This window comes from Pseudomonas sp. TE3552 (assembly GCF_056278945.1).
In genome coordinates this window covers 3,210,878-3,326,220 of sequence record NZ_JBWBQJ010000001.1, presented here as the reverse complement: position 1 = coordinate 3,326,220, position 115,343 = coordinate 3,210,878, and the positions used below count along the sequence as shown (strand labels likewise).

Genomic DNA, 115,343 nt, shown 5'->3' with positions numbered 1-115,343 from the left:
ATCGCGTCGACCTCAATCGAGGTCAGGCAGAAAAATTCTGCCGTTGGTGGCTCGCTGCCGGCGTCGCGAGCCAAGGTGTTGACGCCGTTGCGACGTCAACCTGTGTTGAGTTCTAACCAATGCGTCACATCGAGGGAATGATCGTTTTGTCATAAGAACGTAACCATAAAGATGGTATGGCCATAAGTAACATGATATTTGCCCCATGTTTATTGGCTAAACCCCGGTATGATTGGCCCTGCGCTGGATAGTGGGGCTGGACCTTTAACGAGAATGACACCTGTTGCACTTGGGGACTATTCGACGAAGGGTCGACTTATGACATTTTGTTGCATCAACTTTTTTATCTGCCCTGGCATCTAAGCTCTTTTAACCCGAGCCGCCGGGGTGGGACGGCACACCTTCGTGCCACGCGGGCGCTCTGTTAGAAAAGCGCCTGATTGAAAACCGGATCGGCAACGCGTTGCCGGTTCACTTAGCCAAAGGCTCTGGAATTACCATGTCCGATCGTTTCGAACTCTTCCTCACTTGCCCCAAAGGCCTTGAAGGCCTGCTCATCGAGGAAGCCGTCGGGCTTGGCCTTGAAGAAGCACGCGAACACACCTCGGCGGTGCGTGGCATGGCCACCATGGAAACCGCCTATCGCCTGTGCCTGTGGTCGCGTCTGGCGAACCGGGTGCTGCTGGTGCTCAAGCGTTTCCCGATGAAGGACGCCGAAGACCTCTACCACGGCGTGCTGGATATCGAGTGGCAAGACCACATGCTCAGCGACGGCACCCTGGCCGTCGAATTCAGCGGTCACGGTTCGGGCATCGACAACACGCACTTCGGCGCCTTGAAGGTCAAGGATGCCATCGTCGATAAACTGCGCACCCCGCAAGGCGATCGCCCGTCCATCGACAAGCTCAATCCGGACCTGCGCATTCACCTGCGTCTGGACCGTGGCGAAGCGATTCTGTCCCTCGACCTTTCCGGTCACAGCTTGCACCAGCGTGGTTATCGCTTGCAGCAGGGCGCGGCGCCGCTGAAGGAAAACCTCGCGGCGGCGATTCTGATCCGTTCCGGCTGGCCACGGATTGCCGCCGATGGCGGCGCGCTGGCTGACCCGATGTGCGGTGTCGGTACGTTCCTGGTGGAAGCCGCGATGATCGCCGCCGATATGGCGCCGAACCTGCGTCGCGAGCAGTGGGGCTTCACCGCCTGGCTCGGTCACGTGCCGGCGCTGTGGAAAAAACTCCACGAAGAAGCCACTGCCCGTGCCGCTGCCGGTCTGGCCAAGCCGCCGCTGTGGATTCGCGGTTACGAAGCTGACCCACGGCTGATTCAACCGGGCCGCAATAACGTCGAACGTGCGGGTCTGAGCGAGTGGATCAAGATCTACCAGGGCGAAGTTGCAACCTTCGAGCCGCGCCCGGACCAGAACCAGAAAGGCCTGGTGATCTGCAACCCTCCCTACGGCGAGCGTCTGGGCGATGAGGCGAGCCTGCTCTACCTCTACCAGAACCTTGGCGAGCGTCTGCGTCAGGCGTGCCTGAACTGGGAAGCGGCGGTGTTCACCGGCGCCCCGGACCTGGGCAAGCGCATGGGCATCCGCAGTCACAAGCAGTACTCGTTCTGGAACGGCGCCTTGCCGTGCAAATTGCTGCTGATCAAGGTCACTCCAGACCAGTTCGTCACCGGTGAGCGTCGCACCCCGGAACAGCGCCAGATCGAGCGCGAACAGGCCGAGTCCGATGCGCCGTCGAACATCGAAGCGCCGGGCAAGTACGAGAAGTACAACAAAAACGGCAACCCGATCAAACCGGTACCGGTGGTGGTCGAACAGCCGCGCCTGAGCGAAGGCGGGCAGATGTTTGCCAACCGCCTGCAGAAGAACGTCAAGGCGCTGGGCAAGTGGGTCAAGCGTGAAGGCATCGACTGCTACCGCGTCTACGATGCCGACATGCCGGAATATTCCATGGCCATCGACCTGTATCACGATTGGGTCCACGTTCAGGAATACGCCGCACCGAAATCCATCGACCCGGAAAAAGCCTCGGCGCGGATGTTCGATGCTTTGGCGGCGATCCCGCAAGCGTTGAACATCGACAAGAGCCGCGTGGTGGTCAAGCGCCGCGAGCGTCAGAGCGGCACCAAGCAATACGAACGTCAGAGCGCTCAGGGCAAGTTCAACGAGGTTAATGAAGGCGGCGTAAGGCTGCTGGTGAACCTCACCGATTACCTCGACACCGGGCTGTTTCTCGACCACCGGCCGATGCGCATGCGGATCCAGAAAGAGGCGGCCGGCAAGCGTTTCCTCAACCTGTATTGCTACACTGCCACCGCCAGCGTGCATGCGGCCAAGGGCGGCGCGCGCAGCACCACCAGCGTCGACCTGTCGAAAACTTACCTGGATTGGGCGCGTCGCAACCTGTCGCTGAACGGTTTCTCCGACAAGAACCGTCTGGAGCAGGGTGATGTGATGGCTTGGCTCGATGCCTGCCGTGACGAGTACGACCTGATCTTCATCGACCCGCCGACCTTCTCCAACTCCAAGCGCATGGAAGGGATTTTCGATGTGCAGCGTGATCAGGTGCAGTTGATCGACCTGGCCATGGCGCGTCTGGCGCCGGGCGGGGTGTTGTACTTCTCCAACAACTTCCGCAAGTTCACGCTTGAGGAAAACCTCACTGCGCGGTATGCCGTTGAAGAAATCACTGCCCAGACCATCGATCCGGATTTTGCCCGTAACGGCAAGATCCATCGTGCCTGGAAGATCACCGCTCGCTGACACTTGAGCCAGATTGGATCCACAGAGCCTTGATTTTAAAGGCTCTTGGGCTCTTTCAGTGCTGGTCAAATTAGTGGCTAATAGCTATAACTCAACCGTGGCCAAAGGGCTTTTCCGGCACCTGGCGTTTTGAGTTGCCTTTATGTCGTTACACGCCGTGCGCCCCAAGATCCTGGGTTTTATCAGCGAAGATGTTTCGGCCTGGCTGGTCGCGCTGCTGGTATTGCTGCTCGGCGGGATCCTCACGGGATTGCTGGCCTGGGCGACCCTCAATCAGTTTCACCAGCAATTGCGGCAACGTTTCCAACTGCTCGCCAGTGAACGTTACAGCCGTATCGAAGAACGTTTCGAAGATCAGGAGCAGCGCCTCGACGGCCTGCGCCGGTTCTTTGTCAATTCCGAATCGGTGGCGCGCGAGGAATTCGACGGTTACGCCAAACCTCTTTTGCTTCGCACCCAGGCCTATTCCTGGGCTCCCCGGGTTTCCCGCGCTGAACGCCCGCTACTTGAACGCGCGGTGCGCGAAGAGGGATTGAGCGATTTCACCTTTCGCGAACTCAACGCCGATGGCCAGTTGCAGCCGGCCGCGGAACGGGACGAGTACGTGCCGGTGATTTATACCCAAACCCAAAGCCGACTGCCCACGCCGCTGGGTTACGACCTGCTGGCTCAGCCCCTGCGTCGATCGACGCTGGAGCGGGCCGATCGCAATGGCCGCATGGCCGTTTCGCAGCCGTTGCACCTGGTAGGTATCGAGCCCGCCTATTCGCGGGGGGTGTTGCTGGTGGCGCCGGTCAATCGTCAAGGCGCCTCGGGCGCCGTACTCGCCGGGTATGTCATGGCGGTGATCAGCATGCGTCAGCTGCTGGCCGATGGATTGCCGGAAGAGAATCACGACTCCCTCTCGGTGCGTATTCTCGACTTGTCCACCGCAGAGCAGCACGAAGTGTTGTACGAGTCGACCAACACAGCGGGGGCCAGTGATTTGTCGTCCACGCGTTTGCTGCGTCTGGCCGACCACGATTATCAAGTGGATATGCGCCCAAGTGCCGCGTTCTTGCAAGCCAACCATTCCTCGGTGACCAGCCCGGTGGTGCTCGGCGGTTTGCTCAGTCTGCTGCTGAGTGTGTTGCTCTATGTGTTGGTTAGCCAGCGCCAGCGGGCGTTGAAAATAGTGGAACAACGGACCCTGGAACTGCACGACCGTGAGCAAGAGTTGCGCGGCACGCATGGCCAGTTGCGCGGCGTGCTGGATGCCGCGACTCAGGTGGCAATCATTGCCACCAACCTGCGCGGGATCATCAGCACCTTCAATGCCGGTGCAGAACACATGCTCGGTTACGCCAGCGCGCAGGCCGTGGGCCACATGACCCTGGAAAACCTGCACCTGCCCCGGGAACTCGAGGCGCGTTCGGCGGAGTTGAGCGCACGCTATGGCAAGCCGATCCCGACCTGTCAGGCAATGTTGGTCGAAGGCGGGGAAGAGGGCGGTCATGAAGCCCGGGAGTGGACGCTGGTGCGCCGCGACGGCAGCCATTTGACGGTGAACATGCTGGCGACGCCGGTCCTCGACGAACAAGGTTTGTGGGTCGGGCACTTGGCGATCTGTATCGACATCACTGAGCGCAAGCGCGTCCACGAGGCCCTGGCGGCGCGGGACTTGTTGTTGAAGAAACTCAGCGCCCATGTGCCCGGCGGGATTTACCAGTTCAAGATGGAGTTCGATGGGCGCTTCAGCGTGATCTACGCCAGCGACGGGATGCGCGAGATCTACGAACTCGAATTGGAGGTACTGCTGAGCAATGCCGAAGCGGTGTTCTCGCGGATTCATCCTCAGGACTCGCGCCGAGTCCGTGCTTCGATCCTGGCGTCGGCGGACAATCTCAGCCCCTGGCGCGAAGAGTATCGCGTGCAATTGCCCGAGCGTGGTCTGCGCTGGGTCCGCGGCGAAGCGACGCCGGAGGAGCTGCCCGGTGGCGGTGTGTTGTGGCATGGCTACATTTCGGACATTTCCGATCTCAAGCGTGTTGAAGAGGAATTGCGTGCGCTGTCGGTGACCGACTCATTGACCGGGATCCATAACCGCCGCTACTTCCAGGAGCGCCTGACCACCGAAATGGCTCGGGTCGAGCGTGGCGGTGGCGAGTTGTCGGTGATCATGCTCGACATCGATCACTTCAAACGCATCAATGACCAGCATGGTCATGCCGTGGGCGATCGGGTCTTGCAGGCCGTATGCGAACGCATTGGCGGTCGCCTGCGGCGTACTGATGTGTTCTGTCGCCTGGGGGGCGAGGAGTTCATGGTGCTCTGTCCGGATATCGACGGCGCACAGGCCCACGTGTTGGCCGTGGAATTGTGGCAAGGGTTGCGCAGTTCGCCGATCGACGAGGTCGGGATCGTCACCGCGAGTTTCGGGATTGCCAGTTGGCGGCCCGGGGAAGGCGCGGATGCGTTGCTGTTGCGGGCTGACTCAGGGGTGTATGCGGCGAAGCAGGCGGGAAGGGATCGGGTTGAAGGGCAGATGAGCTAAGGCTGCTTGCGGGCTCCTGTGTGCGAGCCTATGTGGCGAGGGAGCTTGCTCCCGTTTGAGTGCGTAGCACTCACAAGATCTTTGGTATCAGAGATTTTGCGTCTGCTGCGCAGACGAACGGGAGCAAGCTCCCTCGCCACAGGTCGCTCCCGCATTGGATCTGAGGTGTTCAATGGATCCGGTTACAACACCGAAGCCGTGGTCGGCAGTTTCGGTTGGCGGTACAGGTCCAGCAACACCTGATCCAGTACCGAGGAGGCGCCAAACGGTGCCTTGTCGTTGAGGATCGCCACCACCGCCCAGGTATTGCCATTGACGTCGCGGCTGAAGCCGGAGATGGCGCGCACGGTGTTCAGGGTGCCGGTCTTGACGTGGGCTTCACCGCGCATCGCGGTGGTCTTCAGGCGTTTGCGCATGGTGCCGTCGGTGCCGGCAATCGGCATGGAGCTGATGAACTCGGCGGCATACGGGCTGCGCCAGGCGGCTTGCAGCATCGCGGCCATTTCCCGCGCACTCACCCGCTCGGCACGGGACAGGCCGGAGCCGTTCTCCATCACCAGGTGCGGCGCGGTGATGCCTTTCTGCGCCAGCCACTGGCGCACCACGCGCTGGGCAGCCTTGGCGTCATCGCCATCGGCCTCGGTGCGGAACTTCTGGCCCAGGCTCAGGAACAACTGCTGAGCCATAGTGTTGTTACTGTACTTGTTGATGTCGCGGATGATTTCCGCCAGGTCTGGCGAGTAGGCGCGGGCCAGTACCTTGGCGCTGCTCGGCGTCGGTGCCAGGCGATCCTGGCCCTGGATGCTGCCGCCCAGTTCCTTCCAGATCGCCCGCACGGCACCGGCGGTGTAGGTCGCGTGGTCGAGCAGCGACAGGTAGGTCTGGGAGCTGCAACCGTCGCCCAACTGGCCGCCGACGGTCACGGTGACGCTGCCATCAGCCTGGGTCACCGGGTTGTAGCGCACGCCCCCGGTGCATTGCTTGGAGTTGAGCGCCTTGACCTGGTTGTCGATGCGGATGCTGGCAATCGGCGGTTCGACCGACACCAGGACCTTGCCCGAGTCGTTGCGGGCCACAAAACGCAGGGCCTTGAGGTTGACCAGCAGCGCGTCGGGCTTGACCAGGAACGGTTTGTTCTCGTCATTGCCGTCGTCGTTGAATTCGGGCAGCTGCGGTTGCATGAAGAAGCCGCGGTCCAGAACCAGATCGCCGGTGACCTGGGTCACGCCATTGGCACGCAAGTCGCGCATCAGCAGCCAGAGTTTTTCCATATTCAGCTTCGGATCGCCGCCACCCTTGAGGTAGAGGTTACCGTTGAGGATGCCACCGCTGAGGGTGCCGTCGGTGTAGAACTCGGTTTTCCACTGATGGTTCGGGCCAAGCATTTCCAGCGCGGCATACGTGGTGACCAGTTTCATGGTCGAGGCCGGATTGACCGAAACGTCAGCGTTATAAACGGTTGGGGTGCCTGGGCCGTTAAGCGGGATCATCACCAGCGACAGGGCGCCGTCCGGCAATTTGCTGGCCTTGAGGGCCTTTTCGACGTTGGGCGACAGGGCGGTGTTGATCGGCGCGGCGGAAACGGGGAGGGCCAGCGGCAAAAGAAGACTGGCCAGCAGCAATGGGCGCAAAGATTTGATCATCTGTAATAAAACCCTACAGCCGAGGGGAAAAAGACGAGGGCATGGAGATAATTTCCCTCAGTGGTCATGAAAGTGTCGGCATTATGCCCCAAGGTGTAACGGCTTGTGCCGTACCTCGGCCCTCTAATCCGTTATTTTTTACCGACGGTAGGCGTAGCGCCGTTCTGAGACGGGCAATCGGCGCCTTAAACTGCTAAAGTGCCGCCCGTTATTACTTATGAGGATTGTTCCAATGGCGACTAACCGTTCCCAGCGTCTGCGCAAAAAACTGTGCGTCGATGAATTTCAAGAGCTGGGTTTCGAACTGAACCTGGATTTCAAAGAAGATTTGGCTGATGAAGCCATTGATGCTTTCCTCGACGCGTTCCTGAAAGAAGCCATGGAAGCCAACGGTCTGGGCTATGTAGGCGGCGACGACTTCGGTCTGGTTTGCCTGCAGAAGCGTGGCTCGGTTACCGAAGCGCAGCGTGCCGCTGTTGAAGCCTGGCTCAAGGGCCGCAGCGAACTGACAGAAGCGACTGTCAGCCCGCTGATCGACGTCTGGTACCCGGAAAAGCCGATCAATCCGGTAGCCTGATGTTCTAAAAAACGGCGACCCCAAGGGTCGCCGTTTTTTTTGCGGATCTTTTAGCTTCTGCGCCAATTCAAGATCAATAACGTCAACACCCCCGCCACAATCCCCCAGAACGCCGAGCCGATGGAAAACAGCGTCAACCCCGATGCCGTGACCATAAAGGTAATCAGTGCTGCTTCCCGTTCCTGCACTTGCGCCATGGCAATGCTCAACCCATTGATGATCGAGCCGAACAGCGCCAGCGCGGCAATCGACAGCACCAATTCCTTGGGCAATGCGGCAAACAACGCTGCCAGCGTCGCGCCAAATACCCCGGCAATCCCGTAGAAAATCCCGCACCAGACGGCGGCCGTGTAGCGCTTGTTGCGATCCTCATGGGCGTGCGGCCCGGTGCAGATCGCTGCGCTGATAGCGGCCAGGTTGATTCCGTGAGAACCGAATGGCGCCAACAGCAACGAGGCAATGCCGGTGGTGGTGATTAAAGGTGAAGCCGGTACGTTGTAGCCGTCGGCGCGCAAAACGGCGATGCCCGGCATGTTTTGCGACGTCATTGCCACCACGAACAGCGGGATGCCAATGCTGATGGTCGCGGCCAGGGAGAAATGCGGCGTGGTCCAGACCGGTGTCGCGACTTCCAGGTGAAAACCACTGAAATCCAGCAGACCCATGAACCCTGACAACGCGGTGCCGATCAACAGCGCCGCGAGCACGGCGTAGCGCGGCGACAGGCGTTTGGCCAACAGATAGGTGAAGAACATCCCCAGAACCAGCGCGGTGCGATGTTGGGCGGCGACGAAAATTTCGCTGCCGATCTTGAACAGAATCCCCGCCAGCAACGCCGCCGCCAACGAGGCCGGAATTTTTTTCACCAGCCGTTCGAAACTGCCAGTCAGGCCGCACACGGTCACCAACACTGCGCAAGTAATGTAGGCGCCGATAGCCTCGCCGTAGCTGACACCGCCCAGGCTGGTGATCAGCAACGCCGCGCCGGGGGTCGACCAGGCGATGGTGATCGGAGTGCGATAGCGCAGGGACAGGCCGATCGAGCACACTGCCATGCCAATCGAGATCGCCCAGATCCACGACGAAATCTGCCCGCTGCTCAGCCCCGCCGCCTGCCCGGCCTGAAACATCAGCACCAGCGAACTGGTGTAACCGGTCATCATGGCGATGAACCCGGCGACGATGGCCGAGGGTGATGTGTCGGTCAGGGGACGAAGCTGCGTGTGCGTGGCGTCGGTCATGACAGCGGTGTTCCTTGTTTATAGAAGCAATGAATCCGGAAGAGCTTTTGTGGCGAGGGGGCTTGCCCCCGTTGGGCTGCGAAGCGGCCCCCAAACAATCCAATGCGCTCAGACAGATAAATTGCGTTTGCAGCATTTACGACGGCTTCGCCGCCGAACGGGGGCAAGCCCCCTCGCCACAACAGCACATTCATCCCAGACCCATGAGTACAGGTTTGCTGGTTCAAGCCTAAACTGAAAAGTAACCGGTCGTTGCAATACAGCGAAGGCGACAAACAGCCGTACAGTCGTGTTGCCACCATCCATTGTGTACAATCGCGGTGTTTTTTACGCGATACTTGCCAGCGACCCACTGTGCCGTATTACAGTCACGGTCAATTCGCCGCAGTTCTCCCGACTCGAGTGCCCATGAACGAACAGTTGCAACCCCTCAAGAAACAACCGCGAGCAGGCAAAGCCGGCCGTAGCGGTACCCAGGACGATATTGTCTATGCGCATATCTTCGAGGCCATCCTCGAGCAGCGTCTGGCGCCCGGCACCAAGTTGAGCGAAGAAGCGCTGGGGGAAATTTTCGGGGTCAGCCGCACCATCATTCGCCGCGCGCTGTCGCGTCTGGCCCATGAAGGCGTGGTGTTACTGCGACCGAATCGTGGCGCCGTCGTCGCCAGCCCGAGCGTCGAAGAGGCCCGTCAGGTATTCATGGCCCGGCGACTGGTGGAGCGGGCGATCACTGAGTTGGCGGTGCAGCATGCCACTGCCGAGCAGATCGCCGACCTGCGACAAATGGTCAACGACGAACGCGACAGTTTTTCCCGTGGCGATCGCGGTGCCGGCATCCGTCTGTCGGGTGAGTTCCACTTGAAGCTGGCCGAAGCGGCGAAGAACGCGCCGCTGATCAGCTTCCAGCGCAGCCTGGTGTCCCAGACTTCATTGATCATCGCCCAGTACGAGAGCGGCAACCGTTCCCACTGTTCTTACGATGAACACACCCAATTGATCGATGCGATCGAAGCACGGGATGCGACGCTGGCGGTGGACTTGATGATGCATCACATGGACCATATCGACAGCAAACTCAACCTCGACGAAGAAAGTGCGTCGGATGATTTGCATGCGGTGTTCTCGCATCTGTTGCAGACCAAGAAGCCGGGGCGCTCGACTGCCAAGCTATAAGTCAGACCGAGTCGCGGCCATCGCGGGCTTGCCCGCGATGGCTTACTGACAGGCAATAAAAATCCCCCGGGCTGACGGCTACGGGGGATTTTTTATGCCCGGAAGATCTCAGCGCTGATGCACCAGATTCCCCGCAGCATAAGTCTGCAGAACAGTCCGGTCATCCCCCAGTGTCATCAATACAAACAACGTCTCGGCAATGTTATTGGCCTGCTTCAGGCGATAGCCGAGCAGCGGCGTGGCGTTGTAGTCCAGCACCAGGAAGTCCGCGTCGGTGCCCGGTTGCAGGGTGCCGATCTTGTCTTCCAGGCGCAGTGCGCGGGCGCCGCCGAGTGTGGCCAGGTACAGCGACTTGAACGGGCTCAGCCGTGCACCTTGCAGTTGCATGACCTTGTAGGCTTCGTTCAGGGTTTGCAGCAGCGAGAAACTGGTGCCGCCACCGACATCCGTGCCCAGGCCGACATTCAGTTTGTGCTTCTCGGCCATTGGCAGATTGAACAAACCGCTGCCGAGGAAGAAGTTCGAGGTCGGGCAGAAGGCGATCGCCGAGCCAGTTTCAGCCAGGCGCGCACATTCGTCGTCGCACAGGTGCACGCCATGGGCGAACACCGAACGCTCGCCGAGCAATTGGTAGTGATCGTAGACATCCAGGTAGCCCTTGCGCTCCGGGAAGAGCGCCTTGACCCACTCGACTTCCTTGAGGTTTTCGCTGATGTGGGTCTGCATGTACAGATCCGGGTATTCGCTGAGCAACTGACCGGCGAGGGTCAATTGTTCCGGGGGTGCTGGTCGGAGCAAAGCGCGGAGTGACGGCATAATGCAAACGGCCCTTGCCATGCCAGCGCTCGATCAATGCCTTGCTCTCGACGTAGCTCGATTCGGCGGTATCGGTCAGGTAGTCCGGCGCGTTGCGGTCCATCATCACCTTGCCGGCGATCATGCGCAGGTCCAGCTGTTCGGCGGCTTCGAAAAACGAGTTCACCGATTGCGGATGCACGCTGCCGAACACCAGTGCGGTGGTGGTGCCGTTGCGCAGCAGTTCCTTGATGAAAATATCCGCGACTTCGTCCGCATGGTTCTTGTCGGCGAACTGGCTTTCGCACGGGAAGGTGTAGGTGTTCAGCCAATCCAGCAGTTGTTCGCCATAGGCGCCGACCATGCCGGTTTGCGGCAAGTGAATGTGGGTGTCGATGAAGCCTGGGGTGATCAGTGCGTCCTGATAATGGGTGATCTCGATGTCGGCCGGCAGGGTCGGCAGCAAGTCGCTGGCGTGACCGAGGGGCGCTGATCTGGCCGTTATCGACCACCAGCAAACCGTCTTCGAAATACTCATACGAGGCTTCAATGCCCACTTCGGCGGGGTCGGCAATGCTGTGCAGAATGGCGGCGCGGTAGGCTTTGCGAGTCAGAGGCATAAAATTTCTCAATTCGTGGCTTGGCTGCGGCGTGAAGCAGGCAGCAGTTTGGCGATCGATGATCCGGCGCTGGCGGTGTGCTGGCCGAAATTCGCGTTATAGGTGGCGATGATTTCGCCGGCGATGGAGATGGCGATTTCCACAGGCAACTTGCCTTTGACTTCTCCCAGGCCCATCGGGCAGCGCATGCGCTGCAGCACGGCGCTGTCGAAACCGCGATCACGCAGGCGGTGTTCGAACTTCACCCGTTTGGTCTTCGAACCGATCAGGCCGAAGTAGGCGAAGTCGTTGCGCTTGAGGATCGCGGCGGTGAGTTCAAGGTCGAGCTGGTGGTTGTGGGTCATGACGATGCAGTAGCTGCCGGCGGGCAGGTCATCGACTTCATCCAGCGGTTCTTCGCTGACAATTTTGCGCACGCCATGGGGGATCTGTTCGGGGAATTCGGCTTCCCGCGAGTCGATCCAGCGCACCCGGCAGGGCAGGCTGGCGAGCAGCGGCACCAGCGCCCGGCCGACGTGGCCGGCGCCAAACACAGCGATCTGCGCCTGAACCTGGCCCATCGGTTCGAACAGCAATACGGTCACGCCACCGCAGCACTGGCCCAGGCTGGCGCCAAGGCTGAAACGCTCCAGATGAGTGTCCTGCCGACCGCTGGCAAGCATCTCGCGGCCGATCTGCATGGCCTTGTATTCCAGATGCCCGCCACCGATGGTGTCGAAGGCTTGCGTGGCGCTGATGACCATCTTCGAGCCGGCATTACGCGGCGTCGAGCCGAGCTCTTCGATGATGGTCACCAACACACAGGGTTCACCCCGGGCTTGCAGGTCGGCGAGGGCGTCGATCCAGTTGTACATGTTTCACCTCAACATCTCTGTTGTCTGTTCGGGCCTCATCGCGGGCAAGTCGAATCGTCGCACCGCACGCTCCCACAAGGATTGCATCGTACCTGTGGGAGCTGGCTTGCCTGCGATGGCCGCGCCTCGGTCTTACAGCGACGCCAACTCGGCTTCAGCCTCAACAGGCTTCAAAGCCTTCAACTGACGCATCTGCTCACAGCCCCACAACACCCGCTCCGGCGTCGCCGGTGCGTCGATTTTCGGTTGATGCCTGTAATCGCCCAGGCTGGCCACGGCGTCCTTGATCGCACACCACGCGGCGATGCCGAGCATGAACGGCGGCTCACCCACAGCCTTGGAATGGAACACCGTGTCTTCCGGGTTCTTGCGGTTTTCCACCAGCTTCACCCGCAGGTCCAGCGGCATGTCCGCCACCGCCGGGATCTTGTAGCTGGCCGGGCCGTTGGTCATCAGTTTGCCTTTGTTGTTCCACACCAGTTCTTCCATGGTCAGCCAGCCCATGCCCTGGATGAAACCGCCCTCGACCTGACCGATGTCGATCGCCGGGTTCAGCGAGTCGCCGACGTCGTGAAGAATGTCGGTGCGCAGCATCTTGTATTCGCCGGTCAGGGTGTCGACGATCACCTCGGCGCAGGCTGCACCGAAGGCGTAGTAGTAGAACGGCCGACCACGGGCCTGGCTGCGGTCGTAGTAGATTTTCGGAGTCTTGTAGAAGCCGGTGCTCGACAGCGATACCTGGGCGAAATACGCCTGCTGGATCAGCGCTTCAAACGTCAGGATGTGATCGCGAACCCGCACATGACCGTTGTGGAATTCCACATCTTCTTCGCTGACCTTGTATTGCCGTGCGGCAAATTCCACCAGGCGTTTCTTGATGATTTCTGCGGCGTTCTGCGCGGCTTTACCGTTGAGGTCGGCGCCGCTGGAGGCCGCGGTCGGCGAGGTGTTCGGCACCTTGTCGGTGTTGGTCGCGGTGATCTGCACCCGGTCCATTTCCACCTGGAATACTTCTGCCACGACTTGCGCGACTTTAGTGTTCAGGCCCTGGCCCATCTCGGTGCCGCCATGGTTCAGGTGGATGCTGCCGTCGGTGTAGACGTGGATCAGTGCGCCGGCCTGGTTGAGGAAGCTGGCGGTGAAGGAAATACCAAATTTTACTGGGGTCAGCGCCAGGCCTTTTTTCAGGATCGGACTGTTGGCGTTGTAGCGACGGATCGCTTCGCGGCGCTCGGCGTACTGGCTGCTGGCTTCCAGTTCGGCGGTCATTTCCTCGAGCATGTTGTGCTCGACGGTCTGGTAGTAATGGGTGACGTTGCGCTCGGTCTTGCCGTAGTAGTTGGCCTTGCGCACCGCCAGCGGATCGAGGCCCAGATGCCGGGCAATCGCGTCCATCACTTCTTCGATGGCGACCATGCCTTGCGGGCCGCCGAAACCACGGTAAGCGGTGTTCGACGCGGTGTTGGTCTTGCAGCGGTGACCGTTGATGGTCGCGTCACCCAGGTAATAAGAGTTGTCGGCATGGAACATGGCGCGGTCGACAATCGATGCCGACAGGTCCGGGGAACAACCGCAGTTGCCGGCCAGTTCCAGGGCGATGCCGTGCAGGCGACCGGTGCTGTCGAAGCCCACGTCGTACTCGATGTAGAACGGGTGACGCTTGCCGGTCATCAGCATGTCTTCGACGCGCGGCAGGCGCATTTTGGTCGGCTGACCGGTCAGGTGCGCGATCACTGCGCACAGGCACGCCGGGCTTGCTGCTTGAGTTTCCTTGCCGCCGAAACCACCGCCCATGCGGCGCATATCAACGACGATTTTGTTCATCGACACGTCCAGCACTTCCGCCACCAGTTTCTGCACTTCGGTGGGGTTCTGGGTCGAGCAGTAAACGATCATCCCGCCGTCTTCGGTCGGCATCACCGACGAGATCTGGGTTTCGAGGTAGAAGTGCTCCTGGCCGCCGATGTGCAGCGTGCCTTGAATACGGTGTTCAGCGGTTGCCAGGGCAGTGGCCGAATCGCCGCGCTGATGAGTATGGCTGTCGAGCACGAAGTGGCGTTTGCGCAGGGCTTCGACCACATCCAATACAGGTTCGAGGTCTTCGTATTCGATGATCGCGGCCATGGCCGCTTTGCGCGCGGTTTCCAGGTCTTTCGCCGCCACGGCCAGTACCGGTTGACCGACAAATTGCACATCATCGATGGCCAGCAGCGGATCGCCTGGCAGCAAGGGGCCGATGTCTTTCAGGCCCGGCACATCTTCGTGGGTGATAGCGATGCGCACGCCTTCGAAGGCATAACAAGGCTGGGTGTCGATGCTGATGATTTTCGCGTGGGCGCGGTCCGACAGGCGTGCGTAAACGTGCAACTGATTGGGAAATTCCAGCCGATCGTCGATGTACTGCGCTTCACCGGACACATGTTTGGCGGCGCTGTCGTGCTTGACGCTGCGACCGACACCGGTGGTCAGGTCCTTGGCGAACAATTCAGCCAATTCGGCTTGGGTCTTCTCTACAGCGTGATGATTAGACATAAGCGGTCACCCGAGTCTCGATGTGCGGTGTTTGCAGTTCGATGAAGTATTTGCGCAGCAGGTTCTGCGCACTGAGCAGGCGGTATTCCTTACTGGCCCGGAAGTCCGAGAGTGGCGTGAAGTCTTCGGCCAATGCAGCGCAGGCGCGTTCGAGGGTGGCATTGTTGAACGGCGCACCCAGCAGGGCGGCTTCGCAGTTTTTCGCGCGTTTTGGAATGGCCGCCATACCGCCGAAGGCGACGCGGGCGTCGGCGATTACGCCGGTGTCGATGCGCAGGTTGAACGCAGCACAGACCGCGGAAATATCATCGTCCAGACGCTTCGAAACTTTGTAGGCGCGAAACAGTTGTTCAACGCTGGCCCGCGGCACGATGATCTTCTCGATGAACTCGCTTTCCTGGCGTGCGGTGACGCGGTAATCGATGAAGTAATCTTCCAGCGCCATCGTGCGGTGGGTTTCGCCTTTGCACAGCACGATCTGCGCGCCGAGGGCGATCAACAGCGGTGGCGAGTCACCGATCGGCGAGGCGTTGCCGATGTTGCCGCCCAGGGTGCCCTGGTTGCGGATCTGCAAGGAAGCGAAGCGTTGCAGCAACTCGCCGAAGTCCGGGTACTCGGCGTTCAAGGCGTCGTAGCAGTCGGAGAGGGCGGTGGCGGCGCCGATTTCCAGGCGATCGTCGAAGCGTTCGATGCGTTTCATTTCAGCGACGTTGCCGACGTAGATCATCACCGGCAAGGTGCGGTGGAACTGTGTGACTTCCAGCGCCAGGTCAGTGCCGCCGGCCAGCAGGCGGGCCTGTGGATAAGCGTCGTAGAGGTCGGCCAGATCGGCCACGGTCAACGGCACCAGGCAGCGCTTGTCGCCACTGTTGAGTTCACCGATGTCGGTGGGGGCGATGGCTTTCAGGCGAGCGATGGTTTGCGCTTCGCGAGCATCGAACTGATCCGGTTGCTTGTCGCAGCAGGATTGTTCGGCAGCGGCCAGGATCGGGCGATAGCCGGTGCAGCGGCAGAGGTTGCCGGCCAGGGCTTCATGGGCTTTGTGGGAGTCCGGCTCATCGCTGTTCTTTTGCAGGGCGAACAGCGACATCACGAAACCCGGCGTGCAGAAGCCGCATTGCGAACCGTGGCACTCGACCATGGCTTTTTGCACGCTGTGCAGCTCGCCTTTGTGCTTGAGATCTTCGACGCTGATCAGTTGCTTGCCGTGCAGGGAGGAGACGAACGTCAGGCACGAGTTGAGGCTGCGATAACGAATGTGTTCGCGGCCATCGTCGTCCGTCTGCAACTCGCCGACCACCACGGTGCAGGCGCCACAGTCGCCGCTGGCGCAACCTTCTTTGGTGCCGGGTTTGCCCACATGGTCGCGCAGATAATTGAGCACGGTCAGGTTCGGGTCCAGGGCGTGCTCGCTACGGAGTTCCTGGTTGAGTAAAAACTGGATCACGGAAGGCCTCGCAAACTCATTATTGTTGTTAACCGACATGAGCCGAATTTATCAGGTCTGACTTTTCGGTCAATGATTTTCTGACTTAAAGGTCAGGAAATAGCATTTTGTCGATCAACGACTCGTTCCTTCATTATTGACCCTCACGGGATAGCCTGCCTTTTGCTTGAATCGTGCCAAAAACCGCTGGGTGGGCACTCCGCCATGACCGATCAATTGCGCTACACTGCGCCGCTTGTGCAGATCGAAGAGTTTGAAGGACAACCATGACGTTCAAGGCGCCGGACAGCCTCGCCGAGCAAATCGCTCACCACCTCGCCGAACGTATCATTCGCGGCGAAATGAAGCCGGGGGAGCGCATCCAGGAACAGAAGGTCACGCTGGCGCTCAATGTCAGCCGCGGTTCAGTCCGTGAGGCCCTGCTGATCCTCGAACGCCGCCACTTGATCGCGATTTTGCCGCGACGTGGCGCCCACGTGACCGAACTGACGGCGCACAAGGTTCAGAGCCTGTGCACGCTGATGAGCGAGTTGTACATTCTGCTCGGCAATGCCGTGGCCAGCGGCTGGCAAGTCCAGGCCGACATGGCGCCGTTCGTGGAGATCCAGCAGCGCCTGACCGCCAGCTACGAACGTCAGGACATCCGCACGTTCGTCGATGACAGCTTCAGTGTGATGCGCGCCGCGTACCCGTTCGCCAACAACCCGTACTTGCAGGAAACCGTCGAAAACCTGCAACCGGCCATGAGCCGCGCGTATTTCCTCGCGCTGGATCAACGCAAGGCTTCGATGAGCGAGTTCCTGGAACTGTTCGAACGCTTGCTCGCCGCCGTGCTGGCCCGTGACCTCCCGCAGATCCGCGTGGTGCTGACGGCGTACGCCCAGCGCAGTTGCGATCTGGTGGTTTCTGCCCTGACGGTCGCTTAAGCGTGCGGCTCAAGTGCATCAAACTGGCGGGGTTCAAATCCTTCGTCGACCCGACCACGGTGAACTTCCCCAGTAACATGGCGGCAGTGGTCGGGCCCAATGGCTGCGGCAAGTCGAACATCATCGACGCCGTGCGTTGGGTGATGGGCGAGAGTTCGGCCAAGAACCTGCGCGGCGAGTCGATGACCGACGTCATCTTCAACGGCTCGACCAGCCGTAAACCGGTGAGCCAGGCGAGCATCGAGCTGGTGTTCGATAACTCCGACGGCACCCTGCTCGGCGAATGGGCGGCCTATGCGGAAATTTCCATTCGCCGCAAAGTGACCCGCGACAGCCAGACCACCTACTACCTCAACGGCAGCAAATGCCGTCGTCGTGACATCACCGACATTTTCCTCGGCACCGGTCTTGGCCCGCGCAGCTACTCGATCATCGAACAGGGCATGATCTCCAAGCTGATCGAGTCCAAGCCCGAAGACCTGCGCAATTTCATCGAAGAAGCCGCCGGTATTTCCAAGTACAAGGAGCGCCGGCGCGAAACCGAAAACCGCATCCGCCGCACCCACGAAAACCTTGCCCGCCTGACCGACCTGCGTGAAGAACTCGAGCGTCAACTTGAACGCTTGCACCGCCAGGCCGAGGCCGCCAAGAAGTATCAGGAATACAAGGGCGAGGAGCGTCAGCTCAAGGCCCAACTGTCGGCCCTGCGCTGGCAGGCGTTGAACGAGCAGGTCGGCCAGCGCGAGTCGATCATTGGCACCCAGGAAATCACTTTCGAAGCCCTGGTGGCCGAGCAACGCAATGCCGACGCGGCGATCGAACGCCTGCGCGACGGTCATCATGATCTGTCCGAGCGCTTCAATCTGGTGCAGGGGCGCTTCTATTCGGTCGGCGGCGATATCGCCCGGGTCGAGCAGAGCATCCAGCACGGTCAGCAGCGTTTGCGTCAATTGCAGGACGACCTGAAAGAAGCCGAGCGCGCGCGGGCGGAAACCGAGTCGCACTTGGGCCACGACCGCACCTTACTGCTGACCTTGGGTGAAGAGCTGGACATGCTTACGCCGGAACAGGAGGTCACCAGCGCCGCCGCCGAAGAAGCTGCTGCCCGCGCTCGAAGAATCCGAAACCACCATGCACGGCTGGCAGGAGCAGTGGGACACCTTCAACCTCACCGCCGCCGAGCCGCGTCGTCAGGCTGAAGTTCAGCAGTCGCGGATCCAGCAGCTGGAAACCAGCATGGAACGCCTGGCCGATCGTCAGAAGCGTCTTGGTGAAGAGCGCGCCTTGCTGTCGGCGGACCCGGAAGACGCGGCAATCATGGAGCTCAGCGAGCAGTTGGCCGCGTCCGAGGCCACTCTCGAAGATTTGCAGGCCAGTGAACAAGCGCAAGTCGATCGCCTTGAACAACTGCGCCAGGAGCTGCAGCAAGCGCTCTCGGCACAGCAGCAAGCCCAAGGTGATTTGCAGCGGCTCAACGGTCGTCTGGCTTCGCTGGAAGCCTTGCAGCAAGCCGCGCTCGATCCGGATACCGGCACCGCTGAGTGGCTGCGCGAGCAGCATCTGGCGGATCGTCCGCGTCTGGCCGAAGGGCTGAAGGTCGAGGCCGGTTGGGAGCTGGCGGTGGAAACCGTGCTGGGCGCCGACCTGCAAGCGGTGCTGGTGGACGACTTCGGTGATTTCGATCTGGCCGGTTTTGCCCAAGGCGATTTGCGTCTGCTCAGCCCGGCCAGCGATGGCGTGCGTATTCCCGGAAGTTTGCTCGACAAGGTCGAGGCGCAGATTGATCTGTCGCCGTGGCTGGGGCAGGTCAAGCCGGTCGACAGCCTTGAGCAGGCGTTGGCCATGCGCGGGCAATTGGCCGCCGGCCAAAGCCTGATCAGTCGCGACGGTTACTGGGTCGGCCGACACTTTTTGCGTGTGCGTCGCGCCAGCGAAGCGCAAAGTGGCGTGCTTGCCCGTGGCCAGGAAATCCAGCAGTTGGGCCTTGAGCGGGAAGAGCGCGAAGCCACGGTCGAAACCCTCGAAACCCAACTTCAGAATCTCAGGGCGCAACAGCGTCAGCAGGAAAACGGTCGCGAGCATTTACGCCGTCTGCTGCAAGATGAAGCCCGTCAGCAGGGTGAATTGAAAGCCCAATTGTCCGCCGGTAAAGCCAAGGCCGAACAGTTGACCTTGCGCCGCACTCGCCTCGACGAAGAGCTCACCGAACTGAGCGAGCAGCGTGCCCTGGAGCACGAAAATATCGGCGAAGCGCGCTTGCAGTTGCAGGAAGCCCTCGACAGCATGGCGCTGGATACCGAGCAGCGCGAGTTGCTGCTGGCCCAGCGCGACAGCCTGCGCGAGCGCCTCGACCGGGTGCGCCAGGAAGCCCGGCAACACAAGGATCATGCGCATCAACTGGCGGTGCGCCTGGGTTCGCTCAAGGCGCAACACGACTCCACCCGTCAGGCCCTTGAGCGGCTGGAAATGCAGTCCGAGCGCCTGACCGAGAAGCGCGAGCAACTGAGCCTCAACCTGGAAGAGGGCGAGGCACCGCTGGAAGAGCTGCGGTTGAAACTCGAAGAGCTGCTCGACAAACGCATGACCGTCGACGAAGAGCTCAAGACTGCGCAAATCGCCATGGAGGACGCCGACCGTGAACTGCGCGATGCCGAGAAGCGTCGCACCCAGGCTGAGCAACAATCCCAGTTGATTCGCAGCCAGCTCGAACAGCAGCGCATGGAATGGCAAGCGTTGACGGTGCGGCGCAAGACCTTGCAGGATCAATTGCTGGAGGATGGCTACGACCTCAATGGCGTACTCGCCACGCTGGTAGCCGGGGTCAGCGAGGAAGACGCCGAAGAAGAGATCGAGCGCATTGCCGCGCGGATTCAGCGCCTCGGTGCGATCAACCTCGCGGCCATCGACGAATACCAGCAACAATCCGAGCGTAAACGTTATCTGGATGCTCAGAACGACGATTTGGTAGAAGCGCTGGACACCCTCGAGAATGTGATTCGCAAGATCGACAAGGAAACCCGAAACCGCTTCAAAGATACCTTTGATCAGATCAATGGCGGTTTACAGGCCCTTTTCCCAAAAGTTTTCGGTGGAGGACGCGCGTATTTGGAACTGACGGGCGAAGATCTACTCGATACAGGGGTAACGATCATGGCGCAGCCGCCAGGAAAGAAGAACAGCACCATCCATTTGCTCTCCGGTGGCGAAAAAGCCCTGACCGCATTGGCGCTGGTATTTGCCATCTTCAAGTTGAATCCTGCGCCGTTCTGCATGCTCGATGAGGTTGACGCGCCATTGGATGACGCTAACGTTGGACGCTACGCACGGCTGGTCAAAGAGATGTCGCAGACGGTGCAGTTCATCTACATCACGCACAACAAGATCGCCATGGAAATGGCTGATCAGTTGATGGGGGTGACGATGCACGAACCGGGTTGCTCGCGGCTGGTGGCAGTGGATGTGGAGGAGGCGATGGCCATGGTGGACGCCTGAGTCGTTGCTTGTAGGGCAAGCATTGTTGAGTTGTAGGAGTTTTTGCCTGCCTCGACTTGCTGGCCAATCGACATAATTCGCGCAAGCCAATGTGACAGACGGTGTAAAGTTGCCTCTTGGTCGTGCTAGTTTAATGTCAATTTTTCGTATACGTGGGTAAAACGCCTGTCAGAACATAGAGTTGGCGCCACGTTTTAAAGCGGTTTGCACAGTGTAAACCCCTTATTTTTCAGCATTTTTTATAGAGGCACGGGATTACATGGAAATCGGTCTGCGCGAGTGGCTGATCGTCATCGGCATTATTGTCATTGCCGGTATTCTTTTCGATGGCTGGCGTCGCATGCGCGGCGGCAAGGGAAAACTGAAATTCCGTCTTGACCGAAGTCTGTCCAACCTGCCGGACGAGGACACCAGCGCCGAGCTGTTGGGCCCGCCCCGCGTGCTGGATAACCATAAAGAGCCGCAACTGGACGAGCACGATCTGCCGTCGGTGAGCATGCCTGCCCGAGAGCCCCGCGAGTCGGGTTCCAAGCGCGGCAAGCGTGGCCATGGCGAACCATCGCAAGGCGATTTGAACCTCAATCTGGACCTGGACGGCGGCCCGAGCTTCAACAGCCGTGACGACGATTTCCCGAATGACAGCCAGCCCGCAAGCTCGGCCGATAAAAATCAGCCACAAGCCGAAGAAGTGCTGGTGATCAGTGTGATCTGCCGCGACCCGGCCGGCTTCAAGGGACCGGCGCTGCTGCAGAACATTCTGGAAAGCGGTCTGCGCTTCGGCGAAATGGACATTTTCCATCGCCACGAAAGCATGGCCGGTAACGGCGAAGTGCTGTTCTCCATGGCCAATGCGGTCAAGCCAGGCGTCTTCGACCTGGATGACATCGATCATTTCAGCACCCCGGCGGTGAGCTTCTTCCTCGGCCTGCCAGGCCCACGTCATCCCAAGCAAGCCTTCGATGTGATGGTGGCCGCGGCGCGCAAGCTGTCCCAGGAGCTGAACGGCGAACTGAAGGACGACCAGCGCAGCGTGCTGACCGCCCAAACGATTGAGCACTACCGTCAGCGCATCGTCGAGTTCGAGCGTCGCGCATTGACCCAGAAGCGCTAATATTGCATGACCGGGGCGGGCTCTTGTGGCGACAGGGGCTTGTTGTGGCGAGGGAGCTTGCTCCCGTTCGGCGGCGAAGCCGTCGTAAATCCTGTAACCAGGTATGAGCCGGCACACCGGTCGTCTGGTTATGGGGCCGCTTCGCAGCCCAGCGGGAGCAAGCTCCCTCGCCACAGGCAAGACCCATTGCCACATATTTAGAAGATTGAGCAGCCTCGGCTGCTCTTTTGCTTTATGAGAGAACACCCATGACCGCCGCCAAAACCCGCATTCTAGAGCTGCGTGCCGAGCTCGATCAGCACAACTATCGCTACCACGTGCTGGACGAGCCGAGCATTCCGGACGCCGAATACGATCGCTTGTTCCACGAGCTCAAGGCCCTCGAAGCGGCCCATCCCGAACTGATCACCAGCGACTCGCCGACCCAGCGTGTCGGCAGCGCGGCGCTGTCGGCGTTCACTCAGGTGCGTCACGAAGTGCCGATGCTCAGCCTGGGTAACGCCTTTGAAGAAACCGACATGCGCGAATTCGATCGCCGGGTGACGGAAGGGCTGGACCTGCCGGTCGGCGACCTGTTTGGCAGCGGCGCGGCGGTGGAATACAGCTGCGAACCGAAACTCGACGGCCTGGCGGTCAGTCTGTTGTATCTGGACGGTGTGCTGGTGCGCGGCGCCACGCGTGGCGATGGCACCACCGGTGAAGACATCAGCGTCAACGTGCGCACTGTGCGCAATATTCCACTCAAGCTGCATGGCACCGGCTGGCCGGCGACCCTGGAAGTGCGGGGCGAAGTGTTCATGTCCAAGGCCGGTTTCGAACTGCTCAACGCCACGCAACTGGAAGTCGGCGGCAAGACGTTCGCCAACCCGCGTAACGCAGCGGCGGGCAGCTTGCGGCAGCTGGATTCGAAGATCACCGCCAACCGTCCACTGGAATTCTGCTGTTACGGCATCGGCCAGATTTCGGCCGATATCGCCGACACGCACATCGGCAATCTGCAGCAACTCAAAGCTTGGGGCATGCCGATCAGCCATGAGCTGAAACTGGCCAATGGCATCGCTGAATGCCTGGATTACTACCGCGACATCGGTGAACGCCGTAATGCGCTGCCGTATGAAATCGACGGCGTGGTGTTCAAGGTCAACAGCATTGCGTCCCAGCGTGAACTGGGCTTCCGCGCCCGCGAACCGCGTTGGGCAATTGCCCATAAATTTCCGGCCATGGAAGAACTCACCGAGCTGCTCGATGTGGAGTTCCAGGTGGGGCGCACCGGTGCCGTGACGCCGGTGGCGCGCTTGAAACCGGTCAAGGTGGCCGGCGTCACCGTGGCCAATGCGACTTTGCACAACATGGATGAGGTTGCGCGGCTGGGCCTGATGATTGGCGATACGGTGATCATCCGCCGCGCCGGTGATGTGATCCCGCAAGTGGTGCAAGTGGTCGCCGAGCGCCGTCCGGAGCATGCCCGGCCGGTGCAGATTCCCGAGCAGTGCCCGGTGTGCGGCTCGCATGTCGAGCGCACGCAACTGGTCAAGCGCAGCAAGGGTCGCGAGACCATCAGCGAAGGCGCGGTGTATCGCTGTGTCGGGCGTCTGGCCTGCGGTGCGCAGCTCAAGCAAGCGATCATTCACTTCGTGTCGCGCCGCGCCATGGACATCGAAGGGCTGGGTGAGAAGAGCGTCGAGCAACTGGTGGATGAAGGTCTGGTGAGTTCGCCAGCCGATCTCTATGCCCTGACGTTCGAACAAATCGTCGACCTGGAAGGCTTCGCCGAGCTGTCGAGCAAGAACCTGCTCGGCGCGATCGAAGACAGCAAGCGGCCGAGTCTGGCGCGGTTCATCTACGCCTTGGGCATTCCCGATGTCGGCGAAGAAACGGCGAAGGTCCTCGCGCGTTCTCTCGGCTCGCTGGAGCGGGTTCAGCAGGCGTTGCCGCAAGTGCTCACGTATTTGCCGGATGTCGGGCTGGAAGTGGCTCACGAGATTCACAGCTTCTTTGAAGATGCGCATAACCAGCAGGTGATCGCGGATTTGCTCAAGCACGGTATGCAGATTCAGGATCAGGGCGAGTTGGGTGCCGAGTTTGCCGCCAGTACCACGCTGGGTGGCTTCCTCGACAAGTTGCACATTCCGTCGGTCGGGCCAGGCGGGGCGCAAAAGCTCGCCGACAAATTCGGCTCGCTCGAGGCGGTGATCAGTGCCGATTGGCTGGACATGCGTCAGGCACTGCCGGAGAAGCAGGCGACTTCGGTTCGAGAATTCTTTGCGGCGGCACAACATCGTCAACTCGCTGAAGCGGCCGAAAAACAGCTGCGCGATTTTGGCATGCATTGGCAAAGTGAAAAGAAAGTCGTCGAAGGGTTGCCGCTGGCCGGACAGACCTGGGTGCTGACCGGTTCACTGGAACTGATGAGTCGCGATGTCGCCAAGGACAAACTTGAAAGCCTCGGTGCCAAGGTGGCCGGTTCCGTGTCGGCCAAGACCCATTGCGTGGTCGCCGGGCCGGGCGCGGGCTCGAAGTTGGCCAAGGCCAATGAGCTGGGGTTGAAGGTGCTGGATGAAGAGGCGTTTGTGGCTCGTCTGAAGGAATACAACATCTCGATCTAGCGCGAGACCTGTGGCGAGGGGGCTTGCCCCCGTTGGGCTGCGTAGCGGCCCTAAAACAAGCAACCGCGATCTGTCAGACATACCGTGCAAGCAGGTTTTGCGACGGCTTCGCCGCCGAACGGGGGCAAGCTCCCTCGCCACAAGATCTTCGGGCGGGAATGATCTAGTCTTGGCAGGCCCCAGGGAGAGATCGCCATGTACCGCTTCTTCGAACAGCTCAGTTCACGCATCGCCGCGCCTTTCATGGGTGAGCGTTCGCGCAACAGCAAGGTCTGGCATTGTCGCTGCGGGCAGTCGCTGTTCTTTCGCAACAGCCAGTGCCTGGCCTGCTCGGCGGCGTTGGGTTATCAGCCACAACAGAGTCGCTTGTCTTCGTTGCAACCCGGCCCGCAAGCAGATACCTGGTTGCTCGACGCCGATCCCGAGGCCGGTGTGTTCCGTCGTTGCGCCAATCTCGATTCTGCGGCGGCGTGCAATTGGTTGCTGCCGAGCAATGATCATGATGCGTTGTGCATCGCCTGTAGCTTGAATCGCACCATTCCCGACCTGACGATCGCTGAGAACCACGAGCGCTGGCGCAAAGTGGAAATTGCCAAGCGCCGTCTGGTGGCGCAGTTGCTCAGCCTGGGCTTGCAGGTCATTGCGAAAACCATGGATGAAGACGCTGGTCTGGCCTTCGACTTCATCGGTATCGACCTCGAAGGCAAGCCGCCGACCACCGGGCACGCCAACGGCCTGATCACCCTCGACATCAAAGAAGCCGACGATGCCCATCGCGAGCAGATCCGCGTGCAAATGCACGAACCCTATCGCACGTTGCTTGGGCATTTTCGCCATGAAACAGGGCATTACTACTGGGATCGGCTAATCGCCAACAGTGATTGGCTGGAACCCTTTCGTGGCCTGTTCGGTGACGAGCGTGCCAGCTACGCTGAAGCCCTTGAGCGGCATTATCAGCAAGGCGCGCCGCTTGACTGGCCGCAACATTCCGTCAGCGCCTACGCCACCATGCACCCCTGGGAAGACTGGGCGGAAACCTGGGCTCACTACCTGCACATGATGGATGCAGTAGACACCGCGCTGGGTTTTGGCATGAGCGCCCAGGAACTGGATTTCGATTACCAGCCGTTTCCGCCGAGCACGCTATTCGACCCGCAGCACCCTGGCGGTCCGGCGTTCCTGTCGTTCGTCAACGCCTGGATCGAGCTGGCCGGCATGCTCAACGAACTGTCACGCAGCATGGGCCAGCCGGATTTCTATCCGTTCGTCCTGCCGCCAGCGGTGATCGCCAAGCTGCACTTCGTTCATCTGGTGATCCAGCAGGAGGGCGGCCGGGCGGATGAGGTGTTGCACGATCTGTAGCTTCCGAACGCAGGCTTCGCCAGCTGTTACAGGTCGCGATCTTTTAAGGTTAGCGCATGTCCTTGAAGAGGCTCATATTTTTTAATCTGCCCGAACGGTTGTAACTTCGTCTCAGATAGGTACAATGGCGCGGCTCGCCGTCAGGTGAGCGTCGTTATGGTGACCCCATCGGTCCCCCCGCAACGATCAGCCGTGAACCCGGTCAGGCCTGGAAGGGAGCAGCCGCAGCGGTGACATTGTGTGCCGGGGTGTGGCTGGTGGGGTTGCCTCCATAACGCAACACGAACCCTCTTTCGTGTTTTCTATCTAAAAAATACTAACTTTCCCCTGCCATGGAGCTCATCCAGGGCGGTGTTTCGTCGTTTCCGATTTGAAGAGCGCGGAATATAAAAAAGGAGGCCGATCTGCCGTATTCGACAGGTCCGCCTCCTTTTTCATTGACTGGCACTAAGGCTTGGACAAGGCCTGGTCAACCGCTGCGATCAGCTTTCCCAGATCCTTCGGGGTGGCTTTGTGTATGACGCTGAACAGGTACGCCCGCTGTTCATCTTCGTCGCCCAGATCTGCAAAAAAGGCTTTCAGCTTCACGCCCAGCACGTCGGCAAGCAGGAACAATGCTTCCACGCTGGGGGTATAGGTGCCAGTTTCGAAGCGGCTGATGGTTTTGGGGTCAAAACCGGTTTTTTCGCCGAGTTCAGCCTGAGTAAGCCCTGCGACCTTGCGGTAGCGTCGGATGGCCGCACCCAAACTTGAAATTTGCATCGCTCAATTCCCATTTAGAATCAAGAACTTAACGATAGATTTTTGCATTAGGCAACTGCATGATCCATCACCTTGCTTTGCAAAATGTGATGCATTTCGTAGAATCGCCGCTTCGAAGGGGTTTTTGGTGTTCTGCTTTCTGAAGTTTAGGCGATATGAAAAAGCCAGCATTGCGCTCCCTTACCGGGCATGCGGAGAGACCGTTGGCGGTCGAGCCTCACGAAATGTTACCCCGAGTCGGTGTTGCTGCCTTGCCCGAAGCCTTTGAGCCTAGTTGATCTTCGGCTGTCCGGGGGCGATCAAATGCTGTTCATGGAGCGATAACGTGTCTCTGCGCCGTACTTCTCAAATCATCTCTTCCGGGCATCCTGCGCTGGTCGAGCGGTACCACCGCTAGCGACAGAGCCTGACTCATGGATGAGAAATACCGCAGGGCCGTGGATGCCGCCGCGATTTTTTCCGAGACCGATCTCAACGGCCGGATTACCTACGTCAACGATCAATTCTGCGCCGTGTCCGGCTACAGCCGCGAGGAACTGCTCGGGCAGAATCATCGCCTGCTGAACTCCGGCCTGCACTCCGCCGAGTTCTTCGCCGCCATGTGGCGCACGATCGCCTTGGGTAATATCTGGAAGGGCGAGATCTGTAATCGCGCCAAGGATGGCAGCCTGTATTGGGTCGACAGCACCATGGTGCCGGTGCTCGATGACGCCACCGGGCACGTTAACCGATACCTGTCGATTCGTTTCGACATCAGCGAAAAGCGTCAACTGCTGCAATCCCTGCAGTGGCGGGTCGGGCACGATGTGCTGACCGGGCTGCCCAATCGCGCGTTCCTCTCGGATTTGCTGGATCAAGCGCTGGAATTCTCCCGGCATGAAAACATTCCGTTAGCAGTGTGCATGCTTGACCTCGACGGGTTCAAAGCGGTCAACGACGGCTATGGCCACGCCAGTGGCGATATGTTGCTGGTGGAAGTGGCCAAGCGCCTGCGCGACATTGTGCGCGGCGAAGACGTGGTGGCGCGACTGGCCGGCGACGAGTTTGTGCTGGTGTTGCGTTACGTGCGTGATCTGCCGGAATTGCGCGCGGCGCTGAACCGCGTGCTGGGCGCGATCTCGGAGCCTTATGCACTGCACGGCAAGGACATCAATGTGTTTGCCAGTATCGGCGTCACTCTGTTTCCCCATGACAACGAAGATGCCGAAACCTTGCTGCGTCACGCCGATCAGGCGATGTACGTGGCCAAGCAGGGCGGGCGAAACCGTTTTCATCTGTTCGACGTGTCCCGGGATCAGGAGGTCAAGGCCACTCACCAGACCGTCGAACGGGTACGTCAGGCTTTGATTGCCGGCGAATTGCGCCTGTATTTTCAGCCCAAGGTGAACATGCGTCGCGGCGTGGTCGTCGGTTTCGAAGCGTTGTTGCGTTGGCAGCATCCGCAAAATGGCATGGTCCTGCCTCGGGAGTTTTTGCCGCTGGTGGAAGACACGGACCTGATCATCGATATCGGCGAATGGGTGATGGACCAGGTTTTGTCGCAGTTGCACCGTTGGCAACAGGCGGGGCAGGGCTGGCCAGTCAGTATCAATATTGCGGCGCGACATTTTCAGCGTGCGGATTTCGTCGATCGGCTCAGGCACGTACTCGGTCGACATGCCCAGGTAGCCCCGCAGATGCTCGACCTGGAAATCGTCGAATCGGTGGCGATCGAGAATATCCAGCATGTCAGCGCCTGTTTGCAGGCCTGTCAGGCGTTGGGGGTGCAGTTTTCCTTGGGTGACTTTGGTACGGGTTATTCGTCCTTGAGTTACCTCAAGCGTTTGCGTACCCAAACCATCAAGATTGATAAATCATTCGTGCGAGACATTCTGAATGATCGTGACGACCTGGCCCTGACCACGGCGGTGATCAGTCTCGCCCGGGCATTCGGCCGGCAAGTGATTGCCGAGGGGCTGGAAAGCCTTGAACACGGTGAGTTGCTGTTGCGGTTGGGGTGCGAAGTTGCGCAAGGCTACTTCATTGCCCGACCCATGCCACCCGACGAGGTGCCGGACTGGGTAGCGGGGTTTGTCGCCCCGTTACAATGGCGGGCACTCGACCAGATAGCCTGAGAGCCAGCGGCTACTGATCAGAATTGCCGGTATAGAGCCGGATGATGTCATTGATCTCCCCGGACGTTTTCATTTTCAGCAAGGTGTCCAGGATGTGCTGCACGGGCATCTTGGGGTCGTTGCGCACGTAGCAACCGACGGTTTGCTCGTGCACCAGCGCCACGCTTTGCAGTTGCTGGTCAGGCAGCAGGCGCTGGTTGAACCAGTCCAGGGTCCATTGATTGCTCACGGCATAGTGGTAGCGTCCGGCCAGCAGTTTTTCCAGCACCTGTTCCTGATTGCGCGCGTCTTCGCGGTGCAACCGGTCGGCATCGAACAAGGGTTGCAGAGTCGGGTAGCTATAGCCGCGCACGGTGCCGATCGACTGTCCGGGCAGGTCTGCCAGGTTGACTGATGTGGGCGAGTTGCGCTGGCCAATCAGCAAGTCGCGCTGGACCAGCAGCGGAACGCTCCAGATATAGTCCCCGGACAGGTTCGGCAACCAGGACTGTGAAACATGGCAGCGGATATCGACTTCGCCATGGTCCATGGCGTTTTGCACTCGCGCCCGAGGCAACACATGAAACTCTGCGGGCATGCCGACTTGTGTCGCCAGGCTGAGCATCATGTCGTACAAAATGCCCTGGGTCGGCCGGCCGCGCTCGAGTTGCACCATGGGCATGGCCCAGCTGTCGGACACGACAAAGCGCAGCGGCGCGTCGGCGGCCGCGACACTCAGGCTGACCAATAGCAGCAATACCCCCAAGGCAAAACGCATAAACGCTCCGGTACGGCTCAAACCTGAGCCCATAAATGCCCCTCAACGTGCAGCTTAGCCAGAATAGACGAGCGCACCGGATGCAATTTTGGCCTTGCTCCGCTAGCATTAGCCGCTTGTGTTCCTTCGTTGCGACGGTTTTCGATGAGTTATCAGGTTCTTGCACGTAAATGGCGTCCGCGCTCGTTCCGCGAAATGGTCGGCCAGACCCATGTGCTCAAGGCTCTGATCAATGCCTTGGACAGCCAGCGGCTGCACCACGCCTACCTGTTTACCGGCACCCGCGGCGTCGGCAAGACCACCATCGCGCGGATCATCGCCAAATGCCTGAACTGTGAAACAGGTATCACCTCGACCCCCTGCGGCGAGTGCTCGGTGTGCCGCGAGATCGATGAGGGCCGCTTCGTCGACCTGATCGAGATCGACGCCGCGAGCCGGACCAAGGTCGAAGACACCCGCGAACTGCTCGACAACGTGCAGTACGCGCCGAGTCGCGGGCGCTTCAAGGTCTACCTGATCGACGAAGTGCACATGCTCTCCAGCCATTCCTTTAATGCGCTGTTGAAAACCCTCGAAGAGCCGCCGCCCTACGTCAAGTTCATCCTGGCCACCACCGATCCGCAGAAACTTCCGGCAACGATTCTCTCGCGGTGCCTGCAGTTCTCCCTGAAAAACATGACCCCGGAACGGGTGGTCGAGCATCTGAGCCATGTGCTGAGCGTCGAGAACGTGCCGTTCGAAGACGACGCGCTGTGGCTGCTGGGCCGCGCCGCCGACGGTTCGATGCGCGACGCCATGAGCCTGACCGACCAGGCCATCGCCTTCGGTGAAGGCAAGGTCCTGGCCGCCGACGTGCGGGCGATGCTCGGCACCCTCGATCATGGCCAGGTCTACGACGTCCTGCATGCGCTGATCGAAGGTGATGCCAAGGCGTTGCTCGAAGCGGTGCGCCATCTGGCCGAGCAAGGCCCGGACTGGAACGGCGTACTTTCGGAAATTCTCAACGTGCTGCACCGTGTCGCCATCGCCCAGGCCCTGCCTGAAGGTGTCGACAACGGCCATGGCGACCGTGATCGGGTGCTGGCGCTGGCCCAGGCACTGCCGGCCGAAGATGTGCAGTTCTATTACCAGATGGGCCTGATCGGGCGCCGGGATTTGCCGTTGGCACCGGACCCGCGCGGCGGCTTTGAGATGGTTCTGCTGCGGATGCTCGCGTTCCGGCCGGCAGACACCGCGGATGCTCCCAGGCAACCGCTAAAGCCGGTGGGGATCAGCCAGGCCACGGTTGATTCCGCAAACTCAGTGGCTGCCGTGCCGGTCGTTGCGCCGGTAGTCGCTGCGGCGGTTGCACCGGCTCCAGTTGCGCCCGTGGCTGCACCGGCGCCAGCACCGGCGGCCGAACCTGAGCCGGTCGCACCCGTGGTCGTGCCTGAGCCCGAGCCGGTTGCCGAGACTGCAGCGGTCGAAGAAGTCGTCGATCTGCCCTGGAACGATCCGGTAGAGCCCGAGGTTGTCCAGCAGCCCGCCGTCGAGCCAGTGCTGGAAACGGCCGGCGAACAACCCGAATTGCCGCCGATGCCCATGCCGACACCGGACAGCGTAGTGCCAGACGCGCCGGAGTGGGCCGCTGCGCCGATTCCGGAACCGTCCGTGGCCGAAGTCGATGCTGCGACGCCAGGCATGGACCCGGACGACGAGCCGCCGCTGGACGAGGACTACATCGAGCCGGACATGGATTCGGCCTACAGCTACCTCGACGAACTGGCCAGTGAGCACACCGCCGAACCTGCGCCGGAACCCGAGCCTGAACCGGCCGCGATGCCTGCCACCGGCCTGGCCCTGCAATGGCTGGAGTTGTTCCCGAAATTGCCGATATCCGGCATGACGGGCAGTATCGCCGCCAATTGCACGCTGATCGCCGTCGATGGCGACAACTGGCTGTTACACCTGGACCCGGCCCACAGTGCCTTGTTCAACGCGACGCAACAACGTCGCCTCAATGATGCGCTGAACCAGTTTCACGGGCGCACGCTGACCCTGAGCATGGAGCTGATCAAGCCCGAGCAGGAAACCCCGGCCCAGGCCGCATCCCGCCGCCGCGCCGACCGTCAGCGCGAGGCCGAGGAATCGATCCACGGCGATCCGTTCATCCAGCAAATGATGCAGCAGTTCGGGGCGGTGGTCCGTCACGATACTATTGAACCTGTCGAGGCTCTGGTCAGTCAGGGCTAATAACTGAAAGCGCTTGGCCGCACTCGCCGGGCGTTGTTTTTATCCAAGTACTTTTGAGGTGATTCCCATGATGAAAGGTGGCATGGCCGGCCTGATGAAGCAGGCGCAGCAGATGCAGGAAAAAATGGCCAAGATGCAGGAAGAGCTGGCCAACGCCGAAGTCACCGGTAAAGCCGGTGGCGATATGGTCACCGTGGTAATGACCGGTCGTCACGACGTCAAGCGCGTGACCATCGACCCAAGCCTGGTCGAAGGCCTGAGCGAAGACGACAAAGAGATGCTGGAGGCTGTATTCGCCGCCGCCGTCAACGACGCCGTGCGCAAGATCGAAGCCAACAGCCAGGACAAAATGGGCAGCATGACCGCTGGTATGCAACTGCCACCGGGTATGAAACTGCCATTCTGATTCGCCAACGCGCGTTGGATGGGTTAAAAAAATGCCAGGCATCGCGCCTGGCATTTTTGTTTCTGGCTGGTTTTTGCTAATCCCTGTGGCGAGGGAGCTTGCTCCCGTTGGACTGCGCAGCAGTCCCCCTCTTTTCAGGTAGAGAGTGGGGCCGCTACGCGACCCAGCGGGAGCAAGCTCCCTCGCCACAGTGAAAAGTAGGCAAACGGGTGGTGCGGGTTGCGCGGACTGAGTAATTGGCGCTGCTATTTGACGCTAAACAGAGGCGCGGGTATAAACCGCGTCTCGTTGTTATGTCGGACTTTTTCCCCATGAGCTTCAGCCCTTTGATTCGCCAACTGATCGATGCCCTGCGAATTTTGCCGGGTGTGGGTCAGAAAACTGCCCAGCGCATGGCGTTGCAACTGCTTGAGCGCGATCGCAGCGGCGGTTCGCGACTGGCCCAGGCGCTGAGCCAGGCCATGGAAGGGGTGGGCCATTGCCGCTTGTGCCGCACGCTGACCGAAGACGATTTGTGCCCGCAATGCGCTGATCCACGCCGTGACGACACCTTGTTGTGTGTAGTGGAAGGTCCAATGGACGTTTACGCCGTGGAGCAGACTGGTTTCCGCGGTCGCTACTTTGTGCTCAAGGGCCACTTGTCGCCTCTGGACGGGTTGGGGCCGGAAGCCATTGGCATTCCACAACTGATGGCGCGGATCGAAGAGGCGGGCACGTTTACCGAAGTCATCCTCGCCACCAACCCGACGGTGGAAGGCGAGGCCACGGCGCATTACATCGCCCAGTTGCTCAGCAACAAGGGCCTGATTGCCTCGCGCATTGCCCACGGCGTGCCGTTGGGTGGCGAGCTGGAACTGGTGGATGGCGGGACATTGGCGCATTCGTTTGCCGGGCGTAAGCCGATTTCGCTGTAACCGCATCTTCAATCCTCACTTGAAAACCAAGCAAGCGCTCGGTTAACTTCGCTGAACCTTCAGTGGAGTTCGCCGATGCCTGCCTTCCAGGAATACTTCGACCCCAGCCACCAATTGGTCCGCGACAGCGTCAGACGTTTCGTCGAGCGCGAGATTCTTCCCGACATCGATCAGTGGGAAGAAGCCGAAAGCTTTCCCCGTGAGCTCTACCTCAAGGCCGGCGCGGCGGGGATTCTGGGCATCGGTTATCCCCAAGCCTTGGGCGGTAGCCATGAAGGCGATGTGTTCGCCAAGATCGCCGCCAGTGAAGAGCTGATGCGCTGTGGTTCCGGTGGTTTGGTCGCGGGGCTGGGCTCGCTGGACATCGGTCTGCCGCCGATCCTCAAGTGGGCCAGGCCCGAAGTCCGCGATCGTGTTGTGCCTCTGGTGCTGGCGGGTGAGAAGATCAGCGCCTTGGCCGTCACCGAGCCCAGTGGCGGCTCCGATGTGGCCAACCTGCAAACCCGCGCCGTGCGCGACGGCGACTTCTACCGGGTCAGCGGCAGTAAAACCTTCATTACCAGCGGCGTTCGCGCGGATTTCTACACCGTCGCGGTGCGCACCGGCGAACCGGGTTTCGGCGGCATCAGTTTGCTGCTGATCGAGAAAGGTACTCCCGGTTTCACCGTCGGTCGCCAGTTGAAGAAAATGGGCTGGTGGGCGTCGGACACTGCCGAGCTGTTTTTCGATGATTGCCGGGTGCCGATGGGCCATCTGATCGGTGCCGAAAACAAGGGCTTCACCTGCATTATGGGCAACTTCCAGAGCGAGCGTCTGGCCTTGGCGCTGATGGCCAACATGACCGCGCAGTTGGCGCTGGAGGAGAGCCTGAAATGGGCTCGCCAGCGTGAAGCCTTCGGTAAACCCATCGGCAAGTTCCAGGTGCTCAAGCACCGCCTCGCGGAAATGGCCACGGCGCTGGAGGTTTCACGGGAATTCACCTACCGCCAGGCGACGAAAATGGCGGCCGGGCAGAGTGTGATCAAAGAGATTTCCATGGCGAAGAATTTCGCTACAGACACCGCAGATCGCATTACCACCGACGCGGTGCAGATTCTGGGTGGTTTGGGTTACATGCGTGAAAGTCTGGTGGAGCGGCTGTACCGCGATAACCGGATTCTGTCGATTGGTGGCGGGACGCGGGAAGTGATGAACGAGATTATCAGTAAGCAGATGGGGCTGTAGTTGGCGGTGTGGCAATTGACGCCATCGCGGGCAAGCCCGCGAAGGCGTCCTTCCAGACGCCGCTTACTTATCGCTCAACGCAAACTGCGTCAGACAGAAAGTCGGAATCCCCATGTCTTCCAGCCGTTGCGAGCCACCCAACTCCGGTAAGTCAATGATCGCCGCCGCTTCATGCACCCGCGCACCCATGCGCCGAACCAGGTTGGCCGCCGCAATCAGCGTGCCGCCGGTGGCGATCAGGTCATCGAACATCACCACCGAATCACCCTCGCACAGGCTGTCGGCGTGGACTTCGAGGAAGGCTTCGCCGTACTCGGTCTGATAACCCTCGGCCAGCACGTCGGCCGGTAATTTGCCTTGCTTGCGAAACAGCACCAGCGGCTTGTTCAACTGATAAGCCAGAATCGAGCCGATCAGGAAGCCGCGGGCATCCATGGCGCCGATGTGGGTAAAGTCGGCCTCGACGTAACGATGGGCAAAACTGTCCATCACCAGGCGCAGGGCCGTGGGCGACTGGAACAATGGGGTGATGTCGCGAAAGATCACGCCCGGCTTGGGGAAGTCGATCACGGGGCGGATCAGGGATTTGATGTCGAAGGAGTCGAAGACCATCGTCGAAGTGTCCTGGCGGGCTGCAAACGATGCAGTATAACGGCGGCTGAAACGTTTCGCTCAGCCGCCATCGCCAGGATCAGCCCTCGAGCGAACCGCCAGCCAGGGCGCAGAGCTGGATCGGGTCGAGGATATGCACTTCCTTGCCCTCGGCGGCGATCAGTTCGTTTTGCTGGAAGCGAGTGAACACCCGGGACACGGTTTCCACTGCCAGGCCCAGGTAATTGCCGATTTCGTTGCGCGACATGCTCAACCGGAACTGGTTGGCCGAGAAACCCCGGGCGCGGAAACGTGCCGACAGGTTGACCAGGAAGGTGGCGATGCGTTCGTCGGCGGTTTTCTTCGACAGCAGCAACATCATTTGCTGATCGTCACGAATCTCGCGGCTCATCACTCGCATCAACTGACGGCGCAGTTGTGGCAGTTGCAGGGCCAGTTCGTCGAGGCGCTCGAACGGGATTTCGCACACCGAGGTGGTTTCCAGGGCTTGCGCCGAGACCGGGTGCTGCTCGGTGTCCATGCCCGACAGGCCGACCAGCTCACTCGGCAAATGGAAGCCGGTGAGTTGTTCTTCGCCGCCATCGCTCAGGCTGAAGGTTTTCAGGGCGCCGGAGCGTACTGCATAAACGGAATCGAAAATGTCGCCCTGGCGAAACAGGAACTCGCCCTTTTTCAGCGGTCGACCGCGTTTAACGATTTCGTCCAGCGCATCCATGTCTTCCAGATTCAAAGAAAGTGGCAGGCAGAGAGGGGCCAGGCTGCAATCCTTGCAATGGGCCTGGCTATGAGCGCGCAGCTTTACTGGCTCGGACATTTCTTTAATCCTTGTGGGAAAACACACATAAGCCGTAAGGGTAACTCACGGGAGGACATTCGGGCCAGCCTGCGACAATTAACCATAGGGGGCCTAGGGTCTATTGGCTAGATCACTCGTGAAAACCGCTGGCGATTGGTGTGTTCCAGATACGCATCGAACGCCATGCACACCGAACGCACCAGCAGCCGGCCTGCGGGGAGCACGGTGATCCGTTGGTTGTCCAGCTCGATCAGTCCGTCCTCGGCCATCTTCTGCAACTGTGGCCAAAGCTCGCTGAAGTAACCGCGAAAATCTATATTGAACGCCTGCTCGATTTCCGCGAACTCCAGGTTGAAATGGCAAATCAGTTGCTGGATCACTGCTCTGCGCAAGCGATCGTCAGCGTTGCACACCAGGCCGCGGCTGGTGGCCAGTTGAGCGGATGCCAAAGCGTTCTGGTACTGGTTGAGGTCGCTGCTGTTCTGGCAGTACAGATCGCCGATCTGGCTGATGGCCGATACCCCCAGGCCGATCAAATCGCAATGACCGTGGGTGGTATAGCCCTGAAAGTTGCGTTGCAAGGTCGATTCTTCCTGCGCAATCGCCAATTCATCATCGGGCAGGGCGAAGTGATCCATGCCAATGTAGCGGTAACCGGCGGCGGCCAGCTGTTCGATGGTGCGCTGGAACATTTCCAGCTTCTGCGCCGGCGCCGGCAGTTCGTTGCCGTTGATCCGCCGTTGCGGCATGAAACGTTCCGGCAAATGGGCGTAGTTGAACACCGAGAGCCGGTCCGGTTGCAGGTTGATGACTTCGTCGACGGTGCGGGCGAAATTCTCGGGTGTCTGCTTCGGCAGGCCGTAGATCAGATCGATGTTGATCGAGCGAAATTGCAGGGTACGGGCGGCGTCGATTACCGCTCGGGTTTCTTCCAGGCTTTGCAGGCGATTGACCGCTCGTTGCACTACCGGGTCGAGGTCTTGCAGGCCGATGCTGACCCGGTTGAAGCCCAGCTCACGGAGCAGCCCCATCGTCGACCAGTCGGCCTCGCGCGGGTCGATTTCGATACCGTAGTCGCCGGAATCGTCGTCCAGCAGGTTGAAATGCTTGCGCAACTGGGCCATCAACTGACGCAGCTCATCGTGGCTGAGAAAGGTCGGTGTGCCGCCGCCGAAATGCAGTTGTTCGACTTTCTGCATCGGGTCGAGGTGGCAGGCGATCAGCTGGATTTCCTGTTCCAGGCGCTGCAAATAGGGCAGGGCGCGGCCGCGGTCCTTGGTGATGACTTTGTTGCAGGCGCAGTAGTAGCAAATGTTCGCGCAGAACGGCACGTGCACATACAACGACAGCGGGCGCAGGGCCTTGCGGCTGTCGCGCAGGGCGTGAAACAGGTCGAAGGTGCCGATCTGGCTGTCGAATTGCACAGCGGTCGGGTATGAGGTGTAGCGCGGTCCCGCCAGGTCGTAACGGCGGATCAGATCTGTGTCCCAACGAATGGCGTCGAGCATGCGGGCATTCCCCGGATAGGCTGGCTGTGTGTGCGAGTCTAGGGGTAAGTGCTGTGGGGCATCTTGATTTGCATCAAGGGTCGGGATTTGGGTTGTCAGTGAGGGCTCAATCGCGGGCAAGCCCGCGATGGGCACACCGCCGATCTAATGCCCCATGAGCCAATGCTGATGCGGCCCTGGCAAGGTCCAGATACCGAATAACATCACCAGCAAGCCACCCGTCATGCGCACGCTGCGTTTGCGCAATAACGCCGTGACGCGCTCAGCGGCCAGCCCTGTGGCGAGCAGCACCGGCCAGGTGCCCAGCCCGAATGCCAGCATCAGCAAGGCACTGTCCAGCGCATTGCCCTGGCTCGCCGACCACAGCAATGTGCTGTAAACCAGCCCGCACGGCAGCCAGCCCCACAGCGCGCCGAGCAGCAAGGCGCGGGGCAGGTTCGATACTGGCAGTAGTCGGTTGGCAACCGGCTGGATATGCCGCCACAGACCGCGACCGAGGCTTTCGATGCGGGTCAAACCGCTCCACCAGCCGGCCAGGTACAACCCCATGGCAATCAGCAGCAGTCCGGCGAGGATGCGCATAAACATTGCCGCCGGGCTATTAGCCACGGCCCAGCCGGCCAGGCCGATCAGAAGACCCGCAGCGCCATAGCTGAGAATCCGCCCCAGGTTATAGGCCAGCAACAATCGAAAGCGTCGGTTGCGTTGTTCCTTGGGGATCGCCAGGGTCAACGCGCCCATCAAGCCGCCGCACATCCCCAGGCAATGCCCGCCACCGAGCAAGCCGAGGATCACCGCCGACACCAGCAGCGGTGCCAATTCAAACATGGGGCGGCGCCTTGTCGTCCGGTTTGGCCGGTTGGCTGCTGGCCTCGTCGACTGCTGCCGTGTGGTTCGGGTCCTGGTCGTCGAACAGGATGCTGTGGGCCGGGCCGTCGAGGTCGTCGTACTGACCGCTGTCGACTGCCCAGAAGAAGATGTAGACAGCGATGGCCACGATCAGCAGCGCGGCCGGGATCATCACGTAAAGAGCTGGCATCTGGACTCCATGCCCGCGCGGCTCAGGCCGGCAGCGGACGGGTTTCTGGCGTGGTGCCGACAGCCGGGGCGCTCGGCAGGCGAGTCAGGCGCAGGGCATTCAACACCACGGTCAACGAACTGATGGACATGCCGACCGCAGCCCATACCGGAGTGATCCAGCCAAGGGCGGCGAACGGCAACATGAGGCCATTGTACAGCGCCGCCCACAGCAAGTTCTCGATGATGACCCGGCGGGTGCGTCGGGCCAGGCTGAAGGCTTGCACGAGCGCGTCGAGGCGGTTCGACAGCAATACCGCATCGGCACTGGTTTTCGCCAGGTCAGTGGCCGAGCCCATCGCCACGCTGATGTCGGCGGCGGCCAGCACCGGCACGTCGTTGACCCCGTCACCGAGCATCAACACCTTGCGACCTTCCAGGTGCAGTTGTTGCAGCACCTGCAATTTATCGTCCGGACGCAAACCGCCACGGGCCTCGTCGATGCCCAATTCGGCGGCGACGCTGGCGACCATTGGCGAGCTGTCGCCGGACAGCAGCAACGTGCGCCAGCCGCGAGCCTTGCACGCAGCCAGCAGGGCGGGCGCGTCGGCGCGTAAACGATCGTCGAGGACGAACCACGCCAGCGGCCCCCGGCTGTCGCCGAGCAGTAGCCATTGGCCGGCTTCATCCGGCATCAGCGGCACTGCTGCGCCGCTGAGTTCGCAGACAAACCCCGGTTGGCCGATGCGCAGGCGTTGCAAGCCGACCAGCCCTTCAAGGCCCAGGCCTGGCGTGCTGTGGACTTCCTCGGCGGCCAGCGGCGCGCGGCCAAAAGCCCGGGCGATCGGGTGTTCGGAGCGGTTTTCCAGGGCGGCGGCGAGGCTCAGGCATTGATCGCTGGTCAGGGGCCCAAGAGGCCGGATCGAACGCAGCGCCAGGCGACCTTCGGTGAGGGTGCCGGTCTTGTCGAAAATCACTGTGTCGATCTGGTTCAGGCCTTCCAGTACATGGCCGCGCGTCAACAAAAGCCCCAGCTTGTGCAGCGTGCCGGTGGCGGCGGTGAGGGCAGTCGGTGTGGCCAGGGACAAGGCGCACGGGCAGGTGGCAACCAGCATTGCCAAGACGATCCAGAACGCCCGCGATGAATCCAGCTCCCACCAGAGCAAGCCGATGGCGGCCACGGCGATAAGCGTCAGCAGTAAAAACCACTGCGCGGCGCGGTCGGCGATTTCCGCCAGCCGCGGCTTTTCGGCCTGGGCGCGATCCAGCAGGCGGACGATGGCCGACAGACGCGTGTCCTGACCCAGCGCCAGGACTTCCACGGTCAGCGCACCTTCGACATTCAAGGTGCCGGCGGTGACGGCATCGCCCAGGGTTCGTGGTTGTGGCAGGTATTCGCCGGTGAGCAGGGATTCGTCGATGCTCGACTGACCGTCGAGGATCTTGCCGTCGGCCGGCAGGATCGCACCGGGGTGCACCAGCACCTGATCGCCCACGCGCAACTCGCTGAGCAGAATCCGCTCGCTCTGGCCGTCGGCACTCAGCCGCAGGCAGGAGGCCGGCAGCAGATTGACCAATTGTGCGGTCGCGGCGGCGGTGCGTTCCCGGGCGCGACGTTCCAGATAACGCCCGGCCAGCAGGAACAGCGCAAACATGCCCACCGCATCGAAATACAGCTCGCCGACCCCGGTGATCGAAGTCCAGATCCCGGCGATGTAGGCGCTGCCAATCGCCAGCGATACTGAGACGTCCATGGTCAGGTGACGGGTGCGCAAGTCGCGCATCGCCCCTTTGAAGAACGGTGCACAGCTGTAAAACACGATCGGTGTGGTCAAAAACAGCGCGACCCAGCGCAGGATGGTGTGCAGTTCGGGGCTGAGGTCGATATTGAATTCCGGCCAGGTGGCCATGGTCGCCATCATTGCCTGAAACCATAGCAGCCCGGCAACCCCGAGTTGGCGCAGGGCCAGGCGGTTTTCGCTGGCCAGTTGTTCGCTGGCGCGGTCGGGTTGATATGGGTGGGCGGCGTAACCGATGTGGCGCAATTCGCTGAGTACCTGGCTCAAGGGCAACTGGGCATCGGCCCAGCGCACATGCAGGCGATGGTTGGACAGGTTCAGGCGTGCTTCGGCCACCGCCGGCAGGCTGCGCAGGTGCTTTTCGATCAGCCAGCCACAGGCGGCGCAACTGATGCCTTCCATCAACAGAGTGGTTTCGGCGAGTTCGCCTTCGTGGCGGACGAAGGGTTGCTGCACATCGGCGCGATCATACAGCGCCAACTCGTCGACCAACTGCACTGGCAGGGCTTCGGGATTGGCCGAAACCTCGCTGCGATGCTGGTAATAGCTTTCCAGCCCTCCGGCCACGATTGCCTCGGCCACTGCCTGGCAACCCGGGCAGCAGAATTCGCGGGTTTCCCCGAGGACGGCGGCGGTGAAGCGGCTGCCGGCCGGGACGGGCAGGGCGCAGTGGTAGCAGGGGGTTGGACTGGTCATGTTTGTTGCCATGAAAACCATTGTGGCAGGCCCAAAGACCTCTGTGGCGAGGGGGCTTGCCCCCGTTGGACCGCGCAGCGGTCCCAAAGACAGTCCGCGCGAACTTCTCGATAGATCGAGTAGACAACTTGCGGCTGCTGCGCAGCCGAACGCGGGCAAGCCCGCTCGCCACAGGAGATCGTTGTGACTATTTTTTCAGGTCTTCGGCGCCTTGCAGCGGCTCATCCCCGAGCAGCAGATCCTTGGCATGGCTGACCTGTTCTTCTTCGAACATGCGCCAGGTTTTTTCATCCTGCACGCCCAGCAATTCGACGAAGCGCCGGCCCTCGACCTTGTCGCTCAACTGGCCGATGTAGCGGCCCTGTTCGGTTTCGCTGCGGGCCAGGGTGATCTTGCGATCCTTTTCCGGCTGGGTGGGCGAAATCAGGTTCAGCTCAAGGGTTTTGGGCTGGCTGTTGCCGCTCAGGCGCAGGTCGACTTCGCCGGTCACGTCATCCAGGTGCACGCTGGCCCGCAGTTGCAAAGTCTGGGCCAGCAGTTCACGGTCCAGGGAGCGGTTGATGCCCTTGCCGGCCTCGTAATAGTTATCGTTGACCAGATTGTCCGGATTGTTCACCGCGATGGTCACCATGGACAGGGTCAAGGCCACCGAACAAGCGAGGATGGCGATGATGATCCACGGCCAAAGGTGCTTGTACCAGGGACTTGCGGCAGTTGCGGCGGGCATGGTCATTTCTCTCAACGAGTTTGTGGGCCGATGAATCGGCTCTTGGCTTCAACGTGGACGCTGGCGTCATCGGCATCCTTGAGGATGAATTTCACCTCGTTAGTGCTCGACGGCAGTTGTTCCGGTGCGCTGGACAGTTCGACCGGCTGGCTGAAAATCTCCCCGGCGGCGACTTTGATCTCGCGCTTGCCTTGCAGCTTGAGGTCCGGCAGGCCGGAGGCCTCCAGCACGTAGGTATGGTCGCGCTGGTCCTTGTTCATGATCTTCAGGCTGTAGACGTTTTCGATCCGGCCTTCGGCGTTCTCGCGGTACAGCACGCGGTCTTTGCTGACATCGAAACCGACCAGCGAGCGCATGAAGAATGCGGTCACCAGCAATGCAATCATCGCCAGCAACACCAAGGCATAGCCGATCAGGCGCGGGCGCAGTTTATGGGTTTTTTGCCCGGACAGGTTGTGCTCGGTGGTGTAGCTGATCAGGCCGCGCGGGTAATCCATCTTGTCCATGATGCTGTCGCAGGCGTCGATGCACGCAGCGCAGCCGATGCATTCGATTTGCAGGCCGTCACGGATGTCGATGCCGGTGGGGCAGACCTGGACGCACATGGTGCAGTCGATGCAGTCGCCCAGGCCCTGAGCCTTGTAGTCGATGCCTTTCTTGCGCGGGCCACGGCCCTCACCACGACGCGGGTCGTAGGAAACGATCAGGGTGTCTTTATCGAACATCACGCTCTGGAAGCGGGCGTACGGGCACATGTAAATGCACACCTGCTCACGCAACCAGCCGGCATTGCCGTAGGTGGCGAGGGTGAAGAAGCCGACCCAGAAATACGACCAGCCGTCGGCTTCGCCGGTGAAGAAATCGATGGTCAGCTCGCGGATCGGCGAGAAGTAACCGACGAAGGTCATGCCAGTCACGAATCCGATCAGCAGCCACATCGTGTGCTTGCTGAATTTGCGCAGGAATTTGTTGGCGCTCATCGGCGCCTTGTCGAGCTTGATGCGCTGGTTGCGGTCGCCTTCGGTGACCTTTTCGCACCACATGAAGATCCAGGTCCAGACGCTTTGCGGGCAGGTGTAGCCGCACCAGACCCGTCCGGCATATACCGTAATGAAGAACAGGCCGAAGGCGCTGATGATCAGGATGCCAGAGAGCAGGATGAAATCCTGAGGCCAGAAGGTTGCGCCAAAGATAAAGAATTTACGCTCTGGCAGGTTCCACCAGACGGCTTGGTGACCGCCCCAGTTCAGCCACACCGTGCCGAAATACAGCAGAAACAGTCCGGCACCGCCCGCCATACGCAGGTTGCGAAACAGGCCGGTGAAGGCGCGTGTATAGATTTTTTCCCGGGAGGCGTAGAGGTCGACGCTGTTACTCGCGTTCTTGGCAGGTGGAGTGACGTCGTGTACCGGAATTTGATTGCTCATCGTTGCATCCCACGGCAGTGGAAAAATGCCTCGGTCAGTACGTGCCGACCGCGGTCAAAAAGAGGTGTTGCAGTGGCGCAATGATACGCCTGTCGCTCTAGATCAAGGGTGCGACCTTTGGTCGCGTTGGGGGGAGGGCGTGGATGGTGTAGCAGATGTAACAAGTCATGATCCAGATCAATTGACTATAGACGATCCGTGAAGCACCTCTCGTGAGCCGCTCCTTGGAGTGCAGCGGCTCATTTATTCTGAGAAGGCATCAAGGCAGCCTTCCGTCTCCCAGGCTGTCCAGCCCGCTGTCTTTTTTTCTACCGACGTCTTCGGTGGCCGGTTTCGTGCTTTCGTTGTCTGAGGGCATGCCCTCAACATCGTTGATAACGTAAGTGAAATCCTCGTGGGATAGCACACAATCGTAGTCAGACTCTCGCATAGGGTTCTTCCTTGAAATGCATCTGTTGAACGCTGGCCCTCACGTTGCTCGTCAGGGTGAAAAGGGAAGCTACAGGGCGCTGAAATCCGAGTCTATTGAGCATTCGTCTCAAATTATTGAAGGCGTCGAAATGCAAACGGCCCCGCCAATTCTCATTGGTGGGGCCGTTTTTGTTGTTGTTGCATCAAGCGTTTGCCTTACTGGGTCTGCCGCTGGAGCCTTCTCACCGTGAGACAAATCGTTATGCAGGTCATTTGGCTTTTGAGTAAAGCTGCTTGCTCGGCACTCGTTAGAGTGCGTTCATATTTTTGATTCTTAACTAGCGAAATGTCAGACATATATTTTATTGGTTTGAAAGTTTCATTTGTTTGCGAGTTAAAAGGGCTTATTGTATTTTGCGGCTTCAATGTAATGGCTGCGAAGAGCGGCTAATCAATATCAATGGAAATGGATTTCAATGAAACTATCAATGAATAAGTGGCTGGCATGCCTTGCCTTGGCGTTAGTTAATTACTGGGGCTCAAGTGTTGCTTTTGCAGAAGCACCGCAACACATGATATTTGCCTCGGATTCGCAATATCCCTGGAGTGATCTTACCGATAAGGGTGAGCAGGATCCCAACAAGGAAGCTCGGTCAAGAGAATTGATCGAATTGCAATATTCCGATATCGCGAGCTTCAGAAGCCTTAATGGCGGCGCTCACCGTATACCTGTAATGATTAATGGAGATATCACGGCGTTTGGTCATGGAGGCGAGCGTTCGTACATGAGGGGGGGGTTGAGAAGAAGCTGCTGGGGCTCTATGACTATGGTTTGGGGAACCATGATTATGCCAATAATGTAGATGATTGTCTTTTGAATAATTGTGCAGCCGGGAGTATCAATGACCTCAAGGCACGCTATTGGGGAAATGGGGTGTCCATGGACTTGGCGGCAAGAAGTTCGGGGCTTGGGAAAATTTATTACGGCAGTCTCGCCTACTCAAAGGGTTTTGGTGATGTGCATTTGGTTCAATTGAATAATGAGCCGACCTATACAGTTAATTTTACTTCCGGTAATCCGTTGGCTCGAACGTCCTTTGAAATTACTGATGCGCTGGACTGGCTTGAGCGTGATCTGAAAAGCGCGAGAGCACAGGGCAAAATTATTATTCTCAATATGCACAAGGTCTATGACTGGGCTGGCAATGATGCGCAGATTTCCCGATTTAAACAGATGATCAACCACTACAAGGTGACCGCTGTATTTGGCGGGCATGATCACAAGGGAGTAGGGATCCATATGTACTCCAGAAAATGGGAGCTGTTTGGCGAAGTGCCCGTATTCATGAGTGGGTCTGCTTCCCAGCAAACCTATCTTATTGCCAGTTTTACCGATGATCGACAGTCTCTGAAAATCAGCGCAGTACACAACAGTAACTGGCCCGGCCGTGAAGCCGTGAGGGTCATTCCTGTCTTGAAGTAAGCAGGTTTGAGGCTGAAATGAAAACGGCCCCGCCAATTCACATGGGCGGGGCCGTTTGTTGTTGCGATCAAGCGTTTGCCTTACTGGGCGTCCGCCACTGGCGCTTTCTCACCGTGAGACAGGCTGTAGACGTAAGCGGCCAGCAGGTGAACCTTGTCATTGCCTTGCAGCTGTTCTTGCGCAGGCATCTGGCCCTGACGGCCGTAACGGATGGTCTGCTGCAGCTGAGCGAAGCTCGAACCGTAGATGAACGCCGCCGGGTGGGTCAGGTTAGGGGCGCCCATGGCCGGGGTGCCTTTGCCTTCCGGACCGTGGCAAGCCACGCAGTTGGCAGCGAACAGTTTCTGCCCGGCAACCGGGTCAGCCTTGGCGCCTTCCGGTAGTTTGCGGCCATCGAGGCTGGTCAGCACGTAAGCGGCAACGTCGCTGACGCCTTGTTCGCCGATCACTTCGGCCCAGGCCGGCATCACGGCGTGACGACCGCCCATGATGGTGGTCTTGATGGTTGCCGCTTCGCCGCCCCAGCGCCAGTCGGCGTCGGTCAGGTTAGGGAAGCCGTAAGCGCCCTTGGCGTCGGAACCGTGGCAGACCGAGCAGTTGGAGGCGAACAGGCGGCCACCCATCTTCAGGGCTTGCGGGTCTTTGGCCACTTCTTCGATCGGCATGGAAGCGAACTTGGCGAAGATCGGGCCGAACTTGGCATCCGACCTGGCCATTTCCTTTTCCCACTCGTGAACGCCGGTCCAGCCAGTCTGGCCGTTGGCGAACGCGGTCTGCTTCTCGTTATCGAGGTAGCCGTAACCCGGCAGCAGGCCCTTCCAGTTACCCAGGCCCGGGTACAGCACCAGGTAGCCAAGGGCGAAGATGATGGTGCCCACGAACAGCATGAACCACCATTTAGGCAGTGGGTTGTCGTACTCCTCGATCCCGTCGAAGGAGTGGCCGACCGTCTCGTCGGTCTGCTCGGCGCGCTGGCCCTTGCGGGTAGACAGCAGCAGCCAGGTCAGGGCGAAGATGGTGCCGAGACTGAGGACTGTGACGTACAGACTCCAGAACGTAGTCATTCTTTGTTACTCCTAGAAGCTTGCTCGACGTGCTTGATGGCTTCGGGATCATCCGCGAAAGGCAGCAAGGTCGCGTCTTCAAACTCCGACTTGCGCTTGGGGCTGAACACCCACAACGCCAGACCGATGAAGGCCACCATCACAACAACGGTGCCCAGGCCACGAATCATCCCGATATCCATCTAAATCACCGTTTGCTTTTGATGATGGTGCCCAGGCCTTGCAGATAGGCCACCAGCGCGTCCATTTCGGTTTTGCCCTTCACAGCATCCTTGGCGCCGGCGATGTCTTCGTCGGTGTAAGGAACGCCGAGCGTGCGCAAGACTTCCATTTTCTTGGCGGTGTCTTTGCCGTCGAGCTTGTTTTCCACGAGGAACGGGTAGGCCGGCATTTTCGACTCGGGCACCACGTTGCGCGGGTTGTACAAGTGCGCGCGTTGCCAGTCATCGGAGTAACGACCGCCGACACGGGCCAGGTCCGGACCGGTACGCTTGGAACCCCACAGGAACGGGTGGTCCCACACGCTTTCACCGGCGACCGAGTAGTGGCCGTAGCGTTCGGTTTCAGCACGGAACGGGCGGATCATCTGCGAGTGGCAGCCGACACAACCGTTGGCGATGTAGATGTCGCGGCCTTCCAGTTCAAGGGCGGTACGAGGCTTCATGCCCTCGACCGGCTTGTTGGTGACGTCCTGGAAAAACAGCGGAACGATCTGGGTCAGGCCGCCGATGCTGACGGCGATAACCATGAAGAAGGCCAGCAGGCCAATATTCTTCTCGACTGCTTCATGCTTCATCAGTGAGCTCCAACTACAGCAATCTTGGTAGCGGCTTCGGCTTCAACCGGGTTCGAGGCGCGAACGGTACGGAACACGTTGTAGGCCATCAACAGCATGCCGCTGGCGAAGAACGCACCGCCCAGGGCGCGGACGATGAAACCAGGGTGGCTGGCTTGCAGCGCTTCGACGAACGAGTAGGTGAGGGTGCCGTCATCGTTGATTGCACGCCACATCAGGCCCTGGGTAATGCCGTTGACCCACATCGAAGCGATGTAGAGGACGGTACCGATGGTCGCGAGCCAGAAGTGGGCGTTGATCAGGCCGGTGCTGTGCATGTGCGCACGGCCGAACAGTTTCGGGATCATGTGGTAGATGGCGCCGATCGAGATCATGGCTACCCAGCCCAAGGCACCGGCGTGTACGTGGCCGATGGTCCAGTCGGTGTAGTGCGACAGCGAGTTGACGGTCTTGATGGCCATCATCGGGCCTTCGAAGGTCGACATGCCGTAGAACGCCAGGGATACCACGAGAAAACGCAGGATCGGGTCGGTGCGCAGCTTATGCCAGGCGCCCGAGAGGGTCATCATGCCGTTGATCATGCCGCCCCAGCTCGGAGCCAGCAGGATGATCGACATTGCCATGCCCAGCGACTGAGCCCAGTCCGGCAGTGCGGTGTAGTGCAGGTGGTGCGGACCGGCCCAGATGTACAGGGTGATCAGCGCCCAGAAGTGCACGATCGACAGGCGATAGGAGTAGATCGGACGCTCGGCCTGCTTCGGCACGAAGTAGTACATCATCCCCAGGAAGCCGGTGGTCAGGAAGAAACCCACGGCGTTGTGGCCGTACCACCACTGGATCATTGCATCGGTCGCACCCGAGTAAGCCGAGTAGGACTTGAACAGACTGACCGGCAGCGACATGTGGTTGACGATGTGCAGCATCGCGGTCACGACGATGAAGGCACCGTAGAACCAGTTACCGACATAGATGTGCTTGGTCTTGCGCTTGACGATGGTGCCGAAGAACACCAGACCGTAGGTGACCCAGACAATGGCCAGCAGAATAGCCAGGGGCCATTCCAGTTCCGCGTATTCCTTGGTGGTGGTGAAACCCATCGGCAAGGTCACGATCGCGCCGACGATCACCGCTTGCCAACCCCAGAAGGTGAAGGCCGCGAGGCTGTCGGAAATCAGTCGCGTTTGGCAGGTTCGCTGCACGACGTAATAAGAAGTGGCAAACAGAGCACAACCACCGAAGGCGAAAATCACCAGGTTGGTGTGCAACGGGCGTAAGCGTCCAAAAGTCGTCCACGGCAGACCGAAGTTCAATTCCGGCCATACGAGCTGTGAGGCGATGAAGACACCGAGCCCCATGCCAAGGATCCCCCAGACCACCGTCATGATGGCGAACTGGCGGACTACCTTATAGTTATAAGCAGTCGGACTGATTGCTGTGCTCATTCTAAGGTTCCACGGTTTGGGTGTTTTATTAGGAGTAAAAATCGGCCGCAAGTATGGAGAAAGCGGGGGGTCATTGCAACGCGCCATGACCTGGGTCAATGCTTTCAAAAGCTGATTCTGCGGCCTTTCCATGCGCCGCGTAAGGACAAAATTGCCCCCGGACAAAATGTCGCAGCGGATGAAAATGGCGAGGGGGTCAGGTCAGTTGTAACGGGGTGTGTTCAAATGCGACGGGCGGGTGACAGAGGGCAAGGGAGACGATAGCCGGTATCTACCAGCCTTTGCGGCCTGTCATCGAGCAGATTCGTCGAACACATCGGGTTGGGTCGACCTGGAACCGGCACTGGCCAGTCCGCATCGCAGGGAAGCTTAGACCCGAATCCGGCGAACGGAAAGCGAGACCAAGGAAGGGTGCGACAATGCGTCGCAAAGGGGCAGGGAACTGCCGCATCCGAGTGAATGCGGCAGTGCAGCGGTCAAGATTTATTCGCTTTTGCCTACAGCCTGTAAGCGCTCGGTGTTCAAGCCCTGAGACAGGCTGTACACGTAAGCGGCCAGCAGTTGCACCTTGTCGTTGCCGAGCAGTTCATTCTGCGCCGGCATATGGCCCTGGCGGCCATGACGAATGGTTTGTTGCAGTTGCGCCAGGCTTGTACCGTAGATGAATCCGGCCGGTTGCGTCAGGTTCGGCGCCCCCATGGCTTCAGTGCCCTGGCCGTTTGCCCCATGACAAGCTACGCACGTGGTGCTGAACGCTTGCTGTCCGGCCTGTAGATCGGCCGTGCTGCCTTCGGGCAAGGGCAGGCCCGCCAGTCCATGACGCACATAGGCGGCGACGTTTTTCACGCCCGCTTCTCCAAGGATTTCACCCCAGGCCGGCATCGCGGCCATGCGACCGCCCAGGATGGTGGTCTTGATGGTCTCGGCGTTGCCGCCCCAGCGCCAGTTGTTGTCCGCAAGGTTGGGGAAACCGAACGCACCCTTGGCATCCGAGCCGTGGCACACCGAGCAATTGGAGGCAAACAGGCGACCGCCCATTTTCAGCGCTTGTGGGTCCTTGGCCACTTCTTCCACCGGCATGGCGGCAAATTTGGCGAAGATCGGCCCGAACTTCGCATCCGCCTTGTTCATCTCCTTTTCCCATTCATGGACACCGGTCCAGCCGTTCTCATAACCGGGCAATATGCCTTTCCAGTTGCCCAGGCCCGGGTAAAGCACCAGATAACCGACGGCAAATACCAACGTCCCGGCGAACAGCATGAACCACCACTGCGGCAGCGGGTTGTCGTACTCCTCGATGCCGTCGAAGCTGTGGCCCATGGTCTGGTCGGTGCTGCCCTTGGTTTCCCCGCGGCGCGTTCCGATCAGCAGCCAGGTCAGGCCGATCAGGCTGCCGATGGTCAGTACGCAGATCCACGTACTCCAGAAGGTGGTCATGGCCGGGTACTCCTTGTTGTTGCAGATTCTTGGGTAGTGCCTTGTTGCGGCTCGTCGGCGAACGGCAGCAGGCGCGCTTCGGCGAATTGCGGACTGCGTTTGCTGTTGAACACCCACAGCGTCAGGCCGACGAAGGCCACGAACACCACGACTGTGCCCAGGCCACGGATCATTCCACTGCTCAATTCAAAGAACATGGCTCACCTCTTGCTCTTGATGGCAGTGCCGAGCACTTGCAGGTAGGCAACCAATGCGTCCATTTCGGTCTTGCCCTGGAGCGAGGCGACCGAGCCTGCGATGTCATCATCGGTGTACGGCACGCCGAGGGTACGCATGGCGCGGATCTTGGTTTCGGTGTGGCTGCTGTCGACAGGATTGGCCACCAGCCATGGATACGCCGGCATTTTCGACTCCGGCACCACGTTGCGCGGGTTGTACAAGTGCGCGCGGTGCCAGTCATCGGAGTAGCGACCGCCCACCCGGGCCAGATCCGGCCCGGTGCGCTTGGAGCCCCACAGGAACGGGTGATCCCAGACGCTTTCACCAGCCACCGAGTAATGCCCGTAGCGCTCGGTCTCGGCGCGGAACGGGCGGATCATCTGCGAATGGCAACCGACGCAGCCTTCGCGGATGTAAATGTCGCGACCTTCCAGTTGCAGCGCGGTGTAGGGCTTCATGCCTTCCACCGGTTTATTGGTCACGTCCTGAAAGAACAGCGGGACGATCTGGGTCAGGCCGCCGATGCTCACGGCGAACACCATCAGCAACATCAGCAGGCCGACGTTTTTTTCGATTGTTTCGTGTTTCATGGCCGACTCCTCAGGCTATCTGCGCGGCAGCGGCGGCTTCGGCAGGCTGCGAGGCCCGCACGGTGCGCCAAGTGTTGTAAGCCATCAGGAACATGCCGCTGAGGAAGATCGCGCCGCCCATCAGTCGCACGACGAAGCCTGGATGGCTGGCCACCAGGGTTTCGACGAAGGAGTAGGTCAGCGTGCCGTCCTCGTTGATGGCGCGCCACATCAGACCCTGGGCAATGCCGTTGACCCACATCGAGGCGATGTACAGCACGGTGCCGATGGTGGCGAGCCAGAAGTGCGCGTTGATCAGGCCGATGCTGTGCATCTGCTCGCGACCGAAGACTTTCGGAATCATGTGGTATAGCGCACCGATGGAAATCATCGCCACCCAGCCGAGCGCGCCGGCGTGAACGTGGCCGATGGTCCAGTCGGTGTAGTGGGAGAGGGCGTTCACCGTCTTGATCGCCATCATCGGCCCTTCGAAGGTCGACATGCCGTAGAACGCCAGCGACACCACGAGGAAACGCAGGATCGGGTCGCTGCGCAACTTATGCCAGGCGCCTGAGAGGGTCATCATGCCGTTGATCATGCCGCCCCAGCTCGGCGCCAGCAGGATCAGCGACATCACCATGCCCAGCGACTGCGCCCAGTCCGGCAGTGCGGTGTAGTGCAAGTGGTGCGGGCCGGCCCAGATGTACAGGGTGATCAGCGCCCAGAAGTGCACGATCGACAAGCGATAGGAATACACCGGGCGTTCGGCCTGTTTCGGCACGAAGTAGTACATCATCCCGAGGAAACCGGCTGTGAGGAAAAAGCCTACGGCGTTGTGGCCATACCACCACTGCACCATGGCATCGGTCGCACCGGCATACAGCGAGTAGGACTTGGTCAGACTCACCGGCAATTCCAGGTTGTTGACGATGTGCAGGATTGCCACGGTGATGATGAAGCCACCGAAGAACCAGTTACCGACATAAATGTGTTTGGTCTTGCGCTGCATGATCGTGCCGAAGAACACGATGGCGTAGGCGACCCAGACGATGGTGATCAGGATGTCGATCGGCCATTCCAGCTCGGCGTATTCCTTGGAACTGGTGTAACCGAGCGGCAGGCTGATGGCAGCCAAGAGAATCACAAGCTGCCAGCCCCAGAAGCAGAACGCGGCGATTTTCGGCGCGAACAAGCGAGTCTGGCAGGTGCGTTGGACCGAGTAGAACGAACTGGCGAACAGGGCGCAGCCACCGAAGGCGAAGATCACCGCGTTGGTGTGCAGCGGGCGCAGGCGGCCGAAGCTGGTCCACGGCAGATTGAAGTTGAGTTCGGGCCAGACCAACTGGGCAGCGAGAAAAACCCCGAGCCCCATACCGACGATGCCCCACACCACCGTCATAATGGCGAATTGGCGGACCACCTTGTAGTTGTAGGCGGTACTGATAGAAGTGTTCATGGTTCCCCATCCACGGTTCAGCCGAAGTGAGCGCCAACAGCGCGCCCTTCGCCTGGAGTTATAGGCAGACTAAAAGCGAGGCAAGCATGGACAAACAGCACAAGGCCAGTATTGACGGGGATCAATGGGCGCAGTGCGTGCGGGATCATGGATGGCTGTGGAACGCCGCCGCAGGCAAGGCCTCGGCGACGCTGATTCTCGCTCACGGCGCCGGGGCGCCGATGGACAGTGGCTGGATGAGCGACATGGCTGCGCGCCTTGCTGCATCTGGGATCAATGTGCTGCGCTTCGAGTTTCCCTACATGGCGCAGCGGCGAGCGGACGGCGGCAAACGCCCACCGAACCCGGCACCGAAACTGCTGGAATGCTGGCGCGAGGTGTATGCCGTGGTGCGACACCATGTCGCCGGGCCGCTGGCCATTGGCGGCAAGTCCATGGGCGGGCGGATGGCCAGTCTGTTGGCCGATGAGTTGGGCGCGGATGCGTTGGTGTGCCTGGGGTATCCGTTTTACGCCGTCGGCAAACCGGAGAAACCACGGGTCGAGCATCTGGCGGGATTGAAGACGCGCACGTTGATCGTGCAGGGAGAGCGCGATGCGTTGGGTAACCGGGCGGCGGTCGAGGCTTACGCGTTGGCGCCGAGCATCGAGGTGTTCTGGCTGGTCGCGGGGGATCATGATTTGAAGCCATTGAAGGCTTCCGGGTTTAGTCATGAGCAGCATCTAGCGGCTGCGGCGGGGAAGGTGGCTGCGTTTCTTCAGTGAGATCTGCAGTGCCAGTTCGGGCCTCTTCGCGGGCTTGCCCGCGATGGGCATGGGTATCTACACATCTTCCCGATTCGGTGTACATATCCATTACTGCGGTAATGGCCACTTAGGGTTCCGCCCTTACGGCGGGTCACTTGGAAAAGCGAAACCGCCAGCGGCCGTGACCGCAGAAACGGATATGTACTCCAAAAACAGCAAGCCCCGGCAGTGAATCTCTGTAGCTCAAGAGATGTGTAGATACCTATGCCGCGATGGCGGCCTCACAGGCAACAAATTTTCAAAGGGACAATAAAAAACCGGACGCTTTCGCCGTCCGGTTTTTTTGCCTTCAAGCGCTATCAGCGGTTAAACCGCTCCACCAACGAATACTGGGTATTGGCGGTCTTGGTCAGTTCTTCACTCAACAGCGCCGAGTTCTGTGCCTGTTCCGAGGTCTGGTCGGCCAGGTGTGAGATGTTGCTGATGTTGCGGCTGATTTCTTCGGCGACGGCGCTTTGCTCTTCGGTGGCGGCCGCGATCTGGGTGGTCATGTCGGTGATGTTGGCCACCGCTTCGCTGATGCCCACCAGCGCCTGGTCCGCTTCCAATACCCGTGCCACACCTTCTTCGGCCTGGCGATGTCCCGTCTCCATGGTTTGCACCGCTGAGCTAGCGGTTTGTTGCAGCTTGGCGATCAGGGCATGGATCTGCCCGGTGGATTCGCTGGTGCGCTGCGCCAGTTGCCGAACTTCGTCGGCCACCACCGCAAAACCACGGCCCATCTCGCCGGCACGCGCGGCTTCAATCGCAGCGTTCAAGGCCAGCAGGTTGGTCTGGTCGGCGATGCCTTTGATCACATCGACCACGCCGCCGATTTCGTCGCTGTCCTTGGCCAGTTGCGTGACCGTCAGGCCGGTTTCACCGACCACCACCGACAGGCGCTGAATGGCTTCGCGGGTTTCCCCGGCAATGTCGCGACCGCGACCGGTCAGGCGATTGGCTTCCTGGGTGGCGTCAGCGGTGCGCTGCACGTGGCTGGCGACTTCCTGAGTGGTGGCGGCCATCTGATTGACGGCCGTGGCCACCTGCTCGGTTTCGACGCGCTGGCGTTCCAGGCCGGTGGAGCTGTTGTGGGCCAGGGTGTCGGACTGTTTCGCTTGCTCGGTCAGGTGTTCGGCGGTGTCCTGCAGACGGGTCAGGCAGGTTTTCAGGCGTGCTTCCTGGCTGAGGATCGACATTTCCAGACGCGCCTGGGCGCCGCGGCTGTCGGTGTACATCTGCGCGATCAGCGGGTCGGACGTGGTCTGCTCGGCCAGGCGCAGCAAACGCTTGATACCGCGCTGTTGCCAGCTCAAGCCCATCAAGCCCAACGGCACCGAAAGGCCGGCGGCGAGGGCGAAGCCCCATTGGGACGTCAGGGTGGCGCCGATCATGAAGCTCAACTGGCTGACCAGAATGAACGGTAGCCAGTCCTGAAGCACCGGCAGCCATTTGTCGCTTTGAGGAATGGCTGACTTGCCCTGGTTGATGCGTTGGTAGAGCGCTTCGGCGCGGCGGATCTGCTCGGCGGTGGGTTTGACCCGCACCGACTCGTAACCGACCAGCTGATTGCCGTCGAACACCGGTGTGACATAGGCGTTAACCCAGTAGTGATCACCGGTCTTGCAGCGATTCTTGACAATGCCCATCCATGGCAAGCCTTGTTTCAATGTTTCCCACATGTGCGCGAAGACCGCAGCCGGGACGTCGGGGTGACGAACCAGGTTATGCGGCGCACGGATCAGTTCCTCACGAGAAAACCCGCTGATTTCGACGAAAGCGTCGTTGCAGTAGGTGATCACGCCCTTGGCATCGGTGGTGGAAATCAACCGTTGCTGAGCCGGAAAGGTCCGTTCGCGTTGTGTAATGGGCTGGTTGTTACGCATGGCTTTTTCAATCCGCAAGGCTTTGAGAGGTTGTCGGCATCGTCAGGCATTTATTGAAATTTTTTTTCAATAATCGGTGGCTGCGTCGCAAAACGACCATTGCGTCACCCGGCGAGCATCGGATAGGTGAACAAGCCGAAATGCAGCAGATTCAAACCAAAGTGGCTGGCGATGGCCGCGCCCAACCCGCCGAAACGGTAAGCCAGGCCATAACCGACCCCCGCGAGGCCCGCCAACAACACCCATTGCCAACCGGCACCCAGATGAACCAGGCCGAACAGCAAAGAGGCAAGCAATAACGCGAGGTTGTCGCCGTAAGGCAGGTGTTTGAACTGTCGGCTCAGACCGCCCTGGATGTAACCGCGAAACAGCGCTTCCTCTACCACGGTCACCAACAGCAGATTGTTCAGCAGCCACAACCAGGCCTGATCCGGCCATTTCGGTGCCCAACTGATCACCCCCAGCAACAACGCGCCACCCAAGGCCAGCACGGCGCTCACGATCAGGGCGAGGGCGCTGGCATAAACAGACAGTCGCAGGGAGCGCCGGCCGACAATCCATGGGCAAACCAGCAACAGCCAGAAGCCGACCAGCGGTTTGTCCAGATTCAGGTACATGGCGAACGGCACGGCATCGTCGGTAAAACGCTGGGGATCGATGGCGCGACCGTTGTAGAAACCGGGAAGCCAGTGTGTCGCCAGCGCCACGGCCAGGAAGATGAACAAGCCGTGGCCGAGGTAGCGACCGAAGGGAACCTGTTGCTGGCGAACGGCGAAACCGGCGATCAGCAGTAACCCGAAAGAAATGGCAGCCAGCCAGCCGAGATGGCCGTAGATCAACGCCAGGCTGTAGCCAAGGGAAAGAAGTGCCAGATAAGTCCATGGCAGAGCAAGCATTTGAAGTCCTTGTGTCAGAGATTCTGCGGATTGCCCACAGTCCCTGTGGGAGCGACCCATGGTGAGGGGGCTCCCACATTTGATCTGTGATCGACATGAAAATGGGCGCGCGATTATAGAGACGTACACCGCGTAAACAAAAACACCGCCCGAAGGCGGTGTCGTTGTCAGCAGGCTGTTACGAGGCAATCAACTGCCGCAACACGTAATGCAAAATCCCGCCGGCCTTGAAGTACTCCACCTCATTGAGGGTATCGATCCGGCACAACACCTCGACCTTTTCCGTGTTGCCATCTTCACGGGTGACGACCAGTGTCAGGTTCATGCGCGGGGTCAGTTCGACACCCGTCAGGCCAAGGATATCCAGGGTTTCCTTGCCGGTGAGGTTCAGGCTCTTGCGGTTCTGATCCAGCTTGAACTGCAACGGCAACACGCCCATGCCCACCAGGTTGGAACGGTGAATCCGCTCGAAGCTTTCCGCGATGACCGCTTTGACCCCCAGCAAATTGGTGCCCTTGGCTGCCCAGTCGCGGCTCGAACCGGTGCCATATTCTTGTCCGGCGATCACCACCAGCGGTGTCCCCGATGCCTGGTAACGCATCGCCGCGTCGTAGATCGGCAGCTTCTCCCCGGTCGGAATATAAATCGTGTTGCCGCCTTCTTCGCCACCGAGCATCTCGTTGCGAATGCGGATGTTGGCGAAGGTGCCGCGCATCATCACTTGATGGTTGCCGCGACGGGAGCCATAGGAGTTGAAGTCCCGCGGTTCCACCCCTTGCTCGCGCAGGTACTGGCCGGCCGGGCTGTCAACCTTGATGTTGCCGGCCGGGGAGATGTGGTCGGTGGTCACCGAATCTCCGAGCAGCGCGAGGATTTTCGCCCCTTCGACGTCCTTGACCACCGGCGCAGGACCACCAATGTCATCGAAGAAGGGCGGATGCTGGATATACGTCGAATCGTTGTTCCAGACATAAGTCGCCGCCTGCGGCACTTCGATCGCCTGCCACTGCTCGTCGCCGGCAAACACTTCGGCGTACTCCTTATGGAACATCGCGGTGTTCACCTGCGTCACCGCGTCGGCGATTTCCTTGGTGCTGGGCCAAATGTCTCGCAGATAAACCGGGTGACCGTCCTTGTCGTTGCCCAAAGGCTCGCTGCTGATGTCGATGCGCACCGTGCCGGCCAGCGCATAGGCAACGACCAAGGGCGGGGAGGCGAGCCAATTGGTTTTCACCAGCGGATGCACGCGACCTTCGAAGTTGCGGTTGCCCGACAGCACCGAGGCGACAGTCAGGTCGGCTTTCTGAATGGCTTTTTCGATCGGCTCCGGCAACGGCCCGGAGTTGCCGATACACGTGGTGCAGCCATAGCCGACCAGCGCAAAACCGAGTTGGTCGAGGTAGTGGGTCAGGCCGGCCGCCTTGTAGTAGTCGGTGACCACTTTCGAGCCAGGCGCCAGGGAACTCTTGACCCAGGGTTTGCGCTTGAGGCCTTTTTCCACGGCTTTTTTTGCCAATAGTCCAGCCGCCATCATCACGCTGGGGTTGGAGGTGTTGGTGCAGGACGTGATCGCGGCAATCACCACCGCACCGTTTTTCAGTCGATGCATATGGCCTTCGTGGGCGTAGTCCGCTTCGCCGATCAGATCGGCGTTGCCCACCGCGACGCCACCGCCACCCTCACTTTCGAGGCGACCTTCTTCCTTGCTGGTCGGTTTGACTTGCAGTCCGAGAAAGTCAGTGAACGCTTGTGCGACATTCGGCAACGAGACGCGGTCCTGCGGGCGTTTCGGCCCGGCGAGGCTGGCTTCGACGCTGCCCATGTCCAGTGCCAGGCTGTCGGTGAACACCGGCTCTTTGCCAGGCAGGCGCCACAGCCCCTGGGTCTTGCAGTAGGCCTCCACCAGTTTCACGGTTTCCGGGGTACGGCCGGACAGGCGCAAGTATTCCAGTGTCACCTCGTCCACCGGGAAGAAGCCGCAGGTGGCGCCGTATTCCGGGGCCATGTTGGCGATGGTCGCGCGGTCGGCCAGCGGCAGGTCGGCGAGGCCGTCGCCGTAGAACTCGACGAATTTACCGACCACGCCTTTCTTGCGCAGCATCTGGGTGACGGTCAGCACCAGATCGGTGGCGGTGATGCCTTCCTTGAGCTTGCCGGTGAGTTTGAAGCCGATCACTTCCGGAATCAGCATCGACACCGGTTGGCCGAGCATCGCCGCTTCCGCTTCGATCCCGCCCACGCCCCAGCCGAGTACGCCGAGGCCGTTGATCATGGTGGTGTGAGAGTCGGTGCCAACCAAAGTGTCCGGGAAGGCATAGGTGCGCCCGTCCTCGTCCTTGGTCCAGACCGTGCGGCCCAGATACTCGAGGTTGACCTGGTGGCAAATGCCGGTGCCCGGTGGCACCACACTGAAATTGTCGAAGGCGCTCTGGCCCCAGCGCAGGAAGGCGTAACGCTCGTGGTTGCGCTGCATTTCGATGTCGACGTTTTGTCCGAAGGCGCTTGCCGTGGCGAACTTGTCGACCATCACCGAGTGGTCGATCACCAGGTCCACCGGCGACAGCGGATTGATTCGCTGCGGGTCGCCACCAGCCTTGGCCATGGCGGCGCGCATGGCGGCCAAGTCGACCACGGCGGGCACGCCGGTAAAGTCCTGCATCAATACCCGCGCGGGACGGTACTGGATTTCGCGGTCGGAGCGGCGCTCCTTGAGCCAGGCGGCAATCGCCTTGAGGTCGGCGCCGGTGACAGTTTTTTCGTCCTCCCAGCGCAGCAGGTTTTCCAGCAGCACTTTCAACGACATCGGCAGCTTGTCCAGATCACCCAGGCTCTTGGCGGCTTCAGGCAGGCTGAAATAGTGATAGGTCTTGTCGTCGACTTGTAAGGTTTTAAGGGTTTTCAGGCTATCGAGGGACGGCATTGAAATGACTCCTTTAGATCCGCACGGCTACGGACTGACGGGAAGGGCAGAGCTCTAAACCTAGCCCTGTTTATACGTTAAGGCTAATAACTGGACTCTACGGGCAAGTCCAAGGTTCCGATCTCGGCTATCATGCGCCGGTTTTCGTGACAGGCTTTGCTTCAACGCAAGCCTGGGCATCGCGCAGTGGCTGAATTCTTCGCCATCTGCCCAGGAGTAAGAATGAACACCCTCTTTATGCATTGCCGGCCGGGCTTCGAAGGTGAAGTCTGTTCCGAGATTTCCGAACATGCCGCGCGGCTGAACGTGGCCGGTTATGCCAAGGCCAAGACCGCCAGCGCCTGCGCCGAGTTCATCTGCACCGAAGAAGACGGCGCCGAGCGCCTGATGCGCGGTCAGCGTTTCGCCGAACTGATCTTCCCGCGCCAGTGGGCTCGCGGAATTTTCATCGACTTGCCGGAAACTGACCGCATCAGCGTGATCCTCGCGCACATGGCAGATTTCCCGCTATGCGGCAGCCTGTGGCTGGAAATGGTCGACACCAACGATGGCAAAGAACTGTCGAACTTCTGCAAGAAATTTGAAGGCCACCTGCGCAAGGCGCTGATGGCAGCCGGCAAACTGGTGGAGGACGCCAACAAGCCGCGGCTGCTGCTGACCTTCAAGAGCGGCCGCGAAGTGTTCATGGGCCTGGCGGAGTCGAACAATTCGGCGATGTGGCCGATGGGCATTCCACGCCTGAAGTTTCCCCGTGAAGCGCCGAGCCGTTCGACGTTGAAGCTGGAAGAGGCCTGGCACCATTTCATCCCCCGCGACCAGTGGGATGAGCGTCTGCACAGCGACATGACTGGTGTCGACCTCGGCGCCGCACCTGGCGGCTGGACCTGGCAACTGGTCAACCGCGGCATGCTGGTGACCGCCATTGACAACGGCCCGATGGCCGAAAGCCTGATGGATACCGGTCTGGTGCAGCACTTGATGGCCGACGGTTTCACCTTCAAGCCCAAGCAACCGGTGGACTGGATGGTTTGCGACATCGTCGAGAAGCCGGCGCGCAACGCGGCGATGCTGGAAGAGTGGATTGGCGAGGGGCATTGCCGAGAAGCGGTGGTCAACCTCAAGCTGCCGATGAAACAGCGTTATGCCGAAGTGAAACGCTTGCTGGAGCGTATTGCCGAGGGGTTCAAGGCGCGGGGCATTCGGGTTGAAATCGGCTGCAAGCAGCTGTATCACGACCGCGAAGAAGTGACCTGCCACCTCCGCCGGTTGGACGTGAAGAAACCCAAGTCCCGATGATTCACACGGACCCATGTGGGAGGCTTGTGTGGCGAGGGAGCTTGCTCCCGCTGGGCTGCGCAGCAGCCCTAAATGGGACACCGAGATCTTTCTGATAGACCGCATAGCCAGAATTGGGGTCGCTTCGCGACCCAGCGGGAGCAGGCTCCCTCGCCACATACCCGGCAATGCGCGACAATGCCGGCAAGTTTCAGGAGTAAACCATGAGTGAAATGATCGATACGCCGGTAGACGGCACCCTCGACGCCACCGGCCTCAACTGCCCGGAACCGGTGATGATGCTGCACCAGCACATCCGTGACCTGGTGCCCGGCGGCCTGCTGAAGGTGATCGCCACCGATCCGTCGACCCGTCGCGACATTCCCAAGTTCTGCGTGTTTCTCGATCACGAGCTGGTCGCGCAGCACGAAGAGGCAGGCACCTACCTCTACTGGATCCGCAAGAAACTCGCTTAACCCGCCGAATGGCTGATGCGGATCCGCTTGCGTGCACTGCGCGCCAGGCGGATCGACAGCATCAGCGCCGCGCAACTCAAGCCGACGATCAAACCCTGCCACAGCCCGCTCGGGCCGCTCGGCGTGCCGAACCAATCGGTCAGGCCCAGGGCATAACCCACCGGCAAACCGATGCCCCAATAAGCGAACAGCGTCAGGATCATCGTCACGCGAGTGTCCTGATAGCCCCGCAGTGCGCCAGCCGCCGTCACTTGGATGGCATCGGAAAACTGGAACAGCGCCGAGTACACAATCAGCATCGCGGCCACGTGAATCACCGTCGGGTCGGCGGTGTAGATCGCCGCGATGGGTTCACGCAGCAACAGCATCAGGCTCGCCGACAGGCAAGCGTAAGCCAGCGCAGTGCCCATGCCGACACCGGCGGCGAAGCGTGCTTCGCGGGGTTCTTCACGACCCAGTGCCTGGCCGACCCGTACGGTCACGGCCATGCCGAGGGAGTAGGGGATCATGAACACCAGTGAGCTGAAGTTCAGGGCAATCTGGTGCCCGGCGACCACGGTGGCGCCGAGGCTGCCGATCAGCAGCGCGATCACCGCGAAGATGCTCGACTCGGCGAACACCGCGATGCCAATCGGCAGGCCGATGCCCAGCAAGCGCTTGATCACCGCCCACTGCGGCCAGTCGAATCGGCTGAACAATTGGCTCGACTGATAGGCCGGGGCCCAGCGCTCCCAGCCGGCCATGCCCAACGCCATCACCCACATCACGATCGCCGTGGCCCAGCCGCAGCCGACACCGCCCATGGCCGGCACACCGAAGTGGCCATAGATGAAGATGTAATTGAGCGGAATATTCAGTGTCAGCCCGCACAGGCCAAGGACCATGGCCGGGCGGGTGCGACCCAGGCCATCACTGAAGCAGCGCAGCACGTGATAGATCGCGACGGCGGGCAGGCCGCTGGCGATGCCGTGCAAGTACTGCATGCATGGCCCGATCAGCTCGGGATCGACCTTCATGATGTGCAGGATCGGTTCGGCGCTGAACAGCATGCCAGTCGCCATCAAGCCCACCACCAGCGCCAGCCACAAGGCCTGACGCACGATCGGGCCAATCTCGCTGTGGGTGCCGGCGCCGAAGCGCTGGGCGACTTTCGGGGTGGTGGCCAGCAATGTGCCGGTCATCAGCAGAAACACCGGTACCCAGATCGAGTTGCCCAGTGCGACGGCCGCGAGGTCGCGAGGCCCGACACGACCCGCCATCACCGCATCGACGAAGCCCATCGCGGTGGTCGCCAGTTGCGCGATCATGATCGGCAACGCCAGGCCGAGCAGGTTTCTCAGCTCCAGGCGAACCCGGGACGGGCGGTTGAGGGAAATAGCGGTGGGGCGGTCAGTCACGGAATTCAAGGCGAAACGTCCAAAGGGTTTTGATGCGCGAGGTGGCGCATTCTACGCCTTGACGCAATGGTCAGGAAAATTGCTGTGTTAGGGATTTGTAAATGGTTTCGAACGTCGCGACATTCCCTGTGGCGAGGGGGCTTGCCCCCGTTCGGCTGCGAAGCAGTCGCCAATCCATTGCACGTGGTGTGTCTATAGTTGCACGTGCAGCTTCAAGGGGCCGCTTCGCAGCCCAACGGGGGCAAGCCCCCTCGCCACAGGGGCGGTGGTGCTCATCACTTCGAGTTGCGCAATGCCCGCTGGCCCACGACGGTCATCTACGCCTAAACTGCCGATCCGCCAAAGGAGCCTGCCATGCTGATTGTTGCCGACGAAAATATCCCGCTGCTCGATGCCTTCTTCGAAGGTTTCGGTGAAATCCGCCGGGTGCCAGGACGTTCCATCGACCGCGCCACTGTCGAGCAGGCCGATGTGCTGCTGGTGCGCTCGGTGAGCAACGTCAACCGCGCATTGCTCGAAGGCAGCAAGGTGCGCTTTGTTGGCACTTGCACCATCGGCACCGATCACCTGGATCTGAATTACTTTCAACAGGCCGGCATCACCTGGTCCAGCGCGCCAGGCTGTAATGCCCGGGGCGTGGTCGATTACGTGCTGGGCAGCCTGCTGACCCTGGCCGAAATCGAAGGCGCCGACCTGACTCAGCGCACCTACGGCGTGGTCGGCGCCGGCGAAGTGGGGGGGCGGCTGGTCAAGGTTCTGCAAGGACTGGGCTGGAACGTGCTGGTCTGCGATCCCCCACGGCAAGCCGCTGAAGGGGGCGATTATGTCAGCCTCGAGCAGATCATCGCGCAATGCGATGTCATCAGCTTGCACACTCCACTGCACAAGCAAGGCCCTCAGGCAACCTGGCATCTGTTCGATAAAAACCGTTTGAACCAACTCAAGCCCGGCACTTGGCTGATCAATGCCAGTCGTGGCCCGGTGGTAGACAACACCGCCCTGCGCCAGGTGCTGTTGCAGCGCGAAGATCTGCAAGCGGTGCTGGATGTCTGGGAGGGTGAGCCTGAGGTCGATGTGGCATTGGCCGAGTTGTGTGTGCTGGCGACGCCGCACATTGCCGGTTACAGCCTCGACGGCAGACAGCGCGGGACGGCGCAGATCTATCAGGCGCTTTGCAAGTACCTTGGGCAACCGGAGCAGGTCAGCCTGGACGATTTGCTGCCAGCGCCTTGGTTGGCGGCAGTGACGTTGAACGCCGACAGCGATCCGGCCTGGGCGCTGGCGATGTTGTGCCGTGGCGTGTACGACCCGCGCCGTGACGATGCGAATTTCCGTCGCAGCCTTGTAGGCAGCGTAAGTGAGCAGCGTGCGGCGTTCGACGCGCTGCGCAAGCATTACCCGCTGCGACGTGAGATCGATGGGTTGAAGGTGCGGATCGAGGGGGATTCGCCGGCGTTGCACAAAATTGTGGCGGCGCTGGGGGCTTCGGCTGTCTGAATACCGCATTGGGTGCGCAGCAACCTCAAAAGACACCCATAAAAAACCCGGCCAATCGGGGCCGGGTCAAGAAGACGGTGGCTATATCACTCTTGTTCGGCAGGCTTGACCAATCGCTTTTCCAGTTCGCGGCAAGCGTCCTGGATCATGTTTTCAGTGATCGGTACTTCACGCCCATCCTTATCGATAATCGAGCAACCCAGAGACTGGTCTGGCTGTGTGCGGATCACTTGAATCTTGTCATCGCTGCTGTTTTGCAAGGACATGGCCTGTCTCCTCATCAGGTTGTGTGCTTACTGTAAAACCGCCAGGTGACCGGGCTGTGACAACTCCCTGCGATCTTTCAGGTCGGCATCTCCAGTCCATCAGAAATACCCCGACGTTTCCACCCGGACTTTAGACCAATAATCTCTAGTCACTAGTCTTGGCGGTCATAATTAACCTGACTCATTGTGATTTACAGCGTTCAATCCCGTCGGCCGGTGTAGGCTTGAGCGGGTCAAAACCACAGGTTGCGCCATCGGATGATCTTCATGCTCTCTTCCCGTCAACGTCGCGCCATTCGTCTGGCCAGTCGTTTCATCATGCCGTACCGCTGGCCAGCCCTCGGCGCCTTGCTGGCGTTGATCGTTACTGCTGGCATCACCTTGTCCATGGGGCAGGGGATTCGCCTGCTGGTGGATCAGGGGTTCATGACCCAGTCAGCGCATTTGCTCAACCAGTCCATCGGCCTGTTCATGCTGCTGGTGGTCGGTCTGGCGATCGGCACTTTTGCGCGCTTTTACCTGGTGTCGTGGATCGGCGAGCGCGTTGTCGCGGATATCCGTCGTCAGGTGTTCAACCATCTGGTCTACCTGCATCCGGGTTTCTATGAAGACAATCGCAGCTCCGAGATCCAGTCACGACTGACCGCCGACACCACGCTGCTGCAATCGGTGATCGGCTCTTCGCTGTCGCTGTTCCTGCGTAACGGGCTGATGGTGATCGGCGGGATTATCTTGCTGTTCGTCACCAACCCCAAACTCACCAGCATCGTGGTGGTCGCGTTGCCGCTGGTGGTCGCGCCGATCCTGATCTTCGGTCGCCGGGTGCGTACCCTGTCGCGCATGAGCCAGGACCGGATTGCCGATATCGGCAGTTATGTCTCCGAAACCCTGAGTCAGATCAAGACCGTGCAGGCCTACAACCATCAGGTTCAGGACGAGCAGCGTTTTGCCGCGACCGTGGAAGAGGCTTTCAACACTGCCCGCAAACGCATCTTCCAGCGGGCCTGGCTGATTACCTTGGTGATCGTGCTGGTGTTGGGCGCGGTGGGGGTGATGCTCTGGGTAGGCGGCATGGATGTCATCGCCGGGCGGATTTCCGCGGGTGAACTGGCAGCGTTTGTCTTTTACAGCCTGATCGTCGGCGCTGCCTTCGGCACCTTGAGTGAAGTGATCGGCGAACTGCAGCGAGCGGCGGGAGCGGCGGAGCGGATTGCCGAGCTGTTGCGCTCGGAAAACATCATCCAGCCACCGACCCAGGGGCTGGTGACGTTGCCGAAGCGGGTGAAGGGCGATCTGGTGCTGCGCGACGTACGCTTTTCCTACCCGTCGCGTCCGCAAAGCTATGTCGTCGATGGTTTGAATCTGACAATCAACGCCGGCGAAACCCTTGCACTGGTCGGGCCGTCCGGTGCCGGCAAGTCGACGGTGTATGACCTGCTGTTGCGTTTCTACGACCCTGCCGAAGGGCGCATCCTGCTGGACGGTGTACCGCTGACCCAGCTCGATCCTCTGGACCTGCGTCGCTGTTTCGCCCTCGTTTCGCAAACCCCGGCGCTGTTCTTCGGCAGCATCGAGGAGAACATTCGCTATGGCCACCCGACGGCAACCTTGGCCCAGGTCCAGGAAGCCGCGAAAATCGCCTATGCCCACGACTTCATCGAGCAAATGCCTAACGGTTACCAGACCCACCTCGGCGACGCAGGCCTCGGTTTGTCCGGCGGGCAACGTCAGCGTCTCGCCATCGCCCGGGCGCTGCTGGTGGACGCACCGATCCTGCTGCTGGACGAAGCCACCAGCGCCCTCGACGCCCAGAGCGAACACCTGATCCAGCAAGCGCTGCCCAGCCTGATGAAAAACCGCACCACGCTGGTCATCGCCCATCGACTGGCCACGGTGAAAAACGCCGACAGGATCGCGGTGATGGATCAGGGGAACGTGGTGGCAGTGGGGACGCATCAAGAGTTGATTGCGAGTAATGCGCTGTATGCGCGATTGGCTGCGTTGCAGTTTAGTGATGGGCGCCATGCCCCAACCGACCAAGTAACCGACTAAGTAACCGACCAAGTAGAGCACCATAAAAAATGCCCGCATCAATCGATGCGGGCATTTTTGTCAGCGTTTCAAAGCAGTCTCATTGATCGTCAAAGTAACGTTCATGCCAATCCACCAGCGGTTGCGGTGAGTTGAGTTTCTGGCCGTAGATCACCGAGTAGGACAGCACGTTCTGCACGTACTGGCGGGTTTCGTCGAACGGGATGCTTTCAACCCACACATCGAAGCTCAGGTGATCGGCGCCGCGCAGCCATTGACGCACGCGGCCGGGGCCGGCGTTGTAGGCGGCGGAGGCGAGGACGCGGTTGCCGTTGAACTGGCTGTGCACCTGGCTCAAGTAAGCGGCACCGAGCTGGATGTTCTTGTCCGGGTCGAGCACTTGCTGCGGCGAGGCCAGGGGAATGCTGAATTTGCGTGCGGTTTCCTTGGCGGTGCCGGGCATCAGTTGCATCAAGCCGCTGGCGCCGACGCCGGAACGCGCGTCGTCCATGAAGGCGCTTTCCTGACGAGTGATGGCGAACACCCAGCTCGAGTGCAGGCCACGGACCTTGGCTTCACGCACCAGGGTATCGCGGTGAGCCATCGGGAAGCGGATGTCCAGGTCGTCCCAGTACTGCGCCTTACTGATGGTGCGGATTGCCGGGAAATACCATTTCAGGTCGTAGGCCAGTTTCGCCTGGGCGACCATTTCGTCACGACTGAAATGCTGGCTGACGTGATACCACTCGCGTCGGCCGTCGACGATCTGCCCGCGTGCATGGAACTCCAGCGCGCGGCGCACACCTGGGGTATTGCGCACCTTGTTGATCAGCGCCTGGCTGAGTACCAGCGGTTTGTTGATCAGCGAATAGGGGGACTGCGAGCGATCGGCCGCCAGGAAACCGTAGAAGTCGCGTTCGCGAGCCAGGCCCTTGTAGAGCGTCTGCGCTTGCGGATTCTGCGGCTGCGCCAGTTCCAGGCTGCGCGCCTGCCAGTAACGCCAGCGGTTGGTGGTGGCCAGGTCCTGCGGCAAGCGGCGAGTCAGCTGATAGGCATCGTCCCAGCGGGCCAGGCGTAACAACAGGCGCAAGCGCCATTCGGATACGGTGTTATCGCGCAGTTCCGGGTCGTATTTGGTCATGACGTCCAGCGCGCGGCTGTCGAAACGTCGTGCGAGGGTCAGGCCGATTTCCCGGGCAATCGCGACTTTTTCGTCACGGGAGAAGTGCATGCTGCTGGCGTAGCCGTCGAGCAGGGCCATGGCCCTGTCCGGATCCTGACGGGCCAGGCGGCGCAGGCCAAGGCTGACGATATCGGACATCGGCTCATCGGCCGGGATGAAGCGCGACGGCTGGTTCAGCAGTTCGGGTTTCTGCGCCACATCCACCAGCAGGCGGCCGCGGGGGGCGAGGGTCGTCAGGCCATTGATCAGGCTGTTGGCCAGTGGGTAGTTGCTGGCCTGAGCTGCGAGCTTGGTGCGTTCCCAGCGTTTCTGTTCAGTCAGTTGGCCATCGGCGGCCCACATGCCGAACACCGCATCGCAAGCGTCGGGCCGGGTTTTGCCGGTCAACCAGAGTTTGTCGGCGTTGGCGTAGCCTTCGGCCTTACGGTTATGGCTGATCTGATACTGCGCGTTCAGGCAGTCCAGTTCGGTGAAATTGAGCTTGGGGTCATAATATCTGACGAACGTTTCCCAATCGCCGCGTTCGGCCAGCCAGCGCAACCAGCGCAGTTTCATCCAGTTGGCTTGTGGCAGGTCGCCGTGTTCGGCGAGGAATTTCTCGATTTCGGCGTTGCTCGCGGTTTTCAGCCGCGCGGTCAGCTCGTCATAAGCCAGGTAGGGCTCCAGCGGATAATCACGCAGGGCCTGGCTGTAACGGAAATAAGGGCCGGAGTCGCCTTTGGCCAAGGCGCGCTTGGCTTCATCGTAATACTGGCGTTGGGTGGACAGGTCCACCGCCTGGGCGGATTGAGCGGCAGCGGCTGAAAGAAGCAAACACGAAAAAAGACTGAAAAGGCGACTGCGCATGAGACGTCCGGGCAGAGAAATCATGACAAGTGCAGGCGAGGCCGGCACTGAATTGTCTGTAGCTTAGCCTTTTGCCAGCAATGGGCGAAAGCTTTGCCGAGCGGTCGGCACAAGTTCGCAACAATTGTCATGCAGAGTGTGGCCAAGGTGAAATTGCCGGCCTTCTGAAGCCTCAACTCAGGTAGAATGCGCGCCCGGTTTTTGGAGAAGCTCATGACCCTGCTCAAATTCAGCGATGTGTCCCTTGCTTTCGGCGCTATGCCGTTGTTGGACAAGGTGTCCTGGCAGATCGCCCGTGGTGAGCGGGTGTGCATCATCGGCCGCAACGGCACTGGCAAGTCCAGCATGATGAAGCTCGTCAAGGGCGACCAGAAGCCCGACGACGGCTCCGTTTGGCGCGCACCCGGCCTCAAGATCGGCGAATTGCCGCAAGAATTGCCGGTAGCCGACGAGCGGACCGTGTTCGATGTGGTTGCCGAAGGCCTTGACGGTGTTGGCGAACTGCTCGCGCAGTATCACCACCTGAGTCAGAACATCGTCACTGACGCCGACCTGGACAAACTGATGCACGTCCAGCACGATCTCGAAGCCCGTGATGGCTGGCGTTTGCAGCAACTGGTCGACAGCACCTTGAGCCGTCTGCAGTTGCCCGCCGACAAGACCCTCGCCGAACTGTCCGGCGGCTGGCGTCGTCGCGTCCTGCTGGCTCAGGCCCTGGTTTCCGAACCGGATCTGTTGCTGCTCGACGAACCGACCAACCACCTGGACATCGGTGCAATCGCCTGGCTTGAAGAAGCACTGAAGGATTTCCAGGGCGCCGTGCTGTTCATCACGCACGACCGTTCCTTCCTGCAAAACCTGGCTACCCGCATTCTGGAACTGGATCGCGGCGGCCTGATCGACTGGAACGGCGATTACGCCAGCTTCCTCGTTCACAAGGAAGCCACGCTGGCTGCTGAAGAAACCGCCAACGCGTTGTTCGACAAGCGCCTGGCCCAGGAAGAAGTCTGGATCCGCCAGGGCATCAAGGCTCGTCGCACCCGTAACGAAGGCCGCGTCCGCGCGCTGAAAGCCCTGCGTGTCGAGCGTAGCGAACGCCGTGAACGCACCGGCAAGGCCAATATTCAGCTGGAAACCGCGGATAAGTCCGGCAAACAGGTGATGGTCCTCGAGAACGTCAGCTTCGCCCACCCGGGTGGCCCGTTCCTGATCAAGGATTTCTCGATGGTCCTGCAGCGCGGTGACCGTATCGGTCTGCTCGGCGCCAACGGTACCGGCAAGACCACGTTGTTGAAGCTGATGCTCAGCGGTCTGCAACCGACCAGCGGTAAAGTGGAAGAGGGGACGCGCATCGACGTGGCCTACTTCGACCAGTTGCGTCACCAGCTGGACCTGGAAAAGACTGTGATCGACAACGTGGCCGAAGGTCGCGATTTCATCGAGATCGATGGTCAGAGTCGTCATGTGTTGAGTTACCTGGGCGATTTCCTGTTCAGCCCGCAGCGTGCCCGCACGCCGGTCAAGGCGCTGTCCGGCGGTGAGCGTGCCCGTTTGTTGCTGGCCAAACTGTTCAGCAAACCGGCGAACCTGCTGGTGCTCGACGAACCGACCAACGACCTGGACGTGGAAACCCTCGAGCTGCTGGAAGAGGTCTTGCTGACCTTCAACGGCACCGTGCTGATGGTCAGCCACGACCGGGCATTCCTCGACAACGTGGTCACCAGCACCCTGGTCTTCGAAGGTGAAGGCAAAGTTCGCGAATACGTCGGTGGTTATCAGGACTGGCTGCGTCAGGGCGGCTCGCCGCGCCTGCTGGGCGTGACCGAGAGCAAGTCCGGCAAGGCCGACTTGAACTCGGCTGTGGTGACGGCCGAACCTGCACCGGTTGCTGCAGTGGAAGCGCCAGCACCGGTGGCGAAAAAGAAGCTCAGCTACAAGCTGCAGCGTGAGCTGGAAGCCCTGCCGGGTCAGATCGAAGCCATGGAACAGCAGATCGCTGTCGTTGAAGCGCAGATGGCGGATGCCGGTTTTTATCAGCGTCCCGCGGCCGAGACCGCTGCAGTGATCGCTCAGCTGGAGCAGTTGCAGGCTGAACTCGACATAATGGTCGAGCGTTGGGCCGAGCTGGATGCCTGATTGAGCCTGCGATAAAAAAGCCCGGCGTTCAGTGATGAACGCCGGGCTTTTCATATGGAATGCGATCTACTGAGCGGGTGTAAATCCAGTGTGGGAGCGGGCTTGCTCGCGAAGACGGTATATCAGCCGACTTCAATGTTGAATGACACGCCGCTTTCGCGAGCAAGCCCGCTCCCACATTAGTTTTGTGTTGTCAGCTTTTGATCAGGCGTACCGCAAGCACATCGCAAGGCGCGCCGTGCAGCACGTCATTGGCGGTGGAGCCCAGTAATAGCGCCAGACCATGTCGGCCATGACTGCCCACCACGATCAGGTCGCATGTTTGTTCCTTGGCGAGGTGGTGAATCTCCTGGCGCGGCTGGCCGTAGGTCAAGTGGCTGTATTCCTTGGAGAGTTCCGGGTATTTCACGATCAACCGCTCAAGGCGCTCCTTGGCCTGATCGAACTGTTGTTGTTGCAACTGGGAAAGGTCCATCGGCACGTCGCCACCAAAGGCCATGGCCATCGGTTCGACGATATGCACCAGGGACAGCTTTGCGCCATTGCTCACCGACAGTTCGCGGGCGCGGTGGATTACAGGATCGCACTCTTCGGTTAGATCTACAGCGACCAGAATGTGGTTGTAGGGCATGAGGTGCTCCTCCTGAGGATTGCAATATTGGTAAGTATGGCTGGTTTCAAGCGCATTGGTTTCAAAGTGACTCAATGGGCTCATCAAGAATCGGGAGTACAGATATGACGGTCTGGATAGTGGTGTCAATCCTGCTGGTGGTGTTGAGCCCGCTGGCCTGGTTGCGACCGTCTCGCAGTCAGAGCGGGCGCATGGCCCTGCGCATGGAGGCGCGACGCATTGGCCTTGCCATGCAGCTGGCGCCTCAGGAGTGGCCACACTGGCTGAGCCAGGAGCCTCCGAGCCCTTGCGCCCAGTACCACCGGCCGCGCCGTGGCACGCAGCCGGCGTGCTGGAGTTACTGGCAGAAAGCGTCAGGTGTGTGGGTCAATCAATGGCAGGAGGTTTGCGAGGATGGAGTGCTGCTCGATCATTTCGGAAAATTGCCGGCCAACGTCTACAAGGTCGAGGCGGACAAGCAAATGATTGCCCTGTATTGGGGCGAGAAGGGCGAGGCCGAGGTTCTGCAACAGATCGATGCCACGCTGAAAGCACTTGCCTGAAACCCGATCTGTAGCAGCTGCCGAGCCTGCGAGGCTGCTGCTACATGAGGCAATAAAAAGCCCGACATCATCATCGGGCTGGAGTTGGCCAGGCAGGCCGGTAATTCCTTGTGGCGCTGATCTTACGCTGGGCATTCGTCCAAAGCGTTCAATTTTTTTCTTCAGGACCCCCGCCAGCGTAGCTTGTTAAACACAGGCTGCCGCGAATTAGGGCGACTTTTCTAACGATTGATTCTATGAATGGCCGCACATGCATCAGCGTGTTGCAGGTCTTCGTGGTACGGAAGTGACCGGAAAGTCGCGTTTCAACCAGTATTTTGGGCGATTGACAATTGCCGGAAATTCCGTGAAGGTGACGTACCCAAATCAAACGGGCGTATGAATTGAGCGTTTGTATTACAGGCCGCTCCTACAGAATCCCGACTATCGCGTTGGCGGGTGTGCCGGGTGAGTTGGCGTTAGCATTGACGATAAACGTCCCTGCCGAACCAGCCGCCTGCGTCCGACGTGTACTGTTCAGCTTCCATATCGTGGAGATCAGTTGATGATTTACGAAGGTAAAGCCATCACGGTTAAGGCTCTTGAAAGTGGCATCGTCGAATTGAAATTCGACCTCAAGGGTGAGTCCGTCAACAAGTTCAACCGTCTAACCCTGAACGAACTGCGTCAGGCTGTAGACACCATCAAGGCAGATGCTTCGATCAAGGGTGTGATCGTCAGCAGTGGCAAGGACGTGTTCATCGTCGGCGCCGACATCACCGAATTCGTCGACAACTTCAAGCTGCCGGATGCAGAGCTTGTTGCTGGTAACCTCGAAGCCAACAAGATTTTCAGCGATTTCGAAGACCTCAACGTCCCGACTGTCGCCGCGATCAATGGCATCGCACTGGGCGGCGGTCTGGAAATGTGCCTGGCGGCGGATTTCCGCGTCATGGCCAGCACCGCCAAAATCGGTCTGCCGGAAGTCAAACTGGGCATCTACCCAGGCTTCGGCGGTACCGTGCGTTTGCCGCGCATCATCGGTGCCGACAACGCCATCGAGTGGATTGCCGCCGGTAAGGAAAACCGCGCTGAAGACGCACTGAAAGTCGGTGCCGTCGACGCCGTGGTCGAGTCGCAGAAGTTGCAGGAAGCGGCGCTGAACCTGATCAAGGGCGCCATCAGCGGTGAATTTGACTACAAGGCCAAGCGTCAGCCGAAGCTGGAAAAACTCAAGCTCAACGCCATCGAACAAATGATGTCGTTCGAAACCGCCAAAGGTTTCGTGGCAGGTCAGGCAGGCCCGAACTACCCGGCGCCGGTCGAAGCGATCAAGACTATCCAGAAAGCCGCGAACTTCGGTCGTGACAAGGCCCTGGAAGTCGAAGCCGCTGGTTTCGTCAAACTGGCCAAGACCTCTGCCGCGCAGAGCTTGATCGGTCTGTTCCTGAACGATCAGGAACTGAAGAAAAAGGCCAAGGCCTACGACGAAATCGCCAAGGACGTGAAGCAGGCCGCCGTATTGGGCGCCGGCATCATGGGTGGCGGTATCGCTTATCAGTCGGCCTCCAAAGGTACGCCGATCCTGATGAAGGACATCAACGAGAACGGTATCGAGCAAGGTCTGGCTGAAGCCGCCAAGCTGCTGGTGGGCCGCGTTGATAAAGGTCGCATGACCCCGGCCAAGATGGCTGAAGTGCTCAATGGCATTCGTCCGACCCTGTCCTACGGCGATTTCGGTCACGTCGACCTGGTCGTCGAAGCCGTTGTCGAGAACCCGAAGGTCAAGCAAGCCGTTCTGGCCGAAGTTGAAGGCAAGGTCAAAGAGGACACCATCCTCGCGTCCAACACCTCGACCATTTCCATCACCTTGCTGGCCAAAGCCCTCAAGCGTCCGGAAAACTTCGTCGGCATGCACTTCTTCAACCCGGTGCACATGATGCCGCTGGTTGAAGTCATCCGTGGCGAGAAGTCCAGCGAAGTGGCCGTTGCCACCACCGTTGCCTACGCCAAGAAAATGGGCAAGAACCCGATCGTCGTCAACGACTGCCCGGGCTTTTTGGTCAACCGCGTGCTGTTCCCGTACTTCGGCGGTTTCGCCAAGTTGGTCAGCGCCGGTGTGGACTTCGTCCGCATCGACAAGGTCATGGAAAAATTCGGCTGGCCGATGGGCCCGGCGTACCTGATGGACGTGGTTGGCATCGACACCGGTCACCACGGTCGTGACGTCATGGCTGAAGGCTTCCCGGACCGCATGAAAGACGACCGCCGCTCGGCCGTCGACGTGCTCTACGAAGCCAAGCGCCTGGGCCAGAAGAATGGCAAGGGCTTCTACGCCTACGAGACCGACAAGCGCGGCAAGCAGAAGAAAGTCGCCGATCCTTCGGTACTGGAAGTGCTCAAGCCAATCGTTTTCGAACAGCGCGAAGTGACTGACGAAGACATCATCAACTGGATGATGATCCCGCTGTGCCTGGAAACCGTGCGTTGCCTGGAAGACGGCATCGTCGAAACCGCTGCCGAAGCCGACATGGGTCTGGTCTACGGTATTGGTTTCCCTCCATTCCGTGGCGGTGCGCTGCGCTACATCGATTCGATCGGTGTTGCAGAGTTCGTTGCCCTGGCTGACCAGTACGCTGATTTGGGCGCGCTGTACCACCCGACCGCGAAGCTGCGTGCAATGGCCAAGAACGGTCAGAGCTTCTTCGGTTAAGCGCCCACACTAGAGCGAGAGTGAAAGTATATGAGCTTGAATCCTAGAGACGTCGTGATTGTCGACTTCGGTCGTACGCCGATGGGCCGCTCCAAGGGCGGCATGCACCGCAACACCCGCGCCGAAGACATGTCGGCGCACCTGATCAGCAAATTGCTGGAACGTAACGTCAAGGTCGACCCGAACGAAGTCGAAGACGTGATCTGGGGCTGTGTGAACCAGACCCTGGAGCAGGGCTGGAACATCGCCCGCATGGCGTCCCTGATGACTCAGATCCCGCACACCTCGGCCGGCCAGACCGTCAGCCGTCTGTGTGGCTCGTCCATGAGTGCACTGCACACGGCGGCGCAAGCGATCATGACCGGTAACGGTGACGTGTTCGTCGTTGGCGGCGTCGAGCATATGGGCCACGTGAGCATGATGCACGGTGTCGATCCGAACCCGCACATGTCCCTGTATGCAGCGAAAGCTTCGGGCATGATGGGCCTGACTGCAGAAATGCTCGGCAAAATGCACGGCATTACTCGCGAACAACAGGACGCCTTTGGCGTGCGCTCCCACCAACTCGCCCACAAGGCGACCGTGGAAGGCAAGTTCAAGGATGAAATCATCCCGATGCAGGGTTACGACGAGAACGGTTTCCTGAAACTGTTCGACTACGACGAAACCATTCGTCCGGAAACCACCCTGGAAAGCCTGGCGGCTCTCAAGCCTGCTTTCAACCCGAAGGGCGGCACCGTGACAGCCGGTACTTCGTCGCAGATCACCGACGGTGCTTCGTGCATGATCGTGATGTCGGCGCAGCGTGCCCAAGACCTGGGCATCCAGCCGATGGCGGTGATTCGTTCGATGGCAGTGGCAGGTGTGGACCCGGCGATCATGGGCTATGGTCCAGTACCGGCAACGCAGAAAGCACTGAAGCGCGCGGCTCTTGGCATCAACGACATCGACTTCTTCGAACTCAACGAAGCTTTCGCCGCACAGGCCTTGCCGGTGCTGAAAGATTTGAAAGTACTCGACAAGATGAACGAGAAGGTTAACCTGCACGGCGGCGCGATCGCCCTGGGTCACCCGTTCGGTTGCTCCGGTGCACGTATTTCGGGCACTTTGCTGAACGTGATGAAGCAGAATGGCGGCACCTTCGGGGTGGCTACCATGTGCATTGGTCTCGGCCAAGGCATCTCCACCGTCTTCGAACGCGTTTAAGCGTTTCGTCGATGGAAGCCGGGGCCAAGTGCCCCGGTTTTTGTTTTTCCGGATTTATTTTGTTTTTATTTTGAAAAAATTTGAGTGAGGGCCAAAGCATGCCGATACAACCTGGGCTCTACGAACATTACAAAGGTCCGCAGTACCGCGTATTCGCTGTTGCGCGGCATTCGGAAACCGAAGAAGAAGTGGTCTTCTACCAAGCCCTGTATGGCGATTACGGCTTTTGGGTACGTCCCTTGAGCATGTTCCTGGAGTCGGTCGAAGTTGACGGCGAACAGGTGCCACGCTTTGCTTTGGTGCAAGCCGAACCGAGCATTTTTCCGCAGCCATAAGCTGAGTGCGCGCAGAACCCTGCGCTTGACCTCACCTTGTAGCCACTATATATAGCGGTGCCGCGTCAGGCGCCAACCGCCTTTCACTTCTAGAATTCAGGAATTTTCTGATCCATGGGCAAATCGCTGGTCATTGTGGAATCCCCGGCTAAGGCCAAGACCATCAACAAGTATCTGGGTAACCAATACGTGGTGAAGTCGAGTATCGGCCATATCCGAGACCTGCCCACCAGCGGTTCGGCTAGCGCCAGCAAAGAGCCTGTCGCCAAGCGCGGCAAGGCCGCCGCAGGTGAAGGTCCGGTGCTCACGCCGAAAGAGAAAGCGCGTAAGCAGCTGGTTGCGCGCATGGGTGTCGATCCCGATCATGGCTGGAAAGCCAAGTACGAGATTCTCCCGGGCAAGGAAAAGGTCATCGAAGAGCTGCGCCGGCTCGCCAAAGATGCTGACACCATCTATCTCGCAACCGACTTGGATCGCGAGGGGGAAGCCATTGCCTGGCACCTGCGCGAAGCCATCGGTGGTGACGACAGCCGCTACAAGCGTGTGGTGTTCAACGAAATCACCAAAAAAGCGATCCAGGAAGCCTTCTCTCAACCAGGCGAGCTGGACATCGATCGCGTCAACGCTCAACAAGCACGTCGCTTCCTCGACCGCGTGGTGGGTTACATGGTTTCGCCGCTGCTATGGGCCAAGATCGCCCGTGGCCTGTCCGCCGGTCGCGTGCAATCGGTTGCCGTGAAGCTGGTGGTGGAGCGCGAGCGTGAAATCCGCGCGTTCAACCCGGAAGAGTACTGGGAAGTTCATGCCAACCTCGGTACAGCCAAGGGCGCGACCGTGCGTTTCGACGTGGCGCGCGAGAAAGGCGAAGCCTTCAAGCCGCTGAACGAAGCCCAGGCCATGGCCGCGTTGGAGAAGCTCAAGGCTTCCAGCTACAGCATCGTCAAGCGCGAAGACAAACCGACCAGCAGCAAGCCGTCGGCACCGTTCATCACTTCCACCCTGCAGCAGGCTGCGAGCAATCGCCTGGGCTTCGGCGTGAAGAAAACCATGATGATGGCCCAGCGTCTGTACGAAGCCGGCTACATCACCTATATGCGTACCGACTCCACCAATCTCTCGGCCGATGCCGTGGCGATGGCGCGTACCTATATTGAAGGCGAGTTCGGCAAGAAGTACCTGCCGGAAACCCCGAACGTCTATAGCAGCAAAGAAGGCGCGCAAGAGGCTCACGAAGCGATTCGTCCGTCCGACGCCAATACCGAGCCAAGCAAGCTGTCGGGCATGGAACGTGATGCCGAGCGGCTTTACGAGCTGATCTGGCGCCAGTTCCTCGCCTGCCAGATGCTGCCGGCCCAATACCTGTCGACCACTGTCACCGTCGGTGCCGGTGACTTCGAGTTGCGCGCCAAGGGCCGCATCCTGAAGTTTGACGGTTACACCCGCGTCATGCCGCAAATCACCAAGCCTGGCGATGACGACGTGTTGCCGGACATGGCCCAGGGCGACGCGATGAAGCTGATCAAGCTTGATCCGACCCAGCACTTCACCAAGCCGCCGGCGCGTTACTCGGAAGCGAGTCTGGTTAAAGAAATGGAAAAACGTGGCATCGGTCGTCCTTCGACCTATGCGGCGATCATCTCGACCATTCAGGATCGCGGCTACGTGGCGTTGCACAACCGTCGTTTCTATTCGGAAAAGATGGGCGACATCGTCACTGAGCGTCTGGCCGAGAGCTTCTCCAATCTCATGGACTACGGCTTCACCGCCGGCATGGAAGAGAACCTCGATGACGTGGCTCAGGGCGAACGCGACTGGAAAAACGTGCTCGACGAGTTCTACGGCGACTTCAAGAATAAACTCGAAGTAGCCGAAAGCGCCGAAGGCGGCATGCGCGCCAACCAGCCGGTGATGACTGACATTCCGTGCCTGACTTGTGGCCGTCCGATGCAGATTCGTACCGCATCCACCGGCGTTTTCCTTGGCTGCTCGGGTTACAGCTTGCCGCCGAAAGAGCGCTGCAAGGCTACCGTCAATCTGGTGCCGGGCGACGAAATCGCCGCGGACGACGAGGGTGAATCGGAATCCCTGGTACTGCGTGGCAAGCATCGCTGCCCGATCTGCAGCACGGCGATGGACGCTTACCTTCTCGACGAGAAACGCAAGCTGCACATCTGCGGTAACAACCCGGATTGCGCGGGCTACGAAATCGAAGAGGGTACCTATCGCATCAAAGGCTATGAAGGTCCGAGCCTGGAATGCGACAAGTGCGGTAGCGAGATGCAGCTCAAGACCGGCCGTTTCGGCAAGTTCTTCGGTTGCACTAACCCAACGTGCAAAAACACCCGCAAGCTGCTGAAAAGCGGTGACGCGGCACCGCCGAAGATGGACCCGGTGAAGATGCCTGAGCTGAAATGCGAAAAGGTCAACGACACCTACATCCTGCGCGACGGCGCTTCCGGCCTGTTCCTGGCGGCCAGCCAGTTCCCGAAAAACCGCGAGACTCGTGCTCCGCTGGTTATGGAAATTGTGCCGCACAAGGATGAGATCGATCCGAAGTACCATTTCCTCTGTGAAGCGCCGAAGAAAGATCCCGACGGCCTGCCTGCGGTGATCCGTTACAGCCGCAAGACCAAAGAGCAGTACGTGCAGACAGAAGTCGACGGTAAGCCGACTGGCTGGAAGGCGTACTACGATGGCGGCAAGTGGACGGTTGAAGACAAGCGTCCAGCAGCTAAGGCTTAAAAGCCGCTGTATACAGAAAGGCCGCATGACAACCCTCGGGTTTTCATGCGGCCTTTCTGTTTTGGGCTTGCGGTGAACTTGGGTGATCCATGACACTGTCTGACCTGTGTGAAGCAATTATTTCGTTGTGGAGGCTGCCGTCATGGCCCACGAACTCTATACCCGCACCAACCAGAAAATTTATTTCGCCGGCCTGTCGCTGGAAGCGCTCGCCAAAGCCGAAGAGGGGCGGGCGATGAACTCCCTGGCGCTGATTCAGGCCGGGCGCGAATCGGCGTTGTTTCACCTGTACGGAGCGCTATTGGGGTTGTGTCATGAAATCGCTGGTTTCTATCGCTTGCCTCAGGCCAATGCGCCACGGGCAGAGATGCTGCTGACCCGCGAAGTGCTGGAAACCATCGCTATTCCGGAAATGGCTGAGATGGTCGAACTGGCGCAAAACCCTGAAACCTGGCTGGCCAAATTGCTGTCCGCACATGCCGCACTGTTTCAGCCGCCTCGCGCGCCGCATAAGCCCAAGGGCGATGTAACGCAGCCACTTATTCTGGCCGTTAATCTGGATGAAGAAGAGGCGCCGGAAGAGCTGAGCCGGGAGGAGCTGGAGAGCTGGCGTCAGAACCTTAAAGGCCTGGCGATTCGGTTTCGCGAAGGGTTGAACGAGTGCTGAAAGATTGAGTGTTTAGGGATGAGTCTGCTCAAGGAAGAGTGATGTCAGAAATTTCTCTTCGTGATGGCATTTGGTCAAGATCCCGAGCGAAGCTTGGCTGATGCCTATATAATCCCCGCCTTTCGTGGAGAACAGACCTTTATGCCAACGTCCTTTCTAGAAATTGTCGAGTTACCAGACGGCCGAATCGAGCTGCGCAGGGCCGAGGACGAGGGTTCTCTGGTTACTTTGGATTTCTCCGAGGATGCCAAGGTTTTCCTGCAAGGCCAGCATGTAGAAGTCGCCAAGGCGATGTTGAGTGTCGGTGTTCAGATGGCAGGACGCCTGGTTGAAGGCGAATTTGATAAGGAAGAGGGGTCACGGGTTCTTCATTGATCCCGCTCGTCGGATTCTTCAGATAGCTCTACAGATCACAGATCGGCTTCTCTATCCCTGGAGAAGCCCTGCGTTGTTCAGCGCCTACAGAGTTTCTTCGTTAGCCCAGTCGAATATTCAGGCTTTGCGCATCTCCGGTACGGGCGGCGCCGATCAACTGTTGCCGTGACGATGTACTCAACGGATTTAACCAGCTGACGACCGTATGGCTGCGGCCAAGTCGCAAGGCTTCACAGGTCAACTGCTGAGCGCTTTGTGTGCCGCGCGGTTGCAGCAACAGAATGCGTTCACGGTTCAGGCCGGCGTCTCGCAACCAGGCCTGGGTCAGGCTGGCAGGCGGGGCAATCAGTGTCAGCCAGCGTGCATCCTGATCCTGACTCAGTTCCCTGAGGATCGGTGCCAGAAGGTTCAGACAGTTCCCGGCCGCGCCACGCAGTGACAGCTCACTGAAGACTTCGGGCTCGGCACTCCAGGGCGACTCGACCACGTCTTTCAGGATCGGCGCCAGCGGCTGCGCCATGAACGCTTCGAACAACGGCAGTTGGGCTTGCTGTGAGGTGTGTGGGAACTGCATAAAGCCTCCTTTAGCGGCGAATCACGCCGACACTCAAGCCTTCGATAACCAGTTCCTGATCTTTCAGGTTGACTTCGATAGGGGCGAATTCAGGATTTTCGGCAATCAACCAGACCTTGCTGCCGTCGCGCTTGAAGCGCTTGACGGTCACTTCGTCGCCGATCCGCGCCACCACGATTTGGCCGTTACGCGCTTCGCGAGTGGTATGGACAGCCAGCAGGTCGCCGTCGAAAATACCGACGTCCTTCATGCTCATGCCATGGACACGCAGTAGATAATCGGCGCGAGGGTGGAAGAACGAAGGGTTGATGTTGCAGGACTCTTCGATGTGCTGCTGGGCGAGGATCGGCGCACCGGCAGCCACTCGGCCGATGATTGGCAAGCTGGACTCGTCGGCCTTGGCTTCGAAGCCAGGTATGCGAATGCCGCGGGAAGCGCCCGGGGTCATTTCGATCGCACCTTTGCGGGCCAGTGCCTTGAGGTGTTCTTCCGCCGCGTTGGGCGACTTGAAGCCCAGCTCCTGAGCGATTTCCGCGCGGGTTGGCGGGTAGCCGTTGTCTTCGAGGCAGCGTTTGATGAAGGCCAGAATCTCTGCTTGGCGTGGCGTCAGCTTTAGCATATTGATCGCTCTGTCTTTTTATACAGTGACTGGGATTATATACAGTGAACCGGTCTTGGCAATGCCCCTTTTTTTGCCGGGCGCTGGACGGTCATTTTGTTCGCTGATTGAAGTGTCATTGTTGTATGGTTAAATAACTGACCGACCATTCCGAAAACGAACCTCCAGACTTGACAAGGCCAGGGCTGAAACGTATGTTTCAAACAAGTGTTTGTCAGGCGGAGTAGCCATGGCCCAGTCGGAAACCGTTGAACGCATTCTCGATGCTGCCGAGCAATTGTTCGCGGAAAAAGGTTTCGCTGAAACCTCGTTGCGTCTGATCACCAGCAAGGCCGGTGTCAATCTGGCGGCGGTGAACTATCACTTCGGGTCAAAGAAGGCGCTGATTCAGGCGGTCTTCTCGCGTTTTCTCGGGCCGTTCTGCATCAGCCTCGATAAAGAGCTGGAGCGCCGTCAGGCCAAGCCCGAGAACAAACCGAGCCTTGAAGAACTGCTGGAGATCCTTGTCGAGCAAGCCCTGGTGGTGCAGCCGCGCAGCGGCAACGACCTGTCCATCTTCATGCGTTTGCTGGGGCTGGCTTTCAGTCAGAGCCAGGGGCACTTGCGGCGTTACCTGGAAGATATGTACGGCAAGGTGTTCCGCCGCTACATGATGCTGGTCAACGAGGCCGCGCCGCGCATTCCGCCGATCGAACTGTTCTGGCGTGTGCACTTCATGCTGGGTGCCGCGGCGTTCAGCATGTCGGGGATCAAGGCCTTGCGTGCGATTGCCGAGACCGATTTCGGCGTCAACACCTCTATCGAGCAAGTAATGCGCCTGATGGTGCCATTCCTGGCCGCGGGCATGCGTGCCGAAACCGGCGTCACCGACACCGCCATGGCCACCGCACAGTTACGTCCGCGCAGCAAATCGGCTCCGGTGGCCGCCAAGGTTTAACCGCACACGGGTGGGCGCGGCAGCTGACATCCGCTAAGCTAGCCGCCCATGCCGACTCTCGTTCTGAACCCCCTCATTGATATCGCCGACCTGCCGGGCTCAGCCCATGGCGGCGAATTCGTGCGAGCCGGGTTTATCGTAATCAAGGAATTTCTATGACTGCTGGCCTGCAAGGCTCGTTGATGGTGGACGTCGCCGGTACCTGGCTGACGTCTGAAGATCGCCAATTGTTGCGCCAGCCCGAAGTGGGCGGCCTGATCATTTTTGCCCGCAACATTGAACACCCGCGTCAGGTGCGCGAATTGAGCGCCGCGATCCGCGCCATTCGTCCCAATCTGCTGCTGGCGGTGGATCAGGAAGGCGGCCGGGTTCAGCGGTTGCGTCAAGGCTTCGTGCGGCTGCCAGCCATGCGCGCCATCGCCGACAACCCGAATGCCGAATACCTGGCCGAGCAGTGCGGCTGGATCATGGCGACTGAAGTGCTCGCGGTCGGTCTCGACCTGAGCTTCGCCCCGGTACTGGACCTGGACTACCAGCGCAGTGCGGTGGTTGGCACCCGTTCGTTCGAAGGCGATCCGGAACGCGCAGCCTTGCTCGCCGGTGCATTCATCCGCGGGATGAACAGCGCTGGCATGGCCGCCACTGGCAAGCACTTCCCCGGTCATGGCTGGGCCGAGGCCGATTCCCACGTCGCGATTCCCAACGACGAGCGTAGCCTCGACGAGATCCGCGCCAACGATCTGGTGCCGTTCGCGCGATTGAGCAAGCAACTGGCTGCCGTCATGCCGGCTCACGTTATTTATCCACAAGTCGATTCGCAACCTGCCGGTTTTTCCCGTCGCTGGTTGCAAGAGATTCTGCGTGGCGAACTGCAATTCGATGGCGTGATCTTCAGCGACGACCTGTCCATGGCCGGTGCCCACGTGGTTGGCGATGCCGCCAGTCGCATTGAGGCGGCGTTGACCGCCGGTTGCGACATGGGCCTGGTGTGCAACGATCGTGCGGCCGCCGAATTGGCCTTGAGCGCCGCCCAGCGTTTGAAGGTCAAACCGTCGGCGCGTATCGCGCGGATGCGCGGGCAGTCATACGCCAGCACCGAATATCGTCAAAACCCGCGTTGGTTGGCGGCTATCGGCGCGCTCAAAGAAGCTCAGCTGATTGATTGAGGACTTCTCGTTATGACGGTTTACGCGATTATCGGTGGCACCGGTCTGACTCAACTCGAAGGCTTGAGCATTCGTCAGTCATTGGCGGTGGACACTCCTTACGGGGCACCGTCAGCCGACGTGCAAATCGGTGAGTACGCTGGCAAGCAAGTGCTGTTTCTCGCGCGTCACGGGCATCCACACCGTTTCCCGCCGCATCAAGTGAACTACCGCGCCAACCTGTGGGCGTTGAAGCAGGCCGGTGCCGAAGCGATTCTTGCGGTCAATGCCGTGGGCGGGATTCATGCCGCGATGGGGACCGGGCATTTTTGCGTGCCGCATCAATTGATCGACTACACCAGCGGCCGCGAACACACCTATTTCGCCGATGACCTGGAGCAGGTTACACATATCGATTTCAGCTATCCCTACAGCGAGCCCCTGCGTCAGCGATTGATCGCGGCGTTGGCGGCTGAAGGCGTTGCCTACAGCAGCCATGGCGTTTATGCCTGCACTCAGGGCCCGCGTCTGGAAACAGTGGCTGAAATCGTGAGGCTGGAACGTGACGGTTGCGACATCGTCGGCATGACCGGGATGCCGGAGGCCGCTCTGGCTCGAGAATTGGAGCTGGATTACGCCTGTTTGGCGCTGGTGGTGAACCCGGCGGCGGGGAAGTCGACGGCGGTGATTACCATGGCTGAGATCGAGCAGGCATTGCATGACGGGATGGGCAAGGTGAAGTCTACGTTGGCGCGGGTGCTTAAGGACTAATCAGTCATTACACCGAGTCGACCCCATCGCGAGCCTGCTCGCGATGGCGATTTAATAATCGCCGCTACTTATCAATTTTCTCCGGCAGCGGCGCAAACAACGCCTCGATATCATCACTCTGCAACTTCCAGTCCCCGGTCTTGCGCCCATCCAGTACGCCTGCGGCCAGATCGGATTTTTCCTTCTGCAGATGCTGGATCTTCTCCTCCACCGTGCCTCTGGCAATCATCTTGTAGACGAACACCGGCTTCTCCTGGCCAATGCGATACGCACGGTCAGTCGCCTGATTTTCCGTCGCCGGGTTCCACCACGGGTCGTAGTGAATCACTGTATCGGCTTCGGTCAGGTTCAGGCCCACACCGCCGGCCTTCAAGCTGATCAGAAAAATCTGACGCTTGCCGCTCTGGAATTCCTTCACTGGCGTGCGTCGGTCGCGGGTCTGGCCGGTCAGGATCGCATACGCCACGCCGCGTTTTTTCAGTTCATCCTCGATCAGCGACAGCATTGAGGTGAACTGCGAAAACAGCAGAATCCGCCGACCTTCCTCGAACAACTCTTCAAGCATTTCCATCAGGCTATCAAGCTTGCCGGAGGTGTTGCCGCGAGCGGGCAGGGCGGCATCGTTGACCAGCCGTAAATCGCAGCACACCTGACGCAGCTTCAGCAGCGCCTCAAGAATGATGATCTGGCTGCGCGCCACGCCTTTGCGGGTGATCTCGTCGCGGACTTTCTTGTCCATGGCCAGGCGCATGGTTTCGTACACGTCGCGCTGGGCTTCGTTGAGTTCAACCCAATGGATGATCTCGGTTTTCGGCGGCAGTTCGGTAGCCACCTGCTCCTTGGTCCTGCGCAGCAGGAACGGTTTGATCCGACCGTTCAGGTGCTGAAGTCTGACTTCGCTGGCGCGCTTTTCAATCGGTACGCGGTAATCGCGGTTGAAGCTTTTCACGTCGCCGAGCCAGCCGGGCAGCAGGAAGTGGAACAGCGACCACAACTCACCCAAGTGGTTTTCCAGCGGCGTGCCGCTCAGGCACAGGCGCTGGCGAGCATTCAGCTCACGGGCCGCATGGGCGGCCTTGCTGTTGGGGTTCTTGATGTACTGCGCTTCATCCAGCACCAACACGTGCAACGGCTGCGCGGCCAGGCGTTCGACGTCCTTGGGCAGCAGTGCATAGGTGGTCAGAATCAGGTCGTAGTCGGCCAGGTTCCCGAAGTGCTTTTTGCGACTGGCGCCGTACAGCGCCAGCACTTTGAGCTGCGGCGTGAAATGTGCGGCTTCGTCGAGCCAGTTGGGGATCAGGCTGGTGGGCATGACCACCATGCATGGCCGATCGAGGCGCCCGGCATTCTTCTCGCTGAGAATGTGCGCCAGGGTCTGTAGGGTTTTGCCCAGACCCATGTCGTCCGCGAGAATCCCGCCGACTTCCAGTTGTCGCAGCGACTGCATCCAGCTCAGGCCTTCCAGCTGATACGGGCGCAAGGTGGCATTCAAGCCTTCGGGGGCCGCTGCGGTGTAGTCCTTGATGTCGCGCAGACGCTGGGCAAAGGTGCGGATCTGCTCGCCACCTTCCCAGAGCAGCGGCAGGCCTTCCAGCGGATTCAGGCGTGTGGCGTCGGCCTTGCTCAGGCGTAGCGTGGTGTCGCCGGGCTCCTGCAGATAAAACTCGCCGAGGGTGGCCAGCACTGGCTTCAAGCGGCCGAAGGGCAGGGCTACTTGCAGTGGGCCCTGGTCGGTGCTGCGGCGTTGCGGGATGTTCACCAGGATCAGTTCGTCGTCACGACGTCGGGCGAGCCGTTCCGGATTGAGAATCTCGGTGTGGGAGCGCATCAGGTTCAACAGGATCGGCAGCAGGCTCAGCCGTTCGCCATTGACGATGATCCCCAGCTCCAGATCAAACCAGTCACGTTCCGGTGCCTCCTCGACGGTGGCGTACCAGTCGTCCACGGCGGTCAGGTCGAAGCCGAAATCCTCGTCGATCTGTAACTCCCAACCCTGGGTGCGCAACTTCGGCAGTTCGTTGAGGGTGAAGGTCAGCCAGGCGCTGTCGTTGACCATCTCGTAGAGTTCGCCGGCACTTTCCGGCAAGGCCTTGCTTTGTCGGGTGGCGACTTTGAAACCGAGAATCCGCAGCTGTTCCCTGTAGGTCTGTTCGACTTCCGGGTGACGTTTTATCCGCAACGTCTGCGTTTCCTGACGAATCAGGATGTCAGCGTTCTTCTGTCCACTGACGTATTCGTCCAGATAGCTGAAGGACAGCGCCGCGCGATGCTGAATGTAACGCTGCATCTTGCCGTTGCGTGGTTCGAAGGCACTGAATTCGATGCTCGCCAGCCACAGGCGTGGCACCGGTTGCACGTTGTCCACAAGCACTTGTGGCGGCGCCTTCGGGCTACGGTTTTCCAGTACGGCCTGAAGTTTTTCCAGCAGTTCGGCGTCTTTCGCCGCCGCCGGGTATGCAAGGGTTTCCTGCACTTGCAGCAACACCGCCGCGCAATGTTTGCAGTTGCTGTGGACCGGGCAGGTGCATGTGGCGTCGATCATCAGCAAGGTGCCTTTGGCCGACTCGCGCAGGCGAATGGTCTGACGGTAAACGTTACCGCCAGAGCCTTCGCAACTGGCGGTGATGGTGGCGTCGCCGACTTCGGCGATCCTGACGCGGTTCTCCAGCGCGTAGCGACGGCCACGCTCCAGGCTCTGTTCCTTGAATCGGCTGACCCAGGATGTTGCCAGGGGTTTGCTCAGGGTCGGGGTCGGGGGCACGTCGATCAGTCCGGAACGACTTCTGGAGCTTCCCGTGGGGCGGGCGCTGTCAGCGAGGTGATCTTGATCAGCAGGCCCAGATGGCCGTTGTCGAGAAAGTTCAGCTGGCCATTTTTGGTGTGGCTTTCCTGCTTCAGGCGTTCGCTGGCGGTGACCAGGCCGTTGGCGTCAATCTGATTGACCCAGAAGTCGGCGTCGACATCGGTGAAACGCCCCAGTTTCAGGTTCAACGTGCCCTCGATCGGGAACTGGCCAAACTGTTCCTTGCCCTCGCTGATCGCCACTTTGCTGGCTTCTTCACCCAGGTTCTGTTGCCAGGCCTTGTGCAGCAGCACCGTGTATTCGTTGCTGGCGGTAAGCTTTTCCACTTCGGGATTCAGGCTAGGCGTACGAAAGCTGTCGGGGCTGATGCGTTGGGCGCCGGCAGCCCAGTCTTCCGGTGCGGCGCGGCTGACGATGGCGGGCACGGCGTTTTGCCGCACCAGAATCATTTCAACCTGATACAGATCATCGGCAAACGCCGTCGAGGCGAACGGCGAAAACAACGACATCAACAAGGTCAGTGAGCGAAACAGGCGCATGCGGCGTCCTTCAAGCAGTGGTCGGAATGAGACGCTCGAATAGCGCCTCTACAGTATTAAAACGTTCTTCCGGGCGCTCCATTGGTACCTGGAATTTGAACATCGTAGCGCCTTCGAATTTGTAGCGTTTGGGTTGGCTCTGGATCAGTTTGATCAGCGTCAGCGGGTCGACCGGGGTCTGTGCCGCGAACTCGATACGACCGCCTTGCGGGCCGCCGTCGACTTTTTTGATGCCCAACTGTTCGGCCTGCAATTTCAGCGCCGTGATCCGCACCAGGTTCTTGGTCGGTTCCGGCAGCAGGCCGAAGCGGTCGATCATCTCCACTTGCAGGTCCTTGAGACCTTCCTCATCGGTGGCCGAGGCAATGCGTTTGTAGAGAATCAGTCGCGCATGCACGTCCGGCAGGTAGTCTTCTGGAATCAGCGCCGGTACGCGCAGATTGACTTCCGGACCGCCACCCAGCGGTTGATCGAGGTTTGGCTGTTCGCCCTTGCGGATCGACTTCACCGCACGCTCGAGCATTTCCATGTACAGCGTGAAACCGACGGCCTGGATCTGCCCGCTCTGGCCGTCGCCCAGCAGTTCGCCGGCGCCACGGATTTCCAGGTCGTTGGTCGCGAGCACGAAGCCCGCGCCGAGGTCCTGGGTATTGGCGATCGCCTCCAGACGCTTTTCCGCGTCGGGAGTGATCTGCTGGCGCGGCGGTGTCAGCAGGTAAGCATACGCCTGGTGGTGGCTGCGACCGACCCGGCCGCGCAACTGGTGCAACTGGGCCAGGCCGAACTTGTCGGCACGCTCGATGATGATGGTGTTGGCGCTCGGCACGTCGATGCCGGTCTCGATGATGGTCGAGGCGATCAGCACGTTGAAGCGCTTGTGGTAGAAGTCGCTCATCACCTGTTCGAGTTCGCGTTCGCGCATCTGCCCGTGACCAATGCCGATCCGTGCTTCCGGCACCAGTTCGGCGAGATCGGCGGCGCATTTCTCGATGGTCTTCACATCGTTGTGCAGGTAGTAGACCTGGCCGCCACGCAGCAGCTCACGCAGCAGGGCCTCTTTGACCGTGCTCTTGTTCTGCTCCATGACGAACGTGCGCACCGACAGGCGACGGGCCGGCGGCGTGGCAATGATCGACAGATCGCGCATGCCCGACACTGCCATGTTCAGCGTGCGCGGAATCGGCGTGGCGGTCAGGGTCAGGATGTCGACTTCGCTGCGCAGCGCCTTGAGCTGTTCTTTCTGACGGACACCGAAACGGTGCTCTTCGTCGATGATCACCAGCCCCAGGTTTTTGATTTTGACGTCATCTTGCAGCAGCTTGTGTGTGCCGATGACGATGTCGATCTTGCCTTCGGCCAGGTCCGCGACGGCGGCGTTCACTTCCTTGGCCGACTTGAAGCGGCTCATGACTTCCACGGTGACGGGCCAGTCGGCGAAGCGATCGCGGAAGCTGTTGTAGTGCTGCTGGGCGAGCAGGGTGGTCGGCACCAGAATCGCCACCTGACGACCGCCATGCACCGCAATGAATGCCGCGCGCATCGCCACTTCGGTCTTACCAAAACCGACGTCGCCGCAGACCAGGCGATCCATCGGTTTCGGTGCGAGCATGTCTTCGCGCACCGCTTCGATGGTGGTCTGTTGGTCCGGGGTTTCTTCGAACGGGAAACCGGCGCTGAAGGTCGCGTAATCGGCTTTCGGGTCGGCGAAGGCATACCCCTCGCGAGCGGCGCGGCGGGCATAGATGTCGAGCAATTCGGCGGCCACGTCGCGCACCTGTTCGGCGGCTTTGCGCTTGGCTTTCTGCCAGGTCTCGGAGCCGAGGCGGTGCAATGGGGCCAGCGCATCGTCGCTGCCGGTATAGCGAGCGATTAAATGAAGGTTGGCTACCGGCACGTAAAGCTTGGCGCCTTCGGCGTATTCGAGGGTCAGGAACTCGGCGGCCTGGCTGTCGATTTCCAGAATCGTCAGCCCCAGATAGCGGCCGACGCCGTGATCGATGTGCACTACCGGCGCGCCTTCGCGAAGCTCGGTGAGGTTTTTGATCACTGCATCGTTATTGGCGTCGGCGCGTTTTTCGCGGCGACGGCGCTGCATCACACGTTGGCCGAACAGTGGGCTTTCCGCGACCAGGGCCAGGGCTGGATTATCCAGCAACAGACCTTCATCGAGTGGTGCGATGGTGATTGCCAGGCGATCCTTGCAGGCGACAAAGTCCGGCCAGCTGTCGACGGTTTTAGGTCGCAGCTTCAAGCGTTCCAGCAACTCCAGCAGCACTTCACGACGGCCCGCGGACTCCGCGGTAAACAGCACGCGGCCGGGGAATTCGTCGAGGAAACCGGCCAGCGCCGCCAACGGCTGAGTGGCCTTGGCTTCGATGGCCAGGTTCGGCAGCGGCTGAGCGGGGAAGCGCTCGCGACCGACACCGGTTTCCACGTCCTGCTGACTGGCCACCACGCGGGGCCAACTTTTCAGGCGCGCAAAGCAGTCTTCCACGGGCAAGAACAGCTCGGCTGGTGGCAGCAACGGACGGGACGGATCGACGCGGCGCTCTTCATAGCGATTACGTACGTCGTTCCAGAAATTCTCCGCTGCCTGTTCGATGCCCGGCAGGGAAAACACCTGGGTGTCCTGGGGCAGGTAATCGAACAGGGTGGAGGTTTCGTCGAAGAACAGCGGCAAGTAGTACTCGATACCGGCCGGTGTAATCCCGCTGCTCAAATCCTGAAAGATCGGGCAGCGGCGGAAGTCGACATCGAAGCGCTCACGAAAGCGCGCCTTGAAGCGGGTGACCGCGTCTTTTTGCAGCGGGAATTCCCGCGCCGGCAGCAGGCGAACGGTGTCCACCTTGTCGATGGAGCGCTGGTTTTCCGGATCGAAGGTGCGCAGGGTCTCGATTTCGTCATCGAACAGGTCGATGCGGAAGGGCAGTTTGCTGCCCATCGGGAACAGGTCGATCAGCGAGCCGCGCACGGTGAATTCGCCGTGCTCGTACACCGTATCGACGTAACGATAGCCACTGGCCTCAAGCCGGCTGCGCATTTGCTCGACATCGAGCTTCTGGCCGACGTCCAGTACCAGGCTGCTGCCGAGCAGGAATTTGGTCGGCGCCAGGCGGTGCAGGGCCGTGGTGATCGGCACGACCAGAACGCCATGTTCCAGCTCCGGCAACCGATACAGGCTGGCGATGCGCTGGGAAATGATGTCCTGGTGCGGCGAGAACAGGTCGTAGGGCAGGGTTTCCCAGTCGGGGAAGTGCAGAACAGGCAAATCCGGGGCGAAGAAACTCAGCTCCTGTTCCAGCCGTTCGGCACTCTGGCTGTCGGCTGTCAGTAGCAGGGTAAAGCGCTTGGCAGCGCTGGCGGCCTCGGCGATGGCCAGGCTCAGGGCGGCACCGGGCAGGTTGCCCCAGTGCTGTTTACCTGCCGCGGCAGGGAGAAGCGGTAGACGCAGAACGGGCACGGAAGGTTGAGCTCCAAGCGTTGCGACAAAGTCGGCAATTGTAACGGCCTCAGGTGCCGGCTGTCAGTTGCAGACTGTGTCTATATCCACAGGTTGGGCGAAATGTAGTGGTTATGACAAAAACTGGCGCTTTTTTATTGGAAATGTAGTGCCGAAACCGCTTGGTGTTACGGAGGGTTACGGACACCGCGGCGGTGTCGTCGAAAATTTGACGAGGCTGCAGCCCCCGGTTTTACTGGGCTCACGCGGTGCGTAATTTTTTTGAACAGGAAATTGTTACCGCTCGTGCGACAGGCGCGCATTGCTACGGGAGGGACTCGGCGGCATAATGTAGCCCCTTTTTTCTGCCCCTACATGTGGAAGGTTCCCGTGACTCAGAAGCCCGACCAGTGTCTTGGTGAATGGATCGACCGTGAAGCACTCGCAGAAGCGATGATTCCGCTTATCGGTCAGCTTTACCGCAATAACAATGTGGTGAGCTCGATCTATGGCCGCAGTCTGATCAACCAGTCTGTCATCGCGATCCTCAAAGCTCACCGCTTTGCTCGCCATCGCCAATCCGATGACAGCGAATTGTCCGTCCACGAAACATTCCCGCTGCTCAAGGCAATGAGCGAGCTCAAGCTCGGCGCTGCTTCGGTAGACCTGGGCAAGCTGGCCGTCAAGTTCAAGGCCGAAGGCAATGGCCGTACCGCCGAAGCGTTCGTCCGTGACGAACTGGCTGATGTGGTCGGCAAGCAGAATGGTTCCGGTCGCACTGGCACCGACGTTGTCCTGTACGGCTTCGGTCGTATCGGTCGTCTGCTGGCGCGCATCCTGATCGAGAAAACCGGTGGTGGCGACGGCCTGCGTCTGCGCGCCATCGTTGTCCGCAAGGGCGCCGAGAACGATCTGGTCAAACGTGCCAGCCTGCTGCGTCGCGACTCGGTGCACGGTTCGTTCAACGGCACTATCACCATTGATGAAGCCAACAACACCATCACCGCCAACGGCAACCTGATCCAGGTTATCTACGCGAAGAACCCGACTGAAGTGGATTACACCCAGTACGGCATCAAAAATGCGCTGCTGGTGGACAACACCGGTGTATGGCGTGACGCCGAGGGCCTGGGCCAGCACCTGGCCTGCCCGGGTATCGACCGCGTTGTTCTGACCGCGCCTGGCAAAGGCAAGCTGAAGAACATCGTGCACGGCATCAACCACGGTGAAATCACTGCTGACGACAAGATCGTGTCCGCCGCTTCCTGCACCACCAACGCCATTGTGCCGGTGCTGAAGGCTGTCAACGACAAGTTCGGCATCATCAACGGTCACGTCGAAACCGTTCACTCGTACACCAACGACCAGAACCTGATCGACAACTTCCACAAAGGCGATCGTCGTGGCCGTAGCGCCGCGTTGAACATGGTGATCACCGAGACCGGTGCTGCCACTGCTGCCGCCAAGGCGCTGCCTGAGCTGGCCGGCAAGCTGACCGGTAACGCGATCCGCGTTCCGACGCCGAACGTGTCGATGGCCATTCTCAACCTGAACCTTGAGAAAGCTGCCACCCGTGAAGAGATGAACGAGTACCTGCGCTACATGGCGCTGCACTCCGATCTGCATAAGCAAATCGACTACGTCAATTCGCAGGAAGTGGTTTCCACCGACTTCGTTGGTTCGCGCCACGCAGGCGTTGTGGATGCTGAAGCGACCATCGTTCAGGATAACCGCGTTGTTCTGTACGTCTGGTACGACAACGAGTTCGGTTACAGCTGCCAGGTAGTCCGCGTGATGGAAGACATGGCTGGTGTAAACCCGCCAGCGTTCCCGCGCTAAGCCTTAGCCGCACATGAAAACGCCCCGACCTGGTTGGGGCGTTTTTGTTTGTGCAGTTTGTCAGTGGCAAGTGTGTTGAATGTGCAGGCCTCTTCGCGGGCAAGCCTCGCTCCTACGGGTCGCACAAGCCCTGTAGGAGCGAGGCTTGCCCGCGAAGGCAATCGATCAGGCACCACCAGACACAGCGGCCTGCGCAGTCCGCAGCTCATGACGATTGCCGCGGAACAACACCAAAGTCGCAATCAACCCCAACACCGCCGCACCACTGAGCCAGATCCCGGGCGCAGCCTTGTTGTCCAGCACATGGATCAGGTACGTACAGGCCGCCGGGGTGAAACCGCCAAACGTCGCAGTCGCCAGGCTGTAGGCCAAAGAGAAACCGGTCGTACGAACTTCCACCGGCATGATCTCGGTCAGGGCCACCACCATGGCGCCGTTATACGAGCCATACAGGAACGACAGCCACAATTCTACGATCAGCAGATGGCTGAAGCTCGGATTCGCCACCAGCCACGACAGCGCCGGGTAAGCCGTGAGGATCGCCAGAATCGTCGCTGCCAACAGCAAGGGCTTGCGCCCGATCCTGTCAGACACAGAACCCATCACCGGCAGCCAGAAGAAGTTCGACAGGCCAATACACACTGTCACCAGCAACGCATCCAGATCAGACAACTGCAATTCGGCTTTGCCAAAGGTCGGTGTATACGCGGTGATCAAATAGAACGAGACAGTGGTCATTACTACCAACGCCATGCCCGCGAGGACGATGCCGAAGTTCTGGCCGATCGAGCGGACGATGTCGTGCAGGGTAGGGCGGTGTTTACGCGCCTGGAATTCCGGGGTTTCTTCAAGTGAACGACGGATCACGAAGATCACTGGCACGATCATGCAGCCGATCAGGAACGGCACGCGCCAGCCCCACTCACCCATTTCTTCCGGGCTGAGCCAATGGTTCAAGCCGACGCCCAGCAACCCGGCGAATACCACCGCGGCTTGCTGACTGGCGGACTGCCAACTGACGAAAAAGCCTTTGCGGCCCGGTGTGGATATCTCGGCGAGGTACACCGACACGCCGCCCAGTTCTACGCCCGCCGAGAAGCCTTGCAACAGGCGACCGAACAATACGATCAGCGGCGCCGCGATACCCAGCGTGGCGTAACCCGGCACGCAAGCAATCAGCACCGTGCCGGCGGCCATCATTGCCAATGTGATGATCAGGCCTTTGCGGCGGCCGTGACGGTCGATGTAAGCCCCGAGGAAAATCGCCCCCAACGGACGCATCAGGAAGCCGGCGCCGAACGTGGCCAGGGACAGCATCAGGGACGCGAAAGCGCTATCGGCAGGGAAGAAGGTTTTGGCAATGGCCGTGGCGTAAAAACCGTAGACCATGAAGTCGAACATTTCGAGAAAGTTACCGCTGACAACGCGAAAGATCGCTTTGCCTTTGCTCGTGCTGGAAGACATTTATAGATACTCACTCTGGTCAATCTTGTTTGAAAGCGCTGCACCTGTGGGTGTGAGCAGGCCTCGCTCCCATGCGCTCTGAGGCCCATAATGGCGGGCGCGGTTTTGAGGGGAGATGAAGATTTGTTAACTGGACGGTGGGGCGGACTTGTGGTTTTGGCCGGCATTTTGTCCGGTTGTGGCAACGGTGACAGCCTGGAACGCTTCGACGGCCCGACCATGGGCAGTCGTTATTCCATTCAATACGTAAGGCATGCTTCCACGCCCGGGCCGAAAGCGGTGCAGGCCGAAGTGGAAAATATCCTCGCCGAAGTGGATCGACAATTCTCGACCTATCGCAGCGACTCGGACATCGAGCGCTTCAATAATTTACCCGCCAACCACTGTCAGAAAATGCCCACGCCGATCCTTGAATTGATCCGCGTCGGCGAGCAATTGTCTTCGCAAAGCGAAGGCTCCTACGACCTGACAGTGGAGCCGCTGCTCAATCTCTGGGGATTTGGCCCGCAGGCGCGTGAGGAAAAAGTCCCGAGTGACGAAGCGCTGGCCGAGGTGCAGCAGCGGGTCGGCCATGGCCACTTGCGCATCGACGGCGACCAGTTGTGCAAGGATGCCGCGGTCGAGGTCGACTTCAACAGCATCGCTGCCGGTTACGCGGTCGACACGATTGCCGCCAGACTCGAAGCGCTGGGCATCCACGACTACCTCGCTGAAGCCACCGGTGAACTCAAGGCCGTCGGCAAAAAACTCGACGGTTCTCCATGGCGCATTGCGCTGGAAGAACCTCGTGATGACCAGCAAGTGGCCGAGCGCGTTATCGCCATCGACGGCTACGGCGTATCCACCTCCGGTGACTACCGTAACTATTTCGAGCAGGGCGGTCGGCGTTATTCCCACACCTTCGATGCCCGCACCGGTGCGCCGGTCCTACACGCCCTGGCGTCAGTCACGGTGATTCATCCTTCAGCATTGATGGCCGATGGCTTATCGACGCTGTTGCTGATTCTTGGCCCTGAACGGGGTTGGGACTATGCCCAGACGCATGACATTGCTGCATTCTTTGTGATTCGTGCCGATACAGGTTTTGTCACACGCACCAATCAGGCTTTTGAGCGCCTGGCCGGTGAGAAAACCAAGTGATTGCGGCATCAAAAGCATATTTCGATGGCGTTGTAGTGCAGGCAAAACTAGCCTACGACGCGACCAAGGGTTAATGTGCGCGGCGTTGACGCTTCTATAGACTGTGTCCGGGTTCTGTACCGGCCCCAAATTGTTCCTTCACGCCGCTGACCGGCGTGATTTAGCCGCAGGTGCCGAGGGTGCCGCGGCCTGTTCTGAGGAGTACGCATGGCTGTCTACAACTACGACGTGGTGGTGCTGGGTTCCGGCCCGGCGGGAGAAGGTGCGGCAATGAACGCCGCCAAGGCAGGGCGCAAGGTGGCGATGGTCGATAGCCGTCGCCAGGTCGGCGGCAACTGCACCCACCTGGGTACCATCCCGTCCAAGGCCTTGCGTCACTCGGTCCGGCAGATCATGCAGTTCAACACCAACCCGATGTTCCGGGCCATCGGTGAGCCGCGCTGGTTTTCGTTCCCGGACGTTCTGAAAAGCGCCGAGAAAGTCATCTCCAAACAAGTTGCCTCGCGCACCGGTTACTACGCCCGTAACCGCGTCGACGTGTTCTTCGGCACCGGCAGCTTCGCCGACGAGCAAACCATCGAAGTGGTCTGCGCCAACGGCGTGGTCGAAAAACTGGTGGCCAAGCACATCATCATTGCCACCGGCTCGCGTCCTTATCGTCCGGCGGACATCGATTTCCATCACCCGCGTATCTACGATAGCGACACCATCCTCAGCCTCGGCCACACCCCGCGCAAACTCATCGTTTACGGCGCCGGCGTGATCGGTTGCGAATACGCCTCGATCTTCAGTGGCCTGGGTGTGCTGGTTGAACTGGTGGACAACCGCGGTCAGTTGCTGAGCTTCCTCGACTCGGAAATTTCCCAGGCCCTGAGCTACCACTTCAGCAATAACAACATCACGGTTCGCCACAACGAAGACTACGACCGCGTCGAAGGCGTGGACAACGGCGTGATCCTGCACCTGAAGTCCGGCAAGAAGATCAAGGCCGATGCCTTGCTCTGGTGCAACGGCCGTACCGGCAACACCGACGCGCTCGGTCTGGAAAACATTGGCGTGAAGGTCAACAGCCGTGGCCAGATCGAAGTCGACGAGAACTACCGCACCTGCGTGCCGAACATTTATGGTGCCGGTGACGTGATTGGCTGGCCGAGCCTGGCCAGTGCTGCCCACGACCAGGGCCGTTCGGCCGCTGGCAGCATTGTCGACAATGGCAGCTGGCGCTTCGTCAACGATGTGCCGACCGGCATCTACACCATTCCGGAGATCAGCTCGATCGGCAAGAACGAGCAGGAGCTGACTCAGGCCAAGGTGCCATACGAAGTGGGCAAGGCGTTCTTCAAGGGCATGGCGCGTGCGCAAATTGCCGGTGAACCGCAAGGCATGCTGAAGATCCTGTTCCACCGCGATACGCTGGAAGTGCTGGGCGTTCACTGCTTCGGTTATCAGGCGTCGGAGATCGTGCACATCGGTCAGGCGATCATGAACCAGCCGGGCGAGCAGAACACCCTGAAGTACTTCGTCAACACGACGTTCAACTACCCGACCATGGCTGAAGCCTATCGGGTAGCGGCGTACGATGGCCTCAACCGGCTTTTTTGAGCGGCTCCGGCCGGTGGCCTGAGCCGGCCGGGGAGACCGATTTCAGCAATTCTCGAGCGTGGCAGTGGCCAAACCGGGAAAGTCTGTAATCAGGCTGTCAACGCCGAAGTCGGCGAGCCTGCGCATCAGCGCGGGCTCGTTGACTGTCCACACCGACACATGCAGCCCCTGACGCTGCGCCTTCTGCAGGCGTTCCGGCGTACACAGGGTCCAGTTCAGCGCCAGAATCTCACAGCCATAGTTTTGCGCGACCTTCAATGGGTCTAGCCAGGCGTACTCGGCCACCAGTCCGCGGGACACGTCCGGCACCAGGTCCAGCGCCGCTTTCAACACTTCGCGTGAACTCGAGGTGATCGTGATCTTGTCCCGTATACCAAAACGCTGCGCCATTTCGCGAATCGCCAGCACGGTGGTCGCGGCACGGGTGCGTGAAGCGCTTTTGACTTCCAGCTGCCAGTGATCGAAGTCGCATTTCTCGAACAATTCTTCCAGCGTTGGAATCGGGCAGGGCTTGATCCAGCCCGGGCCACCCTTGCGCGCATCGTAGGTCACCAATTCCGCCGCCGCATGCTCGACCACTTTGCCGCGGCGATCGGTGGTGCGTTTGAGGGTCGGGTCGTGGATGACCATCAACTCGCCGTCCCTGGACAGGTGCAGGTCCAGTTCACAACGACGTACGCCGTGCTTGAGGCATTGCTGAAAGCTGGTCAGGGTGTTTTCCGGTGCTTCGCCTTTGGCGCCGCGATGGCCGTAGATGAGAGTCACGGTTCTTCCTTAATTAAATGCCGGATTCGTTTTGTTCACGCGCCAGGCGTCGTTCTTGTGCCTGTTTTTGAAAGATGTAGCGGGCCAGCAATTGCCGTTGGGCATCGGACAGGTATTCGAACTCGGTGCCGACGTCATAGCCGTCGCCCTTGCGGTCGCAATGGGTGACGCGGGCCCGCAGCAACAGACCGAGGGCTTGTGGCATGAGTACCAGTTTGACCGACAGGTGCGCACCGCTGGCGAGGGGCGTCGGATGCTGAAAGTCGATGCCCCCTTCGGAGATGATCACTGGCTGCGGCTCGCCGATCTGTCCGAGCACGGTCAGGGCGACCACTTGACTCAACAGATCGATGCGTTTGTTCTGGGATTTCAGGAACGCGGCGGTGGTTCGGTCGCGTTCGCTGATCTGGCGCAGCAGGTGTTGCGACTCGAATTCGCTCAGGTGCAGTTCGCTGAGCAGGTTGAACAGCGGGGAAGCATCCTGCAACACTTCCTGGCCTGCGGCTTCGGGAGCAGACAGGGGCCGAATTTCCAGTGCGATCGTGTCCTCGATACGGTAGTATTCGCGGCGATCTTCTTCATCTAATGTCGACATGGCGAACCCATGGTAGCGGCGGTGGTCTGAGTGTAAAGCTGGTTATCGACCCCCGCCACAAGGACGTTCCTTTTCCCTCCGAACAAGCCCCGACATGTTCAGACCTCTCTTCGTATTTATTGGCACGCGTTATACCCGTGCAAAGCGTCGCAATCATTTTGTGTCGTTCATTTCGCTGACCTCGATGATCGGACTCGCCCTTGGCGTGGTCGTGATGATCGTCGTGCTGTCGGTCATGAACGGCTTCGATCATGAGATGCGCACCCGCGTGCTGGGCATGGTGCCCCACGCGACCATCGAGTCCGGTGAGCCGATCAGCGACTGGCAAAGCCTGGCCGCCAAGGTCAAGCAGAACCCGCAGGTGACGGCGGTGGCGCCGTTCGTTCAGATGCAGGGCCTGCTGACCAACAACGGCAAGGTTTCCAAAGTGCTGCTCAATGGCATCGACCCTGCGCAAGAGCGCCAGGTGTCGATCATCGATAACTTCATGCAGCAGGGCAAACTCGATGACCTGGCGCCGGGCAGTTTCGGCATCGTCATCGGCGACAAGGCCGCGGCCAAGCTCGGTGCGGCGGTCGGTGACAAGCTGACGTTTGTTGCGCCGGAAGTCACCGTGACCCCGGCCGGGATGTTCCCTCGCATGAAACGCTTCACTGTGGTCGGCATCTTTCATGTCGGTGCCGGTGAGATCGACGGCTATCTGGGCGTCACCAATCTGCAGGATCTGGCGAAATTGCATCGCTGGAAGCCGGATCAGGTCCAGGGCCTGCGGCTGAAGTTCGACGACCTGTTCCAGGCCCCTCGCACCGCGTGGACCATCGCCCAGCAGCTCGGCGAAGAGCAGTATTACGCCCGCGACTGGACCCGCACCCACGGCAATCTGTATCAGGCTATCCGCATGGAAAAAGCCATGATCGGCCTGCTGTTGCTGCTGATCGTCGCCGTCGCTGCGTTCAACATCATTTCCACGCTGGTGATGGTGGTGAACGACAAGAGGGGCGACATCGCGATTTTGCGTACCCTCGGCGCTACGCCGGGATCGATCATGGCGACGTTCATGGTCCAGGGCACGGTCATTGGTGTGGTCGGTACGCTGATCGGCGCTGTGGTCGGGATCTTCGCCGCGCTGAACGTCAGCGCCGCAATCTCGGCCCCTCGAAGGGCTCATCGGCCACAAGTTCCTCAACGCCGACGTGTACTTCATCGATTACCTGCCGTCGCAAGTGCAGAGCCAGGACGTGTTGATGGTCTGCGCCGCCGCGTTGGTTCTGAGTTTCCTCGCCACCCTGTATCCAGCCTGGCGTGCCGCGCGCACCCAGCCTGCGGAGGCGCTACGTTATGAGTGAGTCTGGCATGAGTGATAAAGCAATCTTGAGCTGCCGCAACCTGGGCAAATCCTATGTGGAAGGCCCGGAATCGGTAGAGGTTCTGGCCGGTCTGCAACTGGAGCTGCATCCCGGTGAGCGGGTGGCGATCGTCGGTACGTCGGGTTCGGGCAAAAGTACCTTGCTCAACCTGCTGGGCGGCCTCGATACACCGACCAAGGGCAGTGTCTGGCTGGCCGGTGAAGAGCTGTCGGCGCTGAACGAAAAGGCTCGCGGTTTGCTGCGCAATCGGTCGCTGGGTTTCGTTTACCAGTTTCACCACTTGCTGCCTGAGTTCACCGCGCTGGAAAACGTCTGCATGCCGCTGTTGATCGGTAAAACCGCGATCCCGGAAGCGCGCCAGCGTGCAACGGCCTTGCTGGAGCGGGTTGGGCTGGGCCATCGCCTGGAGCACAAACCGGCGGAATTGTCCGGTGGCGAACGCCAGCGTGTGGCCATCGCCCGCGCTCTGGTGAACAAGCCGGGCCTGGTGATGCTCGACGAGCCGACCGGCAATCTCGACTCCCACACCGCCCAGGGCATTCAGGATTTGATGCTGGAACTCAGCACCTCGATGCGCACGGCGTTCCTGGTGGTGACCCACGACATGAACCTGGCTCGCCAGATGGATCGCGTCCTGCATTTGCAGGAAGGTTTCCTGACACCCATCTGATTGGCTGAAACCCGGCGCCCTGAACAGGGCGTCGGGTCTTTTATTTTTATACGGTGCCCCAGCGAATGTTCAGACCGTTATCGATCTTTATCGGCACGCGCTATACCCGCGCCAAGCGCCGCAATCGCTTTGTTTCCTTCATCTCGATGACCTCGATGATCGGCCTCGCCCTGGGCGTGCTGGCGATGATCGTGGTGTTGTCGGTGATGAACGGCTTCCAGCGCGAAATGAGCTCGCGCATCCTCGGCATGGTGCCCCACGCGACCATCGTCGGCGCGAACCCTATCGACGATTGGCAGCCGGTGGCCGCCGCGGCAATGAAGAATCCAGAAGTGACGGCGGCGGTGCCGCTTACCGAGATGGAAGGCATGCTGTCCTACAAGGGCACGATGCAGCCGATCCAGGTCAGCGGTGTCGACCCGGCGCTGGAAGGCAAGGTGTCGATTGTTGCCAAACACATCGTTCAGGGGCGTCTCGACGCCTTGAAGCCGGGCGAGTTTGGCGTGGTCTTGGGTGAAATCACCGCGCGGCGTTTTCGCTTGAACGTCGGCGACAAAATCACCCTGATCGTGCCGGAAGTCAGTACTGCTCCGGGTGGCATCACCCCGCGCATGCAGCGGCTGAACGTGGTGGGGGTGTTCAAGGTCGGCGCCGAACTGGACGGTTCTATGGCGCTGATCCACGTCGCCGATGCCGCGCAGATGCAGCACTGGCAGCCGAATCAGGTGCAGAGCGTGCGCCTGGCGGTGAAGGATCTGTACGCCGCGCCGCAAGTGTCGAGCGATATCGCGACCGGTTTGGGTGCCGCTTACAAGGCTGACGACTGGACCCACACCCAGGGCAGCCTGTTCAGCGCGATGAAGATGGAAAAAACCATGATCGGCCTGCTGTTGCTGATGATCGTCGCCGTGGCGGCGTTCAACATCATCGCCACCCTGATCATGGTGGTGAACGACAAGGGCGCGGACATCGCGATCCTGCGTACCATTGGCGCCACGCCGCGGCAGATCATGGCAATCTTCATGGTCCAGGGCACGGTGATCGGGATTGTCGGCACCTTGATTGGCGGCGTGCTGGGCGTGATCGCGGCGCTGAACGTCAGTGAGCTGGTGGGCTGGATGGAGCGGGTGAGCGGGCAGCACATCTTCAGTTCCGATGTGTATTTTGTCAGTAACTTGCCGTCCGAATTGCAAGGGACGGATGTGTTATTGATTTGTTCCGCCGGTTTCATCATGAGTTTTTTGGCGACGGTGTACCCGGCGTGGCGGGCGGCGAAAGTCGAGCCGGCTACCGCATTGCGGTATTCGTAAGCCTGTAGACTGCTATCGCGGGCTTGCCCGCGAAGGGGCCGGCCCTGCTGGCCTCAATCCTTCGGCAACTCAATCACAAACCGCGTCCACCCCTTATCCGATTCGCAACGAATCTGCCCGCCGTGGGCGCGGATGATCGACTGGGTAATCGCCAGCCCCAACCCCGCATGCTCACTGCTACCTTCACGACGCGCAGGGTCTGCCCGGTAGAAGCGGTCAAACAAACGCGGCAACAAGTCTTCGGAAATCCCGTCCCCATTGTTTTCAACAATCAGGCTCAAGCCGTTCGGCTGCTCGACAATCTTCACCCGCACCTCGCCATTGGCCGGGGTAAACCGCAATGCATTGTCCAGCAAATTGGACAGTGCCCGGCGCAACATGCTGCGGTCGCCCTGCAGGCTTGCATGACCGTCCCGACTCAACTTCACTTGAGCGTCCTCGGCCAGCGGCGCAAAAAACTCCAGTAGCACATCCGTTTCTTCCGCCAGTTCCAGCGGTTCGCGCTTGGGCATCAGCAAACCGTGGTCAGCCTTGGCCAGGTACAACATGTCGTTGACCAGTTGCGCCATCCATTGCAGTTCTTCGAGGTTGCTGTGCAGCGCTTCGCGGTAATCCTCGATGGGGCGAGGGCGGGTGAGGGTGACCTGGGTATGGGTCAGCAGGTTCGACAGCGGTGTGCGCAGTTCATGGGCGATATCGGCGGAAAACGCCGAGAGCCGCTGAAAAGAGTCATCGAGGCGTCCGAGCATGGCGTTGAAGCTGTGGGCCATTTCCGCGAGCTCCGACGGCATGTCTGCTTCTGGCAGGCGGGCATTGAGTGATTGCGCCGAAACGCCGCTGGCGACCGCACTCATGCGTCGCAACGGGCGCAACCCACTGCGCGCCGCCCAGGCACCGAGCAGGGCGGTGGCCAGCGCCGACAATCCGACCGTCAGCCAGATCAGGTGCTGCATACGCTGCAGAAAGTGTTGGTGATGGGTGATGTCCAGCAGCAGCGTCAGTTGCGGTGAGTCGGGTTTGTCGAGGAACAGCGGCGCATTCAGGACGCGGTAGTCGGTGCCGTCATCGCTCACCGTGGACAGGCCTGGCTGGCGCGGCAGATCTTTGGGTAAGCGGGCCGAGCTGTCGTACAACCGTTGGCCGTCACTGCCGGTGATTTGCAGCGAGAGATCGGCTTGTCGGCTCAATTCATCGGCCAGCCTGGCCTCGGTTTCGCTGGGCCGAATGTCATCCAGCGCCCGGCGCAGACCAATCAGTTTGCCGTCGAGCAACTGCTGATCCAGCTCGACAAAGTGCGCCTCGCTGGCGCGGCTGAACAACACTCCGGCAAACAACGACACCACGGCGGTGCAGGCCGCAAACAGCAGTGCCAGGCGGCTACTCAATGAAAGTCGGCGCATCAGGCAGGACGCTCTTCAAGGACGTAACCCATGCCGCGCACGGTGTGGATCAATTTATTCGGGAAATCGTCGTCGATCTTCAGGCGCAAGCGACGGATTGCCACCTCGATGACGTTAGTGTCGCTGTCGAAATTCATGTCCCACACTTGGGAAGCGATCAGCGACTTGGGCAGCACTTCGCCCTGGCGCCGCAGGAGCATTTCCAGCAGGGCGAATTCCTTGGCGGTGAGGTCGATGCGTTGACCGTTGCGCTCGACCCGGCGACGGATCAGGTCCAGGCGCAAGTCGGCCAGTTGCAGGCTGGTTTCTTGAGGCGTGGTACTGCCGCGGCGCAGCAGGCTGCGAACCCGGGCCAGCAGTTCGGAGAAGGCGAAAGGCTTGACCAGATAGTCGTCGGCGCCCAGTTCGAGGCCGTGAACCCGGTCCTCCACAGCGTCTCGGGCTGTAAGAAACAGTACCGGCGTGTCCAGGCCAGCGCCGCGTACCGCTTGCAGAATCTGCCAGCCATCGCGACCGGGCAGCATCACATCGAGAATCAACAGGGCGTAATCGCCGCTCAAGGCCAGTTGCTGACCGGTGCTGCCGTCGGCCACCAGTTCGGTGTTGAAACCGGCCTCGGTCAGGCCCTGGCGCAGGTAGTGGCCGGTTTTTGGTTGGTCTTCGACAATCAGCAGTTTCATGGGCGGCTCGGGGCAGTTGGTACAGGTGCGTTATACCGTGGGTGATGCCAGTGCAGGAGAACCTGACAAAGTTGTAATCTGCTTGTCAGGTGGGTGGCAGTACCTGCGGGTTAGAGTTTCCCACAAGCTGAACCTCATCTTGTTGGAGTACGACTATGTTTTTGCGAAATCGTCTGGTACTGGCCGCTTGCTTGCTGACACTGAGTGTAGGGCTTGAGGCCTCGCCGGCGCAGACCTACGACTTCGGTCAACCGGCCCCGGCCGCCCAGGCTACCCGTAGCGTTGAAGTGGTAATGGGCGATATGTCGTTCGATCCGAAAGCCATCGAGATCAAGGCCGGTGAGACCATTCGCTTTGTACTGGTGAATAAAGGCCAGTTGCTGCATGAATTCAACCTCGGCGATGCAGCGATGCATGCCAGGCATCAGCAGGAAATGCTCCAGATGCAACAAAGCGGCATGCTGATGCCTACAGGCATGAAGGCCATGGACCACGGCTCTATGGCCGCAATGGACCATGCTTCTGAAGGGCATGGTATGAAGCACGATGACCCGAACAGTGTGCTGGTGGAGCCTGGCAAAACCGTCGAACTGACCTGGACCTTCACCAAAGCCACCAACCTGGAATTTGCCTGCAATGTTCCCGGTCACTATCAGGCCGGTATGGTCGGCAAACTGACAGTCAGTCAGTAAGCACTCAAAGGCGGGAGCAAAGGCTGGTAGAATCCGCTGATTCTTCAGTCAGGTTTCCGCCATGCATCCCGCAGCCGAACACTCGCCGCTGGGCAAATCCAGCGAATACATCGCCACCTACACGCCGTCGTTGCTGTTTCCGATCCCGCGCACCGCGAAATGGGCCGAGCTTGGCCTGACCGCGCAAACCCTGCCGTACAAGGGCGTGGACTTCTGGAATTGCTTCGAGCTGTCGTGGCTGTTGCCGTCCGGCAAGCCCGTGGTGGCGATTGGCGAATTCAGTATCCCGGCGGACTCGCCGAATATCATCGAGTCGAAGTCCTTCAAGCTGTACCTCAACTCGCTGAACCAAACTGCGTTTGCCGATACCGCGAGCCTTGAAGCGACGCTGGTCAAAGACCTCTCGGCGGCTGCCGGTAAACCGGTGGGCGTGCGCATTCGCAGTCTGAAAGACGTAGAGGCAGAAGGCGTCGTGGCGTTGCCGGGTGTGTGCATCGATGAGCTGGACATCAGCGTCAGCAATTATGAGCATCCGCGTCCGGAACTGCTGCGTTGTGATGATTCGCGCATTGTTGAAGAGCGCGTGCACAGCCATTTGCTCAAATCCAACTGCCCGGTCACCAGCCAGCCGGACTGGGGCAGTGTAGCGGTGGAGTATCGTGGCGCGGCGCTGGATCACGCGAGTTTGCTGGAGTACATCGTGAGTTTCCGTCAGCACTCGGATTTTCATGAGCAGTGCGTGGAGCGGATTTTCCTCGACCTGCAGCGGCTGCTGAAACCGGAGAAATTGACGGTGTACGCGCGGTATGTGCGGCGTGGTGGGTTGGACATCAACCCGTATCGCAGCACTGAAGAAGTGCAACTGCCGAACCATCGCCTGGTTCGTCAATAAAGAACCAAGGTGGGAGCAGGTTCGCTTCCACAGGGGTTGCATTTGCAAATCCCGGATATGAAAAAGCCCCGCTATCGATAGCGGGGCTTTTTTGCATCTGGTGGGTTCAGATCCCCATGTTGCCCAAGGCTTGCACGATGTTGCGCAAGGTGCCGGCAAGGGTGGGATGTTCAAGTTCGAAGCGCTCGACGGCAAGATTCACATTGTCGGCGAGGTTGGTGTCCTGGGTTTTGGTTTCCAGCTCAAGCTCGAGTTCGATTTGTTGCATCAGCGCGTGCAGGTCTTCGCGCTCGGCTTCGGTCAGCGGTGGATTCTGTTCCAATTGCTCGCGCAGTTTATTGAGCTGTTCTTGCAGTTCGCGGGCGGGCATGGGCGTTCTTCCTTTTATCGGTAGGCACTGGCATAGACCGCGGCAGCGCGCCAAAGGTCTATGGCTGACCTTTAGATTAATCCACTCCCGGGCAACCTGCATGATCTCGATCAGGGCTTTTCGCCCTTGAGTCGACGCAGGCTGATATCGGCCAGGCAAGTGTCGAGTTCACCCAGATGATCAATCACCGAATGCACGCCCAGGCCAAACAACTGCATCGTCGCCTTGCCGCGCAGGTGTTCCCGTTCCTTTTGGCTCAAGGCCTGCCATTCGCTCGGCGGCAGCCCGCACAGCGAGCCGCAGGACGCCAGGCCTATGGTCCACAACCCGGCATTCAGGCCCGATTGCAGAAGACGCGGTTCGCCGCTGACCAGCACACAGCCATCCAGACACTCGACATTCAGCGCCATCAAGGCTTGCCAGCAAGCATTTGGGGCCGGCCACGGATTGATTGTTTCCGAGTGTTGCGAAGGTTTGATCCACGCCGGGAGTGCCGCGGCCAGAGAGTGGCTGAGGGCAGGGGGTAGTTCATCGAGCCAGGCGCAGGGAATCTGTTGGCGCTGCAAGCTGGACAGGCTATCCAGGGCGCCGGGCGTAACTTCGGTATACTCGGCAGAAACAGCGTCGTGCTGGCGCGTGCGGGCGCCGAAATCCACCAGGCAACCACTGAGGCCGAACAGCACGGCGGTCAGACTCGGTACGGCAAGGGGCGAGGCTTCGGCATGCGGCATGGAAACGTCCCTGAAATAGCGACAAGGCTATTCGTGGACGGTGACAGTTGAGTGACACTGATGTGGATCGCTCACCATCGCGCACGATGCTGCCTAAACCGGATTTTCCGTCATATACTAGCGGCTTTTGCGCCAGGGCCATGCTCTCGCGCCAGTAAATCCAAGGAGTTTCTCTATGCGCTGGAGCAATCGACTCGCTCAGCTTTGTGTATGTGCCGGCGTATTGCTGGTTCCGTTCGCGGCGCAGGCTGCCACGGAAGAAGATCCTTGGGAAAGCATCAACCGCCCGATCTACAAGTTCAACGATTTTGTCGACACCTACGCACTGAAACCCTTGGCTCAGGGCTACCAGTTCGTCACGCCGCAGTTTCTGGAAGACGGCATCCACAACATGTTCCGCAACGTCGGCGACGTGACCAACCTTGCCAACGATGTGTTGCAGGCCAAGCCCGCTGCAGCTGGCGTCGACACCGCACGCTTGATTTTCAACACCACCTTCGGCTTGTTGGGCTTCTTCGACGTAGGCACCCAAATGGGCTTGCACCGCAACGACGAAGACTTCGGCCAGACCCTCGGTTACTGGGGCGTGGGCAGCGGTCCGTACGTGATGCTGCCACTGCTGGGCCCAAGCACCTTGCGTGATGCGCCTTCCAAGTATGTTGACGGCTACACCGGTCCGTACCGCTATATCAACGACGTGCCGGTGCGTAACTCGATCTTCGGCCTGAACATCGTTGACACCCGCGCCAGCCTGCTGTCGGCCGAGAAACTGGTCACTGGCGACAAATACACCTTTATTCGCAACGCATACCTGCAAAATCGCGAATTCAGAGTCAAGGACGGTAAGGTCGAAGACGATTTTTAATCTCGACCGGTAAAACGAAAGAAGGCGGCCATTTGGCCGCCTTCTTTCGTTTGGCTCGCAGGTTAAATCGGGCTATTTCATCTTCAGGATTGTAAGCCCGAGTTTCTGGCTGCCACCGTCCAGTTCTTTCACCCACACCACCTCGGTGTCGGCCTCAAGGCCTTTCAATGCCGCGTGGTCGGAGTCGATCCGTACGCTGAGCCTGTCACCGACCTTGAACAAGCGGGGCGCTTCAACCTGCATGCCACTGCTGGAAAGGTCAATGCAAACGGCTGGGACCTCGTCGCCTTCATGGATTAGCGATACATCGGCATCGACCCGCATGCGGATGAAATCGCGCTTTTCGCTGTAGTCCCGATCGCTTTGGCTCATGGGCTCGATCCTTCCTTTGGGTTACGGTTTTGCCTGTTCTTATAACTCTCGGTGATTTGACAAGTAAAGACGTCAAGCGACCATCGGCGTGAGCTTGAAACGCCTCGCGGATGGGAGTACCGTCTGCGCCTTAGAAGGGCACCTTTGGTGGACCTGTGAGTAGGGCAGACGCTCGAAAACGGTGCGGCAGAGAGGCTAGAAAGCGAATCCAGTAGTGTGCGCGGGGTAAAAATGCCCAGCCTGCTACGCCAACCTAATTCTGGCGCCGTTTGCCCACATGCCAAAAACCAGTGCCACGCTGCTGATAATCGATGATGACGAAGTAGTGCGCGCGAGCCTCGCGGCCTACTTGGAAGACAGTGGTTTCAGTGTCCTGCAGGCCAGCAATGGCCAGCAGGGTCTTCAGGTATTCGAGCAAGACAAGCCCGATTTGGTCATCTGCGATCTGCGCATGCCGCAGATGGGCGGACTCGAACTCATTCGCCAGGTCACCGAGCTGTCGCCGCAAACCCCGGTGATCGTGGTATCGGGCGCCGGTGTGATGAACGACGCGGTCGAGGCGCTGCGCCTGGGCGCGGCGGACTACCTGATCAAGCCTCTCGAAGATCTGGCTGTACTCGAGCACTCCGTGCGCCGGGCCCTGGATCGTGCGCGCCTGCTGCTGGAGAACCAGCGCTACCGCGAGAAGCTGGAGAAGGCCAACCGTGAGCTTGAAGCCAGCCTGAACCTGCTCCAGGAAGACCAGAACGCCGGTCGCCAGGTGCAGATGAACATGCTGCCGGTCAGCCCCTGGAGCATCCACGAGTTCCAGTTTGCTCACCAGATCATTCCGTCGCTGTACCTGTCGGGTGATTTCGTCGACTACTTTCGGGTCGACGAGCGTCGGGTAGCGTTCTACCTGGCGGACGTTTCCGGCCATGGCGCCTCTTCAGCCTTCGTCACCGTACTGCTGAAGTTCATGACCACGCGCTTGCTGTTCGAATCCAAGCGCAACGGTACGTTGCCGGAATTCAAGCCTTCAGAAGTCCTTGGTCATATCAACCGGGGGCTGATCAGTTGTAAGCTGGGTAAACACGTCACGATGGTCGGTGGAGTCATCGACGAGGAGACAGGTTTGTTGACCTATAGCATCGGCGGTCATCTGCCGTTGCCTGTGTTGTACACGCCAGACAGTGTTCGTTACCTGGAAGGGCGCGGTCTGCCGGTGGGCCTCTTCAACGAAGCCACCTACGAAGACCACGTACTGGAGCTGCCGCCAGTGTTCAGCCTGACGCTGATGTCTGATGGCATTCTGGACCTTTTGCCAGAACCCACACTCAAAGATAAAGAAGCTGCTTTACCTCAACGGGTGAAAGCGGCGGGCGGCAGCCTGGATGGTCTGCGCCAGGTTTTTGGATTGGCCACGCTAGGGGAGATGCCGGATGATATCGCCCTGTTGGTGTTGAGCAGGAATCTTTAATGAGTACCGGTAGAATCCAGTTCGCCGAGCAGGACGGCACCTTCGTCCTGAAGTTCGTCGGTGAAGTTCGCCTGACCCTGTGTTCGGCGTTGGATGCAACTATTGAGCGGATCTTCACCGCGTTGAATTTCAACGCCATCGTGATCGACCTGACCGAAACCCGCAGCATCGACAGCACCACCCTGGGCCTGTTGGCCAAGTTGTCGATTCTGTCTCGGCAAAAGGTCGGCCTGCTGCCGACCGTCGTCACCACCCACGAAGACATCACCCGTCTGCTGCAGTCCATGGGCTTCGAGCAAGTGTTCAACATCGTTGACCGCCCAATCCCTTGCCCTGAATGCCTGACCGACCTGCCAGACCAGGACCAGTCCGAAGAAGTGGTGCGGGTCAAAGTCCTCGAAGCGCACAAAATCCTCATGGGCCTGAACGACTCCAATCGTGAGGCGTTTCATGACCTGGTGAACGCTCTGGAGCGTCACTGATCTCCTGAAGCCGCTTGGGCCTGACAGGCCCCACCACAAATCCCCTGTGGGAGCGGGCTTGCCCGCGAAAGCGCCATAGCAATCACCACACCTTCCAGGCACAAAGCCCACTACCTAAATTCAACGCAAAAAAAGGGCGAACCCAAGGTTCGCCCTTTTTGCATCCAGCTAACTCAAATCACAGCTTGGCCTGCAACAACGCCTCAAGCTTTTCCTGATCCCGAGCAAACTGACGAATCCCCTCAGCCAGCTTCTCGGTTGCCATCGCATCCTCGTTGGACAACCAACGGAACTGCGCTTCATTCAGGCTCAGACGTGCTTCACCGGCATGCCCCGGTGCCAATTTGCGCTCCAGTTTGCCAGTATCCGCCGCCAGCTTCTCCAGCAGATCCGGGCTGATGGTCAACCGATCACAACCGGCCAACTGCTCGATCTGATTCAGATTACGGAAGCTCGCGCCCATCACTACAGTCTTGTAGTCATTGGCCTTGTAGTAGTTGTAGATACGCGTCACCGACTGCACGCCCGGATCATCCGCGCCGGTGTAGTCGTTGCCGGTGGCCTTCTTGTACCAGTCGTAGATACGGCCCACGAACGGCGAAATCAGGAAAACCCCAGCGTCAGCACAAGCCGCAGCCTGAGCGAAGGAGAACAGCAACGTCAGGTTGGTCTGAATGCCTTCCTTTTCCAGCTTCTCGGCAGCGCGAATGCCTTCCCAGGTCGAAGCGATCTTGATCAGCACGCGGTCACGGCCAACGCCGGCCTTTTCGTACAGGTCGATCAGACGGTGCGCACGCTTCAATACGGCGTCAGTGTCGAACGACAGGCGCGCATCCACCTCGGTGGAAATACGACCCGGTACAACCTTCAGAATCTCTTGCCCTACCGCAACGCCAAAACGGTCACTGGCCAGGCCCACATCGCCCTTGCAGTCGTGAACGCACGCGTTCAGCAACTCGGCATAACCGGGAATGGCCGCCGCTTTGAGCAGCAGGGAAGGGTTGGTGGTAGCGTCCACGGGTTTAACGCGAGCGATTGCTTCGAAGTCGCCGGTGTCGGCAACCACGGTGGTCATTTGTTTGAGTTGTTCCAGCTTGGAAGTCATGGGCGTGCTCTGTCCTATGGGTCTAATGACATTACCCGAGCGCTGACAGCCACTCAAGGGCGCATGTACGTCTCAATGGTCCCGGTGGCAACATCCTGAATGCGGATGTTTGAAAGGCGGGGCGTGGTATCGGTAAATACGATGCTGAAATGGGGGGCAGGTTCAATGGAGGTGACGGTTAGCGTGCCTGACCGGCTTGGGCCATGTCCTCAATGCTTACCGATTTTGCCTGGCCGGTTTGCGTATTAGACCTTTGAGCGCTCGGGCCGAACAAGCGACGGCCACGATTTCAAAGCTGCCATTTTCTAACGAGACAAAACGCGGTCACCGACGCGCGAAGCCTACGAACGAGCAATGGGGGATCAACGCCCCTCCAACAATTCCGCCGCCTGATCCAGCAACGCCAAAGGCTCTTTGGCCTTGTGAATATCCACCGACAACAACTGCCGAAACTTCCTCGCCCCCGGAAATCCGGTGCCCAACCCCAGCACATGCCGAGTGATGTGGTGCATCGACCCTCCCGCCAGCAGATGCTCGGCGATATAGGGACGCAACTGCGCCAGCGCCTCGGCCCGGCTGATCACCGGCGCCGTGCTGCCGAACAGTTGCTGATCCACCTCAGCCATCACATAAGGATTGTGATACGCCTCACGGCCCAGCATCACACCGTCGAACGTCTGCAAATGCTCGTGACAGGCCTCCAGCGTCTTGATCCCGCCGTTGAGAATAATCTCCAACTCCGGAAAATCCGCCTTCAACCGCGCCGCCACGTCATAGCGCAGAGGCGGAATATCGCGGTTCTCCTTCGGCGACAACCCCTCCAGAATCGCAATCCGCGCATGCACCGTAAAACTTGTGCACCCCGCATCCCGAACCGTACCGACGAAATCACACAGCTCCTCGTAACTGTCCCGCCCATTAATCCCGATCCGATGCTTCACCGTCACCGGAATCGACACCGCATCGCGCATCGCCTTCACACAATCAGCCACCAACTGCGGATGCCCCATCAGGCACGCGCCGATCATATTGTTCTGCACCCGATCACTCGGGCAGCCGACATTCAGGTTTACCTCGTCGTAACCGTGTTCCTGGGCCATGCGGGCGCAGGCGGCCAGGTCTAGCGGGACACTGCCGCCGAGTTGCAGGGCGAGCGGGTGTTCGGCTTCGTTGTGACGCAGGAAGCGGTCATGGTCGCCATTAAGGAGCGCGCCGGTGGTGACCATTTCGGTGTAGAGGAGGGCGTGTTTGGAGAGTAGGCGTAGGAAAAAGCGGCAGTGGCGGTCGGTCCAATCCATCATCGGTGCGACGGAAAAGCGGCGGGAGAGTGGGGCGGGTGTGGCGGTGATTAGGGGCATTGGCGTTTCTGGAATGGGTGAGGCTGGGAGGTGGGGGGAGTTTATCAGGATTGGGCTTGCGGGGTTCAGGTGAGTCTAGCGGAGGTAGTCGAGAGAGTGAGCACAGGAACGGGAGGGGGTGAGCGACTTGGCACGAGTAAATAAACATGTCCCCAGTGCAAACGTTATGTTGCACTGTATGGCCATTGGTCAATAACCTTGGATTTTTTTGTAGTCGGCACAGGCGCCAAAGCGAAGGGACTTGCAACGAGAAGCAGTCAATATGCGGACACCCCAGTAAGTTAGTACTGTGTATCCGAATAATTGCTTAGTGAGGTCAAGTACTGAGTAGTAGCTAGATTTTTAAGGTGTACGTTGAGTTCCAATTAATGCCATTGATGCTTGATTTCTTGCCACTGGTTGTCTGACAACCACTTATCTGCAGCCGGAAAGAAAATATTTTCCTCAGCGTCCATATGATCGTAATATTTTTTGATGAAATCATCGATGGTGTCAGCAATTACTCTCGTTTCCTGAATTGTGTCCTCCAACGTCTTCAACTGTCCGGCAATGCGCCCAAATGCTTGATGATCTCGCTCGATATCCTTGACCCGTTGGTGGATCGGTGCCTCAGTCGTTAGCAAGGCCAGCCGAATAAGTTCTTCATTTTCATGGTGATGTCGCTCTGCATCACCATGCAAGGTCTCCAGTATTTTGAACAACGACAGTTTGCAGTCATCATCCCCATCGGATTCATGTCTCATTTTCTTCAGCAATTCTTTGATCTGAGTAATTTTCATGGCCACTTCATGATGATAGGCCTGAAGTTCTTTCAATAAGACATGCATATCAAATCCTCGTCACGACCAAACCATCACAGAAAGATATTTTTTAACCGGTATCCCGAGGGTACCTACACCTTTAAATATCAATACCTTGCGAAACGCGCTTGCCAGTACTATTTAATTTTCAGTATAGGCGAGCACAAGGCTCTCACCTTGGGGAACTTGCCACCCTTGGAAGAAATTGAAATATCAAGCGTATGTTTATATGCGCTATTTGATCTGTCGGCAGCTGCGCTCCTGGTGGGGAGCTGCCAATTGGAGTCATTTTTGAGGGCGCACTCGGCGGCTTCGTCGAGCTTTTTTTATCGAGTGATTCGTATGGGGCGGCAGAATACGTGCAAGCTGAACAAATGCTGTCACTCAGCAATGTTTCATCAAGTTTGGCGGTCTTGCGGCATAGGATGTTTAGGTTGTGTCGCCACGCTTCCAGCCCACAGGAAACTGAAAAATGATCTCGAACCTCTTCAAAGTCGTGCTGATCACCGGTGCTTTGCTCTTGAGCGCTTGCTCGGGTATGAGCACCAGCACGTGTTTTTCAGAAGGGTGCCAATCGTTCGATGGCCATAGCCCCAACAAGGTGAACTTTGGCGGGAGCGCGATTGGCAACAGCTTTAATGAGTACAGCTCGGGGTTGCTGCACGACTAAGGGGTGACGCAGCTGCGAAAACACCTCAGTCGTTGCGTGATCTGTCTCATGCACCGCGGGTTCTGGTTGTGCGACTGCTGCGCAGCCGGACGCAGGCTTCGCCAGCTGCTACACGGAATGTGTCGCGGCGAGCTATTTAGCCTCTGGTATTGCGATCCACTGACCCAGAATTTTCTGGTAATTCCCTGTCACTTTGGCCAGGTGCAGCCACTGATCGACATACAACTTCCAGCTAATGTCGTCGCGCGGCAGCAGGTAGGCCTTCTCGCCATACTGCATGTATTGCGTCGGGTTGACGGCGCACAGGCCCGGTTTGAGTTTCTGTTGGTAGAGCGCTTCCGAGGCGTCGGTGATCATCACGTCGGCTTTCCTATCAAGCAGCTCCTGAAAGATGGTCACGTTGTCGTGAAGCTGCAATTGCGCTTTGGGCAGGAAGGCGTGAACGAAGGCTTCGTTGGTACCGCCGGCTGGTTCGACCAGGCGAACCGAAGGTTGGTTGATTTGTTCGATGCTTTGGTATTTCGCCTGATCTTCGCAGCGCACCAGCGGGATTTTGCCGTCGACATCCAGCGTTGTGCTGAAGAAGGCTTTTTTCTGACGTTCAAGGGTGACGGAGATGCCGCCGACGCCGATGTCGCATTTGCCCGCGAGCATGTCGGGCATCAGGGTTTTCCAGGTGGTCTGGACCCACTCGACCTTCGCCCCCAGGCTGTCGGCCAGTGAGCGGGCCATGGCGATGTCGATGCCTGAGTATTCGCCGTCTTCACCTTTGAAGGTATAGGGTTTGTAGTCGCCTGTGGTGCAAACGCGAAGTTGGCCTTGTTGCAGGACGGTGTCCAGGTGCGAAGGGCTTTGCTCTGCCTGAGCGCCGCAGGATAGAGCCAGCAGGCCACAGAGCATCATTGTGCTTTTTATGGTTTTCATTGTTATCGGGCTTTTGTGATGGAGTGGGTTTCAAGCGGTAGTCAGTGTAGTGAAAGCACTTCTTGACTGTCATCCACCGTCCCAATAGCCCATTCACTCCAGCGCATGATACGTGTCAGGCAAGGCCCGACACGTATCCCTCCACATTAGTGTTTATCCACAAGCCACGGACTTCGAACTCTTAAGATGCGCTTCAATCGAGTTGCTGGCAGAGTGGACTCTTACTCCCTTGAGTTTATCGAGTGGCGGCTCTTTCCAAAGTTTTGATGCGTCGATGGGAAGGATGACCTGTATAGCAGCCCCTTGGGGCGGATCAGCAACAAAATCGAAGTCTTGAATGCCGTCTGGTGGGAACTGAATGTAAATCCGCGGCTCCAGTCTCGGGTTTGTCCATCCACCAGAATTCACCAGGCCAATTGCCGATATGTGTAGCTGCGGCGGGTTTGATTTAAGTAACTTTAACTCGACATCCACCACTTTCATTACTTCAGCCATTTTCGATCTCCTTTCGATAATTGCGCCGCATTTTCACCTTGGCGCTTGGGTGTTGAACCCCATGGCTTGAAATCTGGTGGTTAGACGCTAGTAAAGGACTCTCACCCTGTCCACTGACTGCCTGGCCGGTCATCGGATGCTTCATTCCCTACAGAGCGTCCATCTGCGGACTCAACGTCCCCAACCAGGCCACCAACCCCACAATCACCACCGCAGCCGCTAATTCCACCACCACGCTACGCCGCAACGCATTAGCGGCGACGGCGTATTGCCCATCCCGCAACGACCGCTCCAAAAACGGCCCAAGGTGAAACCTGTTCAACGCGGCAAGCACGAGCATCCCTGCAAACAGCACCACTTTGATAAACAGCAAAACCCCGTAAGTACTGAGAAATACCTCATCCAGTTTCGGCCCAACGATGAACAGATAATTCACCACCCCCGTCACCGTGATGACCACCACGATGACCGCGCCAATCACCTCAAATCGATTAACAGCGCGGGCCAACAACTTGATGCGTTCTTCAGTCTGCAGAGCATTGATCTTGGCCATCAGCACAAACGCTAATAACGCGCCAAGCCATGCCCCAGCCGCCAGCAAGTGCAGAATGTCCACCGAGAAATGCCAAAAACGACGACTGCCTTCATCCATCGCCCCATGCCCGCTCCAAGCCAGGCTGGCGACGGCAACACCGCCGGCAAACGCTGCAATCCATAAACTGAAACCAGAAGCACGGAGCATCACGGCTAAACCCGTGACGACCAGCGCGACAATGCGAACTACCCAAGCCAGCCCGACGTCCGTCTCCAACAGCATCATCTCGATGTGCGGACGCAGCTCGGCGAAGTCCGTTTCACCGCTCATGGCACTCGCCATCATCACCATGCTGGCGACGGACAACATCACACCCAGCACCGCTGTTCCGGCCAATATCGACCGAAACGGCAACACCGCTCCCGACAGCCGTTCCTGTCCTTTAAGGCTGTACAGCCCAAAGAGCGCCACCCCAAACAACAGCAGCAAATCCACATACAAAGCAAAGCGCAGGGCAATGCTGACCGAGTCGCTCATCAATCACTTCACTTTGAACGTAACGTTGCCGGTGATCGGGTGAGTGTCTGAAGACACGGCGCGCCATTCGACTTTGTAGCTGCCGGTGGGCAGTGGCGAGAGCGGGGTGATGAGCATGGTTTTCGGGTCGCTGCCGCCGGAGACTTTGGCTTTCATCGGCATGGGTGAGTGGGCCATGCCGGGCATTTCGGTCATGACCAGTTTGGCGCCGGAGAATTGGGTCATGAGGTTTTCGGAGAAGTGCAGTTCGATGTTGCTGGGCGCTGCGCCGTCCGCGCCTTCAGCCGGGGTGGAGGAGAGCAGTTTCGGGTGGGCTTGAGCCAGTGCGCTCATCAGCAGCCCGGTGGAAAGTGCGATGGCGACAGCGGTGGTTTTGATGGTGCGCATGCAAGGCCTCTTACCGCTTTAAGCGGTTGTTTTTTAGGTTTTTGAGTTGAAGCGTTTAGAACCACAGCCGAACGCCGACAACCAGGCGGGCTTCGCTGCGGTCCTCGCCTTCGTCTGCGGCGTAGTCGGCGGTTTTGCCGTAGGTGCGGTTCCAGGTCACGCCGATGTAGGGCGCGAATTCCCGGCGGATTTCATAGCGCAGGCGCAGGCCGGCTTCGGTGTTCGACAGCCCGGAGCCGATGCCCCGTTGCGGGTCGTTTTTGCCGTAGACGTTAAGCTCGGCGGTCGGCTGCAAGATCAGCCGATTGGTGAGCAGAATGTCGTAGTCACCTTCAAGGCGTGCAGCAGTCTGGCCGCCTTCGCCGATGAAGGCCGTGGCCTCGGCTTCGAAGTTGTACAGCGCCATGCCTTGCAGGCCTAGCGCGGCCCAGGTTTGCGGGGCGCCGGGTTTGAAATCCTGGCGCACGCCAGTCACTACGTCCCACCACGGCGAGATGGCATGGCCCCAGAGGGCCTGGATTTCGGCGTCTTCGGTCTTGCCGTTGACGCGTTCGCCTTCGGAACGAATCCACAGGCGATCGATGTCGCCGCCGATCCAGCCGGACAAATCCCAGGCCAGGGCGCTGCCGTCGTCGGCGTCCTGCCATTCGAGTTTGTCGGCGAGCAAGTAATAGTT

Annotated in this window: 91 protein-coding genes, 1 other RNA gene and 4 pseudogenes (1 of these 96 cut by a window edge); 44 read left to right on the top strand and 52 right to left on the bottom strand. The window is 59.6% G+C overall.

Going from position 1 to position 115,343, the window contains the following annotated elements; translation table 11 throughout:
• Positions 1-499: 499 nt before the first annotated feature.
• Positions 500-2,770 (top strand): bifunctional 23S rRNA (guanine(2069)-N(7))-methyltransferase RlmK/23S rRNA (guanine(2445)-N(2))-methyltransferase RlmL, encoded by a 2,271-nt coding sequence (gene rlmKL / locus ACZ9BB_RS14800; protein WP_476214409.1) that lies wholly within the window; start codon positions 500-502, stop codon positions 2,768-2,770.
• Between the two features lie 142 nt (positions 2,771-2,912).
• The gene (locus ACZ9BB_RS14795) at positions 2,913-5,303 is read left to right on the top strand and encodes a diguanylate cyclase (protein WP_476214408.1); all 2,391 of its coding nucleotides are present in this window, start codon (positions 2,913-2,915) and stop codon (positions 5,301-5,303) included.
• A gap of 182 nt (positions 5,304-5,485) precedes the next feature.
• On the opposite strand, the gene dacB is transcribed toward ACZ9BB_RS14795, so the two are convergent.
• Positions 5,486-6,946, bottom strand: coding sequence for a D-alanyl-D-alanine carboxypeptidase/D-alanyl-D-alanine endopeptidase (gene dacB / locus ACZ9BB_RS14790; RefSeq protein WP_476214407.1), 1,461 nt, complete (start codon positions 6,944-6,946; stop codon positions 5,486-5,488).
• A gap of 232 nt (positions 6,947-7,178) precedes the next feature.
• On the opposite strand from dacB, the gene ACZ9BB_RS14785 reads away from it, so the two are divergent.
• Positions 7,179-7,523: a YggL family protein gene (locus ACZ9BB_RS14785; RefSeq protein ID WP_007941073.1), complete on the top strand. Its 345-nt coding sequence runs from the start codon at positions 7,179-7,181 to the stop codon at positions 7,521-7,523.
• Positions 7,524-7,573: 50 nt separating this feature from the next.
• Here the strand turns inward: ACZ9BB_RS14785 and ACZ9BB_RS14780 are convergent, their stop codons facing one another.
• Positions 7,574-8,764: a benzoate/H(+) symporter BenE family transporter gene (locus ACZ9BB_RS14780; protein WP_476214406.1), complete on the bottom strand. Its 1,191-nt coding sequence runs from the start codon at positions 8,762-8,764 to the stop codon at positions 7,574-7,576.
• 408 nt (positions 8,765-9,172) lie between these two features.
• Between ACZ9BB_RS14780 and ACZ9BB_RS14775 the strand changes: the two genes are divergently transcribed.
• On the top strand, positions 9,173-9,937 hold the full coding sequence (locus ACZ9BB_RS14775; RefSeq protein WP_007941070.1) for a GntR family transcriptional regulator: 765 nt from the start codon (positions 9,173-9,175) through the stop codon (positions 9,935-9,937).
• Between the two features lie 108 nt (positions 9,938-10,045).
• Here ACZ9BB_RS14775 and guaD read toward each other — a convergent pair.
• The 4 genes and pseudogenes from guaD to xdhA form a co-directional block, all read right to left on the bottom strand.
• A pseudogene (gene guaD, locus ACZ9BB_RS14770) lies at positions 10,046-11,352 on the bottom strand (guanine deaminase).
• Positions 11,353-11,360: 8 nt separating this feature from the next.
• Complete coding sequence (gene xdhC, locus ACZ9BB_RS14765) at positions 11,361-12,206, bottom strand: xanthine dehydrogenase accessory protein XdhC (protein ID WP_476214405.1); 846 nt, start codon at positions 12,204-12,206, stop codon at positions 11,361-11,363.
• A 132-nt stretch (positions 12,207-12,338) separates the two neighbouring features.
• Positions 12,339-14,738 carry a xanthine dehydrogenase molybdopterin binding subunit gene (gene xdhB, locus ACZ9BB_RS14760; protein ID WP_476214404.1) on the bottom strand — a complete coding sequence of 800 codons (2,400 nt, stop codon included), beginning with the start codon at positions 14,736-14,738 and terminating at the stop codon, positions 12,339-12,341.
• Positions 14,731-16,185, bottom strand: a complete 1,455-nt coding sequence (gene xdhA / locus ACZ9BB_RS14755) for a xanthine dehydrogenase small subunit (RefSeq protein ID WP_476214403.1) — start codon at positions 16,183-16,185, stop codon at positions 14,731-14,733. The genes xdhB and xdhA overlap by 8 nt, the downstream gene beginning before the upstream one ends.
• Positions 16,186-16,451: 266 nt before the next feature.
• Between xdhA and ACZ9BB_RS14750 the strand changes: the two genes are divergently transcribed.
• The 6 genes and pseudogenes from ACZ9BB_RS14750 to ffs all read left to right on the top strand — a co-directional run bounded on the left by ACZ9BB_RS14750 (position 16,452) and on the right by ffs (position 25,945).
• Positions 16,452-17,111 carry a GntR family transcriptional regulator gene (locus tag ACZ9BB_RS14750; protein ID WP_476214402.1) on the top strand — a complete coding sequence of 220 codons (660 nt, stop codon included), beginning with the start codon at positions 16,452-16,454 and terminating at the stop codon, positions 17,109-17,111.
• Positions 17,112-17,113: 2 nt separating this feature from the next.
• Positions 17,114-20,603 (top strand): annotated as a pseudogene (gene smc, locus ACZ9BB_RS14745) (chromosome segregation protein SMC).
• 259 nt (positions 20,604-20,862) lie between these two features.
• Positions 20,863-21,714 (top strand): cell division protein ZipA, encoded by an 852-nt coding sequence (gene zipA / locus ACZ9BB_RS14740; RefSeq protein WP_476214401.1) that lies wholly within the window; start codon positions 20,863-20,865, stop codon positions 21,712-21,714.
• 248 nt (positions 21,715-21,962) lie between these two features.
• Positions 21,963-24,320, top strand: coding sequence for an NAD-dependent DNA ligase LigA (ligA, locus tag ACZ9BB_RS14735; protein ID WP_476214400.1), 2,358 nt, complete (start codon positions 21,963-21,965; stop codon positions 24,318-24,320).
• A 195-nt stretch (positions 24,321-24,515) separates the two neighbouring features.
• Positions 24,516-25,682, top strand: a complete 1,167-nt coding sequence (locus tag ACZ9BB_RS14730) for a zinc-binding metallopeptidase family protein (RefSeq protein ID WP_476214399.1) — start codon at positions 24,516-24,518, stop codon at positions 25,680-25,682.
• A 166-nt stretch (positions 25,683-25,848) separates the two neighbouring features.
• Positions 25,849-25,945, top strand: an RNA gene (gene ffs / locus ACZ9BB_RS14725) — signal recognition particle sRNA small type.
• Positions 25,946-26,129: 184 nt separating this feature from the next.
• On the opposite strand, the gene ACZ9BB_RS14720 is transcribed toward ffs, so the two are convergent.
• On the bottom strand, positions 26,130-26,444 hold the full coding sequence (locus ACZ9BB_RS14720) for a helix-turn-helix domain-containing protein (protein ID WP_476214398.1): 315 nt from the start codon (positions 26,442-26,444) through the stop codon (positions 26,130-26,132).
• A gap of 413 nt (positions 26,445-26,857) precedes the next feature.
• Here ACZ9BB_RS14720 and ACZ9BB_RS14715 point away from each other — a divergent pair, with 413 nt between their 5' ends.
• Complete coding sequence (locus tag ACZ9BB_RS14715) at positions 26,858-28,558, top strand: putative bifunctional diguanylate cyclase/phosphodiesterase (RefSeq protein WP_476214397.1); 1,701 nt, start codon at positions 26,858-26,860, stop codon at positions 28,556-28,558.
• Between the two features lie 10 nt (positions 28,559-28,568).
• Here ACZ9BB_RS14715 and ACZ9BB_RS14710 read toward each other — a convergent pair whose 3' ends face one another.
• Positions 28,569-29,315, bottom strand: a complete 747-nt coding sequence (locus tag ACZ9BB_RS14710; protein ID WP_476214396.1) for a substrate-binding periplasmic protein — start codon at positions 29,313-29,315, stop codon at positions 28,569-28,571.
• Positions 29,316-29,459: 144 nt separating this feature from the next.
• On the opposite strand from ACZ9BB_RS14710, the gene dnaX reads away from it, so the two are divergent.
• The 4 genes from dnaX to ACZ9BB_RS14690 all read left to right on the top strand — a co-directional run bounded on the left by dnaX (position 29,460) and on the right by ACZ9BB_RS14690 (position 34,091).
• Complete coding sequence (gene dnaX / locus ACZ9BB_RS14705) at positions 29,460-31,547, top strand: DNA polymerase III subunit gamma/tau (protein WP_476214395.1); 2,088 nt, start codon at positions 29,460-29,462, stop codon at positions 31,545-31,547.
• A gap of 67 nt (positions 31,548-31,614) precedes the next feature.
• Positions 31,615-31,953, top strand: a complete 339-nt coding sequence (locus tag ACZ9BB_RS14700; protein ID WP_007933349.1) for a YbaB/EbfC family nucleoid-associated protein — start codon at positions 31,615-31,617, stop codon at positions 31,951-31,953.
• Between the two features lie 311 nt (positions 31,954-32,264).
• Complete coding sequence (recR, locus tag ACZ9BB_RS14695) at positions 32,265-32,867, top strand: recombination mediator RecR (RefSeq protein ID WP_007933351.1); 603 nt, start codon at positions 32,265-32,267, stop codon at positions 32,865-32,867.
• Between the two features lie 75 nt (positions 32,868-32,942).
• Positions 32,943-34,091: an acyl-CoA dehydrogenase family protein gene (locus tag ACZ9BB_RS14690; protein ID WP_476214394.1), complete on the top strand. Its 1,149-nt coding sequence runs from the start codon at positions 32,943-32,945 to the stop codon at positions 34,089-34,091.
• 63 nt (positions 34,092-34,154) lie between these two features.
• Here the strand turns inward: ACZ9BB_RS14690 and ACZ9BB_RS14685 are convergent, their stop codons facing one another.
• From ACZ9BB_RS14685 to ccoG, 8 genes are all read right to left on the bottom strand, one after another.
• On the bottom strand, positions 34,155-34,703 hold the full coding sequence (locus ACZ9BB_RS14685; RefSeq protein ID WP_476214393.1) for an adenine phosphoribosyltransferase: 549 nt from the start codon (positions 34,701-34,703) through the stop codon (positions 34,155-34,157).
• A gap of 79 nt (positions 34,704-34,782) precedes the next feature.
• Entirely contained in the window at positions 34,783-35,517 is a 735-nt protein-coding gene (gene fnr, locus ACZ9BB_RS14680) for a fumarate/nitrate reduction transcriptional regulator Fnr (protein ID WP_476214392.1), read from the bottom strand.
• Between the two features lie 107 nt (positions 35,518-35,624).
• Entirely contained in the window at positions 35,625-37,007 is a 1,383-nt protein-coding gene (gene hemN / locus ACZ9BB_RS14675; protein WP_476214391.1) for an oxygen-independent coproporphyrinogen III oxidase, read from the bottom strand.
• 144 nt (positions 37,008-37,151) lie between these two features.
• On the bottom strand, positions 37,152-37,835 hold the full coding sequence (locus ACZ9BB_RS14670; RefSeq protein WP_476214390.1) for a sulfite exporter TauE/SafE family protein: 684 nt from the start codon (positions 37,833-37,835) through the stop codon (positions 37,152-37,154).
• On the bottom strand, positions 37,828-38,046 hold the full coding sequence (ccoS, locus tag ACZ9BB_RS14665; protein WP_476214389.1) for a cbb3-type cytochrome oxidase assembly protein CcoS: 219 nt from the start codon (positions 38,044-38,046) through the stop codon (positions 37,828-37,830). The genes ACZ9BB_RS14670 and ccoS overlap by 8 nt, the downstream gene beginning before the upstream one ends.
• A 22-nt stretch (positions 38,047-38,068) precedes the next feature.
• Positions 38,069-40,519 carry a heavy metal translocating P-type ATPase gene (locus ACZ9BB_RS14660; protein WP_476214388.1) on the bottom strand — a complete coding sequence of 817 codons (2,451 nt, stop codon included), beginning with the start codon at positions 40,517-40,519 and terminating at the stop codon, positions 38,069-38,071.
• A gap of 187 nt (positions 40,520-40,706) precedes the next feature.
• On the bottom strand, positions 40,707-41,246 hold the full coding sequence (locus ACZ9BB_RS14655) for a FixH family protein (RefSeq protein WP_476214387.1): 540 nt from the start codon (positions 41,244-41,246) through the stop codon (positions 40,707-40,709).
• 11 nt (positions 41,247-41,257) lie between these two features.
• Positions 41,258-42,673: a cytochrome c oxidase accessory protein CcoG gene (gene ccoG / locus ACZ9BB_RS14650; RefSeq protein ID WP_476214386.1), complete on the bottom strand. Its 1,416-nt coding sequence runs from the start codon at positions 42,671-42,673 to the stop codon at positions 41,258-41,260.
• 899 nt (positions 42,674-43,572) lie between these two features.
• On the opposite strand from ccoG, the pseudogene ACZ9BB_RS14645 reads away from it, so the two are divergent.
• Positions 43,573-44,567 (top strand): annotated as a pseudogene (locus ACZ9BB_RS14645) (metallophosphoesterase family protein).
• Positions 44,568-44,647: 80 nt separating this feature from the next.
• Here the strand turns inward: ACZ9BB_RS14645 and ccoP (ACZ9BB_RS14640) are convergent.
• The 8 genes from ccoP (ACZ9BB_RS14640) to ccoN (ACZ9BB_RS14605) all read right to left on the bottom strand — a co-directional run bounded on the left by ccoP (ACZ9BB_RS14640) (position 44,648) and on the right by ccoN (ACZ9BB_RS14605) (position 51,550).
• Positions 44,648-45,631, bottom strand: coding sequence for a cytochrome-c oxidase, cbb3-type subunit III (gene ccoP / locus ACZ9BB_RS14640; protein WP_476214385.1), 984 nt, complete (start codon positions 45,629-45,631; stop codon positions 44,648-44,650).
• Positions 45,628-45,813, bottom strand: coding sequence for a CcoQ/FixQ family Cbb3-type cytochrome c oxidase assembly chaperone (locus ACZ9BB_RS14635; protein ID WP_003175465.1), 186 nt, complete (start codon positions 45,811-45,813; stop codon positions 45,628-45,630). The genes ccoP (ACZ9BB_RS14640) and ACZ9BB_RS14635 overlap by 4 nt, the downstream gene beginning before the upstream one ends.
• Positions 45,814-45,818: 5 nt before the next feature.
• Positions 45,819-46,427 (bottom strand): cytochrome-c oxidase, cbb3-type subunit II, encoded by a 609-nt coding sequence (ccoO, locus tag ACZ9BB_RS14630; protein ID WP_018925301.1) that lies wholly within the window; start codon positions 46,425-46,427, stop codon positions 45,819-45,821.
• Entirely contained in the window at positions 46,427-47,869 is a 1,443-nt protein-coding gene (ccoN, locus tag ACZ9BB_RS14625; RefSeq protein WP_476214384.1) for a cytochrome-c oxidase, cbb3-type subunit I, read from the bottom strand. The genes ccoO (ACZ9BB_RS14630) and ccoN (ACZ9BB_RS14625) overlap by 1 nt, the downstream gene beginning before the upstream one ends.
• Positions 47,870-48,352: 483 nt before the next feature.
• On the bottom strand, positions 48,353-49,306 hold the full coding sequence (gene ccoP, locus ACZ9BB_RS14620) for a cytochrome-c oxidase, cbb3-type subunit III (RefSeq protein WP_476214383.1): 954 nt from the start codon (positions 49,304-49,306) through the stop codon (positions 48,353-48,355).
• On the bottom strand, positions 49,303-49,503 hold the full coding sequence (locus ACZ9BB_RS14615; RefSeq protein ID WP_476214382.1) for a cbb3-type cytochrome oxidase subunit 3: 201 nt from the start codon (positions 49,501-49,503) through the stop codon (positions 49,303-49,305). Before ACZ9BB_RS14615 ends, ccoP (ACZ9BB_RS14620) begins: the two co-directional genes overlap by 4 nt.
• A gap of 3 nt (positions 49,504-49,506) precedes the next feature.
• Positions 49,507-50,115, bottom strand: coding sequence for a cytochrome-c oxidase, cbb3-type subunit II (gene ccoO / locus ACZ9BB_RS14610; RefSeq protein ID WP_476214381.1), 609 nt, complete (start codon positions 50,113-50,115; stop codon positions 49,507-49,509).
• A 10-nt stretch (positions 50,116-50,125) separates the two neighbouring features.
• Positions 50,126-51,550 carry a cytochrome-c oxidase, cbb3-type subunit I gene (gene ccoN, locus ACZ9BB_RS14605; protein ID WP_476214380.1) on the bottom strand — a complete coding sequence of 475 codons (1,425 nt, stop codon included), beginning with the start codon at positions 51,548-51,550 and terminating at the stop codon, positions 50,126-50,128.
• Between the two features lie 86 nt (positions 51,551-51,636).
• Between ccoN (ACZ9BB_RS14605) and ACZ9BB_RS14600 the strand changes: the two genes are divergently transcribed.
• Positions 51,637-52,314 (top strand): alpha/beta family hydrolase, encoded by a 678-nt coding sequence (locus tag ACZ9BB_RS14600; RefSeq protein ID WP_476214379.1) that lies wholly within the window; start codon positions 51,637-51,639, stop codon positions 52,312-52,314.
• Between the two features lie 341 nt (positions 52,315-52,655).
• Here the strand turns inward: ACZ9BB_RS14600 and ACZ9BB_RS14595 are convergent, their stop codons facing one another.
• The 3 genes from ACZ9BB_RS14595 to acnA all read right to left on the bottom strand — a co-directional run bounded on the left by ACZ9BB_RS14595 (position 52,656) and on the right by acnA (position 58,037).
• Complete coding sequence (locus tag ACZ9BB_RS14595; RefSeq protein ID WP_476214378.1) at positions 52,656-54,221, bottom strand: methyl-accepting chemotaxis protein; 1,566 nt, start codon at positions 54,219-54,221, stop codon at positions 52,656-52,658.
• A gap of 104 nt (positions 54,222-54,325) precedes the next feature.
• Positions 54,326-55,117, bottom strand: coding sequence for a lysostaphin resistance A-like protein (locus tag ACZ9BB_RS14590; RefSeq protein WP_476214377.1), 792 nt, complete (start codon positions 55,115-55,117; stop codon positions 54,326-54,328).
• A gap of 178 nt (positions 55,118-55,295) precedes the next feature.
• Complete coding sequence (gene acnA / locus ACZ9BB_RS14585) at positions 55,296-58,037, bottom strand: aconitate hydratase AcnA (protein WP_476214376.1); 2,742 nt, start codon at positions 58,035-58,037, stop codon at positions 55,296-55,298.
• 222 nt (positions 58,038-58,259) lie between these two features.
• Between acnA and rlmM the strand changes: the two genes are divergently transcribed.
• Both rlmM and tusA read left to right on the top strand, forming a co-directional pair.
• The gene (gene rlmM / locus ACZ9BB_RS14580; protein ID WP_476214375.1) at positions 58,260-59,333 is read left to right on the top strand and encodes a 23S rRNA (cytidine(2498)-2'-O)-methyltransferase RlmM; all 1,074 of its coding nucleotides are present in this window, start codon (positions 58,260-58,262) and stop codon (positions 59,331-59,333) included.
• A gap of 203 nt (positions 59,334-59,536) precedes the next feature.
• Entirely contained in the window at positions 59,537-59,788 is a 252-nt protein-coding gene (gene tusA / locus ACZ9BB_RS14575) for a sulfurtransferase TusA (protein WP_007907805.1), read from the top strand.
• On the opposite strand, the gene ACZ9BB_RS14570 is transcribed toward tusA, so the two are convergent.
• The gene (locus tag ACZ9BB_RS14570) at positions 59,785-61,194 is read right to left on the bottom strand and encodes an MATE family efflux transporter (protein WP_476214374.1); all 1,410 of its coding nucleotides are present in this window, start codon (positions 61,192-61,194) and stop codon (positions 59,785-59,787) included. The two genes, tusA and ACZ9BB_RS14570, sit on opposite strands and share 4 nt — an antisense overlap.
• Positions 61,195-61,539: 345 nt before the next feature.
• Between ACZ9BB_RS14570 and pdxB the strand changes: the two genes are divergently transcribed.
• Positions 61,540-62,682, top strand: a complete 1,143-nt coding sequence (gene pdxB / locus ACZ9BB_RS14565; protein WP_476214373.1) for a 4-phosphoerythronate dehydrogenase PdxB — start codon at positions 61,540-61,542, stop codon at positions 62,680-62,682.
• Positions 62,683-62,768: 86 nt separating this feature from the next.
• On the opposite strand, the gene ACZ9BB_RS14560 is transcribed toward pdxB, so the two are convergent.
• Positions 62,769-62,948 (bottom strand): PA1571 family protein, encoded by a 180-nt coding sequence (locus tag ACZ9BB_RS14560; RefSeq protein WP_105339568.1) that lies wholly within the window; start codon positions 62,946-62,948, stop codon positions 62,769-62,771.
• Between the two features lie 267 nt (positions 62,949-63,215).
• Between ACZ9BB_RS14560 and ACZ9BB_RS14555 the strand changes: the two genes are divergently transcribed.
• A complete protein-coding gene (locus ACZ9BB_RS14555; protein ID WP_476214372.1) occupies positions 63,216-65,000 on the top strand; it encodes an ABC transporter transmembrane domain-containing protein in 1,785 nt (594 codons plus the stop codon).
• A gap of 79 nt (positions 65,001-65,079) precedes the next feature.
• Here the strand turns inward: ACZ9BB_RS14555 and ACZ9BB_RS14550 are convergent, their stop codons facing one another.
• Positions 65,080-67,008, bottom strand: a complete 1,929-nt coding sequence (locus ACZ9BB_RS14550) for a transglycosylase SLT domain-containing protein (protein WP_476214371.1) — start codon at positions 67,006-67,008, stop codon at positions 65,080-65,082.
• Between the two features lie 213 nt (positions 67,009-67,221).
• On the opposite strand from ACZ9BB_RS14550, the gene ACZ9BB_RS14545 reads away from it, so the two are divergent.
• Positions 67,222-69,144: an ATP-binding cassette domain-containing protein gene (locus tag ACZ9BB_RS14545; RefSeq protein ID WP_476214370.1), complete on the top strand. Its 1,923-nt coding sequence runs from the start codon at positions 67,222-67,224 to the stop codon at positions 69,142-69,144.
• 193 nt (positions 69,145-69,337) lie between these two features.
• On the opposite strand, the gene ACZ9BB_RS14540 is transcribed toward ACZ9BB_RS14545, so the two are convergent.
• The gene (locus ACZ9BB_RS14540) at positions 69,338-69,775 is read right to left on the bottom strand and encodes a universal stress protein (RefSeq protein WP_007907790.1); all 438 of its coding nucleotides are present in this window, start codon (positions 69,773-69,775) and stop codon (positions 69,338-69,340) included.
• Between the two features lie 104 nt (positions 69,776-69,879).
• Between ACZ9BB_RS14540 and ACZ9BB_RS14535 the strand changes: the two genes are divergently transcribed.
• The 7 genes from ACZ9BB_RS14535 to ACZ9BB_RS14505 all read left to right on the top strand — a co-directional run bounded on the left by ACZ9BB_RS14535 (position 69,880) and on the right by ACZ9BB_RS14505 (position 78,334).
• The gene (locus ACZ9BB_RS14535; RefSeq protein WP_476214369.1) at positions 69,880-70,317 is read left to right on the top strand and encodes a hypothetical protein; all 438 of its coding nucleotides are present in this window, start codon (positions 69,880-69,882) and stop codon (positions 70,315-70,317) included.
• 544 nt (positions 70,318-70,861) lie between these two features.
• The gene (gene fadB, locus ACZ9BB_RS14530) at positions 70,862-73,009 is read left to right on the top strand and encodes a fatty acid oxidation complex subunit alpha FadB (protein WP_476214368.1); all 2,148 of its coding nucleotides are present in this window, start codon (positions 70,862-70,864) and stop codon (positions 73,007-73,009) included.
• A 30-nt stretch (positions 73,010-73,039) separates the two neighbouring features.
• On the top strand, positions 73,040-74,215 hold the full coding sequence (fadA, locus tag ACZ9BB_RS14525; RefSeq protein ID WP_476214367.1) for an acetyl-CoA C-acyltransferase FadA: 1,176 nt from the start codon (positions 73,040-73,042) through the stop codon (positions 74,213-74,215).
• 98 nt (positions 74,216-74,313) lie between these two features.
• Entirely contained in the window at positions 74,314-74,550 is a 237-nt protein-coding gene (locus ACZ9BB_RS14520) for a DUF1653 domain-containing protein (RefSeq protein ID WP_105339560.1), read from the top strand.
• Positions 74,551-74,664: 114 nt separating this feature from the next.
• Positions 74,665-77,292, top strand: a complete 2,628-nt coding sequence (topA, locus tag ACZ9BB_RS14515; RefSeq protein ID WP_476214366.1) for a type I DNA topoisomerase — start codon at positions 74,665-74,667, stop codon at positions 77,290-77,292.
• A 142-nt stretch (positions 77,293-77,434) separates the two neighbouring features.
• Entirely contained in the window at positions 77,435-77,959 is a 525-nt protein-coding gene (locus ACZ9BB_RS14510; protein WP_038979974.1) for a DUF6586 family protein, read from the top strand.
• Between the two features lie 141 nt (positions 77,960-78,100).
• Positions 78,101-78,334: a hypothetical protein gene (locus tag ACZ9BB_RS14505; RefSeq protein ID WP_008007084.1), complete on the top strand. Its 234-nt coding sequence runs from the start codon at positions 78,101-78,103 to the stop codon at positions 78,332-78,334.
• Between the two features lie 100 nt (positions 78,335-78,434).
• On the opposite strand, the gene sulA is transcribed toward ACZ9BB_RS14505, so the two are convergent.
• Positions 78,435-78,908 (bottom strand): SOS-induced cell division inhibitor SulA, encoded by a 474-nt coding sequence (gene sulA / locus ACZ9BB_RS14500; protein WP_476214365.1) that lies wholly within the window; start codon positions 78,906-78,908, stop codon positions 78,435-78,437.
• Between the two features lie 10 nt (positions 78,909-78,918).
• Positions 78,919-79,527: a transcriptional repressor LexA gene (gene lexA / locus ACZ9BB_RS14495; protein ID WP_007907770.1), complete on the bottom strand. Its 609-nt coding sequence runs from the start codon at positions 79,525-79,527 to the stop codon at positions 78,919-78,921.
• 229 nt (positions 79,528-79,756) lie between these two features.
• Here lexA and ACZ9BB_RS14490 point away from each other — a divergent pair, with 229 nt between their 5' ends.
• From ACZ9BB_RS14490 to ACZ9BB_RS14480, 3 genes are all read left to right on the top strand, one after another.
• A complete protein-coding gene (locus ACZ9BB_RS14490) occupies positions 79,757-80,464 on the top strand; it encodes a TetR/AcrR family transcriptional regulator (RefSeq protein ID WP_476214364.1) in 708 nt (235 codons plus the stop codon).
• 167 nt (positions 80,465-80,631) lie between these two features.
• Complete coding sequence (gene nagZ / locus ACZ9BB_RS14485) at positions 80,632-81,630, top strand: beta-N-acetylhexosaminidase (RefSeq protein WP_476218314.1); 999 nt, start codon at positions 80,632-80,634, stop codon at positions 81,628-81,630.
• 12 nt (positions 81,631-81,642) lie between these two features.
• Positions 81,643-82,380, top strand: coding sequence for an S-methyl-5'-thioinosine phosphorylase (locus tag ACZ9BB_RS14480; protein ID WP_476214363.1), 738 nt, complete (start codon positions 81,643-81,645; stop codon positions 82,378-82,380).
• A gap of 64 nt (positions 82,381-82,444) precedes the next feature.
• Here ACZ9BB_RS14480 and ACZ9BB_RS14475 read toward each other — a convergent pair whose 3' ends face one another.
• From ACZ9BB_RS14475 to mfd, 3 genes are read right to left on the bottom strand one after another with little or no spacing between them, the layout of a single operon-like run.
• Entirely contained in the window at positions 82,445-85,141 is a 2,697-nt protein-coding gene (locus ACZ9BB_RS14475; RefSeq protein WP_476214362.1) for an SNF2-related protein, read from the bottom strand.
• A gap of 5 nt (positions 85,142-85,146) precedes the next feature.
• Positions 85,147-85,722 carry a CsiV family protein gene (locus ACZ9BB_RS14470; protein WP_476214361.1) on the bottom strand — a complete coding sequence of 192 codons (576 nt, stop codon included), beginning with the start codon at positions 85,720-85,722 and terminating at the stop codon, positions 85,147-85,149.
• A 10-nt stretch (positions 85,723-85,732) separates the two neighbouring features.
• The gene (gene mfd / locus ACZ9BB_RS14465) at positions 85,733-89,182 is read right to left on the bottom strand and encodes a transcription-repair coupling factor (protein WP_476214360.1); all 3,450 of its coding nucleotides are present in this window, start codon (positions 89,180-89,182) and stop codon (positions 85,733-85,735) included.
• Between the two features lie 354 nt (positions 89,183-89,536).
• Here mfd and ACZ9BB_RS14460 point away from each other — a divergent pair, with 354 nt between their 5' ends.
• The gene (locus ACZ9BB_RS14460; protein ID WP_123720883.1) at positions 89,537-91,000 is read left to right on the top strand and encodes a glyceraldehyde-3-phosphate dehydrogenase; all 1,464 of its coding nucleotides are present in this window, start codon (positions 89,537-89,539) and stop codon (positions 90,998-91,000) included.
• 165 nt (positions 91,001-91,165) lie between these two features.
• On the opposite strand, the gene tcuC is transcribed toward ACZ9BB_RS14460, so the two are convergent.
• On the bottom strand, positions 91,166-92,464 hold the full coding sequence (tcuC, locus tag ACZ9BB_RS14455; protein ID WP_476214359.1) for a tricarballylate/proton symporter TcuC: 1,299 nt from the start codon (positions 92,462-92,464) through the stop codon (positions 91,166-91,168).
• A 90-nt stretch (positions 92,465-92,554) separates the two neighbouring features.
• On the opposite strand from tcuC, the gene ACZ9BB_RS14450 reads away from it, so the two are divergent.
• Together ACZ9BB_RS14450 and sthA are read left to right on the top strand one after the other, a co-directional pair.
• Complete coding sequence (locus tag ACZ9BB_RS14450) at positions 92,555-93,604, top strand: FAD:protein FMN transferase (RefSeq protein ID WP_476214358.1); 1,050 nt, start codon at positions 92,555-92,557, stop codon at positions 93,602-93,604.
• Between the two features lie 207 nt (positions 93,605-93,811).
• Complete coding sequence (gene sthA, locus ACZ9BB_RS14445; protein ID WP_105346766.1) at positions 93,812-95,206, top strand: Si-specific NAD(P)(+) transhydrogenase; 1,395 nt, start codon at positions 93,812-93,814, stop codon at positions 95,204-95,206.
• Between the two features lie 42 nt (positions 95,207-95,248).
• On the opposite strand, the gene ACZ9BB_RS14440 is transcribed toward sthA, so the two are convergent.
• Both ACZ9BB_RS14440 and ACZ9BB_RS14435 read right to left on the bottom strand, forming a co-directional pair.
• A complete protein-coding gene (locus tag ACZ9BB_RS14440) occupies positions 95,249-95,971 on the bottom strand; it encodes a glycerophosphodiester phosphodiesterase (RefSeq protein ID WP_476214357.1) in 723 nt (240 codons plus the stop codon).
• A gap of 13 nt (positions 95,972-95,984) precedes the next feature.
• Positions 95,985-96,566 (bottom strand): PilZ domain-containing protein, encoded by a 582-nt coding sequence (locus tag ACZ9BB_RS14435; protein WP_476214356.1) that lies wholly within the window; start codon positions 96,564-96,566, stop codon positions 95,985-95,987.
• 94 nt (positions 96,567-96,660) lie between these two features.
• Between ACZ9BB_RS14435 and ACZ9BB_RS14430 the strand changes: the two are divergent.
• From ACZ9BB_RS14430 to ACZ9BB_RS14420, 3 genes and pseudogenes are all read left to right on the top strand, one after another.
• Positions 96,661-97,912 (top strand): annotated as a pseudogene (locus tag ACZ9BB_RS14430) (lipoprotein-releasing ABC transporter permease subunit).
• A gap of 7 nt (positions 97,913-97,919) precedes the next feature.
• On the top strand, positions 97,920-98,603 hold the full coding sequence (gene lolD / locus ACZ9BB_RS14425; protein WP_476214354.1) for a lipoprotein-releasing ABC transporter ATP-binding protein LolD: 684 nt from the start codon (positions 97,920-97,922) through the stop codon (positions 98,601-98,603).
• A gap of 65 nt (positions 98,604-98,668) precedes the next feature.
• The gene (locus ACZ9BB_RS14420; protein WP_476214353.1) at positions 98,669-99,913 is read left to right on the top strand and encodes a lipoprotein-releasing ABC transporter permease subunit; all 1,245 of its coding nucleotides are present in this window, start codon (positions 98,669-98,671) and stop codon (positions 99,911-99,913) included.
• A 53-nt stretch (positions 99,914-99,966) separates the two neighbouring features.
• Here ACZ9BB_RS14420 and ACZ9BB_RS14415 read toward each other — a convergent pair whose 3' ends face one another.
• Complete coding sequence (locus ACZ9BB_RS14415) at positions 99,967-101,313, bottom strand: heavy metal sensor histidine kinase (protein WP_476214352.1); 1,347 nt, start codon at positions 101,311-101,313, stop codon at positions 99,967-99,969.
• On the bottom strand, positions 101,313-101,993 hold the full coding sequence (locus ACZ9BB_RS14410) for a heavy metal response regulator transcription factor (RefSeq protein ID WP_447789135.1): 681 nt from the start codon (positions 101,991-101,993) through the stop codon (positions 101,313-101,315). The genes ACZ9BB_RS14415 and ACZ9BB_RS14410 overlap by 1 nt, the downstream gene beginning before the upstream one ends.
• Before the next feature lie 155 nt (positions 101,994-102,148).
• Between ACZ9BB_RS14410 and copI the strand changes: the two genes are divergently transcribed.
• Positions 102,149-102,685 (top strand): copper-resistant cuproprotein CopI, encoded by a 537-nt coding sequence (copI, locus tag ACZ9BB_RS14405; RefSeq protein ID WP_476214351.1) that lies wholly within the window; start codon positions 102,149-102,151, stop codon positions 102,683-102,685.
• Between the two features lie 61 nt (positions 102,686-102,746).
• Positions 102,747-103,577: an NADPH-dependent 7-cyano-7-deazaguanine reductase QueF gene (queF, locus tag ACZ9BB_RS14400; protein WP_476214350.1), complete on the top strand. Its 831-nt coding sequence runs from the start codon at positions 102,747-102,749 to the stop codon at positions 103,575-103,577.
• 106 nt (positions 103,578-103,683) lie between these two features.
• Here the strand turns inward: queF and ACZ9BB_RS14395 are convergent, their stop codons facing one another.
• Positions 103,684-103,947, bottom strand: a complete 264-nt coding sequence (locus ACZ9BB_RS14395; protein ID WP_413697203.1) for a DUF4404 family protein — start codon at positions 103,945-103,947, stop codon at positions 103,684-103,686.
• Between the two features lie 110 nt (positions 103,948-104,057).
• The gene (locus ACZ9BB_RS14390; RefSeq protein WP_476214349.1) at positions 104,058-104,678 is read right to left on the bottom strand and encodes an HAD family phosphatase; all 621 of its coding nucleotides are present in this window, start codon (positions 104,676-104,678) and stop codon (positions 104,058-104,060) included.
• A 175-nt stretch (positions 104,679-104,853) separates the two neighbouring features.
• Between ACZ9BB_RS14390 and ACZ9BB_RS14385 the strand changes: the two genes are divergently transcribed.
• Positions 104,854-105,543 (top strand): MlaA family lipoprotein, encoded by a 690-nt coding sequence (locus tag ACZ9BB_RS14385; RefSeq protein ID WP_476214348.1) that lies wholly within the window; start codon positions 104,854-104,856, stop codon positions 105,541-105,543.
• Positions 105,544-105,615: 72 nt separating this feature from the next.
• On the opposite strand, the gene ACZ9BB_RS14380 is transcribed toward ACZ9BB_RS14385, so the two are convergent.
• Entirely contained in the window at positions 105,616-105,915 is a 300-nt protein-coding gene (locus ACZ9BB_RS14380) for a PilZ domain-containing protein (RefSeq protein ID WP_476214347.1), read from the bottom strand.
• Positions 105,916-106,192: 277 nt separating this feature from the next.
• Here ACZ9BB_RS14380 and rssB point away from each other — a divergent pair, with 277 nt between their 5' ends.
• Both rssB and rssC read left to right on the top strand, forming a co-directional pair.
• The gene (gene rssB, locus ACZ9BB_RS14375; protein ID WP_095633094.1) at positions 106,193-107,374 is read left to right on the top strand and encodes a two-component system response regulator RssB; all 1,182 of its coding nucleotides are present in this window, start codon (positions 106,193-106,195) and stop codon (positions 107,372-107,374) included.
• A complete protein-coding gene (rssC, locus tag ACZ9BB_RS14370; RefSeq protein WP_007897104.1) occupies positions 107,374-107,856 on the top strand; it encodes an anti-sigma factor antagonist RssC in 483 nt (160 codons plus the stop codon). Before rssB ends, rssC begins: the two co-directional genes overlap by 1 nt.
• Positions 107,857-108,034: 178 nt before the next feature.
• On the opposite strand, the gene tal is transcribed toward rssC, so the two are convergent.
• The 3 genes from tal to ACZ9BB_RS14355 form a co-directional block, all read right to left on the bottom strand.
• On the bottom strand, positions 108,035-108,961 hold the full coding sequence (gene tal / locus ACZ9BB_RS14365; protein WP_476214346.1) for a transaldolase: 927 nt from the start codon (positions 108,959-108,961) through the stop codon (positions 108,035-108,037).
• 362 nt (positions 108,962-109,323) lie between these two features.
• Positions 109,324-110,319 (bottom strand): tRNA dihydrouridine(20/20a) synthase DusA, encoded by a 996-nt coding sequence (gene dusA / locus ACZ9BB_RS14360; RefSeq protein WP_476214345.1) that lies wholly within the window; start codon positions 110,317-110,319, stop codon positions 109,324-109,326.
• 365 nt (positions 110,320-110,684) lie between these two features.
• Positions 110,685-111,146, bottom strand: coding sequence for a hemerythrin domain-containing protein (locus tag ACZ9BB_RS14355; RefSeq protein ID WP_476214344.1), 462 nt, complete (start codon positions 111,144-111,146; stop codon positions 110,685-110,687).
• A gap of 445 nt (positions 111,147-111,591) precedes the next feature.
• Here ACZ9BB_RS14355 and ACZ9BB_RS14350 point away from each other — a divergent pair, with 445 nt between their 5' ends.
• Complete coding sequence (locus ACZ9BB_RS14350) at positions 111,592-111,789, top strand: hypothetical protein (protein ID WP_476214343.1); 198 nt, start codon at positions 111,592-111,594, stop codon at positions 111,787-111,789.
• 132 nt (positions 111,790-111,921) lie between these two features.
• On the opposite strand, the gene ACZ9BB_RS14345 is transcribed toward ACZ9BB_RS14350, so the two are convergent.
• The 5 genes from ACZ9BB_RS14345 to ACZ9BB_RS14325 form a co-directional block, all read right to left on the bottom strand.
• A complete protein-coding gene (locus ACZ9BB_RS14345; protein WP_476214342.1) occupies positions 111,922-112,713 on the bottom strand; it encodes a transporter substrate-binding domain-containing protein in 792 nt (263 codons plus the stop codon).
• A 153-nt stretch (positions 112,714-112,866) separates the two neighbouring features.
• Positions 112,867-113,208 (bottom strand): hypothetical protein, encoded by a 342-nt coding sequence (locus tag ACZ9BB_RS14340; RefSeq protein ID WP_192343299.1) that lies wholly within the window; start codon positions 113,206-113,208, stop codon positions 112,867-112,869.
• A gap of 148 nt (positions 113,209-113,356) precedes the next feature.
• The gene (copD, locus tag ACZ9BB_RS14335; protein WP_476214341.1) at positions 113,357-114,280 is read right to left on the bottom strand and encodes a copper homeostasis membrane protein CopD; all 924 of its coding nucleotides are present in this window, start codon (positions 114,278-114,280) and stop codon (positions 113,357-113,359) included.
• A 3-nt stretch (positions 114,281-114,283) separates the two neighbouring features.
• Positions 114,284-114,667 carry a copper homeostasis periplasmic binding protein CopC gene (gene copC / locus ACZ9BB_RS14330; protein WP_476214340.1) on the bottom strand — a complete coding sequence of 128 codons (384 nt, stop codon included), beginning with the start codon at positions 114,665-114,667 and terminating at the stop codon, positions 114,284-114,286.
• A gap of 55 nt (positions 114,668-114,722) precedes the next feature.
• Positions 114,723-115,343: the 3' portion of a copper resistance protein B gene (locus tag ACZ9BB_RS14325; RefSeq protein WP_476214339.1), read on the bottom strand. 294 nt of this gene lie beyond the right edge of the window; only the last 621 of its 915 coding nucleotides appear in the window; the start codon falls outside the window, past its right edge — the gene reads right to left on this strand; its stop codon occupies positions 114,723-114,725.

Coding starts and splice junctions, on each gene's coding strand:
- rlmKL (WP_476214409.1), top strand. CDS start 500: ATGTCCGATCGTTTCGAACTCTTCCTCACTTGCCCCAAAGGCCTTGAA.
- ACZ9BB_RS14795 (WP_476214408.1), top strand. CDS start 2,913: ATGTCGTTACACGCCGTGCGCCCCAAGATCCTGGGTTTTATCAGCGAA.
- dacB (WP_476214407.1), bottom strand. CDS start 6,946: ATGATCAAATCTTTGCGCCCATTGCTGCTGGCCAGTCTTCTTTTGCCG.
- ACZ9BB_RS14785 (WP_007941073.1), top strand. CDS start 7,179: ATGGCGACTAACCGTTCCCAGCGTCTGCGCAAAAAACTGTGCGTCGAT.
- ACZ9BB_RS14780 (WP_476214406.1), bottom strand. CDS start 8,764: ATGACCGACGCCACGCACACGCAGCTTCGTCCCCTGACCGACACATCA.
- ACZ9BB_RS14775 (WP_007941070.1), top strand. CDS start 9,173: ATGAACGAACAGTTGCAACCCCTCAAGAAACAACCGCGAGCAGGCAAA.
- xdhC (WP_476214405.1), bottom strand. CDS start 12,206: ATGTACAACTGGATCGACGCCCTCGCCGACCTGCAAGCCCGGGGTGAA.
- xdhB (WP_476214404.1), bottom strand. CDS start 14,738: ATGTCTAATCATCACGCTGTAGAGAAGACCCAAGCCGAATTGGCTGAA.
- ACZ9BB_RS14750 (WP_476214402.1), top strand. CDS start 16,452: ATGACGTTCAAGGCGCCGGACAGCCTCGCCGAGCAAATCGCTCACCAC.
- zipA (WP_476214401.1), top strand. CDS start 20,863: ATGGAAATCGGTCTGCGCGAGTGGCTGATCGTCATCGGCATTATTGTC.
- ligA (WP_476214400.1), top strand. CDS start 21,963: ATGACCGCCGCCAAAACCCGCATTCTAGAGCTGCGTGCCGAGCTCGAT.
- ACZ9BB_RS14730 (WP_476214399.1), top strand. CDS start 24,516: ATGTACCGCTTCTTCGAACAGCTCAGTTCACGCATCGCCGCGCCTTTC.
- ACZ9BB_RS14720 (WP_476214398.1), bottom strand. CDS start 26,444: ATGCAAATTTCAAGTTTGGGTGCGGCCATCCGACGCTACCGCAAGGTC.
- ACZ9BB_RS14715 (WP_476214397.1), top strand. CDS start 26,858: ATGGATGAGAAATACCGCAGGGCCGTGGATGCCGCCGCGATTTTTTCC.
- ACZ9BB_RS14710 (WP_476214396.1), bottom strand. CDS start 29,315: ATGCGTTTTGCCTTGGGGGTATTGCTGCTATTGGTCAGCCTGAGTGTC.
- dnaX (WP_476214395.1), top strand. CDS start 29,460: ATGAGTTATCAGGTTCTTGCACGTAAATGGCGTCCGCGCTCGTTCCGC.
- ACZ9BB_RS14700 (WP_007933349.1), top strand. CDS start 31,615: ATGATGAAAGGTGGCATGGCCGGCCTGATGAAGCAGGCGCAGCAGATG.
- recR (WP_007933351.1), top strand. CDS start 32,265: ATGAGCTTCAGCCCTTTGATTCGCCAACTGATCGATGCCCTGCGAATT.
- ACZ9BB_RS14690 (WP_476214394.1), top strand. CDS start 32,943: ATGCCTGCCTTCCAGGAATACTTCGACCCCAGCCACCAATTGGTCCGC.
- ACZ9BB_RS14685 (WP_476214393.1), bottom strand. CDS start 34,703: ATGGTCTTCGACTCCTTCGACATCAAATCCCTGATCCGCCCCGTGATC.
- fnr (WP_476214392.1), bottom strand. CDS start 35,517: ATGTCCGAGCCAGTAAAGCTGCGCGCTCATAGCCAGGCCCATTGCAAG.
- hemN (WP_476214391.1), bottom strand. CDS start 37,007: ATGCTCGACGCCATTCGTTGGGACACAGATCTGATCCGCCGTTACGAC.
- ACZ9BB_RS14670 (WP_476214390.1), bottom strand. CDS start 37,835: ATGTTTGAATTGGCACCGCTGCTGGTGTCGGCGGTGATCCTCGGCTTG.
- ccoS (WP_476214389.1), bottom strand. CDS start 38,046: ATGCCAGCTCTTTACGTGATGATCCCGGCCGCGCTGCTGATCGTGGCC.
- ACZ9BB_RS14660 (WP_476214388.1), bottom strand. CDS start 40,519: ATGACCAGTCCAACCCCCTGCTACCACTGCGCCCTGCCCGTCCCGGCC.
- ACZ9BB_RS14655 (WP_476214387.1), bottom strand. CDS start 41,246: ATGCCCGCCGCAACTGCCGCAAGTCCCTGGTACAAGCACCTTTGGCCG.
- ccoG (WP_476214386.1), bottom strand. CDS start 42,673: ATGAGCAATCAAATTCCGGTACACGACGTCACTCCACCTGCCAAGAAC.
- ccoP (WP_476214385.1), bottom strand. CDS start 45,631: ATGACTACGTTCTGGAGTCTGTACGTCACAGTCCTCAGTCTCGGCACC.
- ACZ9BB_RS14635 (WP_003175465.1), bottom strand. CDS start 45,813: ATGGATATCGGGATGATTCGTGGCCTGGGCACCGTTGTTGTGATGGTG.
- ccoO (WP_018925301.1), bottom strand. CDS start 46,427: ATGAAGCATGAAGCAGTCGAGAAGAATATTGGCCTGCTGGCCTTCTTC.
- ccoN (WP_476214384.1), bottom strand. CDS start 47,869: ATGAGCACAGCAATCAGTCCGACTGCTTATAACTATAAGGTAGTCCGC.
- ccoP (WP_476214383.1), bottom strand. CDS start 49,306: ATGACCACCTTCTGGAGTACGTGGATCTGCGTACTGACCATCGGCAGC.
- ACZ9BB_RS14615 (WP_476214382.1), bottom strand. CDS start 49,503: ATGTTCTTTGAATTGAGCAGTGGAATGATCCGTGGCCTGGGCACAGTC.
- ccoO (WP_476214381.1), bottom strand. CDS start 50,115: ATGAAACACGAAACAATCGAAAAAAACGTCGGCCTGCTGATGTTGCTG.
- ccoN (WP_476214380.1), bottom strand. CDS start 51,550: ATGAACACTTCTATCAGTACCGCCTACAACTACAAGGTGGTCCGCCAA.
- ACZ9BB_RS14600 (WP_476214379.1), top strand. CDS start 51,637: ATGGACAAACAGCACAAGGCCAGTATTGACGGGGATCAATGGGCGCAG.
- ACZ9BB_RS14595 (WP_476214378.1), bottom strand. CDS start 54,221: ATGCGTAACAACCAGCCCATTACACAACGCGAACGGACCTTTCCGGCT.
- ACZ9BB_RS14590 (WP_476214377.1), bottom strand. CDS start 55,117: ATGCTTGCTCTGCCATGGACTTATCTGGCACTTCTTTCCCTTGGCTAC.
- acnA (WP_476214376.1), bottom strand. CDS start 58,037: ATGCCGTCCCTCGATAGCCTGAAAACCCTTAAAACCTTACAAGTCGAC.
- rlmM (WP_476214375.1), top strand. CDS start 58,260: ATGAACACCCTCTTTATGCATTGCCGGCCGGGCTTCGAAGGTGAAGTC.
- tusA (WP_007907805.1), top strand. CDS start 59,537: ATGAGTGAAATGATCGATACGCCGGTAGACGGCACCCTCGACGCCACC.
- pdxB (WP_476214373.1), top strand. CDS start 61,540: ATGCTGATTGTTGCCGACGAAAATATCCCGCTGCTCGATGCCTTCTTC.
- ACZ9BB_RS14560 (WP_105339568.1), bottom strand. CDS start 62,948: ATGTCCTTGCAAAACAGCAGCGATGACAAGATTCAAGTGATCCGCACA.
- ACZ9BB_RS14555 (WP_476214372.1), top strand. CDS start 63,216: ATGCTCTCTTCCCGTCAACGTCGCGCCATTCGTCTGGCCAGTCGTTTC.
- ACZ9BB_RS14550 (WP_476214371.1), bottom strand. CDS start 67,008: ATGCGCAGTCGCCTTTTCAGTCTTTTTTCGTGTTTGCTTCTTTCAGCC.
- ACZ9BB_RS14545 (WP_476214370.1), top strand. CDS start 67,222: ATGACCCTGCTCAAATTCAGCGATGTGTCCCTTGCTTTCGGCGCTATG.
- ACZ9BB_RS14540 (WP_007907790.1), bottom strand. CDS start 69,775: ATGCCCTACAACCACATTCTGGTCGCTGTAGATCTAACCGAAGAGTGC.
- ACZ9BB_RS14535 (WP_476214369.1), top strand. CDS start 69,880: ATGACGGTCTGGATAGTGGTGTCAATCCTGCTGGTGGTGTTGAGCCCG.
- fadB (WP_476214368.1), top strand. CDS start 70,862: ATGATTTACGAAGGTAAAGCCATCACGGTTAAGGCTCTTGAAAGTGGC.
- fadA (WP_476214367.1), top strand. CDS start 73,040: ATGAGCTTGAATCCTAGAGACGTCGTGATTGTCGACTTCGGTCGTACG.
- ACZ9BB_RS14520 (WP_105339560.1), top strand. CDS start 74,314: ATGCCGATACAACCTGGGCTCTACGAACATTACAAAGGTCCGCAGTAC.
- topA (WP_476214366.1), top strand. CDS start 74,665: ATGGGCAAATCGCTGGTCATTGTGGAATCCCCGGCTAAGGCCAAGACC.
- ACZ9BB_RS14510 (WP_038979974.1), top strand. CDS start 77,435: ATGGCCCACGAACTCTATACCCGCACCAACCAGAAAATTTATTTCGCC.
- ACZ9BB_RS14505 (WP_008007084.1), top strand. CDS start 78,101: ATGCCAACGTCCTTTCTAGAAATTGTCGAGTTACCAGACGGCCGAATC.
- sulA (WP_476214365.1), bottom strand. CDS start 78,908: ATGCAGTTCCCACACACCTCACAGCAAGCCCAACTGCCGTTGTTCGAA.
- lexA (WP_007907770.1), bottom strand. CDS start 79,527: ATGCTAAAGCTGACGCCACGCCAAGCAGAGATTCTGGCCTTCATCAAA.
- ACZ9BB_RS14490 (WP_476214364.1), top strand. CDS start 79,757: ATGGCCCAGTCGGAAACCGTTGAACGCATTCTCGATGCTGCCGAGCAA.
- ACZ9BB_RS14480 (WP_476214363.1), top strand. CDS start 81,643: ATGACGGTTTACGCGATTATCGGTGGCACCGGTCTGACTCAACTCGAA.
- ACZ9BB_RS14470 (WP_476214361.1), bottom strand. CDS start 85,722: ATGCGCCTGTTTCGCTCACTGACCTTGTTGATGTCGTTGTTTTCGCCG.
- ACZ9BB_RS14460 (WP_123720883.1), top strand. CDS start 89,537: ATGTGGAAGGTTCCCGTGACTCAGAAGCCCGACCAGTGTCTTGGTGAA.
- tcuC (WP_476214359.1), bottom strand. CDS start 92,464: ATGTCTTCCAGCACGAGCAAAGGCAAAGCGATCTTTCGCGTTGTCAGC.
- ACZ9BB_RS14450 (WP_476214358.1), top strand. CDS start 92,555: ATGGCGGGCGCGGTTTTGAGGGGAGATGAAGATTTGTTAACTGGACGG.
- sthA (WP_105346766.1), top strand. CDS start 93,812: ATGGCTGTCTACAACTACGACGTGGTGGTGCTGGGTTCCGGCCCGGCG.
- ACZ9BB_RS14435 (WP_476214356.1), bottom strand. CDS start 96,566: ATGTCGACATTAGATGAAGAAGATCGCCGCGAATACTACCGTATCGAG.
- lolD (WP_476214354.1), top strand. CDS start 97,920: ATGAGTGATAAAGCAATCTTGAGCTGCCGCAACCTGGGCAAATCCTAT.
- ACZ9BB_RS14420 (WP_476214353.1), top strand. CDS start 98,669: ATGTTCAGACCGTTATCGATCTTTATCGGCACGCGCTATACCCGCGCC.
- ACZ9BB_RS14415 (WP_476214352.1), bottom strand. CDS start 101,313: ATGCGCCGACTTTCATTGAGTAGCCGCCTGGCACTGCTGTTTGCGGCC.
- ACZ9BB_RS14410 (WP_447789135.1), bottom strand. CDS start 101,993: ATGAAACTGCTGATTGTCGAAGACCAACCAAAAACCGGCCACTACCTG.
- copI (WP_476214351.1), top strand. CDS start 102,149: ATGTTTTTGCGAAATCGTCTGGTACTGGCCGCTTGCTTGCTGACACTG.
- queF (WP_476214350.1), top strand. CDS start 102,747: ATGCATCCCGCAGCCGAACACTCGCCGCTGGGCAAATCCAGCGAATAC.
- ACZ9BB_RS14395 (WP_413697203.1), bottom strand. CDS start 103,947: ATGCCCGCCCGCGAACTGCAAGAACAGCTCAATAAACTGCGCGAGCAA.
- ACZ9BB_RS14390 (WP_476214349.1), bottom strand. CDS start 104,678: ATGCCGCATGCCGAAGCCTCGCCCCTTGCCGTACCGAGTCTGACCGCC.
- ACZ9BB_RS14385 (WP_476214348.1), top strand. CDS start 104,854: ATGCGCTGGAGCAATCGACTCGCTCAGCTTTGTGTATGTGCCGGCGTA.
- ACZ9BB_RS14380 (WP_476214347.1), bottom strand. CDS start 105,915: ATGAGCCAAAGCGATCGGGACTACAGCGAAAAGCGCGATTTCATCCGC.
- rssB (WP_095633094.1), top strand. CDS start 106,193: ATGCCAAAAACCAGTGCCACGCTGCTGATAATCGATGATGACGAAGTA.
- rssC (WP_007897104.1), top strand. CDS start 107,374: ATGAGTACCGGTAGAATCCAGTTCGCCGAGCAGGACGGCACCTTCGTC.
- tal (WP_476214346.1), bottom strand. CDS start 108,961: ATGACTTCCAAGCTGGAACAACTCAAACAAATGACCACCGTGGTTGCC.
- dusA (WP_476214345.1), bottom strand. CDS start 110,319: ATGCCCCTAATCACCGCCACACCCGCCCCACTCTCCCGCCGCTTTTCC.
- ACZ9BB_RS14355 (WP_476214344.1), bottom strand. CDS start 111,146: ATGCATGTCTTATTGAAAGAACTTCAGGCCTATCATCATGAAGTGGCC.
- ACZ9BB_RS14350 (WP_476214343.1), top strand. CDS start 111,592: ATGATCTCGAACCTCTTCAAAGTCGTGCTGATCACCGGTGCTTTGCTC.
- ACZ9BB_RS14345 (WP_476214342.1), bottom strand. CDS start 112,713: ATGAAAACCATAAAAAGCACAATGATGCTCTGTGGCCTGCTGGCTCTA.
- ACZ9BB_RS14340 (WP_192343299.1), bottom strand. CDS start 113,208: ATGGCTGAAGTAATGAAAGTGGTGGATGTCGAGTTAAAGTTACTTAAA.
- copD (WP_476214341.1), bottom strand. CDS start 114,280: ATGAGCGACTCGGTCAGCATTGCCCTGCGCTTTGCTTTGTATGTGGAT.
- copC (WP_476214340.1), bottom strand. CDS start 114,667: ATGCGCACCATCAAAACCACCGCTGTCGCCATCGCACTTTCCACCGGG.